Below are 115,343 nucleotides of genomic sequence, written 5' to 3' on the forward strand. Positions count from 1 at the left end.
GCATGGGCTACGTGCTGGAAGCGCCGGAGGAGCAGGCATGACGCATCGCCTGTCCCTGACGATGCGTCTGACCATCCTGTTTTCGCTCTGCTCGGCCGTGGTGCTGCTGGGCTTGGGCGTTCTCATCTGGCTGGCGATGGACCGCCACTTCGCCACCGAGGATTATGTGGTGCTCGGCGACAATATTCGCCTGATCGAAAAGATCGCGCAGGAAACGCCGGCCGAGCGGTTGCCCCAGCGGCTTCGGGAAATGGTCGATCACCATCCTGGCTTCGTCGCGCAGGTGCAGACCGCACAAGGCCACAAGCTGTATGCGACCAAGGACTTCGATTTTGCGATTGCTTTCGAGGCGATTCCGCGCGAATTGGCGCGTGACAATACCTTCGTCTGGCAGCAAGGCGAGCAGGAGTATCGCGGCATGCGCGCGCAGGTGAGTGCGGCTGACCCGCGCATTGCACCTTTGCGCGTCGTGGTTGGCATGGACACGGAAATCCACGCGCACTTCATGCATGCATTTCGTCGTTCGCTGGCGTTCTATACCACATTGGCGGTGCTCGCCAGCGGTCTCTTTGGTTGGTGGGCGGCGCGACGCGGGCTCGCACCCCTGCGCATGATGGCCTCACGCGCCAAGGGCGTCACCGCGAACAAACTGGATGCGCGCATGCCGGTCGAAGCCGTGCCGGTCGAGATGGCAGATCTGGCGATCACGTTAAACGCGATGCTGGAGCGACTGCAGGATGATTTTCGGCGGCTCTCGGAATTCTCCTCCGATTTGGCGCATGAGCTGCGCACGCCCATCACCAACCTGATGACGCAGACGCATGTCGTGCTATCGCAGCCGCGAGATGCCGCCAAATATCGAGAGGTCCTGGCCTCGAATGCCGAGGAATTGCAGCGGCTTGGGCGCATGGTGTCCGATATGCTGTACTTGGCCAAGATGGAGCACGGCATCACACTGCCGAATGAGGAAGCGATCAACGTGGCTGATGAAGTACAGGCGCTGTTCGAATTCTACGACGCGCTGGCAGAGGACAAGGGCGTCAATCTACGGCTTGATGGGCAAGCGAAAATTACCGGCGACCGTCTGATGTTACGCCGAGCGCTCAGCAATCTGCTCTCGAACGCTCTACGCTATACGCCGTCCGGCAAAGAGATCCGGGTCGAGACGCGCGAGCAGGGCGGCAGCACGTCGATCGTAGTCGAGAATGAGGGCGAGGAAATCAGTCCCGAGTTGCTGCCATCGCTATTCGACCGCTTTTTCCGTGCCGACAAATCAAGGACCCGTGCGGAGTCCGAAAGCGTGGGACTGGGTCTCTCCATCACGCAAGCCATCATGTTTGCGCACGGGGGCCAGATTTCGGCGGAATCGTCGGAAGGCACTACGCGCTTCATTTTGACGTTTCCCCGCCAGCGAAACGCCGCCCGGAGCTAGACGGTTGGCCTCCAGCGCGTCGCCGCATAAAAATAGCCACGGCGTTGCGGCGCCGTGGCTAGTGGTCCTTCGGTAAAAGGACCGTTCAACCTATTGATCCGGCATTGTATCTACAATCTCATGCGGCATCACGAAGCGGTTTGGGCTCGAAACTCGTTTTTGGTCCGCTCGGGCTGTCGTTGACACCTTCACAGGTACATGGACGTCGCCTTGACCAGTTGCAGCTTGGTGCGCGCCGGCGTCAGCGTTGTGACGGCCGGCTTGAGGTCGGCGAAGGCCCTCTCGTCCGGGGTTGAGTTCGGGTCTGTAGCTTGGCCGGTAGAAGACTTCGATTTCGCGCTTGTGCTCGGCCAACCACGCCTTTACCCGCTTGCTGTGATGCACGCGCAGATTGTCCAGGATCAGGTAGACCTTGCGCTTGGCGCCCTTGACCAGCCGTTTCACGAAATTGATCAGGATGTCGGAATTGAGCGCGCCGTCGAATACCAACCAGCGCATCGTTCCCTGGTTGGTAACGCTGGAGATGACCGACAGTCCATGGCGCTCGTTGTTCACCCGTACCACCGGAGTCTGGCCGTGCGGAGCATGGCCGGGCCCGCGTACGTCATTGCTGCGCAAGCCGGTATCATCGCCCCAGTGGATCTCGGCGGCTTCTGCCTTGGCGCTCGCCACAATGACCGGATATTCCTCATCGAGCCACTGCTTCACTGCCGCTGGCGGCTCGTAGGCCTTCTGGATCGGCCTCTGCGGCGTGAAGCCCCAGCGCTCGTGGTAAAGACCTAGGGTGCGTGCAGCGAGTTCGATGCCGTAGCGATCGCGGATCAGTTTGGCCACCGCCTGGCGCTGCCACAGCGGGTACCCCAGCTTCATCTGATCGGGCGTACGGTCGCGAATCAGGCGCAGCACTTCACGCTCCTGCTCGGCCGTCAGCGTGCGTCCAATGCCGCGGGGTCGTCCCGGCCGCGTAGTGTCCACCGCCTTCCAGCCGCCCGCTTCATACGCCTTGAATGCCGCACTCACCGTCGCGCGCGTCAGCTCGCACTGCGCCGCCGCCTCGTTCACGCTCACGCCTTGAAGCCGCATTCTCACCGCTCGCCGTCGCCGCTCGTTCAACGCGTCGACCGACAGCGTCCTCGAGTCGATTTTGTCATGCATCATCTGACTAACCCTCTCGAGAACGTCCCCTATTTGTGTGCCGGATCAACAGGTATTCAGGCGGCTTTGCTTAAAACTTATGGCGTAGACCCAGCACGACACCGGTCTGGTTGTCGCCCGGCACGACATTGACCGGCGCGCCACTGCTGGCGTTAAAGCCGTTCAAGCCCAACTGTGAGCCACCTTTGTTACGGACATAGCCGACATTGAAGTACATGTCGGTGCGTTTGGAAAACGCGTAATCGGTCGAGGCCACGAACATCAGCGGATCGGCGCCGGAACCCCGCACATCGGTATAGTACGCTGCGCCGGTGAGCGACAGCGCCGAGGTCAGCTGATAACGCAGGCCTGCCCAATACAAGTTGGAGCGCATTGCGCTTACCGCGCTCGAGATATTTCCGTTGAGCCAACGATAACCGGCATACAGCTTTGCTGGTCCGATCCCATAGCTGATCCCCACTAACGCGCGCCGGTCCTTTTGCCCCTGCGATGCAACGGTTGACCCCTGGTACTCGTCGTACAGGGCGCCCAGGGAAAGCGGTCCAGTCGAATACACCAGACCCGCACTCATCTCCCGGTCCACCTTCGGCTCGCCGGGGACTTCGCCGCCGCCAGTGCGGCCGAAGCTGTACAGTGCCATGGCGGTCACGCCGCCAAACGTGCCCTTGTACTTGACGGAATTGTCCGCGCGACCGGCAATGGTATCGTCGCTCTTGAAAAGCGAGTATCGCGGCGCGAAACCCATGGGATCAAACTGAATGGCGGTGTCGTATAGCACCGTGGTCTGGCGACCAAGGGTCAACTGACCATATGGGCTGGACAGCCCGACCAGCGCGCCCCGGTCAAACAACCGGCCGGCGCTACTCGACTGCGCGGTATCAAGGGCGAAGCCGCTCTCCAGTTCGAACACCGCTTTGAGGCCACCGCCGAGATCTTCCGTACCCCGCAAGCCCCAACGCGAGGTCGACATATTGCCGGCCGACATGCGCACCTGGTTGGTGCCGCCGCTCGACGATGGCACATTCGATAAATATTCGATGCCGACATCGGCGACGCCGTATAGCGTAACACTCGTCTGCGCATAAGCCCCCAATGACAGCAACCCCAGCAGCATGCCAGCGGCGGTCATCTTTCTTCTTTTCATAGCGTCTCCAGTTCGCCACGTTATTGGTATTCGATAGGCACTGAAGTCTAGTGAGACCAAGCTTACTGCGACATTGCAAGCCGGTTACATTGTTGGGGCGGATGCAACTTGTGCAGCGCGCAGCGGTCGCCCCTTCCCACGGAATTAGCAGGCATGCGCTCGCGCTGGGCTAATGGGAAGTAGACGACAGGGGAGTGCGCGACGGCGGGATGATGTCTTGTCATGTTCTCGTAATCTCTGTGACAGACCGGCCGCCCTAGAATCAATGGCGTTGCCGCCTTGGGTCAACAGGAGCGCCCCGTTCTTTCAGGTGCCAGGTGGCATGCCGCGTCATGATGCTGGCCGTCAGATCCCACGAAGACAGCCTGCGTCCAGTTCTTTTTTAGGGAGACTTCGATTGAATCTGATCCGAACCGGCTTATCGGCGTTGCTTGTTAGTCTTAGCGCTTCTGCGTTGGCGCACGCCCCCATTTTGGATCTCGATCGGGGCCCTGCCGCTTTCGTGCCCGGTGGCCTGGCCGAGCCGCGCCCTACGGAGTGGCTGATCGACGTCGGGGCGCGGGTCGACGCGACCTGGCGCCGAACACTTGGTGCGGGGGAGGGGTGTGTGCTGGTTCTGGACAATCCCCGCAACGAGCCAGCCGAGGTCACCGTAGTGATTTCCCAGGATGACGCCGGACACGCGATGCCCGGAACGCGCCCGGTATCGCTGCGCATCCCTGCTCATGGTCGCCATGCCCTGACACTGCAGGCCTCTCGGTCGCTTAGCGTGTCCGTATACGCTGAGAAATAATGCAGCGCCCGCTCATCGCTCGGGCCGCGTGGGTGACGCTGAGCATGGCAAGCGGCCCCGACGGGCTCCGAGCAAGGGCACTGCACGGCGCCCGCTTGCTCAGAGCCCGTGTCAGGTCGCCCGCTTAGCCGCCTTCGCGGTGACCTTTGATGAGGGCGTCGTCCAGACGGAACACCTCATTGCCCTTCATCAGGATCTTGCTACCGTCTTTGGTCTCCATGACCTTGCCTTCTGGCATGCTGACGGACTTGCCGTACTTGTTCTCCATGCCCATCTTGCCGTCTTTGAAAACGTGGACTTTTGATCCGTCTTTGAGCTCATAGGTCTTCACGACCGTGCTCAAATCGGTCGCGGCGGCAGTAAGCGATACCGCGGCAATCAGGCTTGCAACGACAAGTTTGCTTTTCATCTTCAAGATCTCCTTTGGCTCGGTGGCACAGGTTGAGACTGCGTTGGCACACGCGGAAAGCGCGTACCGAAAAGGGGGAACGTCTAGACTATTGCGGTGGCGCCGGTCGGGGCTGGCCGCAGTCACGGTTTTGTCGCTTCGCCTCTCGCGACGGCTTAGATTTGGCAGTATTCGATGGCGCCGCGGCGCCGTTGCCGTGCTTGAATAAGCGGTGCCGGGGGTTCACGGCAAGCGCATACTGCGGGGTTTCCTTGTCCCGCTGCGCTGTACAGTCCAGCGACCTGCTTTCCCATTCATGGTCCACGGCAGGCCACATCGCGGGCGCGGCAGGAGCCGGCACGCCACCGCACTGCAGCCACCAGTTACTGCTGAGCTCTTGCCTGGGCTCCCAGCCGATTTGAATGGCGCCAATCGCACCGGGCGCGATGCCCATTGCCGCGCCACCGAGCAGGACCAGCAGCTTTCCGACTTTCATGGGTCCTTTCCTGAGTTGGCCGGCGACGTGTGCCACGCGCGCCAGCATGGCACGCGGAGAGGACGCAGACTAACGCCCCATCAAACGGGGCCCCCCTATGGCTGCTTGCACGTGCGTCATAATGACCATTCTATTTTCCCGCGCGCGGCCTTCGCAGGCGTGATACGAAATGTAATCGCACAGTAAGTTGGCGGTTAACCAGCAGCGGGCTTGAACCTGGCCGGCGTCTCAAATGGGTTCAGAACCAGATTCGCACGCCGGCAACGATTTGCTTGTCGGTGGTCCGCTCTCCGGCAGCACGCGCAAAATCCGCGGTATTGCCCAGCTTCTTGCCCCACACCACGCCTAGGTAGGGGGCGAACTGGCGACGGATCTCGTATCGCAGTCGCAAGCCAAGCTTGAACTCGGACACGCCGCTGCCAATGCCTCGCGCCTCATCTGCCTTGCTATAGGCGTTCGCCTCGAACTCCGGCGTCAACAGCAGACGTTGGGTGAAGCGAATATCGTAGGTAGCCCGCACTCGGGCGGCAGCGCGTCCCGACGACCCCAGATAAGCCGTGGCTTCGATATCAAACCAATAAGGCGCCAGGCCTTGCACGCCAAAGGCGCCCCAGGTCCGCGGCGGCCCATTGCCGAAATCCTGGCGCACGCCCAGTTGCCAATCCCAGAACGGCGCAAAGGCGTGTCCCCACAGTGCCTCAGCTCTGGCATCCTCTGTGTTGCCATACAGACGCGTGCCTTCCGACTTGACCCATAACCGGTTCAGATCCCGTCCTACCCAGGCGAGCATGTCCCAGGCCAGTCCAGAGCCGCCGGGTGCCTTGACGTACTCGAGGCGATCGAATAGCACCTGATAGTAGACATCGTTATCGGCCATCGTATCCCCAGGCATGGGAATGCCTCGGTTCGGATCTGCCATCGGCACCGGGGCCTCCTTCACCTGGATGATCGCATTCGCGCCGCCGGGCACTGAGGCAGATTCTGTCGGACTGACTGCGGGATGGCTTGGCGCTGGCTTCCCGGCTGGAGCTGCGGTCTTTGGTGGCATCGGGGCATCGTGCGCCATGCCCGGCATCGGCGTATCGTGTGTCATACCTGGCATCGGCGCCATCGTCTGCGCCGCCACGCTGTGGCACTGCACGCTGGCCAAGAGAGCCAGGCTTGCGAGAAGGATGAGACGGTGGTTGGGCACGTCAATCTCCCTGGCGTTGGCGCGGTTCAACCCGCTCATGCGACCACGACCTTGCGGAACATGCCGGCTTCCATGTGGTAAAGCAAGTGACAATGAAAGGCCCATTGTCCCGGCGCATCGGCCGTCACCAGGAAGCTGACTTGTTTGGACGGCTGGACGTTGATCGTGTGCTTTCTGACCAGCGCCTGGCCTTCGTGATTTTCCAGCTCGCTGAACATCCCGTGCAGGTGCATCGGGTGGTTCATCATGGTGTCGTTGATCAGCGTGATGCGCAGGCGCTCCCCGTAGTAGAGCCGGATCGGTTCGGCTTGGGAAAACTTCTTGCCGTCGAGGCCCCAGATGAAACGGCGCATATTGCCGGTCAAGTGCAGTTCCAACTCCCGGCTGGGCGGGCGCTTGTCGATCACCGGGCCGAGCGTTTTAAGGTCCGCGTAGGTCAACACTCGCCTGCCGTTGTTGCGCAGTCTTGGCCCCGGATCCGACAGCGAGCGGGAAGGGTTCATCGAGCGCATGTCGACCTGTGGCCCCATGCCAGGCATATTGCCCATCTTGCCCATGTCATGCCCCATCTCGCCACCGGTTTTTTGCATCCCCGGCTTCGCGTCGGACTTGCCGTGGTCCATGCCGGCCATTCCGGCATGGGCGTCCTTCGCTGGCCCGGACATGGTCGACATGTCATGCCCCCCCATGCCCCCCATGCCCCCCATGGCGCCCATGCCCGCCTCCGGCGTCATTGGTTGCATCGTGGGTGCGCCACCCATGGACTCCATCCCCATGCGATCCATGGCCATGGATGGTTTCTGATCCATCTTCATGGCCCCCATTTCCATGCTGCCCATATCCATGTCCGCCATGTCGCCCATGCCCATATCGGCCATGGTGAGCCAGGTCTTCGGATCGAGCTTGGGCACGTCGGCTTCCATCCCGACTTCCGGTGCGAGTGTCGCCCTGGCGTAGCCGCTGCGATCGATCGACTGAGCAAAGATGGTGTGCGCCTTATCGTCCGGCATCTGCACCACTACGTCATAAGTCTCGGCGACGGCAATGCGGATTTCATCCACCGGTACCGGTTCGACATCCTGCCCATCAGCCGATACCACCGTCATCTTCACGCCGGGAATTCGGACGTCAAAGTTGCTGGTCGCCGAGCCGTTGATAAAGCGCAACCGCACGCGCTCCCCGGCTTTAGCGATCGCTGTCCAATTTTTATCCGCGGGCGTGCCGTTGATCAGGTAGGTAAAAGTGGCTCCCGAAACATCGGCCAAATCGGTCGGATTCATTCGCATCTGGTTCCACATCGCGCGCTTAGCCAAGGCCTCGGACAGCCCCATTTCGGACACATCTCGGGCAAAGTCGCCCACCGTCGGCATCTGAAAGTTATAGACGTCGCTCATCTTCTTGAGCTTCGCGAACACCATTTCCGGGTTTTCATCCGTCCATTCGCTGAGCATCACGACATAGTCGCGATCGACCTTGATCGGGTCTGGATGCATTGGCTCGATGACCAGCGGTCCATACAAGCCGGTCTGCTCCTGAAAACGGGTATGCGCGTGGTACCAATAGGTGCCGGCTTGCCGCACTTGAAAGCGATACACGAACGTCTCGCCCGGCCCGATGCCGGGAAAGGAGATACCCGGCACGCCGTCCATCTGAAACGGCAGCAAGATGCCGTGCCAGTGAATTGATGTTTGGGTATCGAGCAAGTTGGTCACGCGCAGCGTGACCTCGGTGCCTTGCTTCCAATGCAGAATCGGCGCGGGGATGGAGCCGTTCACACTGGTGGTAGGCCGGATACGGCCGGTAAACGACATGGGCGTCGCGCCAATGGCCAGCTCAAACGTGGTCCCTGTCAGCACGACCGGATGGCCTTGGCTCTTCAAGGCCCAAGCGGTGCGTGGATACGCGCCCAGGCTCGCCAAGCCGCCTCCGGCGATCAGGCTTCCCAGCAGTCGGCGGCGGCCCAGTGAGACGGGGCGAAGCATGGCATCGCTAGGGCGTTCGAACACGTTGTCTCCTCGCGCAATGGTGAAACGTCCACTTAGCATAGTGCGCGCCACGTCGAAGCAAAAGCTCCTTTAGCGTCATCAGCCTGGACAAAACATGTGCTGTCACCGGTTGCGTCATCGTCGCGTAATGCTCCTGTAAGGTAGCCGCTCCCAGGCTGTCGTCTGCTTCCTGTGGCGCGCGAATTGCTCTCAATTTGGCGGCGTCTCGCACGCTGGTCGAATTTCTTTAGGAGCTTTGCCATGCCACATGAAAACTATCTATCTTGTATTGAAGCCTGTCACGCCTGCACAGTCGCCTGTCATCACTGTGCGGCGTCTTGTCTGCGTGAGCCAGAGGTTGAGGCCATGAAACGCTGCATCGCACTCGACCTGGACTGTGCCGAAACATGTGCCTATGCCGCGGCGATGATGGCGCGCGATAGCCAGTACGCGCGCGCGATTTGCGCGCTGTGCGCGAAGGTCTGTGAAGAGTGTGGGACGGAGTGCGCCAAGCACGAGGCGCAGCATTGCCAAGAGTGCGCACGTGCCTGTCAGGAGTGCGCGCAGGTCTGTCGCGCCATGGCGTAGATCCAGGTAGCCCAACGACTCGATCTTGGACGGCAACGCGCGGCTCGGCGGTGAAGCCATGGCACGCCGCGAACTTGAGCCGTGTAACGGCAGGCATAGCGCGTTGTAGTTCTTTCCCGCGCTAGCGCCAGATGTAAGCCAGGATCCCGACCTCGGCAATGCGTGTTGCCAGCGTGGCGAGGGTCAAGGAGACGGAGTGTTCACCAACCCCAGGTATCCGCCCATTGCCGACTATGCCGTCATTGGCAACACGCATAGCGTGGCGTTGGTGAGCACGTCGGGGTCCATCGACTGGGCTGTATGCCGCACTTTGACGCCGGCGCCGTATTTTGCAGATTGCTCGATGCTAACCGTGGAGGCTACTTTCAAATCCGGCCGACGGGTCGTGCGATCAGTTCGCGCAATTACCGGGTCCCAGGGGGCGTACTGGAAACCATGTTTGAAGCCAGCGGCGGGATCCTTCGCCTGACCGACTTCATGCATAGCGAGCGGCTCGCACGCAGTCGGCTGGACCATGACTCACCCGAGTGCCATCGGCTGTTGCGGCGCATTGAGGCGATCGTTGGCGAGGTGAGGGTGGAACTTGTGTTCAGTCCGAGCTTTGACTATGCGCGCAAGCCCCACCAATGGGAAGTCGGTTCGCATGGCGTGACCGCTGTATGCGAACACCAACGTCTCAGCCTGGTATGTTCGCCGCCGCTGCCGCTGCCGCTGCCGCTGCCGCTGGCGACCGAAGCGCACCGCGCCAAAGGTGTGGCCATCGTGCGGCCCGGCGCGCCGCTGTGGGCGATTGCGTCCTTCCAACAAGACGGGCCGGACCGCCCTGTGCACGACCCCCAGGCGGTCCTTGATGAGACCCTACGACATTGGGGCGAGTGGCAGCAGCAATGCACCTATCGCGGTCCCTTCGAACGAGAAGTGCGCACCAGCGCCTGTGTTCTCAAGTTGCTGACGTTTGGCCCGACCGGAGCACTGGTGGCGGCGCCAACCACCTCGCTGCCGGAGTGGATCGGTAGCAGCCGCAATTGGGACTATCGGTTTTGTTGGCTGCGCGACTCGGCCATGGTGCTGCGCGCGTTGATGGCGCTGGGCCATCACGAGGCCGCAATGGACTTCTTTCGTTGGATCGAGCGATTTTGCGATCTCGAACGACTGCAGATCATGTACCGGATCGATGGCAGCCCGAACCTGCCTGAGCAGGAGCTTCGCCATCTTGACGGGTACCGTGCGTCCCGTCCGGTGCGTATCGGCAATGCGGCGGCGGAACAGGTGCAACTGGATGTCTATGGGCATGTCCTCGACGCGGCCTGGGTGTGCCAACAGGGCATGCCAATGACACTGTCCGCCCCAATGCGGCGCGTGCTCGCCCGGCTAGCCGACGCCGCCGCGGCGCGCTGGCGTGAGCCGGACCAAGGATTCTGGGAGACGCGCGGGGTGCCCCAGCATTTCGTATCATCCAAGCTGATGTGCTGGGTGGCGTTGGACCGTGCCATTGCGCTGGCACAGGCTGGGCAACTCGACGGAAACGTTGCTGTCTGGAAGCTCGAACGGGACGCGCTGCGTCGCGTCATCGAGGGGCAGGGGTTTCACCACGGGACTGACGCGTTCACGCAAAGTTTCGGATCGCCAGCTTTGGATGCGAGCGCGCTACTGATCCCGCTGACCGGCTTTCTCCCCGCGACTGACGCGCGCGTGAAAGCAACCGTGGCCCGTATTCAGCGGGATCTCACCAAGGATTCGCTGGTCTATCGGTACCGCATCCACGATGGCGTGCCAGGAGAAGAGGCGACCCTCGCCATCTGCAGCTTCTGGCTGGTACAAGTCCTGGCCCGACAAGGCCGGGCCAAGGAGGCGATCAAACTCTTTCGGCACATCTGCTCGTTTGCCAGCGATCTCGGCTTATTCGCGGAAGAGATCGACCCGGATAGCAAGGCGCTGCTGGGCAACTATCCGCAAGGCTATACCCATCTGGCACTGATCCAGGCTGCGCTGGACATTCAGCAAGCGCAGCAACGCGGGGAGGCCTGAATGCATCCGCCCAACATTGTTGTCGTCACCGGTGGCACCGCAGGCGTGGGGCTCGCTGCCGTGCGGGCCTTTGCGCAGCGCGGGGACTGGATCGCGATCCTGGCAAGAGAGCCGGATCGCCTGGCCCGGGTCTGTAGCGAATTGCGCGACCTGGGGATCCTGGCGCTGGGCATCCCCGTCGATGTCGCCGATGCCCAGCAGGTGGAGGCAGCAGCGTCGCGCATTGAGCTCGAACTGGGACTGATCACGATTTGGGTGAACAATGTCTCTACGACCGTGTTTGCGCCGGTCGCCGAAACAACGGCGGCCGAGTATCGCCGCGTCACGGAAGTGGTCTATCTGGGCGCGGTGCATGGCACGTTGGCCGCGCTGAAACGCATGTCGGCGCGCAATCATGGCTGTATTGTGCAGACCGGCTCGGCGCTGGCCTATCGGTCCATCCCGCTACAGTCAGCATACTGTGGGGCGAAGGCGGCGATCCGTGGCTTTACCGATTCCCTGCGTTCGGAACTCGTTCACGATCATTCGTCGGTGAGACTGACGATGGTGCATTTATCGGCGTTCAATACGCCGCAATTCGATTGGTGCCGCAGCAAGTTGCCACGCCGTGCCCAACCAGTGCCGCCAATATTCCAGCCGGAAATCGCCGGCGAGGCCATTGTCTGGGCAGCCACGCACGGCCCTCGCGAGGTATGGGTGGGCTGGCCAGCCGCCAAAACCATTCTGTCCAGTCGATTTTTCCCAGGCCTGGGTGATCGTGTGGCGGCCAGACAGGCGTATGAGGCACAGCAGACCCAGGAACCCGCCCACCCCGATCGGCCCGATAACCTGTTTGTACCGGTCGTGGGCTTGTTTGCAGCACATGGCCGCTTTGACAATCAAGCGAAGTCAACCAGTGCGCAGTGGTGGATCTGCGTGCATCGCTGGCAAGTGTCCGCAGCGATCGGTGTGGCCGCCGTGGCTGGCCTGCTCGGTCTCTTCATGATAGTCAGATAGCACCCCGGCAAGGAGTCGGCGTTGGCACATAGCACGGACACGATTGTGGTAGTGGGGGCAGGATCGCTGCTCGGCCGCGCCGTAGTGGCGCGCCTGTTGGAGCAATACCGTGTGGTCGCGCTCGATGGCGAAGACCTTGCCGCAGCGTTCCCCAGTGCGCTAGCGCTTCGCATCGACGCGACACGTGAAAAAGATATGGCGCAGGCATTCGATGCGGTGATAGCCGGTCACGGCGAGCTTATAACGTCGGTCGTCTATGTGGTCAGCGAGATGGAAGACGCGCCCAATGCGGACGGCAGCGTGCAGCGGATCGCGGCGGAACTCGACCTTGTCGGCAACCTGCAACGCATCATTGTTGAATTGCAGCGGTGCGCGGTGGGTCAATTCGTGCTGGCCGGCACCTTGCTAGTCCATGCCCCGTCGCAACCCGGCAATCCGATCAATGAAGCCTCGCCCATCGATCCCAAATCGCCATTGCGGGCGATGATGATCAGGGCGGAGCACCTGCTCCAGCACGAACTCGGCGCCGTACCGCGGTTGATGCTGCGGCTCGCGCCGCTCTACGACGATCTCGGTCATAACGCTTTCCTGGTGCAGCAGATCGCGGCAAGCTACGAGTCCAGCCTTGTCGCCCGGGCCGACACACGTCCGGACACCGCCCATGTGTTCCTGCACGTCGATGACGCGGCAGCGGCGGTCGCGCACGCTGTCGCAGCGCGCGGCCAGTTGCCTTGCAAGTTGTCGTTAGTGCTTGCCGAGGAGGAGGCAGTGACACCAAGGCAACTGCGGGCGGCAATTTTGCACGCACTGGATGGCCCGGGCGAAGCGATGCGGCCGCAGGCCGGCGTCGGGGCGCGCCTTTACTCACGCTGCCAGCATGCGCGAAATGTCGGTGACGCCTCTGACCCGGAACTGCGATGGCTGGCAAGCGATCATTATGAAGTGGACAGCGCCAGCGCGCGCGAGAGGCTAAATTGGCGGCCTGAGCGCCGAATTCTAGAAACGATGCCTCGCATCATCGCGGCGCTGAAGCAGGACCCGGTCAGTTGGTATCGCGCTAACCGGCTAAACACGGCCATCATCGCCGACCATCACCCCGTGGTGCGACACGGCAGCGTGACCGTCAAGGGCGCGCCGGAAATCAGCGGCTCCGCCGCTAAGCACGAGCACGAGCACGAGCACGAGCAGCATATGCGCGACGCCCATTACAGCCTGTTATGGGCGCATTATCTCAACATCTTGCTTGGTGCCTGGTTACTCACAAGCCCTTTTGTCTTGGGCGCCTTTGATACTCGGGAGTTTGGCACGCTGGTAATGCAAGTGACCGCAGAACGCGGTCTTGCGCCCCCTGCGTTGCGCATGACGTGGCTGGGCTGGAGCGACATGGCCAGCGGCAGCCTGATCATGGGCTTCGCCACATTGTCTCTTTCGCGTCGCTTTTCATGGGCGCAGTGGGGCAACGCCTGTGTCGGGCTCTGGTTGCTGTTCGCGCCACTGGTGTTCTGGGCGCCGTCCTCGGCCGTCTACAACAACGATGTGATCGTCGGCGGCTTCCTCATCGCCTTTGCCATCCTCGTACCCATGATGCCAGGCATGAGCATGGCGTCGATGAAGGACCAGTCCGATCTGCCGGTCGGGTGGACGTACTCGCCGTCCACCTATTTGCAGCGGCTGCCCATTATCGGGCTGGCCCTGTTCGGGTTCCTGATCGCACGCCAGCTCACGGCGTATCAACTCGGCCATGCGGCGGCGGTTTGGGAGCCGTTCTTTTCTCCTGACGCGCAAAAAAACGGGACGGAAACCATTATTACCTCCGCCGTGTCCCGGTCCTGGCCGATTCCGGACGGTGGCCTTGGCGCGGTCAGTTATCTGCTGGAGGTGTTGATGGGCGCGATGGGTGGGCGCCAGCGTTGGCGCACCATGCCTTGGATGGTGGCGGCATTTGGGATCGTCGTCGTGCCCCTTGGCGTGGTGAGCATCTATTTCATCATTATCCAGCCAATCGTGATCGGGACCTGGTGCACGTTGTGCCTGATCGCTGCGGGCGCAATGACGCTGATGATCCCTTATACGTTGGATGAACTGGTTGCAATGGGTCAGTTTCTGGGACAAGCGCATCGGCGCGGCGAGCCGGTACTTCGCCTCTTCTTCGTGGGCGGCGCCTCGCCAGGAAGCCAGCGCGACCGGCGTCCCGGTTTCGATAGCGCATTGTCCGACGCGATGGCGTCGGCGTTGCGTGGTGTGCAATGGCCCTGGACACTGGTTGCGTGTGTCGGAGTTGGCATCGCGCTGATGTTCACGCGCCTGTTGTTTGGCACCATTCCGCCGTTAGCGGACAGCGATCATTTGATCGGTGCGCTCGTAATTGTTGTCGCTGTGGCCGCGCTCGCAGAGGTAGCAAGGTTACTGCGCTGGATCAATGTCGGCTTTGGCGCTTGGTTGGTCATCGCACCGTGGGTGCTCAGCGGCGGAAATTCCGCGGCGGCGGCATTTGGGGCCGTCGCAGGGCTTGCGTTGATCGGATTGAGCCTGCCGCGCGGCTGGCGCAGCCGGGAGCACTATGGTAGCTGGGATCGGCTCATTCGGTAGCGGAATGCGGCGAACTGGCGGCGGAGTCGCCGCCAGTTTGACCGTCGGCCAGCGTGCCTTTGTTATCGGACCTCGCCTTCATGCATCATGCCTAACAATCATCTAGCCATCATTAACCTCTCCCGCCTTGACATCCTGATTGCGTCGCTTCAGGCAAACGCCGCCTTGCAACGTCGCCGACTTGTGCGCAGTCGGCCAGCAGCAGCGAAGGACGGCCGGGCGCAAAACTTGCTGGAAGTACAACTCGCAGCGCTCACCGCCCTACGGGCGATACGCTTTAATCTAGTCGAGTCGGCGCCAGCGCCACGCAATGTTGATGGCGCCGCAATATTTGATCAGGCCGCACGGCGGCAGTCTTTGCCCTTCGGAGCACTATGCCCAGTGGTCGCCGCTGTGGCGAATTGCGCCTGACGGGGCGTTCTTATCCCTTTATCAGTAACGAATCCAGCCAGCTTTGAATGCAAGAGCTGCGCCGACGCTTTGTCAGCGTACCGTGGCGGCCGGCAGCGGATGACAAGCCTTGTTCCGCAGGGCCCGCCCCGCGGGACAGCTTACGCTTGCACGATGGCCAGTCGACGGCAGCGGTTGGCATCGTGCAACAACGAACAAAATGGGCACCCCCGCCTGCTTCAGATAGGCGTTTTTGCCATCCCGTCGAAGCAAATGCAGTCGTCGGAGGGGACGGCCCCACGAGAAACTGCCCGGTTACAGCGGAGCCCCATCGGAAGACGACATATATCTTCCAGCGTTCGCGCCATCGGTGTATGGGTCGAACTTGCCCGCTCTGGCGTCATCGGTATATGAATCGAATTTGCCTGTCTTCGCGCCATCGGTGTACGGCCCAAACTTGCCGGCCGAGGCCATGGCCGGCACTGTGGAAAGCACACCTGCAACGGCAACAATGGTGGCAATGACAGCGCAACGTTGGATCATCGTCATGATCGTCTCCCCCAACTCTACACGCGGCTTCTTCAGCCTTGTAAACCACTCTAGCCGGTCATGACTCACGCAAGCATGATGCTCGCGTTACGAATCTGTCACGTTACGCGCTGCGCGAAGCGGAATTCAACAATCCGCCTTCGCGCAGCCCGCCTTCACGTTCAGGGTCAACTAGTCCGCTGAACCAGAAGATTCGCACCGGATGCGGCGCGTCGGATCGGAGTACTTCCATTTCAGCGGGGCGGCCAGCTTGTTGTATTGACGGATCCAGCGCTTGAGCTTTTTATCGAGGTCCTTCGTACTGGTGAACACGCCACACGTGATGACGTCGCGCTGGATACGGGCAAACCAGTTCTCGGCCTGATTCAGCCACGATGAGTACGTGGGGGTGTGCTCATTGCCAGCACGAGGTGGGCCAGAATCAGAATCACAAGACCCCATGCCAGCAGCGTGGTATGACGCAGGCGATCGGAGAGCTTGCCAAACGGATAGGCCGACAACGAATATACGACGTTCATCTCGACCAACACCAGCGGCGCCAAGTACGGAGGCAGGCCGACCTGCTGGGCACGCAGGACCAGAACGCCTCGCTGAAGCGAGCAAGCGTAAACAGCGCCCCAATCGCGATGACTTGCCACTATGAGCCGAGACGGACAAGGTTTGCCCACTTGATCGGATTGGTTCGCTTGGCGCCGACATGAGGCTCGGGTTCTCGCACCCCCACCCATCAGCAGCAGCACGGAGAGAATGCCCGGGATGACCGCCACCCAGAAGACGGCGCGGAAATCGTTCGCCCACAGAATCATCAGCACCAGATCGCCGAAGGGATCTGGCTTAACGTGATGCGAGGGGATGCGGTCACGGCGATTCCTTTGAGGCCAGGTTGGCGCCGGGACGATGTGCGCTCCCATGCGAGGCGCACGGGAGCGGCACGGCTGAATCGTGGCGCCCGGATTCACACAGTTGGGGCGAAAAGGCGAGGCGCCCGACGTTCTATGGCAGGGAAATCAGCCGTGGAGCCGTGCTCCCTAGCGTGGCACCGCCTTGGCGGCGTTAGGCCTGGGTAGATGCCCGCTGCGACCGGAAATTGTAGGCGATGCTTGCCGCGATAATGAGCAGAATCAGAATTTGCGCGGTGACGGTCTGGACAGACGGGTAGACGCCGAGGACGTCGATACGGGGCAGCGAGATCGGCGTAACCTGCAGGAAGCCGACTTTCTGTAGCGCTGCCACGCCTTTGCCGATCAGGACGACCGCCAACACGCCGACCAGTGCCGAGCTGAAACCGAAGAACTGACGGATTGGAAGGCGCGCCGAGGAGCGGAGGAGGACAATGGCGATCACAGCCAGGATGGCGATACCCGACGCAAGCCCTGCGAGCAAGTAAACGCCGTTGTCCTCTGTCCACAGAGCAGCGTAAAAGAGGACCGTTTCAAACACTTCTCGGTAGACTGTAACGAACGACAGCAGGAAAAGCATCAGCGCCGATTTCTTGTTCAAGGCCGACGACAGCTTTTCTTTCACATAGGCTTGCCATCGACCCGCAAGACTCTTCTGGTGCATCCACATGCCCACGCCGAGCAATACGATCGCAGCAAACACTGCGGAGAACCCTTCCGTCATCTCGCGGCTGGCGCCGCTCAGGTCGACGACGTAGGTGGCGACCGCCCAGGTCAACCCGCCAGCCGCCAGCGCGGCAATCCAGCCCCCATGCACGTAGGGCAGGACATCGGTGCGATCCGCTTTCTTCAGGAACGCCATCATCGCGACGACCACCAACAGGGCTTCAAGCCCTTCTCGCAGCAGGATTGTCAGGGCGCCGAGGAAGGTCGAGACGGCGTCATTGGTGCCGCCCAGTGCCTCCTGTGCCTCGTCAAGCTGTGATTGCAACTGCTGTGCAATCTCGTGGGCACGTTCCACTTGGCCCGCGGTCACGGCATTGCGATAGAGCCCCATCGTCTTCTCGATATCCTGGAAGAGCGTCTGGTTCTTGGCAGCGAGCGCCGGCTCGACGGGCTCGAAGCCGTCGAGGTAGGCGGCCAACGCCAAGCGCGAAGCCGCCTGCCTGTCGTCCTTGTCCAAGGCGGACACGCTTTCCTTCAGCTTATCTTTGGCAATCACCAGGCTGTCGGTGTTTGATGTCGCGAGTGAACCTGGCGTACTCCTCAGGTAGGCCGTCAACTGGCGCGAGACGTCCGCCCCGATCGTCTTGGCGAGCGAAGCTTCGGAGGCCTGGCTTAACATGGCCAGCGTGGGCACGGCTGCATGGAGAGCCGGTTGCGATGCCCACAACTTGGCACCAGCCTGGCGGTCGGCATCCGAATACGAGAGGGTCGAGGCAAAATAGGCGAGCGCCCAGCGATCGTCGTCCGAGAGCTGGGCAAAACCCGGCATCGACGTTCCCTCCACCCCGCGCGTGATGATCTGCTGGAGCGCAAAGACGCTGCGCTCCTGGGCCCGCTCATGATCGGCCAGGGCGATCGGCGGCGGGCTCAGCTTTGCAGCCAGTGGGCCGTCTGCGTGCCCGGAGACGCCGTGGCACGAAGCACATTGGCTTTGGTAGAGCTTTGCCCCTTGTTGCAGATCGGGCAGCTTGCCAGGGGCCATCGGAACCGGATAGGCCGCGAGGAGTCCACCGGCCAGTCTGCGGGCTTGCTCCCCGACCGTTTCGGGCGGTGCTTTCTCCGAAATGGCTGCACGCAACGCCGCCGCTTCCTTGGCCAGCTCTGGCGCGGCTGGCGTTGGCGGCAACTCGGCTAGCTGCCGTTCGGCTGCCTGCGCGAACTCCTGCATCTCAGCATATTCGGCCTCGTTGGCGACGTGGCCATCCTTGACGGACCGACCATAGTCGACAGCAAGGTAGTCCAGCAATTGCCAGATTTGCTTGGCCTTGTCTTGCGTCGCCAGAGGATCGGCATGCGCGGTCGAGACCGTCACGAACAGAGAACACAGAACAAGGGAGAGAATGCGCAGCGCTTGCATGGGGGGCTTACCGGCGGAACGGTGAATTCGCGAACAAATGCGAATGATTGTAATTCATATTTTTGGCGCGACGTCACTATCCGGCCAAGGATGGGGGCGGCCGGTAGTCGCGTATATGCGAAGTCTCACATATCCTCAGGGTGGCTTCCTGATGTGACAGCTCATCGTGAAAAAGCAAGCAGCCGTATGACCATCAACGACGAGTTGAAGCTCTGGAACGATGAGCGGACGCGCTTCGCTGCCCTCAGCGCGGCTTTGCCGCCGGCGGTGGCCAAAGCGATGATCTCCGCCTGGGCGGAGGCCGTGGAGCACGGCGAGCGCGTGTTTGCTGAGCGGCATGAGGAAATGGAGGCTGAGCTGGCCGCGGTCGTCGAGCAGGCAAAGCGCTGGTCATCGCCAACGAAGGCTCCAGGATGAAGTGCGCGCGCTCCGGGTCCAGCTCCCTGAGCGCCAGGCAGCACCGATCGCGCCTTGTCCAAGCTAGCAGGCGAGTGCTGCCAAGGAGGCCGCGTTTGGTCACTTGCAGAACGTCGAAAGGCGCTGGCAAGCCAGCGTAATGAGGCAACTCAGGTCCTGGCGGGATGCCAAGCGTGACAGCGCATGCGAATTGGAAGATCTGCGCGCCGCGCTGGCAGAACGAGAAGCGGCGGCACGGGCCGAGATCGACAAGGCGACCGCACTGTTGGAAGGCGTGCAGAAGCAAGTCATGCTGCAAGCCAAAGAGGCCAACACGCGCAGCAGCGCGCGGAACCACGCTCACGAAGGTGCAGCAGCGAAATGAGCAGCTTGTCAGCCAAGTCCAGCAGTTGTCGGCCGAAGTGGCGAGCCAGCATCGTTAGGCGGAGCGTATGCAGCAGCAGTTCACGGGCGCCGCAGAGGAGGCGGGAAGATTCGGAAGGAGCGTGATTCCATGGCACAGAAACTTGCCTTACAGCAGGGCCGGATGGAAGCGCAATCCGAACCGGTGACCGCGCGAACTGCAAGGCGAGCATGCGGTTAGTGGGCAAAGCAGACGCTCTCTGCTTCGCCGCAATTCAATGCGTCCACCCTTTAACAATCAACAGGTCGGGTCGAAAAGCGGCGGATTTCATCAGGATTCCGGCCGACCCTCTCTTTGGCTTCGCGCCGCCAATCTGACATGCGGTGGGTCGTTGAGCCTTCACATGTTGTCGATGGTTGCCGTCCTGCATGTCGCGCTTGGTTCTCCATCGAGACCAGCGCCAGTGCCGCGGTGAAGAAACGCATGACTAGAAAACCGGGAATGCATGGCCAAAATGCCATTGATAACGACTGGACGCCGGTTGAAAAATGGGTGCGTGGCGGTACGGCGCGCGGCCACTTCAGGAGCGGGCAACCAAAAGCACGCCACCCAAAATCAGCAGCATGCCGGCCACTCGCATTGGGCCAATCATTTCACCCAGTAGCCAGGAGGCGGCCATGGCATTGAGCACATAGCCGACCGACAACATGGGGTAAGCCACCGACACCTCGATGCGCGAGAGACCCACGATCCAAACCACCACGCCAATCCCATATAACGCAAGGCCTGCAACTACTTGCCATTGGATCAGCACCTGCAATAGGGCATTCACGAGCGCCGCACGCTCCAGCGGGATAGCTCCCACGGTGCTGACACCGGCCTTCAACAACAACTGTGCCGCCGCGTTGCACAGGACGCCGGCAAAAAGGAAAGCAAAGCTGGATAGCGCCATCAAGCGATGTGTCATTCAGGACAAATGGAATACGCCAGCATCACCGCTCCCGCTGGACGAAGAATGGTCGGCCGCGCCATTGCCCCGAACTGGCCTAAGCTCGTCACAAGGCGGACTATGGCGTGGTGAAAGTGCGTTCGCTACGTCGCTGGACCAGTAGCAATCTCGCCAAGCGCTACTTGCTGCAAAACTTACCGAACTGCCATTTTTAAGTGCTACCTGCGCGCGCGCCTTTGGCCTCGGCCTACTATGACCGACGGCGGAGAGCGCCCCAAAAGAACAAAATTGCGAACCGATGCGTTAAATATAACGGCACAAATGGAAAATTATATCCACACCAAGCTGACGGGAAGATGACACCAACGTTACCCAAGGACGACATCCCACCACGTCAATTCCATATCCTACCGTCATTGCTTTAAATCGGCGACTAAACGGCACATTTTCAGCCGCGATGTCTCTTACTCTAAACTCAGGATTACATTCGCGAAAGGAATCGAATTGTTGAGTGCCAAAGAGTAAAGTTTACTATGCGAGTGGTTGATATAGGCTCAATGTTCGACGGCGCCGGAAAATTGAATCGGTACCAAGAGCAGGGGGGCGTAATAGAGGGTGAAAACATGAATGCCATCCAAGTTGCCGCACCTGCCGCAACACTTTTGATATTGATGTCCGGATGCATTGCGAGTCCAGTCGCACCCTACGACGATGCGCTCTACCCGTATGCGTATTATGGCGCAAGATCTCCATATTACTCGAGCCAGACTTATGATCCGTATCATCCCTATAGTGGGACGATGCTATATTACCAGCGGCATCGCTCCGGTGGAAGGCATTTTGGCGATAATCGCGACGGGCATTTCGGCGGCCCCTACGGCCAACATTTTGGAGGGCACTACGGTAACCCGGCCGGCGCGCACAGTGAAAGCGGCCATGGTGCCGGCCATGGTGGAAGCGATGGGGGCGGGCATGGCGGTGGGCATGGCGGAGGCGGCCATGGTGGCGGACATTAGTTCAGTGGCGATTGATGATGCGGGCTAACGGGGAGGCCGGTGCATTCCCGAACGCCAATTAGCTAAGATCTCTGGCCAACCCGCGATATAGACTGCCAAGGACGGGGGAGACGGCGGTGTTCTTTCCGCCAGAGCATTAGTTGCTTCGCTTAACGGGCATCGTCGCGATAATGAATAACCGCAGCGTCGCCAATCCCATTCAGTCAAGATTCTTGTCAATCGTCGCGTGTACGGCGCCAGGTCGCGTCATTAAACTCGACAAGAAAAATGGTCGACGCTGTTCTTCTAGCAGCATCAATGCGGGCGACCAATGAAATGCATTATGTATGCGTCGTGTCAGGCGACTATCTGCTGTGGGAATGGGGAAGAAATGATTGACAACAAGCAGGAGACCGCCGGGAAGGAGCAGCTGACCAAGCCGAGATGCGATCTCTTTTAAAGTTTTATCATCAATAGGATGGGGTAGATAGTATAAGGTGTCCGCCACAACAATAAGATCAAATCTGGCGTTCAATTCCTGCCCAAGAGAAACAATGTCACCGCGCTGGAAGCTAACGTTATCCAGGGCCATATTTCTTCGCTTTGCGCACGAAATAGCCACGCTGGAAATATCCATTCCCAATACATGGTCGGCACAAGAGGCTAGGCGCTCTGTGAATAGTCCGATGCCGCACCCCAAATCGAGTGCATGCCGGAATGTCTTGCCTTGCAGCAAGCTCATCATGGCATCGTACTTGCGCCTTTGATATTGATACTTCGATGATCCGGAAACCCAAGGGTCATTTTGTGGCGCTTCGGCGTAAAGCTGATCGAAGGCGGTGCACGGCGCCTTAACTTCAGATCGAAGCGCTTCGAGGCGGGCGTCGCTTCTGGCGCTAATTAGAAAGAGCCTCACATCACGACCGACTGAAAGAAGCAGGAAGATGTGTTGCGCGATCTCTTTTAAAGCTCGATACCTTGCCATCTCGTTCGCTCCAGTCGAAGGGAATTCCTGCCACCAAAATAGGCTTACCACCGAAAGTCCGTCTCAATGAGAGTGGACTCGAGCCTCGTACGTGCGTTGACAAAGTCCTTACGCGATTCCAGCAGTTCACGTTGCGTGGCATAGAGTTGCCGACGGGCATCCAGCAGATCAGTCAATGGAATGCCCCCTTTTTTGTACGCGAATTCGGCCGCTTGAGACGCGGAGAGGGCGTCGGGGAGCATTTGCGCCTCGAAGCGCATGAGTTGCTGGCGCGCAGATTCAAATTGCGCTAGTGCACGGTCGACGTCCGCATGTACGTTACTGCGCAATTTTTCAAGGTTAATTTGGGCGCTCGTTAGTTCCGCCTCGGCGCGTACGATGTCGCCAAAATAGTCGTTGTTGATAAAAATCGGCATCGACAACTGTACAACCAGCGTGGTACCGCCATTGGCGGGAAGATTGCGCTCAGCAATCACCGCCACATTGACATCACGAATACGCTGCGCCTTGGCCAAGCCGAATGCTGCTTCGAGGCTGTGTACTCGTGCAATGGCGGCGCGTATATCTGGTCGTTTGTCCACCAAGGCCTCGATACGGTCGCTTTGTAGCATACTATCGCCGGGAACAGGCCATGGATCGACGGCTCGGATGGAGGGAGCCTCTTGTTCTCGCGCAAGCAACGTGGCAAGCATCACTTGCGCAACGGCAAGGTCGGTGTGCGCCTGTAGCAATTCATTCTCGCTGCGGCCCTCCTCGACGCGAAGTCGTATCAGGTCCACGCGCGCGATGTCGCCAGCTTTGAGTCGGAGCTCGGCCGCCTCGCGGCTTCGCGCGAACGCATTTCTAGTGGCCTGCGCAAGATTCACGTAGTCTTGCGCCTGTTTCACTGCGAAGTAGGCATTGGCCAATGCCAGGCGCACTTGGCGAAATATGTCCTCGATATCGAACTGGGCGGCATCGGCCGCCAGACTTGCCACTTCGCTGCGCAGCTCCCGCTTGTTGCCGCGCTCAACAAGCTGCGATACGTTGACCAGTACGTCGGCATCGCGAGGTTGGTATCGGCCAATTAAGCCAGGCCCCGCACCTACCGTCAGCATTGGATTCGGCCGCTTTCCGGCATTAACCAGAATCCCTTTTGCGGCAGTTAATGCGGCTCGCGCGATTTGCACATCCCGATTCTGCGCTAAGCCAGCGTCGATGGTGTTGTGCAGCGTTAAGGCGCCAAGGGAAACGTCGATTGGTTCGGCTTGGATGACGGGCTTCGCGAAAGGAGACGCCCGGTGGAAGGGGGTAGGCGCGCCATTGAAGGGAGTGGCGCCGGTAGCAGGTTGACCGATAGCAGGAATTACCGCGCAACATGAGGCTATCACGGCGAGCAGTCTTATTGCGCGATCAATCATGGCCTGACCTATAAGACTCTGCGCAACCGTCTCGGCAAGGCAGCGCTTGTTCGCACACGTGGTAGGGCACTGCTGTATAGCCGGATGGCGCGTTGCATTTGTCTCAGCCTAGAAAGGCGGGAGGGCACTACCAGCGCATCCAGCCCTGTTGTCGGGCAGGATACGGTGTAAATGTTGGGCTGATTCTAATATGGGCACCTGACAGGAACATGACGCCGACATTGCGAGCGATCGCAGTACTAGAGGAAGTCGCCGGAAGGTGGTGGCGTAGCGGGATCGGGCTGCGACGTAGCGTCTTCCATGCGCGATGCGAAAAAAACCCCCGCACGGACGGACCGGCGGGGGAGGGAAACACATCCTGCGGGGGGCTCTGTTAAGCGCCGACCGGGGATCAGGATGTGGGGTTTCGTGCTGATTCGGTGTGTCCGCGTTGCAGGCGCCGGCGACACATCGGCGGAAAGCATCGGCATATCTGCATGTCACACGGCTTGCTGGACGGCTACCGGTTCACGGGAGCGGAGGAAGAACCCGATGCCGGCAATTACCGCCATCGCATTGCCCGCAATATAGCCATAGATGGCACCCCGGGCACCGTGAATCGGGATCGCAATGACGTCCACTACGATCATGGTGAACAGCACCAAGAACCATTTCTCGACCAACCAGTTCGGCTTGCGTAGATAGATCACCAGTAGCGACAGGGCCGCATCGGCGAACACCAGTCCGGATGCCATCGCAGAAAGCCGCAACAGGTTTGCCGCGACTTCATAGTGTTCGCCGTAGATCAAGGCGATGATCCAGGGCGCGCAGTAAGCCAGCACTGCGCCGCCCGCGACGCCTAAGGCGACCATGCCTGCGGCAACATACAACACATTGCGCCGCACCAGCGCTAGACTTGGCTGCGCGTAGATCATCAACGGCGCCACCGAGGTGGCAACGATGGCGCCGAGCATCATGAAATTGTCCAGCACCTGCATGGAAGCGGAATAGCCCCCAAGCTCGAACAGGGAAATGTGCGGCTTGAGCAAAAGCTGATCGACGCGCTTGGCGCAGAGCATCAAAATCATGCTCACCCAAAACACCATGCCATCGCGCAGCAGCAGCCTGGCTAGCGGCCAGTTCAGGTGCACCGCCACGCGAAGGCTGCGTTGTCTGTAATACCGGGCCAATAGCATGGCACACAGCAAGGACTCCACCGCGAACGCCCAGGCAAACGCCGGAGCCGAGTCCAAGCCTGCCAAGTAGAGCGCCGCGACCGCGATCACTCGGAAGGTCAGGCCCACCATGCCGTAGACCACCGCTGGGCGACTATCAGTCCGCGCTTGCAGCCAGGCTCGGACTGCGCCAAAGGGTTCGTACAGCAATATGGGGATGCCCATGACGATTGCGGTCAGGACAATGACCTTGTCCCCCTCCGTCATCGTAATCACCCCCACGAGCAGCAGGTAGCCCGTCACTGCCGCGAGCGCTCGCAAGCCGAACACATGGGCCAGCAACCGGTATTGCGCCTCCGGCGCAGGGTTGCCGACAAGCCGCGGGACAACGACTTCACCGCCACAAATCAGCGCGATCGAAGCCGCGATCAACACCAGGGACTGGGCGTACTGGAACTTGGCAAAACCTTCCGGACCAACTGCGCGCGCGATCAGCCCAATGGCGACGATGCCGAACACCACTTGCAGGCCGCGCTCAAGAACGAGCCAAAGCACATTGCGGGCGATCTTCATACGCATTGCGAGGTCTCTCTCCCGACAGATGATCGGTGAACTCTGCGCTGGCATGGCCGCTTGATCTATTGCTCGCTTCCCGCCTGCCAGTCTTGCTGGTCTACTTTGCTACCGAAGCTTCAGGGCACCGCCTATTGTCGCGAACCGGTGCTGGGAGCCGGTGCTGGCGCCGACTGCACTTCGGCATGCCATCGCACGCACCGTGGCTTTCCGCACACTGCAAGGACATCTAGGAGTCAGCAACGCTCCCGTTCGGCCCACCGCCAGTCCCGAGCATAGCTGAGCGCTTAGCTTTACCTTTTGCATGTCGCCTGGCTCAACGCTTCGAGGATGGCCGTCCGGTTCGTGCGCAAATCGCGCAGGAACTCGCGTTGCGCACGAAGCAGCTCCAGCATCTGCGTCTGCGCCCGCACCGTGTCGAATGGCGCGCCGCGCAGCCATCGCACGAACTCAATATGCTGACGGATACGATCGCGGCAGACAGCGATGCTGACGGCAGCTTGAGCGAGACGGGAGCGTTCTTCGGTGGCATGCGACATGTGGACAGGCTCCCAGGCCGTACGCGGCCCCCATAGCAATATGCCCGGCAGCGTGGCCCCCAAGCAAAGGCATTGCCCATTGCTCGGCTACCTGCGCCGGCACGATCAAGCACACCGGCTGAATTCTAAGGAGATAACCTGACCGGAACATGACGCGAGCATTGCAAGCGCTGCATCAGCCTTTACCAGTTGCGGTGGACGATCAGCGGCATGGGGGAAAGTCTAACGAAACACTTCGTCGCTAGCACAGATAGCCGTGTGCGTCGACATTGCAGTGTTTGCGTTGCCGCGACATGGTTTTCCACGGAAGCTGCGTCGATATACTCGAACGCGCGCCCCTGCTGATGCTGCACGTCAAAATGAAAACCGTTGGGCATGCAGGTCGAATACTTCCAATCGCGGGGGAACGGCGCATCTCCGTGATACGGGCCCTCATCCTTCCAGACGTGCTGGTTCACATCGATAAAGAAGCATTCGCTGTGCTTGTCCCATTTCTTCAGATGATGGTTCTTGAACGCCTGGACGCGGCGGGCCACGCCTTCAAAAAAGCCATCCTCCTTGTTGAAGGCTTCGCACATCGACCAAACCGCCGAGAGCGATTTCTCGGCGCAAAAGCCGCGTTCAGGCAGGGCTAAAGGCGAGCTTTTCAATACCGGATGCAAGGCGGCGCGCCAACACTCTTCTTCCGTCAGGGCTTGATTGAGTTGGCTAACGAGCGGCGGCAACGCACTGGTTGCCGCTCGGACAACCTCGGAGGAAAGCCAGCGAAAGCGAAAATGCGCCCGAATGGCCGCCGCAATCGGTTGTCGATCGCGATCGCCCACCAAAGATGTGCGCGCCCTTTCGCTGCGCCGCCTCTTGGAACAACTGCGAAAGTTGCCTGGGATCGATGCCAGTTGTCGGTCCTGCAGGCCGGGCAGGATGGAATGCGTCCAGCCATCCCCTTTTTGTCTGCTCTAGAGGGCTGCGATCAGGTTCCACGGCTTACCCTCGGCGACTCCAGGCTATTGCCACCAGATCCAGCGGAATGCTGATGCGCGCCAGATTCACTTCCTGCATCACTCCGGCGAGCGCCGTGAAGAGTTCTTCGATATTCATTTGCGCCGGTGCGGACACCGACATGCCGGGTAGCTCTCTGGTAGTGGGCTCTCCCTGGCGAACCAGTTGTGCCACGGCACGTCATCGTTGCGTAATGCTCCCGTAAGGTAACGAACCTAATACAGCCGATTTAATCATCTGGCGCGAGAATTGCTGCCACTTGGTCGCGTCTCGATCGCATCCCGTCGGCTTAATCAAGGAGCTTTGCCATGCAACGACGGCATGCGCGCCCCGTTGCACTCGGGTACCAGACGTCACTAGCCTAGTCAGTCCAGAAGCGTCGACCACATTGCCGTGCAGCGGACACCCTTTGCCTGGCACCTTCAACGCACGGTCCGATGTCCTGCCGCGTTAGGCTGGCGAGGATTTGATCCAAAGCCTTCACAGAATCTTCATGTCACACCTTGATCAATCGACGTTCGGGGTATTGAATGGAGTCTCCCGGCGCGCAGCGCAGGCACGCAGGCCAGCAAGAACCTCGACGTCTTCGCCCCTTGAATCGAGCTCCTCTGCGACAGCTATCAATGCAACTTCCCAGCAGTCCAAAACCGAAATCCAGGAGACAAGGATGCTGAGTCCTCATGAAGTGGCCACCCTCTTACTCGTCAAGGATGCACCGGATCACGCTGAATTGGACAGTTCGGACCTGGATGCCCTCCTCGAGCGCGAACTGGTGCAACTGGAAAGGCTTGACTCGGGCCAGCGGCGCCCCTGTATCACCGCCAGAGGCGGCGTCCTCCTCAACGCCATTACACGCATTCGCTAACTAGCCCATCCCGACGTCCCGCCGACGCTCCACGTCGTTCTATTCCGCGCGAGCGTGTCTTGGTCAATTCTGAGGAGACCCATGATGACTCCGTGGTCCGCTGAGCAAATCGCTGCGGCGCAACAAGCCAATCTCGCCATCGTGCTTGGCCTGACCAACAAGGCCATCGAAGGCTTTGAGAGGCTGGTCCAGCTTAACCTGCAAGCAATGAAGTCGACGCTGACAGAAACGCGGGAGAACACACAAAAGGCGCTTAGCGCCGAAGACCAGCAGGAGTTACTAGCCTTGCAGGCGAGCATGATCCCGCAGATCGGCGAGAAGGCGCTGTTATACCAGCGCCAGCTCATTGAGATCGGAACGGCCACTCAAGCCGAATTCGCCAAGGTCGCCGAAGCGCAATATGAAGCGCACAGCCGCCGGATGCAGGAGCTCGTCGACAATCTCGCAAACAGCACACCGGCGGGTTCGGAGAACGCGGTGGGGGCGCTGACCTCGGTGATGACCGCCACTAATAAGTTCTGTGAAGCGATGTACCAGACCACAAAGCAAGCAGTGGAGGTCGCCGAACAGAGCCTCGGTGCGGCGAGCCACGCGGCGTCAAAGGCAGGGAAGCAGGAGGTCGAGCACACCTCGCTGGCCGCGAAGGCATAACCCTGGCGACACGCCGCTGCGGCTGTCGTCCTACCACCGTCGCGACCGGCGAACCCGCTTCGTTTTTGAGGAAGCGGCTGGTTGAGACGATCGGCCTTCGGTGGCCAAGGATGGCCGCTGTCTCTGATCTGTGCGCAGCGTTATAACCAGCAGGTGCCGATGCAGCGGCGGGCGAAGCGTGAAGAGGCAACGCTGTTCCAGCATCTCTTGGTGCCAACCGGCGGGTGGGCACCCTCGGAAGGTGCGGTCCGTGTAGCGGTACAACTCGCCAAGGCAATTCAGGCCAAGCTCACCTGCCTGCATGTCGACCGCGTCTTCAGCCACCGCATCGACATGCTTGAGGATACCCGAGAGCGCTACGCGCAGCTTGCTGAGCAGCAACGTGGAGCAGTATCAGCAGACTGCGTGCTGGCCGGACACGATTGAACCCAATATCGCCATGCCGTCTACAGAAAAAAATGCCCCCGCAACTAGCAGTTCTTCGGGGGCGAGAAACGGGCCGGACCACCGGGAGATGGGCGCCAGCCATTGCTTGCTCGATTAGCCACCGGTAAGGAACTTGCTCCGCTCGATGTAGACCTTGACTCCACTCGCTTCAGGCACATCCGGGAGGATTACACTCAGCTGCGATGACGTGCCATGGATTGACTCCAGGAACGTCCATGCCAGCGTCCGACTTCCCGCCCTGAACGCAACGGTTTCACCGGAATCCACGTTCACATACTTCATCCCTGGTGCCAGGGTAATCGTCCGACTAGCGGTCGAGACAGCGGCGGGGCTGCCGAGAAGCGCAGCGGCCTTCGCCGGTGTTAAGGGCGCGCAGGCCGAGGCAATGCCGAGGACTGGGAGTGCAAGCGCAATGAGGAGAGTTTGCTTGGTGTTCATGATTAGCCCCCCATTCAGGAATGCGGAAATGCTCTTCCTAGAAGAAGTCTACGCAGCCAATAGCCACGGAAGCCTTACGCAGAGATTACATTTGGTAACGGGTGGCGACAGACGCCTTGAATGACTAAAACTTTGAGCGAGCCCCCAAGCCCATCCGGTTACACGCATCTCTGATCTGACCAGGGGGCACCCTGGAAATGCCACTTACGTTCCCTGACTTGAAGCGGCACTAGTGAACCAAGGCAAGAGACCAGAGATGGCCAAGCCCTGCGGGCGCGGGCGCCGGCGTGGTTGGGAAAGAATCCGAAGCGTTTGTTGATTGCAGCAGAGTAGGCTTTCCTCATTTCAGACAACGCAAGAGGACCTACAACCGCCATGCCACCAACGCGTATCGAACGCAAGGCGGCGCTGATACATCGCGGCCGGCGCAGTGGACCTTCGAGATGCTCAGTCGCATTTGGTTATGCCTGGTGGCTCAATGAGGCGGGTCAATTGGCATGGGGGGAGTCTCAGGGTGCGAGTACGTAAGTGCCCGGAGCATCTTCCAGCACTGTGCCCCCACCTAACACCGGCGGTGCGCATTTTTCGCTGGAGTGTGCGGCCAGCCACTGGTGCCAGCACGGCCACCAGGAACCTTCGCAGACCGGTGTCTGCGCGAACCATTCGTTCGGATTCAAAGAGGGGCCGTCCTTGGGCCGCGTGCTGAAGCGATAGCGACGTCCGGCATGCCCAGGTTCGGAGACGATGCCCGCATTGTGTCCGCCTGAGGCGAGAAGAAAACTGACTTCAGTACGGGTCAACAGGTGGAGTTTGTACACGGAGCGCCAAGGTGACACGTGATCCCGTTCGGTGCCGATGACAAAGATGGGCTGCTTGAGATCGGCGAGTGACACCGGCCGGCCCTTCACGCAGTACCTGCTCTCGGCCAGATCATTGTGCACATACAGCCATTGCAGATTTTCACTATGCATGCGGTAAGGCAAGCGCGTGGTATCGGCATTCCAGGCCATCAGATCGGTCTGCTCGGTGCGCTGGCCCAGGAGGTATTCGCGCGTCAATCGGGACCAGATTAGATCGCGCGAGTGCAGCAACTGGAAGGCGGCCGCCATCTGGGCCCCATCCAGATAGCCTTGCTCCCACATCAGCGCGTCGAGGTCGGCAAGTTCGCTCGCATCGATGAATAGGCCGAGTTCACCCGGCTCGCTGAAGTCGGTCTGCGCGGCGAACAGCGTGATCGTCTTGAAGGGGGGCGATGTGGACTCGATGTCGCGGCCAAGTGCCGCTGCGCCGATCGCCAACAATGTGCCGCCGAGGCAGTAGCCGGCCGCATGGACCGATATCCCGCCAAAAATGCTGCGCACCTGCGCCAGGGCATCAAGCAGGCCCAGTTCGAGGTAGTCATTCATGCCGAGGTCGCGCGCCTCCTCATGCGGATTTTTCCACGAGATCAGGAAAACCGTATGCCCCCGCTTAACCAGATAGCGTACAAGCGAATTGTGAGGCGACAGGTCCAGCACGTAATACTTCAAGAGCCATGAGGGAACGATCAGCACCGGCTCGTGCCAGACGGTCGCGGTCTGCGGCGCGTACTGGATCAGCTCGATCAAGGCATTGCGATAGACGACCTTACCGGGCGTGATCGCGACGTCTCGCCCGACACAATGGGGGCCGCATCGCCCCCGGGAGGTATGCAGGACGCGGCCAGCGAAGATGTCATGCTGGTCGTCCAGCCAATGGCAAGCGCCTGCGAGGAAGTTGCGTCCACCCGTCTCGGCCAGCGTCCGCAGCACTTCGGGGTTCAGCCACCAACAGTTGCTCGGCGACAGCATGTCGGTCCATTGCCGGGCCGAAAAACTGACGACACGTTCATGGTGTGGAGAGACGCCGCGCAGGTCGGTGGTCGCTTCCTGCCAAAACGCCTCGGCTTGCAAAAACATGTCACGCAACAGATGGAACGGCCAGCGATCCCACTCCGGATGGGCGAAGCGCGGGTCGTCTGGCTCAACGGGGGGCGAGGGCCGGCCTGTAAGGCCGGCTGGTTGCGCGACGCGGTGGAACAGTGCCATCTGCTTACCTGGCGAGCCGGTCAGGTGCCAGGCCCAATCCAGCCACGCCAGCCACAGCGCGGCCGGCGAAACGCCGCCGGTGGCGCGGGCAATGGTCGCGTGCAGGAACTGGTCGATCGGCGGCGCCGGCCGGTCGAGCGCAGCGCCCGGGTATGACCGCGCACAATCGGATCCAGCTGAGACGCCTGCCGCGAACCTGCCAGACCCTGGGATAGCGGGAGGATGTGTCACGGTCTCATCCATCGCAAGCTCCAACCCTCTTTTTCCTAGCGTATCTCAGCTCCAGCGTCATCACGGCGAAACGCGCGTTATTTGTTTTCTGGCAGCAGATATGGCTTGGCGGCTTCCGGGGATGGCATGCTCGGCCGCCCCGCGCTTTGTGCCGGCTGTGCCGGCGTGACATCCTTTACGTCAGCTGCCCGCGGGCTCATGTGCTGTCCCACGCGGGGCCTTGCTGCAGGCGCAGAACTTGGCACCCCGCTAGTCGGCTTGCTTGGAGAGGGCTGCGTATGGGCCGCAACGCTGTACATGGTCGCCAAGCCAATTAGCGCGATAGGTAATGATGTCCTCATCATAACGAACTTCACTCCCCCCTCATACACAGACACAGCGCGGTTCCTGGAATTGACCACAGCACCGGACCCTCGCTTACCGGATGGCCGGTACAGGGACTAGTGTCTCCTAAATAGGGTACTCGGTTCAATGATGACAATGAAGCCTTCGTTTCCGGAAGGTCCGGGAACATGAAGCTCATGTCAACCGACCGGTCGCCGATCGCCTCCAGCAACGTCCACCGTCTTTTGCCCGCGCGTAATGCAATGGTTTCTCCTGAGCCGACCCGGAGATACTTCATATCTGCTGTCAGCAGTAATGGCTCGGGCAGCTCTGTCGAGGGAAGCTGGGCCTCCAAATAGGGCGGGCGTCTGGTTCGCCGGCATCATCGACGCAAGTTTTTGTTCACGAACATGCTCGAGCCAATTGCCGCCACCATCACCCAGCCGCTTGTCAGCGCTCCATGCCAACAGTAACCGCGCGGTAGCGGTGATAATTTTCTTCGTGGCCATGATTGGCTCCAGCACGATGAAAAGATTTTAGCCTGAATCACTCTATTGCGCCCATGCCGACGATATCGTTACTCATACATTACAATCTGGTCACGAAGCAAACTGTTCCTGCGCCAGTAGTCGATTGATGTTTGCCAGGTATCTCGGGGCGACGCGGCTGCGCTCTGCATCGTTCTCACGCGGGCACGCGCGCAGACGACAGGACCCGCAGGCAGGGGACTCAGCGTCAGGTCAGGAGCTTGATTGGCGCAATCCATGGGCCGGGCGATCACCGTTACCTGCCTGCTCGCGAACAGCGCGCCGTTGGGATCGGAGGCCGCCGGGGGCACTATGGCCTCGGTGATCACCCGCACCAACAATTGGTGTGGGATGTGGTACCAGACCGCGACACAAAAAAGTAGAGGCAGCTGAACGAAACGTGCTCGCGGCTGCGGCACAGCAAGCGGTCGAGCGGGCCCCACATACCGCGAAGCGCTGACGAGTGCAGGGCGCTCGTCGGGCCTATGCAGTCATAGCTTCGATTAATGCGCGCCCCTGGCTGGCCTTGTCGCGATGCTGTGCCGGCATATATTGAAGTGTGTGCAGTCGACCTGTGCGCGCAGTGATGGTGACCTGTTGCCTGCTGTCCATGCCAAGGGGCGCGGTGGTTGCAGCGTGTCGCGCCGGATGTCATGCCTGCCTCGGAAGACGTTAGCGAGGTCAGACTTGGCAGCGGTGCTAACTGGCCCTCGTTGGGGAGCTCACATGCTGAATCCATTCATTGAATATCAGCGCTCGCTGTTTGCACCGTGGACGGCGTGGGCGGAGACAGTCGCAAGCGCGTGGATCGAGCCGGGCAGTCCCTGGTTGCCGTTCCCCGCTGCGTCGTGTTTTGCCGCCGGCTGGGACATGCTGAACCGGTTTGGTAAGGCCTATCAGAAGCCCGCCTTCGGCATCAGTGCGGTCAACCATGACGGCCATGAGATCACTGTGGTCGAGGATGTGGCACTGGACCGTCCATTCTGCCGTCTGCTGCGCTTCGCGCCAGAGGCGCCCGGCGGACGTGTTGGCACGCGAGAGCCACAACCACCAGCAACGAAACGGCTGCCAGCGCCGGTACGGACGCCTGGCAAATAGCCAGCACGTGCAGCTGTTCCACGCCAACATGGCGAATACCTGTCTGCAGCTCTGCCACGCAATCGTCCAGGGTGAACGGACCGTCCACCGCCGGCACGCGGCGTGCATCATTCCAGTCCGTCACGTACACCACATGCTTAGGGATCCCAAAACAGGAAAGACCTGGTCTGGGCGCGGTCGAACGCCTGCATGGCTTGGAAAGCGACCAGAGCGCTTTCTGATCCAAGCATAAGCCAACAACAGGATGCTTTCGCAAGCCGACCACGAGGTCGCTTGATGGCATTCAAGTTCGCTCGCAGGACAGACGACCGGTTTTTAGAAGGATCGCCTTTTTGCGAACATGAGATGGCTAGGAAATCGCAAGCAGGTAAGCTCATCCCCGCATCAACGATGACGCAGTTGCCAGTACAGCTTGACGGCCGCATCAAAAAGGGAACCACGCAGGCCGAGCCCGCGGGGTTCGTGGCGCTTACATCCGGTACCGCAGCGTTGCCATCACGCTGCGCGGCGCACCCGGCATGTTCAGGTTGGGGTTAGTGCCATGCGCTGAGACGATATAACCCTTGTCGAACAGGTTGTACACGTTCAGCTGCGCCTCGAAGGCGCCGCGGCGGTACCAGGCCATGGCATCGGCAGTGACGTAGCCGGGCAGCGTCACGGTGTTGAGCGGATCGGCATAGCGCGCGCCCACCAGGTTGACGCCGGCGCCCACGCCGAAGCCGTAGCCCAGGTCCTTGGTCACCCAAGCGTTGCCCGAGTGGCGCGGCGTGATGGTGGCGCGCTTGCCTTGCAGCGCGGCGGTGGACTTGGTGATGGTGGCATCCAGGTAGGCGTAGCCTGCCAGCATGCGCCAGCCGCCGCCCAGCTCGGCCGCGCCGGAGAGCTCTACGCCGTCGGTGCGCTGCTCGCCGATCGGCAGCAGTGCCGTGTTGGTGGCGTTGGCCACCTTGATATTGCTGCGCTCCAGTCGGAACACCGAGATCGTGGTGCTGGCCTTGCCGTTCAGCCAGTCATACTTGGCGCCGACTTCGGTGTTGTTGGTGGTCTCCGGTGCCAGGTCGGCGTTGTTGGCCGCCAGCGCAAAGGCCTCGCCCGACGGCTGGAACGACTTGCTCCACGACACGTAGTACGACTGCGCCTTCGACGGCTGCCACACCAGGCCGGCGCGCGGGCTCCAGGCGGTGTCGGTGCGCGACAGGTCGCGCTGGCCGGCGATCCGGTTCTTGGTCTCCTGCTGGAAGTTGTCGTAGCGCACCCCGATCAGCGCCTTCCACTGCTCGCTGAACTTGATCATGTCCTGGGTGTAGAACGCCAGGGTGTCGAAGACGCCCAGGTTCGACGTGGTCGGCGAACCCGGTGCCTTCAGCGGCAGCGTCATCAGCACCGGGTTGAACAGGTCGAACACCGCGGGGCGGCCGTTGGCCCCCAGCACCGGCTTGGTGTTGTTGACCTGGTCCTTGTTCTGTTGCCCGATCTCCATGCCATACAGGATTTCGTGCTCCATGCCCAGGAAGGTCGCCTTCTGGGTCAGGTCGGTCTGGTTGAACCAGCCATGTTCCTCGCGGCGGACATTGCCGTGGTTCATGGTTAGCGTGCGCGCCGCTTCGTTGACGGCGCTGGTCAGTGTGTTGTTGCGATCCAGCGAATAGTGATAGTAGCGCGTGGCGTTGCGGATCGACCAGTTCTCATTGAAGCGGTGATTGATCGTGGCGGTGCCGGAGAACACGCGTGACTGCGAATAGTCGGCATCGCGCGCATTGGCCGCGCCGTAGTAGCGCGAGGCCGGCACGTCGACCGGGCGGCCCTGGTAGGCCGGGATGCCGAAGTCGGTAACGCGGCGGTCTTCCAGGTAGTCGGCCTGGAACAGCACGGTGGTCTCGGGCGCTACGCGCAGCTCGAGCGACGGCGCGATCGCCTTGCGGTCCAGGAACTGCTGCGAGCGGTAGCTGTTGGCCTTTTCCACGGCGCCAGTGATGCGGAACGCGGCGGCGCCATCGGCGAACACGCGGCCGACGTCGGCCTCGGCGCGGCGGTCGGCCCACATGCCGTAGCTCAGCGCGAAGTCGGTGACGTCGATGCCGGGCTTCTTGGTAACGCGGTTGATCAGGCCGCCGGCCGAGCCGCGGCCATACAGCACCGCCGCCGGGCCCTTGATCACTTCGACGCGGTCCACGTTGGACAGGTCGCGGAAGTACAGTGCGTCATCGCGGATGCCATCGACGAACTGGTCGGCGATCGCGGTAAAGCCGCGGATCGAGACCTGGTCGCGCTGGCCGTCGCCATGCGAGAACGACACGCCCGGCACGTTCTTCAGCGCATCCTGCATCGACGTGGCGTGCTGGTCGCGCATCACGTCCGCGGTGACCACGTTGACGGTCTGCGGGACATCGCGCAGCGGCGCTTCGGTCTTGGTCGCGCTGACGGCATTGGGCGGGTTGTACCCCTCGCCAAGCTCCCGGCTCACGTCGACTTTGACGATGACCTCCGGCAACTGCGCCGACGGCGCCGGCACGGTCTCGGCTCGCGCCAGCATCGGGGGAAAAAGGAAGCTCGCGGCTACCGCGGCGTAAATCGGGTGAAGTTTTGTTCTCATTTTGCTGTTCATGTCCCTGCTGCTGCTTTTAATGACCCGCTATTTGTATAAAAATGCGACGCATTATCATTTACAAAGAGGCAGTTGGTCAACAAACTCCTTGGCCCGACTGGGTGAAAAAAATGAGCCTTGCGACGCACATATGAAGTACACGGTGGGGGTGACTAGTCGCGTCTGAAACCGATGGCTTGGGCAAAAGACAAGTCCGAACCTGAGCCAAGCGTTTAGACATATCGAGCCCCCGCCGACTTTGGTTGCCCTAGGTGATTAATTGCTTGCATTCGGAGCCCTTTCAGATTGAAATGCGCCGTCACAAAATTTCGCCACGGGCTCCTGAATGAACGCCGATTTGATGACTTCTTTGTATATCCGGACGAGTTACGTTTTCGCCTTTGCTTCGCACGCCATGCTGGCCGGTATTTTGGCTAATTTTTGGCGCAAGAAACGCCCCGACATGGGATTGGGTTGGTGGGTCCTCGATGGCCTGCAACTTTCCATCGCATCGCTGCTGTTACTCGCCTGGGGCAAGCTGCCGCCGTGGCTAATTCTGGTCGGATCGAATTTTCTGATTTTCTGCAATATGCCGACAATCGAATCCGGATTGCGGGCATTTTTGCGAGACGACATCTGGCCCGGCCTGACTACGCGGTGGTTGATCGCCGGCCTTGCCTTCATTGGTTGGGCTCTGACTTGGAGCGAAGGATGGACCTACGCACAGCGCGTTATTGGGTTTTCGGTCGCTTTTCTGATCCAGCTCGCGCTTTTTCTGGCATACGTGCTGAGCCTGCGTGGCGCCGGTCTGCGCTTCGTGCAGAGCCTGCTGCTGTTCGCTACCTTGCTGGTGGCGGCAGCGCTCTTCGCACGCATGTTTCATATCCTTCGCCGCATGGATACCGTGACATCGTGGCAGCAAGACGTTTGGCTACCGCTGCAAACATTCACCGCCGTATTTGCCGCATTTCTGCGCGTCTGCTGCGTCCTTTATCTGATCCAACACCGGACCGAACAGCGGCTGCGCGCTGCCCACCAGGATATTGAACGACGCGCCAACTTTGATCTTCAAACCGGCGTCATGTCACGGTCGTATTTCGAGATTCAGGTGCACGCGGCAATTGCCACGGCACAACGACAACAGCACCCCTTGACGCTCCTCCTGCTTGATGTGGACCACTTCAAGACTGTCAACGATACGTTCGGTCACCAGCAAGGCGATGAGGTACTCGCCAGCATTGGCAAGGCTGTGCGGGACAATACACGGAGCAATGACCTTGTCGGCCGCCTTGGTGGCGATGAATTCGCGATCCTTTTGCTGAATATGGAGATTGACGACGCCATCGAACTGGCCGAGCGGATTCGCACCGAAGTCGCGTCGATGCAGACGCGCTGCGGCGCTCTGTCTCTCAGCATCGGCCTGTGTGGCCTTCCGCCTGCAAAGAATTTTGAGTCGGCGTATCGCTTGGCCGACGCAGCGCTCTATACAGCAAAGCAGGCTGGTCGCGGACGGGTGGTCGCGCACGATCCGCTCAAGCTATCGCACGGCAGTCTTGCTACGGCAGGGGCATCCAAGGCATGCCTTGATCCAACGTGAATTGGAGTCCTCGCCCAGCTTTCTCGCATGCCTCGCAGGGGCACCAGGCGCAATGATCGTGGTGCTGGCGAACGCCTTCTAGCAGCCTCGAGGGCGAGAATATCGGTGGTGCTGACGATAGCTAAGCGTTACTCGAGTGCTAGTCATCATATCCGTGGCGGCCGTGATGTCCGCGCTGGCCATGGCCTCCATAGTAGGACGAGTCACCGTGGTAGCCGCCGCCGTATGGAGCCACAACACAGCCAGCCAGTAGTGCGGTTGCAGTGAATAGGAGGGCAAGGGTTTTCATTACAGTTTCCTTACTAAACGACAGCGGTCTGAGCAAGACTTCCGGGAGGAAGCAGGTCTGGATCGGTTCGGCGCGAACCCATCGTACGTCAAATCCGTTAATCATCGTCGCGCCAACGACGCATTCGCGGTACTGGCGACGCCCGATAGCTCGTGAAGTTTCATTCGCACTTTATGCCGTTTGTAGCCAATGGGTTTTAGCGAAGCTATACAGGCGTTACTGCCTGTAACGGAACGGGCCGATGATCGCGCCGATGACTTGCCAGAGAAGGCAACCGGATCCTGTGTGCCAGTTCGGGTTGGATCGGCTGCAGGCAGTACCCGAGGCCGGCGTGCCCCCTAGCAACTCACGGCCGGCAATCTGGTGTGCGCAATTCGGTTTTGTAACTCTTGTCCAGTGTGCAGAGCCTGGAGACCGCATGCCGTAGCAAGTCTCTTTTTTTTGGCTTGTGGAAACAAATGCGATGCGCGCCGTGCAGATTCTTCAGCGGGCGCACCTTGACGTTCACACTGGCAGTTTCGCTGATAACCGTTGGCCCTGGCAGGAGAAGGGATCCGCGGCAAAGCGCCGAACAGTCTTCTTTACCAGCGCCAACGCTGTCTTGAGGCTCGCACCTGCCACGCTGAAACGAACGCACAGGCTATGCGGTGACCACGCTGACGTTTGATGAGTTCTGCCGCGCCTTCCGCTCAAGCCCTGCCAACCAAGCTATGCGCAGATTCTCAGTCGTGCGGGCGGCGCTAGCCCGGCAGCCGGATCCTGCGAGCACGGCGGAAGCACCGTAGTTGGCAGTGGGGCAGGTCCATGTGTCTTGTATGCGCGCGCGAAACGAGGGGAGAGCCGTGCGGACCGCCACAAGCACTCCCGCTGTGTTTTCCGCCACTCTGGCAAACCGGCATACGCAAGGACCAGCATTGGCTCACCTCGCGTGTTGGCTTCGTCAGTCGCAAGCTCGGCGGAACTTGGACTGACACGGCACTATTCTAAATCTTCACGGAGCAGCGCAGTATGAATCCCAATGGCCGCTTGGACGCCTTCCCCGGCAGCAACGACGGCCTGTAGGACGTCGCGCGAGGCATCACCTGCCACGTACAAACCGGGTACGTGGGTCATCTGCTGGTCGTTATCTATGATGCAACCTTGGGGGGCGTACATATCGCAACCGAGGCGCTCTGCGAGGTCTGTGGACTGCTGCCTGCCAGTGTTGAAGAAAATGGCAGACCGCGGCAAACGGGCCCCTGAATCAAAAACGATATCAAAGGAGGCTTGGTACGGGACTTTGCTACGAATATCAAGGCACACTATCTTTTCTTCCCGCACGGCGACCCCATGCTGACCCAAACGTCTGCAAAGGTCAGCGCTCAATTCCGAGGGCCCATCAGTGCACAGGACTGTGTCTTTACTCCAATGCATCAGTTCTAGCGCCAGTCCACCCCCCTTGTCGTCTCCGCGACCGTAGACAGCAAGTGGCTGGTCACGCATCTCCCAGCCATCACAAAAAGGACAGTGAAATAGCCCGGTCCCGTAGAGTTCGCGAAACCCCGGCTGTTCCGGTAATTTGTCGACCACGCCGGCGGCTAGCAGCAGTTTGCGCGCAAAAAAAACGCGCCCATCGCGCGTGGTTACCGAAAAGCCAGTATCGGCGCGCCTGGCGTCTATCACCCGGGCCTTCACAAACCTGACCGATGGGTACGCAGCAATTTGCTCCCGCGCAATGGCGCGCAAGTCGGTTGGTGAAATACCGTCCCTGCTCAGAAACCCGTGCAACGCATGCGAGACGGCATTGCGCGGCGCTCCATCGTCAAAGAGAATGATATTTCTTCGGCATCTCCCTAATATCAGCGCCGCATTGAGTCCGGCTGGCCCTCCGCCCACCACTATTACGTCCCATTGACCCGCTTGCTTGTCCCTAATACTCATGATTACTTCTTCCATATGCAAAAAAAAGATCGGTAACCGATGCTAAATCTGCAGGTAATCCGTTCCTGGTCGAAGTGGTGCTTGTTCGGTACTGTCTCAACGGTCCGTTCGTGGAGGGGTAATGCTAAGGTCGGCATTCCGGCCCGGCCGGCATCAGGGTCATCACTGCGGCGGCATCGTCCTGCAACAGTGGCATCTTCTGCATGGGCCGTATGTTCTACGCTGCCGCAGTCAGACGGTGGCAGCGCTCCACGCAGACGCGCAACGAGCGGGTCAAAAAGACGCAGCTTGCCTTTAGGTTTCACAAGACACTGGTTAGGCCGATTTTAGGAAATGATACCTGACCGGAAGATGACGCCGACATTGCAGACGTTTTTACGCTCATTGAACTCCAGCAAATGCCAAACAGCGGAACGAGTAACCCGTAACGCGCAAGCCATAAGATTCTAGTGTGCGATAACCCACATAGATCCCCCTTGGATTATTGACTACCACGGAAAAACCTGAAGAAGCTGGCAAAGCTTGCTGAGTAAACTCCGATGATGCCGTCTGGCGCACAGAACCGAGTTTGAAAATCGCCAACTTGCCCTCCCTCGATGAAATAGAAGTTGCGAAAAGTGCAGTTTGGCGTTTCGGACAAACTAACTAGACAGGATTCTCGGTTGCTAGCGCGATGACCAGACATTATCGCAAGTAAACTAACGCAATCGCAGCAACATACGCAGTTTGTGCGGGCCCGCACGGAAGTCTTGCTGACGCAACCCGAAAATGCACAACACTCATTTTCGTTGATTACCGACAGCGGCGGCCCCGTGACTGATGACCCCCCTTAGGCTAATAAAATGACAAGAAGACGCTAGTGAGGACTGGCAACAAACATCAATAGCATTGTTCAGGGAACGGAGATGCGTCAATTCAGGCCCCTCACCAGCTTACGTCTGTTTCTGGCGCTTTGGGTATTAAGCCTACACTGGTTCCACGACTATGGTGACGACGGGACCTTGATTAATATTGGCTTTACGAGCTCGCTCGTTGATCATGGCTATCTCGGTGTGGATGGATTTTTCATCCTGAGTGGCTTCATTCTCGCTTACAACTACGATCCATCGCCTAACTGCCGCCTAGACTTGAAGAAGTTTATTGTTGCGCGCATCGCGCGAATCTATCCTGTCTATGTCGTCTGTCTATTGGCATTTGCGGCCGCGGTAGTTATTCGCGACTTGACGTTGCATAAGGATTTGGTTGGGTCCACAAACTATACATTGTCGGACTTTATGCTGGGGCTTTCCCTGCTTAGTGCATGGCGATACGCGGGAACAACGGGGTGGAACGACGTCGGCTGGTCAGTCAGTGCCGAATGGTTTGCCTATGTTTGGTTTCCCGTGTTCCTGTTGATGGCTCCGCGTCTTAATCGGGGGCGCATCGTGCTGATGGCATGGGTCGCTCTGACAGTGCTTGGCGTGGTAGAGTCAACCTCGCCTCAACATCTATCGCTCAGCGGCGGCATTGCCCGCTTGATTCCCGAATTTTATTTAGGTGTCCTGGTCTGCCGCTTACGAGCAGCACTACCGAATTATGACGGTTGCGCAGTGGGGGCGTTGCTGTCGTTGCTCATTTGCGCGATTGGGGTGAAGCTCGGTGCAGATACGATTTTTGTCGCCGGGGCTGCCGGACTGGTCTTCTCACTTTCGTATGAGAAAGATGCTCTGACTCGCGTTCTCTCAATGAGGACGCTAGTATTTCTTGGCGAGATCTCGTATTGCATCTACATCGTACAGCGAATACCGCAGCACCTGTTCATGTTTGTTAGATCCCGGCTGCCCGATATTGCTGCGATGCCAGGCGCGATGCAGGCGCTTCTTCTGTTGTCGCTCACGCTAGTTTTTTCGATCTTGCTCCACTATATAGTTGAAAGGCCGGTGCGATCATGGATCAATCATCAGTTCGGCTCACGGAGCCGACATAAATCGCCGAGTGCGAGCGAGAATAAACCGCAGTATAAAACCATCTTATAGCGAGGCAGATTCGTCGCGGATAGTTATGTGGCGCACCGGGAAATTTTCTAACAAGCTGTTGAAATTTGCTCCTGCGAATGCGATTGAGCAACAATTCGCATATCGCGTCGCGCCTTATCACTCTCAGGCTGGAAACTGGGAACAGCATGGACATGTCAGACCCCTGTCAATCTCGATTGACACGAGGGTCGTACGGGCGGTTGAAATTCAGTGGTCAAAAGACGTAACAGTAAATTTCGACGAAGGCTCGTGCCGATCTACGCGGGTCGGTTTACCACATTTCAGAAGTCCGCCCAATGAATCAGCCGTTCTAAGGCCGTACTGCTGCGTTGCAGCCGTTTCACCGATGAGTGTTCGGCGGGGTCCGGCCTGGCCAGGCAATTGGTTGGCGCGGATGCGTGAATCGCAGAGAGATCGCCCAACTCAGCGAGCATGCCCACCGCCGTAGTGAAGTCTACGGCGCGCGTGGCCTGCAAGCCCAGTGCAGCCCCGGTGGCCGCGCTGCGGGCGCGGCGGCGCGCGGACCGTGCGGGTGCCGCGACGGCGCCGCTGGTGGGCCACCAAGGCAGGACTGGGTGTCGCCAGCGCGCGGCAGGTGGAGGTCTTCATTGCCAGGCATCAGCAGCTGACCGAGCGGGCGCAGGCGCTGGTCGCGCAATCCCCGCGTGGCGTGGTAGTTCCGTGGGAGCCACTGCGCCTGCTGCAGCAAGTCGACGGCTCGCAAGGGCAGTTCCGCGCGCCGCGCGCGACCTGCACGCTCAACGCGGACAACGATTACGCCTGCCGTGCAGGCATGGCTGGCGCTGCATGAAGCGCCGGCAACCCAGCGGATTTACCGCAAGGAGGCCGAGCGTCTGACCCCGCGGACGATTATTGAGCGCGAACGGCCGTTGTCGTCCCTCAACACGGAGGATGCGACGGCCTACCGCTTTCTGCGGCAGCCCGATACCCCGTGAGTGCTAGGTCAGGCCGGGGAGAACGCGTAGCACCCCCGACTGGCGCCCGTTCACCGGCTGAGGCGCCGGCACGCTGATTTGCCGCGCCGGCGCCCACGCCCGAGTCAGTGTACTCTAAGCGACTGGCGCATTGCAGGCCTTTCGCAGGCACTCCCGGTCAACCCCACGGACAAATCCGATTTTCAGGGAGGGTATCGACAGGCTTGGGCGCTGCGGGCCCGATGAACCGTGACTCACTGGACCGGCTGCTATCGACAGCTGCATTGTCCAAAATCCGCATGTCTGCTCTCCAAGAACGACTCGGTACTCAACCGCGAGCTGAAGCGGCATTGGTAGCATGCAGCGTGTCAATAACATACCTAGCCCATAGTATCCCTTGCAGTTGCGCGCCGTCGCTGGTCTCATGGTAGCCCAGTACGTCGGCCTCTCTAATTGTTTGGAAATCCAAGCTCACGCGACCTACCGCCTCGAACTTACCGTTTTCCCGCGGGTTCGCAAATCCCTCTGCAATGTAACCTCGATATTTTTCAATTGACATTTAGAAGCGCTCTCCTTACAGCGGGAAGGTATTCGGTCATGTAAGGACCAGCTTAATAGCGCTACTTTGATATGCCAAGTTTTGACTGGGCTTGGCAGATTGCGCCACATGCGATGACCCGGTAGCGCCAGCCCGCCCTTGCCAACGATTGTGCAGTTCCGAGTGTCCGCCAGCCGTGCCGCCCAGCGCCGCTTTGCGCTTCTGATGGCCCAGTCGCGGATGTCGTGGACGGACTGCCCCAGCAGGTCAAAAGCGGCGAGGGAGCAGGGCACCCGCCACGATACCTAGCCAGCGCGTCGCCAGTGAGATTCTGCGCGGTAGCGCGAGCCGGTCGACGCTCTCACCTAAGGTGAGCAGCATGTTCGGGGCGGGCCGTTGACGCAATGAGCAACGAGTCTTGCCGAAGGTTAGCATCGGGTTCCCTGGCATGGCTCTCGACGCTGTTCCCACTAGGCCTGGGGGCGCCATGGATGCGCCTCATACGGCATAAAAATGGAGAGCGGAGCACCGCCGGAGGTGGCACGCCTAGCGAGCATGCCCAAACCTGCGCAGGCCAGGAAGCCACAGCCGGCATCCTTCGTGAAAAATCCGCAGGTCTCCCCCTTGAAATTTGGCTGCGCGCTTACTATTTTATTTTCGCTCAGGCAGTCGCGACGTTGCGCGCTGCGTGTTTCTGTTTGTTTGCCACCAGCTTGGCAGGCGGGTGGGAGCGCGTATGCCCCTTCGCCCCGGGCTGCGGGTGCGACACGCGGAAATTCGCCAGCCGCACTTCGCACGCGCTTTCTCGCTGAGTTCCGACCTTGAGGCGTCGAAGATCGAGGCGGACCTGCAGGACGGCGTGCTCAAGCTGACGATCCCGCGCCGCCGCCAGGCGGCCACTTGAGCACGTGTAGGGTCATCATGAGAACGACGATCCATTACCGGACATTCCCGAGCGTTCCAATTCCGACTGGAAGGCCTGATCGGGTAAGCTCGTGACTCGCTACCTCCAGCGGCATTTGTCCCATTTTCCCTCGGAACTCCCCGTTGCGGGCGACCCTGGAACGAAGTAGCCACCACCGTCTCTATCGAGCCAGGCTTAGGCTGGGATTGCCGAGCACCATACTCGCCTCCGACTGCCAGGCGCCCGAACTTCGCAAAGCCCTCGAGCAGTCCTTCGCAGAACTGGAGCAGTGCGAGCCACCTCGTGCATTTTCGCCAAGAGGACGAGTGGCGCGCTCGTTACTGTCCGATCTCAAGCGCTTCGTGCAGCGTGAGCTCGCGTATTTACAGACGAGCGGCGATCTCCTGCCGGGGGATCTCGAAGTTGACGAGGTCATCGACGAGTCGCTGGCCCGCGCCTTCGAAAACGTGACGCGGCTCCCGCGCCGGCTCGCGCGGCTCCCCTGGCTCTACCAGATCGCGATCACCCTGTCAGCCGAGGAAGTGACGCGTCGACAGGCCGAAGAGGGCCGAGGGATTTCCCTGGAAGGCAGGCTTCGCTTCCAGCTATGGGAGACCCAGGAAGCCGATGACGAGATCCTGTTCGAGTATTGGCAGCCCGACGAGGTTCTGCGGCTTGAGGACGTAATGTAGGTGCGAGGCAGCATCCCCGAGGAGGAGGTGAGTGCCAAGGAGATGCGCCGGGTCGCGACGGCCCTCATTGCGGAGATGCCAACGTCCTGGCGCCGGGCCCTGGAGTTCTGTCGTGTAGAAGGCTTGTCCAAAGCCGCTGCCGCGCAGGTGCTCGGCGCCAGCGAGCAGGAGATCGAGAACTGGCTCGTGCAAGTCGATACCTTTCTCCAGGCCAAGCTTACCGTACTGCGGCTAACGACCAACGGGCTGGACATAGCCATAACCGACAATGTCCTCGGGGAGCCGCCACCGGCGCGCCAGCCGACCCGGGACTTTGACGCGGTGACCGGGCGCGGAGCGCCGACGTAAGGATTGAGTTGGAAGTCAGCGGTTGTCCCGAGTTGAACCCCGCGCCCCCGGTCTGCGGCACGCCATGGCCATCCAGCCGTCCAGGCGCGTGGCCTATGGGGCAACGTATCGATCTTCACGGATCATTCGTCGCAGTTGCAGTAATCGCGGTAAAGACGGCGGAATCGGGTACCAAACCGTAAAAAAGTCGATGCAGTGACGCCCGCTTCCAGATTGTGAAAGATCGAGCCTAACTGCCTTGCGGGGAAAGTTTCGCCCCTTGTGCGATGAGTACTTCAGAAAGTGGCCTAGTCCATCGCGTCAGTGAATTGGCACCGGGCGAATTCGCCGCGATGGATCGTCGTACTTCCACTTGATTGGCTTGGGATTCTTGTTGTGTTGACGGATATAACGCATCAGCTTGCGATCCAGGTCCTTCACCGAAGTGAAGACGCCTCGTGCGATCACATCGCGCTGAATGCGCGCAAACCAGTTCTCGACCTGATTGAGCCAGGACGTGTAGGTCGGCGTGTGGTGCATGTGGACGTTGGGGTGTTCGCTGAGGAAGTCGCGCACGCGCTCGGTCTTGTGACTGCTCACGTTATCGCAGATGACGTGGATTTCTTGCTCCGGTCGCTGACTGGCTACAACGTCAGTGAGGAAGGCTACGAACTGCTCACTGGTATGACGTGGCGCAGTCTTGCCGATCACCTCCCCGGTTGCCGTGTTGAGTGCGGCAAACAGGCTGAGCGTGCCGTTACGCTTGTATTCGAAGCCGTGGCTCTCGGCACGTCCTGGCGACAATGGCAGCATCCGATCCTTGCGATCCAGGGCCTGGATCGCGGTCTTCTCATCCACGCAGAACACCGCCGCATGCGCGGGCGGGTTCAGATACAGCCCGATCACGTCTGCAGCCTTCGTTTCGAAGTGGGGATCGTTGGAAATCATGTGCCGCTCCAACCTGTGCGGGCGCACGCCATGTTTGCGCCAGATGCGCTGCACGGTCGAGATGGACACGTCACCCAGCTCCGCGGCAAGCTTGTAGCTGCTCCAGTGTGTCGATCCGTCCGAGGGCTTGCGCTTGAGCGTGTAGCTCAGAACACGCGCCTCGAGTTTCTCAGGCGGCTGCATGGGCGCTCGTCCAGGATGGCGCGCGTACAAGCCCGCCAGCCGCTCCGCCAGAAACCGACTCGACCAACGCGAGATGAAACGCGAATCGCACCCCAGCCGCTCAATGATCGCGTCGCGCGATTCACCGTCTTCAAGCATCAGGATCAGCTTGGCCCGGCGCGCGTCGGCTGCCCGAATGGTTCGGCTGCAAGTCGCCGACAGCAATTGTTCACGCTCGAGCTCGGTCAGATTCATTTTTCCCATGCACCTGATCTAACCATAAATGGGGTGCTTTTTCAATGACGCACTGGACTAGGAAGGCGTACGCCCAAGTTGCCGATCTTCGCTTCCCGTGGGGATCGGTTGTTTCGCGCTTCGGCTATACGCCCAGCGGTACAAGAGCGGCAACACCAGCAAGGTCAGCAGCGTGGACGAGACGATACCCCCGATCACGACCGTGGCCAGCGGCCGTTGCACCTCGGCGCCAGCGCCGGTTGCGATGGCCATTGGAATGAAACCGAGCGATGCCACCAGCGCTGTGCAGAGCACGGGGCGCAGGCGCAGCAGAGCACCATCGCGCACGGCTTCTGGAACGGGTCGTCCCTCCTCGCGCAACTGGCGGATGAACGAGACCATCACCAGGCCATTCAGCACCGCCACTCCGGACAGTGCAATGAAGCCGACGCCTGCGGAAATCGAGAACGGGATATCGCGCAGCCAGAGTGCAATGACGCCACCGGTCAGGGCAAACGGCACGCCGGTAAAGACCAGCAGCCCGTCCTTGACGCTCGCGAACATCCCATACAGCAGCAGCAGGATCAGGCCAAGCGCAACGGGTACCACGATCTTGAGCCGGTTCGAGGCGGATTGCAGCTGCTCATACTGCCCGCCCCAGACGGACCAATAGCCAGCCGGCAGCTTAACTTCGCTGGCCATGCGCGACTGCGCATCCTGCACGAACGAGCCAAGATCGCGTCCACGGACGTTGGCGGTGACCACGACGCGCCGTTTGCCGTTTTCGCGACTCAGCTGATTGGGACCCTGCGTGACTTCAAGCGTCGCAACATCGCCGAGCGTGATGAAGTTGATAGCCGCATTGCTGCCGTTGCCGCCGTTGCCGATCGGGATGGGCAACATGCGGAGCCGCTCCGGATCGGTACGGACATGCTCCTGCAGGCGTACTACGATATCGAAGCGGCGATCCCCTTCGAACAGCGTGCCGCTGGTCTGGCCGCCGATTGCCGCATTGACGATGCGCTGTGCGCTGGCCTGAGAAATACCATAGCGCGCCAGCTTCTGGCGGTCGAAGGTGATCGACAGCATCGGCAGGCCCGTCAATTGTTCCGCCTTGACGTCTGCGGCGCCCGGGATCGACTTCAGGACCGCCTCGGTCCGTTTGCCAAGACTTTCCAGCGTTTCCATGTCGTCGCCAAACACCTTGAATGCCACGTCGGCACGGACGCCGGACAACAATTCGTTGAAGCGCATCTGGATTGGCTGCGTGAACTCATAGTTGTTGCCAGGGATGCGCTTGACCGCGGCCTCCATTTCGGCCACCAGCACCTCCTTGCGTTTGCCTGGGTCCGGCCACTCCGACTGGGGCTTCATGATGACGAAGTTGTCGGCCACGCTCGGCGGCACCGGGTCGGTGGCGATCTCCGCCGTACCGATCTTGGCAAAGACCCGGTCCACTTCGGGGAAGGCCTTGATGCGTTTCTCCAGCGCCGTCTGCATCTGAATCGCCTGCGACAGGCTAGTGCCCGGGATGCGCAAGGCGTGCAGCGCGATGTCGCCTTCGTTCAGGCTCGGGATAAACTCCGAGCCCATCCGCGTGGCCAGTGCGCCGCTGATTACCAGCATCAGGCCGGCGATCGTCAAGGCCATGACTGGCCGCTTCAGGGCACGGTCCAACTGGCGCGCGTAGAAGTTGCGAACCGCCGCGTACGCCTTGCTCTCCCCCGCGCGGATCGCGCCCGCCATGGTCATGGCGACCGCGGCGGGCACGAAGACCATCGACAGGATGATGGCCCCGGCCAGGGCGAGCACGACCGTGATCGCCATCGGGTGGAACATTTTTCCTTCGACCCCGGACAGCGCGAAGATCGGCAGGTAGACGACCATGATGATAAGTTGGCCGTACAGAATGGCCTTGCGGGCTTCCCGCGACGCTTCATAGACCACGGAGAACCGCTCCTCGCGTGTCAGCGGGCGGCCCAGCGCGCGTTGGCGCTCCGCCAGGTGGCGTATGCAGTTTTCGACGATGACGATGGCACCGTCGATGATGATGCCGAAATCAAGCGCCCCAAGGCTCATCAGGTTTGCGCTGATGTTGTTGTTGGCCATGCCCGTCACCGTGAACAACATCGACAGGGGGATAACCAGTGCCGTGATGATGGCCGCGCGCATATTGCCAAGCAGCACGAAGAGCACGGCGATGACCAGCGCCGCGCCTTCGAGCAGGTTCTTGCTGACGGTGTTGATGGTCCGGTCCACCAGCGTCGTGCGATCGTAGACCGGTTCTGCGACAATGCCGGCCGGAAGGCTGCCGTTGATCTCTTCAAGCTTTTTCGCCGCGGCCGACGCGACGGTACGGCTATTCTCGCCGATCAGCATGAAGACCGTGCCCAGCACCACTTCCTGCCCATTCTCGGTGGCCGCGCCATTGCGCAGTTCCTGCCCCAGATGCACCGTGGCGACATCCCCAACGCGGATCGGCGTGCCGCCGCGCGTGTCGACCACGATTGCAGCCAGTTCATCGAGGCCGGCTACTTGGCCGGGCGAGCGCACAAGATACTGTTCACCCTGGCGCTCGATGTAGCCGGCACCGACGTTCGCGTTGTTTTCGGCGAGCGCCTTGGAAACGTCGGCGAGTGTCAGTCCGACGCCAGCCAGCCTGGTGAGGTCCGGCGTCACGTGGAATTGCTTGACGAAGCCGCCGACCGAGTTGACTTCCGTTACGCCCTTGACGGTGCGCAACTGCGGGCGGATGACCCAGTCCTGGACTTCGCGCAAGTCGGTGGGCGTGTAGGCTGAGCCGTCCTCCTTGCGCGCGCCGGGCTTGGCCTTAACCGTGTACATGAAGATCTCGCCAAGGCCGGTAGCGATCGGACCCATTGTGGGTGTGACGTTGCCCGGCAGGCGCTCGCGTGCCGCGGTGATCCGTTCGTTGACAAGCTGCCGTGCGAAGTAAATGTCGGTGCCATCCTTGAAGGTGACCGTCACCTGCGACAGGCCGTAGCGGGACACCGAGCGTGTCGACTCCAGCCTGGGTAGGCCCGCCATCACTGTTTCGATCGGAAAAGTAATGCGCTGTTCGACCTCGAGCGGCGAATAGCCCTCGGCAGTCGTGTTGATTTGGACCTGGACATTGGTGATGTCGGGCACGGCGTCAATGGGCAGTTTCAGCAAGCTATGTACGCCGATGCCGACTAGGGCCAGCACGCCGAGCATCACGAACCAGCGACGCCGGATCGAAAACTTCAGGAGATTGTCTAACATGATGTGCCTTAGTGGTCGTGCGTCGCACCGGCCTTGCCGAGCTCTGCCTTGACGGTGAAGCTGTTGCCAGCGGCGTATTTCTCACCGGCCCTCAGGCCTTCCAGGACCTCGACCATCGTGTCGTCGCTGCGGCCGAGCTCCAGCGGGCGGGCTTCGAAGTACTTGCCATAGCGGCCAAACACAACCTTCCAGTCCCGGACGGTCTGGATCGCGCTCTTGTTCACGGCCACGGCAACTTTCTGCTCCTCAGTGGTAAGCGTGGCGTTCACCACGGTACCCGGCCGCCAGGCTCGCTTGGGATTCGGTAGGACCACGCGCGCCGTGGCGGTGCGCGTCTGCTCGCCGGCCAGCGGACTGACCATTTCCACCTTGCCCTCGGCCTCGAGGGCGCCATCGGTCGATTTCACGACAACCGCTTGGCCGAGACGAACGATAGCCATGTCCTTCGGATACACGGGCAGCTCGACCCAGACGGTTTCGGTATCGGCAACCGACATCAGCACTGAGCCGGCATCGACGGCCTGACCTGGCGCGACCGACTTTGCCGTGACGACGCCATCAATGGGCGCGCGCAGTTCGACGCGCGCAATGTTGCCGCTGCCGCCGGCCGTCACGCGCATGGCCTCCAGGCTACGTGCGGCCGCGTTTGCCGCGATCTGCGCTTCCCGGTAGGCCTGCCGTGCAGCCAGCACGTCTTGCTCTGGCGAGATGCGTTCGGCGAACAGCTTTTCTTCTCGCTCGACAGTCTTGCGGTACAGCTCTGCCTTGTCCCGTGCCACCGCCAGCGTGCTGCGCAGCTGGCCCACCTCGGGACTCTCCACGACCGCAAGCAAGTCGCCGTGCCGCACGCGCGATCCCTCTCCAACGGCGATGGACACCACCGTGCCCTTGAACTGCTGCAAGACGGGCACAAAGCGATCGGCGTTGGGCTTAACGGTGCCAGGAAGTTCCAACACCGAACGGATGCGCGCCGGAGCGGCGGCGAGGATGTCCACGCCGGCTTCCTTCAGTTGCGCATCGTCCATCTCGACGCGGGCCTCCACCTGCGAATACTTCCAAGAGGCGGCCTTCCCTTTGTAGTTGGCCGTCACGTTCACATCGAACGAGTGCGGTTCCACGATGGTCTTGTCGCCGCGCAGGTAATCGCGCTCCACGCGGAAGGCAATCGGCTCGGCCGGCCGGCCAAGCCGCTTCAGCGTGATGCCGAGCTGGGCAGCGCCAGGCGTCAGCGCCTTGCCGTCCTCATAGAGAAAGAGGCGGAAATGCGGTGGCACGCCTTGCTCGAAAATGGTCACTTCAACCTGGAACTTGCCGTCTGCAAGCAGGCGCCCCCCATGCGGGCCCCGTACCGCGTCCTCCGCGGCGGAGGGATCTGCAATGGCCGAAACGCCGGTCCCAGTGCCGCGGTGAGCAAGCTGGTAGCCCGCAGCGGCGCCAAGCAGGAGCGTGACGACGGCAAGAATGATGGCGGATCTCGTTTTCATTGTGCATCCAACTGGTGGCTGGCCGGCGTCGCGGCGAGTTCAAGCAAAGCGTTCTTCAGTCGCTCATAACGCGCAGCGGCGGCGCTGTACAGCGCTTCGTTGCGGAAGTAATTGCGCTGGGCGTCAAGGGCGTCCAGGTATGAGAATTTCCCCAGCTCGTACCCTTTGGTCACGGCACGGACGGCCTCGCGAGAGGCGGGCAGCACCTGCTCGCGCATTGACTGCAGCTCCTGTGCTGCCACGCCCGCGCCGTCGAGGAGTTCCAATGCCCGGAGCTGCAACTCGTTGCGCGTGGCGTCTGCCTCGAGCCTGGCGCGGTCGAGCTGCTGGGTGGCTTCGTAGATATTGCCCTGATTGCGGTCCAAGAGCGGCAGGGGAATGCCGACGGAGACCATCAGCGTGTTCTGCGCGGCCAGGCCAGTGCTTGGCGGCTGGTGAATACGCTTGACGCCCGCCGCGAGTGTAATGTCGCCAAACCGCCGCGCGCGCTCGAGGTCCAGCCGCGCTTCCTGCTCCCGAATCGCCTGCTGCCGCGCCATGTATTCCGGGCGGTGCGGCAATCGCTGCAGAAGCACTTGCCGGTTAGGAAGGATCGCCGGCTCGCCGAATGGACCGCTAAGCAGCGAGAAATCCGGCGCCTCGGCGCGTCCCCACAGACTGGCAAGACGCCGGCGAGCCACTACGGTGCGCTGTGCCGCATCCTGCAATTCGATCAGGGCAAGGCTGGCTTCCGCTCCGACCTTTTCCCGTTCGATCGGCGAAACCTTGCCCGCCTCGACCCGACGCGCCACAGCACCGCGGAAGTCATTGAAGACGTCTAGCTTCTGCTGTGCCAGGCGCTCGAACGCTTCTGCCTCCTGCAGGCCGACAAAGGCATTGGCCACAGCGGTGCGCAATTCGACACGCTGTGCCGCGAGGGTGGCCTCGGTGCGGTCGCGTCCTGCCTCGGCGACGGCGGTTCGTGCGCGGCGTTTGCCGCTGATATCGAGCGGCTGGATCAGGCGGATCGCCTCGGTCCGGCTCTCGCTACGTAGTTGGTCCCCCTCGAGTAGCAGTTCGGGGTTGGCAAGGGCGCCGGCTTGGCGCACGGTGCCGTCCCAGGCAAGCCGATCCTTTTCGGCCGCGAGCAGCGATGGATTTGCCAAGAGCGCGCGCGCCTGAGCGGCCTGCAGTGTGAGGGTGGTCTGTGCGGATGCCAGGCTGGTCGGCGCTGCAGCGCTGCCCGCCTGCTGCTGGGCAAGGGCGAGCGGTGCAAGCGCAAGGCCTAGCGCGGCCAACGCAGTCGCACGCAGCCCGCGAGGACATGGGAATGCAATCATGTTCAGATTCAGGAACGATGGAGACGCGCCACCTCCCGGCTCGGCCAGGTGTGGCGAAGGCAGTGCGGGCGGAGTTGCGCCCGACGCTCGACGGTCGTCAGGCGCGAGGGGGCTTGAATGGCTGGCCGTCCGCGTGGTCGGTCAGCAAGTGGCAGACGTCGGGCAGTGGGCGACTGCGCGCAAGTAGCGGGATGGGAATGGTAAGGCTCGAGGCGAGCGTGGCCGGCAGCTGCGCGAAGGCGTGCAGCGCACCGTGCGGAATACCAGAATCGTCGTTATGCTCCGGTTCGGCGACGGCCATGATGAGCTCTTCTGCCGCATGACCGCCATCCATCCCGGCAGCCTCCAGCGCGTGCTCCATTTCGTGATGCAGCCATTGGTGCGACGCGGCCAGGCTCGCGCCGCAGTTCAAGATGAACAGCAGCGAGACCATACGGACCACGAATCGCGAAAGGAGGCGTTGCACGATGGGAATTTTGGCGGTCTGGATCAGGCTCGGTAGTCAGCGGTCAGGATGCTTCTTGAGATGCTGGCCGCTATTCTGTGCAAACGATCCGCAACTGGCAATCATGGGAAGCATCCGGACGGTGATTTTAGTGATTATCTGGCCACTTTGGATGAAGGTCATCGATGGTGAAGGGGTGTCGATGGCTGTGAGGGCCCGTGCGCTCGCCTTCGTCCAGGTGTTCCTCGAACGCCTAAGGGCCGTACCCAGGACGCTTCCGGCGTTCGCACCAGCCAGGTCATAGGCGAGCAGTCCCAGGGCGACCGTCGCGAGGCCCGTGCCGACGAGCGCAATGACCTGGGCCAGGAACAGGTGCCGATAGATGCGGTTGGTCAAAACATCCAGCATGGCCGCGATCCCTACAGATCCTTGCTGAGGGTGTTGAACTCGTGCAATGCCTCCTCTGCCTTACGGGTGCCGCTGGGAATTGCGTCGTCGAGACCATGATCGCTATGGTCATGGACAGGCGTCCTCGCGGCGTTCGCCACGGCAGCTTCCACGGCTAGCACGTTGCTACGACCCCGTTGGCCTGCGAGACGACCTGCTGCGCTTACGCGGCATGGCGCCCACTGGGGTTTCGCGGCGAAAGAGAGAGGGCGGCAAGTACTCAAGCCAGGTGCCGCCCGGCTATGCCCCACAGTGGTGGATCTCGACCGTAACATGGACGACTTCGTCATGAATTTGGATGGCTTTCTTGACCATTGTCGGGGTAAGCGTCGCATCGTGGCTCACGAGGCTTACGATACAGGAGAACTTCTCCTTGCCAACGCGCCATACATGAAGATCAACCATGCGGGCTCCTTTTTCACCGTCTTTGAAGGTGTCGAGCACCTCGCGGATCTCGTCCACGACTGAGTGGTCCATTTCGCGATCGAGCAGGACCACCGCAGTGCTTTTGAGCAACCGCAGCGCCCACGACCCGACCAGCGCTGCACCGACGATGCCCATGATCGGATCCAGCCAGCCCCAGCCTAGCCACCACCCGCCTGCCAGCGCTAACAGTGCCAGAACCGAAGTCGCAGCATCTGCAAGCACGTGCAGATATGCTGACCGTAGATTGAGGTCGTGCTGATGATCCTCGCGATGACGGTGGTGCCGGTGTTCATCATGCTCGCCGCCATGCCCATGATCGTGCCTGCCGCCGAGAATCAGCGCGCAGCCGAGGTTGACCAGCAGGCCAAATACGGTGACGGCCATTGCTTCCTTGTAGTGGATGGCCTGGGGCGAGAAAATCCGCTCGAAGGAGCCAAATACCATCAGTGCCGCAATGCCGAGCAAGAATACAGCGCTCGCGAAGCCGGCTAGGACCTCGATCTTCCATGCGCCGAATGCGAAGCGCTGGTCCTTCGCATAGGTGCGGGCCGCCGCATAGGCGAATGCCGTCAGACCAATGGCGAAGGCATGCGAGCTCATGTGCCAGCCGTCTGCGAGCAGCGCCATCGAATTAAACCAGAGTCCTGCCGCGATCTCCATCACCATCGTGATGGCGGTGAGGATCATTACCAGCCGCGTTTTGCGCTCGGCCACCTCGTTTCCGTCATCAAAGACATGGGTGTGGGTCCATCTGGAGAGGTCGGTTGCATGCATGCTATTTGCTATCGAGGAGGTGGCAAGGCAAGGATCATTCGTGGGGCCGCGGACTGGGACTGCTATTTGAAGTATGTTTTGACGATCTCGATGAGCTCTTCCTTCGCGTCACGATGACCTTCGTGCTCGCTGGCCTCGGCTAGGTGAGTGCGAATGTGGTCTTCGAGCACGACGGCAAGCAACCCGTTCATCGCACCTCGACAACTGACGATTTGCTGAAGGACCTCGACGCAGCCCTGCTCATCCTCGAGTGAGCGCTCGATTGCGTCGACTTGCCCGCGAATGCGCCGGACACGGTTAAGCAGTTTCTGTTTCTCTCGGACGGTATGACTCATGGCCTCACAAGTATAGTATAGGGGGGTATAGTACCACGGCCTGCATAATGGGACATGTGGAATCGCCGCCGCCATGGCGAAGACGCCAGAACCGGGCGCAGAGAGGGGGGCATGCCAAGACATAGGCTGCAGCGTCGCGACGACCTCCTGGGCCATCTCCTCGAGCGAGCCTGCGCCGGCCACGGTTCCCAGCGCCCGCTATGGCTGCTAAAGGCGGCGTCATAACGATTGCGGCCGAATTCGATCGGCCGAGCCACCACGATCGGTTCGTCGTCCAGACGTTCAATCAACAGGTAACGGCCGTGGACTGATTATCTGCTCGTGGCCAGGCAGGCTGCGCAATTGCCGCTTCCAGCGCACTGCGACGCTCGACCGTAAAGCCCGTGCGTGCCGCGATCGCAGCCACTTCATCGAAGCGCCGTGGATGACGCGGGATCAGCAGCATCGCCGGACGCGACGCTCCGGCGGCGAGCGATTGCCAGCGCGAGAAGGCGTCGAGCAGCAACGGCTCCTCGCCTTCAAGCGTGCTGGCCAGCACGGATCTCGACAACGTGCAGGCGCCGCTGGCGGCGGATATCGTGCTGGGCGATTCGCCGGGCGCGATGGCGATGTACTTTGCCGCGTCGGATCTCGTCTTTATCGGCGGCAGCCTGTTGCCGCTGGGCGTGTACCTGATCGAGGCCAGCGCGCTCGGCACGCCCATTCTGATCGGTCCGACACATACAATTTCGCGCAGCCGACGCAAGATGCCGTTGCCGCGGGGGCCTGTTTGCGCGTGAGCAATGCCGATCAGCTGGTGGGTACTGCAGCGGGCGTGCTGGCGATCCGGCGCGGCGGTCGGACATACGTGCGCATGCGCAGGCCTTTGCCGGCTTGCATCGCGGCGCCACCGTACGCACGCTTGCTGGCCCCCGTGCTCGAGAACCGGACCGGCAGCTAGCGCGACTTCACCAGCGCGTCCCACTGCAGGGCAAGCCGCTCCAGCGCAAACCGGCTTGCCTTGCGGCGGCCTTCGGCGCCAAGGCGGCTGGCCGTGTCCGGCTGGCGGATCGCGGTCAGCAGCGCTTCGGCCAGCGCATCGGCATTGTCCGCCGGCACCATCAGCGAATCTTGTCCCGGTGCGAGCAGTTCGCGCGGGCCGGTCTCGCAATCGGTCGATACGATCGGCAGACCAAAGGCCATCGCTTCGATCAGCACCAGCCCGAAGCCCTCGTAGCGCGAACTCAGGCAGAAGACCGATGCGCGCCCATAGGCCTGCGCGGGATCGTGGCAGATGCCCGGCAGGCTGGCCCGGCCTTCCAGCCCAAGCTTGCCGATCAGTGCGGCGAGGGCAGAGCGCTCTTCGCCTTCACCGTGGATGACCAGTTGCCAATCCGGCGCCTGCCTGGCCACCGTATGCCAGGCGTGCAGCAAGACATCGAAACCCTTGGCGGCCACCAGCCGCCCCATCGCCAGCACGGTCTTCTGCGAGCGTGGTGCCGGTTCGGCAGGCAGCGGGAACGGCAGCGGATTGGGCAGGCAAACCACCTCGCTGCGTGGATGCAGCGCTTCCAGCCAGCGGCTGCGGTCCCGTTCCGTCAGCACCACCACCTGTCGGCAGTATCGCGCCGCCAGCCGGCGCGCCAGCTTGCGCACCGGCTTGCCAAGATCTTCGTCAAAGTGGCAATGCTCCCAGGCGATATGGTGCAGGCGCAGGCCGACGGTGGCGGGCCGTACGAAGAGTTCGAGCAGGGGGTCGACCTGCACCAGCACATCGGTCCGGTGCGCCGCGCAATGGCGCCGGATGCCTGCCGCGGTGGCGAAGTATGCGCGCTTGAAGGAACGTCGCTGCGCAAACAACGCCTCATGGCGGATACGCGGATGCAGGGCAAACTGACTATGTGCATCCACCAAGCTCAGGATGGTGACGTTGTGGCCAAGCCCGGCCAGCGCATTGGCAATGGTCGCCGCCACGCGCTCAGCGCCGGCCATCGCGTTTAGCGTGCCGGTCAGGAAACAGATATTGAGGGCTGTCACCATGGGCAATTCTCGAAGAAGTGTCGATCATGGCTGGCAAGGCGATCAGATCGAAACGCTGCCGGGCCAGCCAGGTCTGCAACGTGTGCGCGAGCCGTATCGCTGGATCCGAGGGCAAGCCTCATCGCGCCAGCTCGCTGTGGATACCGCGCATGACAAAGACCGGTCGCTCTTTATGTCTCACGGCGACAAGCATCACCGATGCTAGGGTAGGCCGCCTGTCACAGGGATTACGGGGACATGACAATCTTTCGTGGTCACCTCGGCTATTGTGATAACTATCCTTATCGTAATAGCACTGTTAGTGCGCTAAACTGGCGGGCATGCAATCCCGCCTCACTCAGACCGAGCCGCCACCGCGTGCGCAAGCCGGCTTCCCGGATGCCGCCGCGCTCGCCGCGCTGCGCGCCTGGCATGCCGGCCTGTCGAGCCGGGAGGCCGTTGTCCGCTACTTGGGTGAGGCGCGGGCGCAAGGGCAGTCGTCGCGCGGCGTCCTGGGTCGGATCCGGCGCCAGCTGGCGGGGTATGCCCGCAGCCGCCAGCGCGAGGACCTGGCCCGGCTGTTTGAGATGCCCGCGGCCGAGCGGGCGCAGCGGGGCCGGGTGGCCGACCAGGCGATCGAATGGTTGCGCGCACTGCCGGCACCGGTGCCGGCCATCAGCGACGACATCGGCCTGTGGCTGGCGCCGCGCGCGGTCGCGGCGCTGCGGGCACAAGGCATCGACACCCTGGCGGCGCTGACGGTGCGGGTGCCGCGCCGGCGCCGCTGGTGGGCGGCAATCCCGGGCCTGGGCGCGGCCGGGGCCCGGCAGGTCGAGGCCTTCTTTGCCCAGCACCCGCAGCTGACCGAACGCGCCCGGGCGCTGGTCACACTGCCGGCGCATCCCATCGTGGTGCCCTGGGAGCAGTTGCGCCTGCCGCATCAGGTCGACGGCTCGCGCGGTCAGTTTCGCGCGCCGCGCGAGACCTGCACGCTGAACGCGGACAACGACTACGCGGCGATCCAGGCCTGGCTGGCGTTGCACGAGGCCCCGGCCACGCAGCGGACGTACCGCAAGGAGGCCGAACGCCTGATCCTGTGGGCGATGATCGAGCGCGGGCGGCCGCTATCGTCACTGACGACGGAAGACGCGACGGCCTACCGTAGCTTCCTGCGTCGTCCGGCGCCCCATGCGCGCTGGGTCGGGCCCGCGCGGGCGCGGAGCGCGCCCGATTGGCGCCCATTCACCGGCGCCTTGTCAGCGCACTCCACCGCCCATGCTTTGTCCATCCTCGGGGCGATGTTCCGCTGGCTGATCCAGCAACGCTATGTGCTGGCCAATCCGTTTGCCGGCATCAAGGTGCGGGGCGGGGGACGTACGGCGGCCTTGGACCGCTCGCATGCCTTCACCGAAGGCGAATGGCTGCTGATTCGCACCCTTGCCGATGGCCTGGAGTGGTCGTATGGTTGGGACGCGTCGGCCGCGCAGCGGCTGCGCTTTGTGCTGGACTTTGGCTATGCCACCGGGCTGCGCGCCAGCGAGTTGGTCGGTGCAAGCCTCGGTGATATCGAGACCGACGACCAGGGCGACCACTGGCTCAAGCTGGTCGGCAAGGGCAGTCGCGCCGGCCGGGTGGCGCTGCCGCCGTTGGCCCGGGCGGCGCTGGATCATTACCTCGTCGCGCGCGCCTTGCCGGTGTCGGCGGCGCGATGGGATCCCACGACGCCGCTCGTGGGCGGGCTGGGCCAGGACATGGCAGCCGGTATCACCAGCACACGTCTGTGGCACGTGCTGCGGCGATTTTTTGCGCAAGCTGGCGCGCTGATCGCCAACGACCATCCGGCTGCGGCAGACAAGCTGCTGCGTGCCAGCCCGCATTGGATGCGCCATACGCATGCGACCCACGCGCTGGCACGAGGCGCGGAACTGACGACGGTTCGGGACAACCTGCGTCATGCCTCAATTTCTACGACCTCAACCTATCTGCACGGTGACGAAGTGAAGCGGGCACGACAGCTTGGGACAGCCTTCCCAGCCCATCGTGACTAGCCGAGTGATCCGTTGCAAAAAAAGGAACCCGCGTGAGGGGAACATATGGAAGGTGAACCAGTGCGTGGCGCCGAGTCAGCCGCCGTCTACGACCACGGCGAAGTCATGAATCCGAGCTTCCGGCTGGCAGTAGGTGCCGACGGAAGTCTTCCCTGCAGGGATCTCTACGTCCAGACCTTTGCACGGTCGGAACATGGGCCGGATGATTGGATTTCGCAGCCGGAGGGGCAGTGGCATTTGCTGGCGCGGATTCTGCCGCACAGCATCGTGACGTATCCCGTTCACACCAATCCCCATGCGCAGCGCTATTTGAGGCCTCGGCATGGGCGCATTCGGACAATCATCCTCCAGGGTGGCGAAGACCATGCGATGCCCGATAGTCCGGAGGCCGCGGTCTCGCTCATTGAAGCGGTGCTGCCCTGGCGTGCCTCCAATGATTGCGCTTACGGCCTTGGACTGACGAAGGAGCTGGATGCAATCTGGTTGGGCATCCAGCAGATTTCTGGTGTCGACACGCTCATCGTGACAAAAGACGGTGAGACCAAGCTCGAAGGCAGTGCGGTTGTGATGCCCGAGCGAGAATTGGACAGGCTGCGGCGCGCGCTGGACAGGGCGAATCGGCATGTGCGCAGTCGTGTCCAGTTGGCGAAGACCACTCACATCCGGAATACCCTGCTGACCCAACTAATCCCCGAGCGCTTTCCGCCGATCGTCCAAGTCGGAGCCACCGGCGAACTGGTCGAGGTGCGTCTGGATCGAGCGCGTCAATCGACTGCGGCAGTTCGCGCGCAGCGACGCGCTACCGTTCGGGCCGTGCGCGAGAATGCCGCGCTGATTGCCCACGAAGCCCCCGAGGAGCTAATGGAGCTCCACGCGGAAATCGAGCGGGTAACCTTGGCCAGCATGATCGAGCGTTATGAGGGGATGCTGGCACAGACGCTACCGGAAGGCCGGTGGCAGTCCTTTTTCGAGCACAACATCTTCATCCTGACGATGCTGTTCGCTCGGCCCGTTCGCCTGCTTCATACCCAGTTTCACGCCCAAGGGTCGAGTTTGAGTGGCTCTGGGGCGCAAGTTGGCGATTTCTTGCTCGGGGAACAGGGGCAATCGCTGGCGATTGTCGAGATCAAGAAGCCTTCGACCATGCTCATGCTGAACGCCGCGTACCGGAACAGCGAGGTGTATGGACCAAGTGCCGAGCTGAGCGGGGCCATTACGCAGGTGCTGTACCAGCAGAGTGCCCTGCACAGTAACTGGCTGGCTCACCAGATTCGGTCGGAGCTACGTGATTCCCGGCCCGACGCGACGAAATGCGTGATTATTGCCGGCTTGACGCCCACGGAGGAACGGCAGCGGCGCAGCTTCGAAATTTTCCGCAACGCGTGCAAGAATGTCGAGGTGGTAACGTTTGACGAGCTATTAGGCAAGCTGCGGGTTCTGTTGCAGCACCTGGCGCCCGCGAGTTGAGCAGACAACACCGATCCCTGTACTAAGCCGGTTTGCTGCGTCACCGGAATCTGAGAAGGTCGAATTCGTGTATATCTCCAAGATCCATATCGAGAATTTTCGCCGGTTTGGCGCGGGCGATGACGCCTTTGAGCTGTCGCTGAACCCCGGCCTGACAGCCTTGGTCGGGGAAAATGACGCTGGCAAGACGGCCATCATCGACGCGTTACGTCTGGTGATTGGCACGCGAGACCAGGAGTCGCTGAGACTGGATAGTACCGATTTTCATCAGTCACCCGCGGGGGCGCGTGCCAAGGACATCAGAATTCAGCTCACGTTTTCGGCGTTGACGCCAAGCGACAGAGCCGCATTTGCCGAGTATCTGACCTACCACGAAGACGGCCTTGTCGAGCCGCGTCTCATTGTGACGTGGATTGCTCGGCGGACGGAGGGTGGGGCAGGATTGCGCAAATACCTGCCGGTGGAATGGCGGACGGGAGCCATTGGTGATGGCCCCTCACTGGACTCGGAAGCCCGCTTCCAGCTTCAGGCAACCTATCTACGGCCGTTGCGTGACGCCGAACGCGCGATGTCGGCAGGGCGGGGGTCCCGGCTATCGCAGATTCTGCAGCATACAAAGGAGATCAAGGACGGCGTCGAGTTTGACGTCCAGGCGCTCCACACGCTGAAGCCCGAACATCTTAGCGTATTAGGCGTCGGTGACTACACGAATTACCTAATCGAAACGTCGCGCGGTGTGACAGTGACCCGCCAACGGCTGAACGACGACTATCTCAGGCATCTGTCCTTCTCTGGGGATACTCTGAATGCTCGCGTCCGCATTAACGGACATCGCGACGACAGTACCCGGTTGCGAACGCTGCTCGAGAAGCTTGAAGTCGCATTGGGCTCAAACGACCTGTCGGAAGACGCACACTCTCGTGGCCTGGGTTCGAACAATGTCCTGTTTATGGCCTGTGAGCTTCTGCTTCTAGGCACGGAGGAGGATGGCTTTCCGCTGCTAATCATTGAGGAACCGGAGGCTCACTTGCATCCGCAACGTCAGCTGCGGCTGATGGGCTTCCTCGCGGATCAGGCATCTCAGGTGCGGCCGGATGGCCAGCAAATTCAAGTCATCCTGACCACGCACAGTCCGAATCTGGCTTCCCACGTGAAACTGGACAACCTCGTACTCGTACGGGACGGTCGCGCCTATCCGATGGGCGAGGGCCAGACCAAGCTGGAGAGAACCGATTACCGCTTCCTGCAACGGTTCCTTGACGTGACGAAGGCAAACCTGTTCTTCGCCCGTGGGGTCGTGATCGTCGAGGGGGATGCGGAAAACATCCTGCTTCCGACGCTAGCCAGGCTTGTGGGACGTGATTTCGAACGGTTTGGGGTGTCCGTCGTCAATGTTGGGGGTGTCGGACTCAGCCGTTATGGTCGGATCTTCATGCGTCGGAATCCAGGCATTAGCCGCGAGCTGAAAGTCCCGGTCGCGTGCATTACCGACATGGATGTGATGCCCGATTGTGCGCCGCAAATTGTGGGGAAGATCGAGGCGGGCGCGACCATCCCCAAGCTGCCCGGTTCCAAGCGCCGCTGGAGGGTAAAGAGCGACTTCTTGCCGGGAGGGCTCGAATCGAGGCGGCACAAGATCCGCGATAAAGCACAGGAGCAGCAGGTTCGCACCTTCGTGGCGGACGAATGGACGCTTGAGTACGATCTTGCGTACTTCGGCTTGGAGAAGGAACTGTGGTTGGCGGCTGCCCTGGCCGACGCCGATGACAAGCTGAACGAGAAGAAGGCGACGCCATTTCGGGTTATGTGGGTCGCTTTGCATGCCTACGAGGAGATCGCTAGCCTGTCGCAAGAGGAACGTTGCTCGCACGTGTACGAGCCCTTCGCCAGATCAGGGGGCGTGTCGAAGGCGATTGCCGCGCAGTATTTGGCGGAACTGTTGGAGTCGAGCGTGCGGCGGGACGAGAAGGAACGGGATCGTTTGCTTTGGCGCCTTCCTCAATATATCCGGGATGCGATCGCTCATGTGACGGAGCCGTTTGAACCGCTACCTACGTCGACGCCTGAGGCGAAGGCTGCTGACAATGCGCTTGACGACGCGAGCTGCCCAGCGATGACACAGGGGGCCGATCATGCGTGAACCGATTGCGCCAAGCTTCAGCCCTATCAGCGATACGGAAATCGCGTGGGCCTGTGCCATCATGGGGTTGCCAGATAACGCCTTCTCGGCCGAGGGGAGCGAGGATCCGCGGCTTACCGTCATGCGGTCCCTGGACACGCTAGATGTCGAGGCCTGTCCTGGCAGCGGGAAGACAACCTTGTTGGTCGCGAAACTGGCAATTCTCGCCAACCGATGGACATCGAGCCGCCATGGGATCTGTGTGCTATCGCATACCAATGCCGCCAGAACTGAAATTGGCGATCGCTTGAGCGTATCAAGCGCCGGCGTACGCCTGCTGCGCCACCCACACTTCGTTGGCACAATCCATTCGTTCGTGAATGAGTTCCTGGCAGTGCCTTGGCTGCGTTCCAAGGGATTCCCCATCAGGGCGATTGATACCGACATTGCACTGCAGGATCGGTGGCGCCGGATCCCATGGAACATTCGACTCGGTCTCGGCAAAAAGCGTATGGGATGGTGGTCCCTGACGTACACCAGACCGGATTACACGGGAGGGCCGAAGGAAGAGTATTCCAGTGCAACGCCGACATACAAGGCCATGCTTGACGCCTGCCAGGAGTCGACAGCGGCGGGGTACTATTGCTTTGATGAAATGTTCATTTGGGCATCGGAATTGCTCGATCGTCACCCGCATGTCATCCACACGATTCGTCGTCGCTTTCCCTTCGTGTTTATTGACGAAGTCCAAGATAATTGTGAGTTGCAAGCAGCATTTCTGCACCGGCTGCTCGTGGACGGCGAGGATCCTGTGATTCGTCAACGCTTCGGTGATTCTAATCAGGCGATCTATCATGCATCAGGTGCCGGCGGCGCCGTAACCGATTGCTTTCCGGGGTCCCAAAAGGCCGATTTGCCGAATAGTTTTCGATTTGGGAACGAAATTGCCTTGGTGTCTGCGCCGCTGGGGGTTCGCCCCCAAGCGCTTGTTGGGCAGGGACCGACGCCAGCGAAAGTCCAGCACGCCACCTGCAAGAACACGCTCTTTCTGTTCGATGACACGTCGGTATTGGATGTGCTTCCCGCCTATGCGCGCCATTTGCTCAAATCCTTTGATCACGAGGCGCTCGCGAGAGGCGAGTTCACCGCGGTCGCTGGAGTGCATCGGTCCGATAAAGACGATCATTTGCCACGGTTCATGGGGCACTATGCGCCTGACTACCTTCCCGAACTCGCCGGCCGTCAGCCCAAACCAGCCTCGTTTCTCCAGTTTCTCGCGCGCGCAAGGCTGGAGCTGGAGGAAACCCGAAGCACCCATCCAGTAACGCGATATTGCGCGGAGGCAATGCTCAAGCTCATTGAGCTTTCAAGTCCGGATCAAACCATCCCGACTGGCCGCCATGCTCATCGGCACCTGCTCTCGCTACTCAACAGCGACGGGGATCGCAGCAGCTATCTGACGATTCTGGATAGTCTCATCGTACAGAGAGGTCAGGTGTCTGCGGACCAATGGCAGGACACGATCCACCCAAAGTTGATTGCCTTAGCCGCTGGCGTCACGGGAGGCCCCATCACCAACGGGGCGGCCCTCCAGTTTCTCGCATGGACAGATGAGTCGACTGCCCAAGAGAGTGCTGACGCGAAACGTTTGGTCAATCAATTTCAGTACCCTGACAAGAATCCAAAAGTGTCGATTCGCCTCGCATCGATTCACGGGGTGAAAGGGGAGACGCATACCGCCACGCTAGTCCTCGAGTCCTTTCAGAAGACGCACCAACTGAAGGCGCTGCTTCCGTGGCTCACCGGAAAAAAGCCAGAAGCGAAGAGCGACAACACGGCAGAAACTCCGACGCTACAGGAACGTCTGAAATTGCACTACGTTGCCATGACCCGACCTTCCCATATGCTGTGTTTGGCGATGCGACGCGATACCCTGGGCAAGGGCGATCTAGCGGCTTTTCAGGGAAGAGGGTGGCATATCGTTGACTGCAATGCTGCCGAAACCTAGCGCGCTACGCCGGTACCCCCGTAGCCTGGTTGATTACGCCCGATTTAGATTGCCATCTTGTAATGCGTGCGCAACATCACGGTTAGCTACCGCCTTGTACATTGGAGACTGATGGGCGCTTCCGAGCTTGGCGGGGTAAGCGGAGACATCCATCGCGCCAGCTGACGCCTCTCTCCCAGGGGCCCAGCATTCTATAAGTCCCCGCAGCATCCTAGGCTGCGGGGACTCTGTTTTTTCTGACGCACACAGATCGCGGCGAAAAGCCAAAGGTGTCATCCGGCGTATCGCCGTAAATGCCGTCTTGTTGCGCGAGTTCAGTCGGGTCGCTAGAGCCCATGATTACCTGGTTTCGTTCAAGAAGATCGCCATGTGGTGGCACATCTTCATCATTGTGCTCGGTCAGAGCGCAGCGGCCGCTCGCGACTTCCGGGAGGCGTCCGCCAGCTTCGATTCCCTCATTTATAGGGGTTGACGATAATCCCCGCTGGGGATATAAGTGACCAGGAAAATTAGACCAATATAAATTGGAATAAATGGGATCCAAGCAGAAACGCTATCCAGCCGCCCAGCAGGATTTTCTGCGGGAGGCAATGAACCAACTCGGGATGACGCGCGAAGAGTTTGCGGCACGCCTCAGCGTGGCCAAGCGGACGCTCGACAAGTGGCTCTTACCGAGTGAGTCATCTGACTCCCGGGGCTTGCCAGAGATGGGCCGTGCATACATCCAAGAGATTCTGGCGTGGCACCACAATTCAAGTTCAGATTCGGGGTCGCCTCGATAGGGTGTAAATGACAGGGGACCCGGCGGCGGTCTTTCGACAGGGCTGCCGGCGAAATGTCTACTGGTCCGACATCATGCATGAGCAAGTTTCCTCCTTCACCAGCGATCGTTCAGGAGCCGGAAAAGAGGGTAGCAATGCGGTCAAATGGCTCGGGCCCGATTGTCATACCCGTTGTGAGAGCAATAGGAAATGCGAGAATGGATAAGAACATGCTCAGGCTTCTCCAGGAGCGTTTAGGCAGAACAGCGATTGGCGCTTCGACTGCCCGTGGAATGGGGCCTGTCGGGACGATTCAAGCAGCGAGGTCCTTCCTGCAGGCGTGCGACCTGAGGTCCATCAAGGCGAACTCCCCGCAGGCCTATCGCCGACGACTGGATGAGTTGACCGACGCATTGATCGAACGTCTCCCGGCGGACGCACAGCATTGGGGGAGCGCGCGAAAGTTCGTCAACATCTTTCTGCGCAACTGTGCCTACAACCGTTTCATGTGTGAAGCATATCGCCTTGACCGGGTGGAGGCGTGGATGGAAGTGCCGCTAGATAGCCACGTCGCGGCTGGTCTGAAGCACGACGCGCTGGAGGCCAATCTTGACCTAACGTTGCCACGCTGGAAAACGGTAATCGGCCTGACGCCGGAACTTAGCGATAGCTGGCAGAGGGTGGCCCATGCTATTGCGCAGAGGGGAGGAATCCACCGCGTGCACCTCGACGTCAGGTATTGGAACGGGGCGCATTTGCAGCTTCAGGCGAGGCATTAGGAACGAGCAATGGACTCATCGCTGGCCAAGGCGGGGCGTATGGAAGCCGCTTCAAACGAAGATGCGGTATTGAAAGCATTTGCTGCGGAACATTCCCATGATCAGTTTTCGATCAACCGGAGCGCGAGCCTCGGTGCTGCCGGCGTATGCGTCGCAATTGCACTGACCATGGTACAAACTCAACTCAGGACGAATGATGCGGTAGCCAGCGTCATCTGTTCCTGCATCGCAATTCCACTTTTTCTTCTTTCCGCGTTTATTAACGAGTACTTCTTGTTCTTGGGGGAGAAGTCGTATGGTTTTTACGAACATGTGCGTATCCCGCTACGTCTGATCAATGCATCTGCCGGCGGATTGCTCCTGATTTCTTTTGCATACGCCTCGCACAGTGTTTCGTCGTATGCTTTTTATGTGGTACTGGTTGCGTCGGTCGCGGCCGCTGTTGGCTTTGGGCGATTTCACCGTAAGCTGGAATCTTGGCTTGCGAAACAAGCTATTGAACGACTCGAGCCCTAAGACCCAGATGGCTATCTATGATCGTAATGTCGAATGGCCCCGCTGCGTGGCTGCGCCGTTCGAGGTCGGCGCACAACGAAGAACCCCTGAGATGCGAAGAAGCTAACATGCCGAAGGCCAATGCGAAACGCTTGTCTGAACTGAGATTCGGCAATGATGTAGGGGCGATCAACGCAGCCCTGGCTAAAGGCGAGATTACCGAACGGCAAGCACAGAACATGCTGAAGTTCATCGCGACTGCGACTGCAATCAGGGAGCATCCTTTGCAGACATATCCCATCCAGGACCAGGCTGGTCAGTTTTTGGGAGAGGTCACTGCTCGCCCTGATGGGACCTGGTCAGCGCGTCGATATGGACCCGAGTACAAGGCAGGCGGCGCGGTCCTCGCAAGCGCGGAGGAGGCCGAGCGTTACGTCCGCGGCGTCCCTCAGGCGACTGGGACGGAGGTGGGTGTCGAGATCGGCGACCTTGATCTGGCAGCATTGCTTGGTGAGCCCACCAGTGCGCTGCTCGTAGCGGGACTCCAGGCGCTCTGGCGCGAGCGCGTGGCCGCACGCAGCGCGACGTTGTCTGTTGCGACCATGCGCGGCGTAGAGCCACCTGCAGAAGAGATGTTTGGCATTGAAGAAGTTGCTGCGCTACTACGGCGCCTCGGGGCCGCGCCGGCTTCAATTTGATCGAAAAAGCAATCGAAATCACAACGACGATAGGCCCCGCATCGCTGATACGGGCGTGGCGGAAGCCGTGCGATAGTCAGCGAACACGGCGGGCGCTTTACCCGAAGTTGCGCGCCGTCGTTACAGCTGAGTCACCACCGAAAATGAGGGAATCGATGAGTTTAGCGGCAAACAATGGCACGGTGCTCGAACGTCTGATGAACGCTGCCACTGACATCTTCCTCGGCGCACTGAAGCACACTGACCATGGCGGTCGCTTCAAGGGGCTGTTTACACTGAACGTCGATGGGGTACCAAAGCCTGTGTTATTGGTCGGCAGCGCGCATGGCAGCCACGAAGACGGTGAGTGATTGCGGTCCTTAACCCGGATTCCGAGGTGAACGAAAAGCTGCGCCCGGGGGTTGCCTACAATGGTGCGTCCTTAAAGGAAATCGTCGCGGGTAGGTGTGATGCCATGGTCCATGTATGGATTGACGCGTACAAGAGCGACTCTTTCACGATGCTCGAGAAGTACACGGCGCGTGCGTCTGTCGGGCCGAAGTTCAAAGTCTGAAATGGGCTGGAGACGCCATGCCGGCACTGACTCTTGCGGATTCGCCTAGACTTGCGATCAACGTTCCGCGGGAGGCCGCAGGGTCCCGTAGTCAAGACGCCGACCGGGCCAATGTTCTGCTAGCGATGCATGGCGAACCGCCGGAACACCTGTAAAGCAGCGAAATGAAAACACTTCAGTGGGAAGAGCGCCTCCACTATCGCGACCGCTTGCGCGCATCGCGCTATGCAGCTTTGGCAGACGCCGAGGCGTTCAGCGAGATCTGTTTCGCTGTGGAGGCAATAGGTCTTCGCCTGGATGGAAGGGAGGCGACGATGAATCAATACTTCCACCGGATACGAGCATTAGCGGAAGACTCTGTTGCATTCAGCGAAATGCCTCACCGATTTCCGCAACTGTTCTCTCGCTTTGATGCCCTATACAAAACCGTGCAAATCGCGCGCAACGACGCCATGCACGCCGGCATATACGCGCGACATGTCACCACCGCAGCGATTGAATTGTGCATAGGTTTGGAGGAGGCCTTGATGAAAGAGCAACAGTTGGTACGAACGAAGGTCAAGGACTACATGGTCCGGTCACCCATCATCGTGCATCCCTGGCAGCCAGTTGCATACGCTCGCCAGCTGATGCTGATGCATTCGTTCACGTTCCTCCCTGTCAAGATCGGCGATTGGAAGCTGGTTCCAGAGGTATCCATGGCGAAATTCTTGCGACGACATGATGACAGGAAGTTGGCCCTGGGCATATCTATTCAAGACGCTGCGGGCTTGGAGAACAATGCTCTCGACCTCCTTACGGCGCACGTGGTGGGGCCGGAGGACGAGGTGTCTGACCTCCTCAGCGGTGCGCAAGCGAATCAACCAACACTGTGGTTAGTCGACGATGGTCATGCTGGGCTCGCTGGCGTGCTGTCCCCGTTCGAACTGATGTGACGCGGAAAAGAACGATATGCAAGGGACAGAGTTATACAACGCGCTCGTGCCCGCACTGTGGGGCGATGTGGACGAGGACAAGCACTTTCCTGTGGCGCAGCCGTTGCTCGCCCACTATACGTCGGTGGCAAACTTGGTCAATATCGTGAAGGGAGCGGAGCTTTGGTTCTCCAATCCTCTCAACATGAATGACTACGAGGAGATGCGGTACGGGTTGAGTGAGGGCATGCGCGCGGCGGAATCGCATGCGCTCCTCCGGGCGACTTGCGAAGAGCACGGCTACTATGCGGAGTTCATCGAAAGCCTATCGACTTGCTACCGGCGGTTTGAGAGTGAGCACGCGTTTGACACGTATGTCGTTTGCTTTTCGAAGCATGATGAGGCCAAGGATGTCGATGGTCGCCTATCGATGTGGCGCGGGTACGGTGGAAATGGTAGTGGCGCAGCCATCGTGATTGATACAAAGAAGATCAATGCAAACGAACAGTCACCATTCATCATCGCCCCCGTCGATTATGGCACCGCCGAAGAGCGAAGGGCATGGATAAGTGAAAGGCTTGATGTTCTCGCCGCGGAATTGAAGCGGCAACAGGTGCGAAAGGACGGTGCCCCAATGGCCGCAGCGGCGTTCTTCGAGCGCTTAAAGCAGTTCGCCTTGTTCTCGAAGCATCGCGGATTTGAGGAAGAGAAGGAGTGGCGGGTCGTCTATTTCAGAGATAGAGATTCGGCGGGGCGTCTTTCCGCCATGTTCGGCTACCACATTGGCGCAGACGGAGTGCATCCGAAGCTGAAGCTCAAGTTGGCGCCGATCGACGGAGTCACCGGCGATGACTTCGGTCTTGACAATATTGTGCACCAAATCATTCTCGGGCCGACGCATACAGGTGTATCAAGGCTGGCCGCACTTAGGATGCTGCAACTTGAACGCCCCGCGCTTGCAAGTCGATTGAGGGCCTCCTCGACGCCATTCCGGCCGTCGTAACCAGAAACAATCCACCAACGGAATCTTACAATGGAAGAGCAGTTGTTGAACGACGCTGCTCAGGGGTTGGTACACCTCACCGGCGTGGGTAACGTCTCGGTGTGGACGGAGCAGGTCTATATTGCGTGACGGGCACGTAAGGACGAGGTAGGCCGCGCACCCTCCGTTGATCGAAGGAAAAGGCATGATCACCGCAGAATCGAAATCACGGTTCCGACTTTGGTGAAAGATGGTGTTGCACTAACCGCTCAAGTTGAGAAGCTCTTTAGTACCGTCGCGGCAGCGATACGGGGAGCCAAGTTTGAAGACGCTTGCAGTGTGGTATATCGTGCATATTGCGCAATCGGAGACAGATGTGGGCCGAATCTTGATCGATTTACCTGATACGCAAATAGAGGAATTAGCGGCAATAGCGGAGGCCGAGCATCGTTCACGGGCCGCTGTCATCCGCGATGCCGTCAAGACGTACATTTCGCAGCGAAAGCTGGGGCTTGGGGCTGACGTATTCGGGCTGTGGAAGGACAAGAAGATCGACGGCCTCGAATACCAGCTGGAGCGGCGCTCGGAGTGGTGAACGGCGCTCAATATGCGCCAAATGTCACTTTCGTCCAATGACGCCCCTTGGCCAGCTCGAGCTAGTCACGCCGGTGGGCTCTCTGGTCGATGATATTCCGATGTTCCGGTGCAGCTAGGCACCCTATGCTGAAAGTGCCCGATCCCAGCCCATCTGCTCCCGGTTCATTCAGACTCCCATCCTGCGAATTGACGTTCAAAATCCGCGGGGTTGAAGTAATCGCGCTCATACAGTGATCTTGTCGTCCACCACTGTGCGCGTTCCCGTCAGCACCTGGCGCCGGCGGCAGTCTGGACACGCTGCAGTCGGCGATCGAGGAGACCGCCTCAGGCGCGGCCGAACCCGCGGGCGTGCTGAAGGTAAGCCTTAGCCCCACGGTGGGTCCGGCCTATATCCTGCCCTTGCTGCCGGAGTTCCTGCGGCGCTATCCGCGTGTGCGGCCGGAATGGCATTTCGAGAGCCGGCAGGTCGATCTCGTGCATGAGGGATATGACCTGGCGATCGGCGGCGGCTTTGAACTGTCCGCCGGAATTGTCGCGCGCGCCCTGGCGCCGGCTCATATCGTCGCGGTCGCGTCTCCCGACTATCTGCGCAACGCTGGGGCGCTGCCTGACCATCCCGATGAACTGGGGAGCCTGCGAGGCGTTGTAATGCGAAGCATTGCGACAGGCCGTATTCGGAAATGGACCATGCAAGGCCCGAACGGCGCGCAGGCTACGGCGGCGGTGAACGAGGACATTGTGATGAACGATCCCGCATCCATGCGCGAAGCCACGAGGGTCGGGCTGGGCGTGGCGATGCTTGCGGTGCCGGACGTCCTGACGGACCTTGCGGAAGGCCGGCTGGTCCGCCTGCTTCCGGAATGGCACGCCGACGCGGGAATGATCTCGCTCTACTACGCATCCCGACGGCTATTACCAGGGAAGACACGTGCGTTTGTGGACTTCGTGATCGAGCATTTCCGGCGGTTCGGCTACGCCGAAAAATTCGACGCCACAACGAACCATGTGGCCCGCGAAAGCAAAAGAATGCGACAGCAACGCAAATGAGCGGTATGGACTATCGGTAATGAGGCCAGTGTCGTGGTGAAACCATGGCAGCCCGGGATGCCAATTCCGGCCTCCAAGTGGGTTGATGCACACATAGGTACCGTTGGAAGGTAGGCACCTGGACATTGCCTGTCTTATGGGTCTGGCTCTGCAGATTGGCCGTATAAGCACTTGAGCACCAGGCGTTGAAGTGCCGGTGCTTGTTGTCCGTTAGGGAGGCTCTGCAAATATGAAACTCCGTCCCACAGAACGCCAGTACCTCCTGGAGCAACACGCCAAAGCGGTTGACCGTATGGTCAGGTGCCTGAATGACGCTGAACTCCAGAAGGCCGACGAGGAGGTAGTCTCGGCTTGGGCAGAGTATTCCGACGACAATTGCGCAACGTGGCTTGCACTTCCGGATGACGATGCGACCTTGCGCACCATTCTTCTGAGGTACTTGGTGCGTCAGGAACAAGAAGCGGCTTCTGAGCGCGTTACCGCTATTGCTGCTGCAGACGGGAGCGGGGATCTCATGATTTCGTTGTCTGCAGAGCTAGTCGAGTCCCTTGACTGGAGGGAAGGAGATCAGCTATCGATTGAGATCGCCGACGGCGACACGTTGGTGCTCCAACGCCTATAGCACAGCAGGCGTTCGAGCCACCAGCGCTCAAAACATCCGCGACGGCTTAACTTCCGCCACCGAAACGGCCCCAGCAAGGTCGCTGGGGGTTGCAACTTCAGCGTCCGCTTGTGCTCACTATTTAGTCGTTGAGTCGGGAAACGCCCTCAATGAGGTTGGGGTGCCAAGCGATGCCTTGAAGCAACGTGTGGTTCGTTCGCACCCAATGTTCGGAATCGCACTAGTCCACTGCGTCTTTGAAATAGCACCCCTTCCATCTATGATGGATGCATGGGAAAGATGAACTTGGACGAGCTCGAACGAGAGCAATTGTTGGCAGCCACGCGCAGCCAGACGGTGCGTGTGGGGGATGTGCGTCGGGCCAGGTTGATCCTGATGCTCGAAGACGGGGAATCGCGCGAGGCGATCATGCAGCGGCTCGGTTGCGATTCGCGCTTTATCGCGCGTTGGTCGCGTCGGTTTCTGGCCGAGCGGCTGGCGGGCCTGTATGCACGCCATCCCGGCAGAGCCCCCGCGCGCGCGCCGGAGAAGCTTGAGGCGCGTGTGTTGAACACCACGCTCAAGCGCAAGCCAGCCGACGGCTCCACGCATTGGAGTAGTTACAAGCTGGCCGCAGAGTTGGGCAACGTGTCGGTCTCGACCGTGCAACGTATCTGGCGCAAACATGGTCTGCGCCCCCATCGAATGGCGCAGCACATGATCTCCAACGATCCGGACTTCGAGACCAAGGCTGCCGACGTCATTGGCTTGTACCTGAACCCGCCGGCGCATGCGGTGGTGTTCTGCGTGGATGAGAAGACCGCGATCCAGGCATTGGACCGCAAAGACCGCATGTTGCCGCTGTCTCCTGGGCGTGCCGAAAGCCATGGATTCGAGTACAAGCGCAACGGCACCTTGAGCCTGTTTGCCGCGTTAAACACGGCCACCGGAGAAGTGCTAGGCAAGACTGCGGCGCGCCACACCAGCGAGCAGTTCGTGGCGTTTCTGACCGATATCGTGGCCCATCAGCCCGAGGGTCAGGAAATCCATGTGATCTGTGACAACGTGAGCAGCCACAAGACGTCGCGCGTCCAGGAATTCCTGCGGGCCTATCGGCACGTGCACATGCACTTCACGCCCACCTATTCGTCGTGGCTGAACCAGGTGGAGAATTGGTTCTCCCGTATCCAGCGTGACGTAATTAGTCGCGGCATCTTTACTTCCGTGAAGGACCTGGACCGGAAGCTGATGCGCTATATCCGTCAGCACAACGAGAATCCGGCACCCATCAAGTGGAAGTACAACGACCCAACTCGGCGAATTCGCCCGGTGCCATTTAACTGACGCAGTGTACTAGGCAGTGGTGAAAGTCAGGGGCGGCCGTCGGCCCCAGCGAACCGGGCGTTCGCGCGGCGCGGGGGTTGTTGACGGCGGTGTAAAAGCGACAGTAAATGGCGGCGTATGGTTGGGTCAGAAGGTCAACAGCAAGGGGCCGCATGCGGCCCCTTGCTGTTTGGGTTGGATGGTGCAGGCTAGAACGGATCGTCGAGGCTTTTCTCGGGGGGCGAGCGCTGCTCACGCAGCAGGTCATGCAGTGCGAGCTGGTAGTGCGCGCAGATTCGCTCGCGTAGATCGTCGATGAGTTCGACGACGGCGAGGGCCTGTTCTGGGGACCAGTTGTCTGGGATCAGGAAGTCCAGCCCGTTGGTGATTCCTGAAGGCAGGTGCAGATGCGTCATGATGGCTTTTTCTCCGCCCGGGCCACGCTGCGTTTCTTTGCTCGCTGATCGGCCCGCTCACGCGCTTCCTTGACGCGATACGACTCGCCCTCGATCGCGATGACTTCGGCACGATGCACCAGTCGGTCAACCAGCGAGACGACGCAGGCGGCGTTCGGGAACACCTCCGACCATTCGGCGAATGGTCTGTTTGTTGTAACCACCGTACTGGTGGCGCCATATCGGCGACTGATGAGCTCGAACAGCAGATCGGCATGTCGGTTCGAGTACGACAGGTAGCCGACCTCGTCGATGACCAGAACGTCCGGCGAGGCATAGCGGTGCAGGCGTCGACGCAAGGCCGAATCGCTGTCGAGGGCGGCCAGCTCGCCGAGCATCTGGCCGGCGGTGGTGAACAGCGCTGTGTGCCCTTGGACGAGCGCCTGATAGGCCAGATTCAGCGCCAGGGTCGATTTGCCGACGCCGTTCGGGCCGATCAGCACGACGTTGGCCGAGTCCTTGACGAACTCCAGCGACATCAATTCTTCGACGGCGGCCCGGTCGCAGCGCGTCGGCCAGGCCCAGTCGAAGTCGCACAAGGGCTTGAAGTTGCCCAGTCGGGCATCCCGGATGCGTCGCTCCAGCGAGCGGCGCGAGCGCTCCTCTTCTTCCCATTGCAGCAGCGGCGCCACCCAGCCGGCGTCGGCGACCTCCGGCCAGTGTGCCAGTAGCCCATGCAGGCGCAAGGCGTTCGCACGGCTTTGCAGGTTCTCAGGCGTGTTCATTGGCATCTCCCGTGAGCTGATCGTAGATGTCGAGGCGGTGGGGTATCACCAGCTTGTCCTTGTGCCGGACGTGTTCAGGTAGATGGATACCCACGGGCGGCGGTGCCTGGCGCGCCTCGCGCCGGCGCTCCAGCGCCAGGCGCACCGGATTCTGGTGAGGCGCCGCATCGCTGGCGAGGATTTCCTCGATCGCCGCTTGCAATTCAGCGGCGCCATAGCGGTCGAGCAGCCGCAGCAGGTGGGTGGTGATGTTGCCCAGATTGCCGCCCCGTTCCGCTGCGCGCTGCAGCAGCGCCTGGCTGGCCGGCGCCGCCCGAGCCAGATGGTCAAGTCCGCGATGGTGGCGGGCTTCGCGTTTGCGTTCGACCAAGGCATTGATGTGCGCGGCAATCTCTATCTGCGCGCCGCGATCGTAACTGCGCTCATGAGTGGCGAGCAGTTCCGTGCCATCGAGGATGCGTACCTGCCGGGGACTGGCCCGCACCGTGAGCGTGCGTCGCACATGCGTATGCGGGATCGTGTAGTCATTCAGATCGAAGCGCACATACGGTGTCTTGCCGACCTTGACAGCCAGTTGCAGTTCGCATGGATAGGGATTCTCCGGCAAGGCGAGCAGGCTGGGCTGCTCGCGGGAGAACGCCTCGCGTACGCTGATCGTCGGTTCTTCCCGGCAGGGACGATCGGCCGCAAGTCCCGCACACCAATGGGCGGCTTGGGCGTTGAGCTCATCGAGGTCGGTCACGGTGCGTCCGGCGAAGAAGCTCTCGCGTACATAGCGGATGGCGCGCTCGACGCGCCCCTTCTCGTTGCCACGGGCGACGGCAACCGGCCGGGGCTCGTAGCGGTGATGCGCCGCGAACGCGAGCAGTGTCGGATGGAAACGGATCGCATCGCCCTGGCGTTCCAGCACGGCACTCTTCAGGTTGTCGTAGAGCAGGACCCTGGGAAGGCCGGACCAGGCTTCGAAGGCACCGGCATGGCCGGCCAGGAAGCTGTCCATGCGTGCATCAAGGTAGAAGCGCAGATAGATCTGCCGCGACCATGACAGCACCATCACGAAGGCCATCAGCGGCCGGCGTGCGCGGCCGATCTGCAGATGGCCGAAGTGACCCCAATCGACTTGCCCTTGTTCGCCCGGCAAGGTACGCAGACGCAGATAGGCTTCCGGCTGTGGGCGCGGCCGGTGCAGCGCGATCATGTGCCGGAAGTGGTGCTGGCTCCCGCGGTAGCCGCGTTCGGTCACCATCGCATACAGGCGGCTGGCCGTGAGCGACGGGAACTTCTTCAACGTCTCATGGATGAATGGCAGGTAGGCGTCGATCTGCGACGGCCGCTGCACGCTGCCAATCCTGGGCAGGCCGGCCTGCGCCAGCACACGCTGGACGGTGTCGCGGTGCACATGCAACTGGCGCGCGATGGTGCCGGCGCGCCATTTCTCGACGTGGTAGTAACGCAGGATCTGGGCTTCAAGTTCTACTCCAATGGTCATGGGTCGTGTCCTGTGCGGTCAGTCGTACGAACATCACGGAAGACCCGACGACGCAGTGGTCCGAGGCGGACAAAGCCCGAATATGTGCAACGGCAGAAGTGGCAATGCTCAGGCACCGGTGTTGAGGCGCCAGCGGGCGCCGGTGCTCTGGCCGGCGTCGTCAAGGTCAGCGGCAGTAGAGCATCGGCGGCCTGCGCGGCGGAACCCTGATGCGTCACTTTCTTTTGGCGACAGCGGTAGCGGCGCATCCGCTCCGCGTGCGCCAAGCGGCCGCGGCGGCTGCGTTGATAGCGCTGAGCGGCCTCGCGCAGGCTGGCGCGACGCGCTGCTTGCGAGCAGCCGCCATTGCAGTAGATCTGACCGCGGTCGCAGCGGCGGCAAACAACGACCTGCGCCCGGCAATGGGCGCACACAAAGAGGCGGCCCGTGGCCGGCATCGGCGATCCCCCAGTCATGCCGAAACGGCCTCGACGGGATGGACGAGCCGTGCCATACTGGCTCGGCACGCGCGCCCTTGGCACGAGTGGGGCACGACATCGGGATGAACTTGGCGGTTTGGACCGGTGTCGTGCCTGTTTCTTTTCGGCGGTAAAGCCAACCTTTTTACCGCATCCCCACTGCGACGTCACCACCTTGCGGAATGCCCATCACCGGGCGCGTCTGCACTCGCCCTACGGGCTCGCTCCGACGCGCCCGGTGGCCACCTTCAATATCGAATCAGAAGACCTCGAGACAATCCTGCAATGCAGGAGTTGCTCCGCATCTTTAAGCCGCGCCGCCGTTTAGTGCCGGTTTTAGACAGCCATTCACAGGGGTGGCCATGGGGCTTCCAAATCCCAATCTCGCGAACCCCAAACGTTGATGATCCAGATGGAAGGCGATGTGGGCATTGCGTGCTTCGCTGGGATGGGCGAATGGCAGATACTGATATGCGTGGCCACCGGATTGAAATTCCAGGATTCCGCCAGCTAACTGCTCGGTGATGGCCATGATTCCCCCCGGCCGGTGGACCCGCGTGCGTTGTCTCAACAGTCGCCAGGGCGAGTCTCCCCAGGACATGATCGTTACGTCGTCAGGGTGGTAATGCGGGCGCGTACCGGCCAGTAACGCCTCGAAGCCGTTCAGACAGCCAGCGTAGCCCGCTTTCACAGGGCCAGTGACGCGTTCATCGGGCGCGCGGTAGTCCGGGTAGATGTTGACGAACAGGAGCGTGCCCAGTTTCCCGGACAATAGGGGCTCGGTCACGGCGGCGAAATAGCGCCTTGCGACGGACTCGTCGTTGTCTGGCAAGAGATGCAGGCCATCCTGCCGCATGGGCCAGTTCAGCCTGTGTGGCTTACCCTCACGCTTGGGCACGATCGGATACCAGTCGTGGCCCACGATGATCACCAGGCGGCGCACCGGGGCTTTGCCGTAAGTGCGATGCAGAGCGTGGTCCGTCCAGGGACTGATGCCGAAGCTAAAGCCAAGGTCGTGCTGCCTGCAGAGCGCTACCATGCGGGCGGCCAGCGCCGGCGCCGATATGGCGCGGCCGTTCTGCACCTCGGTATCGAGTTTCTCCACGGTTGTACTGAAGGACTCGTACTTTTCGAGCGTTGCCCGATGGAAATCCGACGTTAGGTATGACCATGGACGCGTCCGCGCGGTATCCCAGTAGCTCGCTAACTCCGGGGTAATGCGAGGAAAGATCTCACGGTAAGCCTCGATGATTCGCTGCGCACCTGTACGGTCGTAATGCATCGCTCTCGAAGAAGTATCGACTGGCATGGAGTTCTGGGAACTGTTCTTGGCTTTCTATGCAAGGTGAAGCAAGCGGTGCGCTGGTCCGCAAAGTCATGCCGACAATCACAGCCGCGATAAGCGCATCCTATGGCTTTACACGAAAATGCTCGATCGACTGGCCAGCGTTCACGGCGCGCTGCAGCCAGTCCGGCAGATCGCCGTGACCATCCCACGCGTGGCCATAAGCGTCTCGGAAGCAAATCGGACGGGCGGAGGCATTGGCGAGCGACGCTCCTTCAGAAAAGCAGCCTGCGTTCTGCAGGTCGGCCAGATGCAGGCCATATCTGGCCATTTGCGTCTTGATCCATAGGATCGTCTCGGCGCGCTCGCGCAACAGTTGGGTGTCGGAATCCTGGAGAAGGGCAGGAGGCATGCTGGCGAAAGAGCTAGGGTCGAAGCATCAGGAAAGAAAGGACGTTCGGAAGGCACCCGCCGGACAGGGCAGGGCATCGGGGCCAGACGCAAGAGTATTCTAACTGGTGCGCCACGCCCCAGGTCTACGCCTGACCTCGCCCGCAGCTAATGCCTGCGAAGCGACTGCCTAACGCATTCCCGCATTAGCGGCAATCAATCCGATAGAGACGGGTCAACCCACTTTTGTCGGAAATCACTGCCACATATCATGAATTGATAGTCCGTCCGCGCGAAAGATGGCGTGCGCGGCCCAAGCGAGGAGGTAGGCCATTGGACGGGAATTGAGGATGAGCAACGGCGTCAGACTACCGCCGTCCAGAGGGCCCAGACGTACGTGGGGGTTGGGTTGCCGGGGCGCGGCGGTAAAACCAAGCCCTTATCGAATGCTGCGGACGGCTTCGAGCATCGAGTGTCCTTGGCTGGTCAGGCGAGGATAAGCACTGCCACTATCATGCCCGTGTTCCATCGTGACCAGCTTGTGGGCTAGCAAGCCGTCCAATTGATCAGGTTCGAGATCATCGATATCGTGCGCATCGCCAAGCAAGAGTAGCGCAGCGATTTCGTGCGAACTTAGCATGGTGGCCTCCTTTGCCGGGGTCGGAAAATGGAACCTACGATAGCTGGTCCGTGGATCGAACTCCACGAAGGATGAGGGGAATGGAAATGGACTCGCCGGTGTCAGGGACACGCAGGACGCGCACACCGAGGGGCCACCTTAAACTGATTTTTTGCCGGAAGCAAGTTAAGACTGTGCTGCATCGCAGCGCGGCTTTCGCACCAGTGGTCGCCAGCCTGCCGAGCGATTCCGCTCGAAGCTATGGCCACGCCGCGGCTGTGAGGGACTTTTCGCAAACTTGATGGAAGAGCTGATGCTGTCCTGCACACAGACCTCACCGTCCAAGATGCCTCCCGAGGGTAGGGCAAATCCGAGAGTGGACTTCGTTCGACAATGTGGCTCGCACGACATCAAAGGATAGTCAGCGGCAGCCAGCTTTGACGGGCCCGCCAGCGAGCCAGCCAAGGGATGCCTCCGGCTTCCACCATAGTGGATCCTAATGACCCGAAAAAGTCAGCGCAGCATCTTCTCTCACTTATTATCGGTCATTGCTTCACGTTGATCCTCCTGGCCCAATTTTCCTTGAATTCAAGTGGCATTACATTGAGGCTTTCCTATTGGATTGAGCGCCCCTGATGATCGTGTCAAAAGAAAAGACTTGGTCCGGCCGTGGTCGCCAACCGGCATGGCTTGGCAAGAACCCCAAAAGGTTCCTGATCGCAGAAGAAGCCTAGGTAAGAACGGTATTCATCTCGGCCACTTCAGTGCGAATGTCTGTGATGAATATCCGGATAGTGAGGATGCTTGTGAACTATCGGGGCATGCCTGTGGGCATGCGTGTGCGGCTCCAACCCGTCCCACGGAAAATCATGCTCATGCTGGTGATGTTCGTCGTGGCGGTGGGCATGGGTGTGTTCCATCGCCTCGTGGATATGCTCATGCTCGTGCCGTTCCCGCAGATGCAGCCACACGCCTAACGCCATCAGCGCTGCAGCAAGCCAAAACAGGACACTGGGTATCTCCGGCCATAACGCGAAAGAGATCGCCACGCCAAACAGTGGTGCCACCGAGAAGTAAGCCCCCGTCCTGGCGGTACCAAGGTGGCGAAGCGCGATCACAAACAGCGCCAAGCTCACACCATAGCCAACGAATCCGATCAGCAGCGCCGATGCCAGCGGTAGTCCGGCCGACAGCTTGGCGCCGGCTGCCAGTGCGAATCCGGTATTGCATGCACCTGCCACCAAGCCCTTCAGGCACGCGATCAGGACGGCGTCATTCGATGACACCTTGCGGGTAAGGTTGTTGTCGATTGCCCAGCATCCGCAGGCTGCGACGATAAGCAGCGCACCCGGGGACAAGGCGGCGGCCTCTGGTTGCCAGGACAGCAGGACGCCTCCGGCAACGATGGCGATCATGCCGAGCACGATTTGCCGGTCGGCATTCTCTTTGAACACAATCCAGGCGATAAGCGCGGTGAAGACGCCTTCGACGTTCAACAGGAGCGAGGCAGAGGCGGCGTTCGTGACGACAAGGCCGGTCATCAGAAGCGCCGGACCAGCAACGCCGCCAGCCAGGATCGCTCCCAACAGCCATGGAATCTCGTGACGTGGGATTGGCGGTTGCGATGGCGGCTGGTTAGCAGGCTTCCGAGCAAGCCGTCTTAGAAGCAGGTATCCACCTAGACCCAAACCGCTCCCCAGATACAACAGGCCCGCTAGCAACAGTGGCGAGACAGAACCCGTCAGGGTTTTGGCCAGCGGCGTACTTGCTCCGAACAGTAGTGCAGCAGCGAGCGCGGGGGCGGCAGAACGAATGGACATGTCAGACAGTGCGATGGCAACAGTTATGTTTCAACAAACGCTGCAAGAAATTTCGCCTCCCGCCGGCAGGTGGCCCAGCAGGATCATTGAACATAACGGTTGTGCGATTTTTGCATTGCATAACCATGCAGGGCGGGCGGTTTAGGCAGCGCTTGGCCCGGCGACTCCGCAAACGTCCTCATGAAGGACTACTCGGGCCCGCGGACGATTTCTCCCCACGAATCTAAAGAGGTCGCGGTTGTTCGCTTCACCGGGGCGAGGACTTGCAGCGCGATGCTAACGAGTTGGACCGGCCTGATGAGTTCGCGGTCCACATCGTGAATTTTGGCTTCCGTGGTATAGATGGCTTGCTGGTCTCCTGCAGTTCGCCACGCTTCCTTCAAGACGGCGTTGTAATGCCCGGTACTTTGCGTACCGCTACCGTCATTGCTGATATCGACAGCAGCAAGCAGCGTAGCTGCTTCCTCATCGCCGTCTGGCAGCAGTTCAATGCGTACCCGCAACATAGTGGTTCCTTGCCTGATTGGTTCACCGGATGGGCACCTTAATGCGACGCGCCTTCCGTATCAAAGACGGAGGGCGACCGAAAAGGGGGGCACGAAGGCGTTGCTACTGGGCTTGCTCCATGTCGATAAGCTTGGCTCGAAGTGTTTCGACGAGCCAGCAGAGGAAACTTTCCCATCCTTCCCGGGTAATGGCTAAACCCTTGCCACCCTCGACCAGAACGCAAGTTGAGAGATCTCTGTCGGTAAGATCAGGCTGCAGAAGCAGCCAACGAGCAAGGATGCTCTCCAACTCGTACGGGACGTCATGCAGGTAGAGGTAGGAGCCGACTTCAGTCTCGACGTAAGGAAGCCCGGCCGGCAGCCAGGCCGACAAGAGCCGCATCTTCTGTTGCAGTGACATAGCAGTTCTGGCTAAGACAGCCCGTTCCGTTCCCATCTGTGATGGTAAAGCGGTTTTCAGTGGGCGAGTCAGAATGTTGGCCGAAGTGACCTTAGAGGGAGCCACGCACGGCTGCCAGAGCGCTGCCACCTGAACGTGAGCCAGAGCGCTGACACCCGAACGTGAGATGGCCGGGTCGAAACCGTCCAGGACCTCTCAGCCGAAGATTTCTTCCCGAGCGGGAAGTTTTGCGTGCTTGTAGAGACTGTGCCGCTTGGATCTTCCCGAACGGGAAGAAAATCCGCGCCCGAACCCAAGTCAGGCAGCTAAACCGCGACGTAAAGCCGTACGGAAAAGATAAAAAGTGCCTCATAGATCAATGCATGACACTTTTACGTCGAGTTACCGGACAACTTTACGTTAGAGGATTCTATTTGGCTCAAGTACGACATTACTATTTGGGCCTAACATATGCAATGCGCATAACAACCGTTATGTTCAATCCTGGCTGCCAGCTAACGGCCGACGATCTGACCGTCGCACAGCAAGATGACAGTGGTCGTTGTACCCGGGTATCCAGACGCAAACGCGTCCCCTGCCGTGAATCCCATGCGTCCAGGGCAGCGCTGTCGCGCGTCAGGCGAAAGCCAGGCGGCAATTTGACGGTTGCAGTCACTTCTCCGAAGGGATTCCCGGACGAAGCTATTCCTCGACTTCCCCATCACGAGGCTTGTTTTCCCGCTCCCGTCCCCAATGGATACCTGGCGGGGGTTTCGAAATGTAGTAGCCGCGGCCCAGACTTGCTGGTAGCCGCATGTGATGCTTCACAGTCTGATCGATTTTCTCCCCAGCTAGTTCAATGCCGTGCGCCTCCGCTTGCATCCGCACATAGCCCCTTAACATCTTTTCACGATACGTATAAAGCCCTTGATTACCAGAGGCCGTAACTAGGATTGATCCATAGTTTTTCTCTTTGAGCTTCCTAATCCGCGCAGCGAACTTCTCATAGGGCAGCGCGGCGCTATCGCGCCGCTGACGCATAATGTATTCGTAGGAGGAGAACATCTGCTTAGTAAAGCGTTCCAAATATTCAGAGTCTGCGGTTGCCCAAAGTACCTCCTCATAGTCACTGGTTCGTTTGTTGACTGCCTCTTGGTATGGCCTCTTGAGTTCGGCACTTATGCTGTCGATTGCAACACGCAGGCCTTGATGGTAATGGGACCACTTGATTTCCGTTACAGGAAAAGGATCGTCAAACGCGCACCAAAGTATCTTCTCAGTGATAAAATGTGCGTAGTACGGATAACCGTCGCACACCGCCGCTATGCGGATGTAGATTTCCTTATCGACGCTTAGACCGAATGCTTCGGCCGCATTTAGCACTATTCCCCATCGTGCATCCCAACTGAGCTTGGGAAGATTGATTGTCTCCAATTGACGAATCGCTGATTGATGGGCTCCTAGCAATTCGTCGAGAGAACTAGCGACCCCGGTAAAAATCAGCTTCATCGGCACTTTCTTGTCGCCCATTTGCTTCAATAGATCAGCAAATGCAGTTCGCTCTGAGGCATCGGATATCCGGTCAAACTCATCCAGTACTGCGATAGGTTTTTCGGAGTGTAGAAGAGCCGCCTCGCGGAGAACTTCTATTGCATCGGCTAGGCTGATGATCTCCTTGTGCAAGTCAACGGGCAAGGTTTCACTTGTCACCGCGGCTTTCAAGAAACGAAGGTCGGCAGTATAGGTAGATGATTTCTTATTGCGACTGAGGCGACTAGCATCCAATGCTTGGTAGGCGATGTTGGCGACAATACTTTTGAGCGTGGCATCCGGGCTACAGCCGATATCTACATGAGCCGCATCTGCGCTCTGGTATTGATTTGCGGCAGTTGCTGCAAGTGACGACTTCCCTACGCCGCGATCCCCATAAATGAAGATATTTCGGCCCGCCGCAAAGAGAGCCTTCTCTATCTGGTCAAGCTCGTCCCTTCTGCCAAATAGGTGCTCGACCGACTGTATCGGCTGTGACGCAAACAGAACATCATTAAGCTTTTCTCCAAAGCTATGTTTATCAAATCCACCAATAGTCATTCTTAGTGTTCGAGTGTTGGCAATTGATCCACAAACATGGCGGCCCTACATTGAGGCCGGCGAAACTTCTATTGACTAGGAGTTCACTGTTGTCTCCTACGTCCCCGACGTAGTGTGCTCGGTTCAGAGTTGGGGTCAGGCAGCTCTTGCACAAGGGCGGACAGGTTGGACAGCAGCTGTGAGATGCGCGCTTTTGTGGATATTTCAGCGGCAGCGGGCAGCGTGGGTTGATCGGCTTCAAAGGAAAGCTGATGCTGTTCGACGCGCGGCCGGCCCGCCTTTGCCTGATATGTGAAGCTCGAAGTAACAAAGGGGAGCAATTCCACCTCAATTTCGCCGACGTGTCCGAGTCGGCGCGACACTGCATCTATTCCAATCCGCTCCAATGCCTTAAGCTCTCTATACGCCAAATCCGCGGATGGCCGGTCAATATGACCTTCTGCTCGTGCCATGTCTCTCAAAAGACGTACGCCGAAGCCACCCTGGCCGGACAGTATTTCCTTTGGAGACTGCAAGGCAGCATACAGCGAGTACCAAGCGGATACTGATGGATCAGCAGCGTTTCTGAGTAATTCAAGGTGTTCGAGCGACCCAGGAGCGACCTGCGTCGCAATGAACGCACATGCGGCGGCTCTGCTTTCGTCGACCAGCAAAGTGGATTTGCGAAGGGCGTGCTGCAACAGGCTTGCGCGCTCCTCGCGGTTTGCTGCGCGGATTGCCTTGAGGGTCACTGGCGTTTCGATGAATGCAGCAAGTTGTCCCCACGCATTCTCTTGAGAAACTTCGTCGTCAGATAGCAAAGTAGCGGCCATTTTGCTCGCCGGTCCCTCTGGCGGCCTGCCAAGCGCGATCTGCGTGATTGCATTTAGCGGGGCCATTGAGGCCCCAATGGTTAGGTGAGCGGTGCTCAACGGAGTGTGCGAGCTAATGAGGCCGTATGCCTCCGTCCATCTGTCGGGCAGTATGTCAAATGACCTTGCCGGCGTCCTGGCGGCAAGTGCACGTCCCCATGCGAAGGAAAGTGTTCGCTTGCAGAGCGCTGGAGTCAATTGGCGAAGTCCGACACGACCTTCCGTGTGCAAGACGGCCTCAGTCATCGCAAGTGCGACAAGGACTGGCAGAATCCCGTCATCCAATCCATATGGGTCCGTACCGAAGTGACCCCTTGCTTCTTCAGTCGTCAGGATGCGAACGACTGATGATAGGGGGCTTGGGGCCTGAGGGCTGGCTAAGATAGCCCTCAGAAGCTCGCCAACCTCTTTCGTCGGAATGACCACGAGATTCGGCGGCAGGTACCGGGTCTCTGACTCACGCTCCCAATATGCATGGAGTACCAAAGCGTCCTCATCACAATAGACGCCCGAAGCGCGTTGCAATTTGCCTTCCAGCGAATCGAATGTGCCTAGGCACAGCTCAATAAATTGTCGTCTTGAAAGTTGTGCGTGCCACATAGTCAAAATTTGCCGAAAATGTTTTGCTTGGTGACAGGTTTCTTCGCGGGGGCTACAGCAAGCAAAGCAGCCTCTAAGTAGCCAGGGATCGACTGCTCCCAGTAAAGCGTCAGAGCCGTCTTCGCCCGAGTGATTCCAGTGTAAATCAAGCGTTTCTGAACTCCACCCATCCGGTATAAAAAGTCGAGGCCGGCGATATGGGCCGCTCTAAATTCCAAGCCTTTTGCCGCCGTAAGAGTCGACAGCCAAATCGGGCGACTTGGCTCGAATGCATCGGAGTTCGCCCGAGTGATGAAGTCGCTCAACCCCGCAGCTTGCAAGCCTTCCGCGATCGCATCCAACTCTTCGTTTCGCGGGCATAGTACGCCGATCAGGTCTTCCGGATAAGCGAAACGCTGGTCATTGATCTGCGCCGCAATGGCCGCTGTTTGAGCTTCAATGCCGAGCCCCGACTTGGTTGAGACCTTTGACGGATAGTCTTGCTCTTGATAGTTCGAGTGCTGCTGGAGCGGTATGTATCCCGGTGTCCCTTTCACTATGCCATCCGCGAGCCTACATATCTCAAGCCCGTTTCGAAAGTGAAATTTCAGCGGATAGACGGTTCCGATGCACTTCTCCAGTGTCGGGACGCAGTCGTCCACATTGTAGATGCGCTGCCGCGAGTCTGCCGTAGCTATCAAGACTTCTGTGAGCCTGTGCAGAAGCTCAACCTCTAAAGGCGTATAGTCTTGAGCTTCGTCCAATAAGAGCGCATCAAATTGCACTCCAATTTTTTTCGACTTGACAAGCTCCTGTATGCGGCTGGCTCGCTCTGCGCGCGCGTCCTCCAGTTTCATACCCGAGTCATTAAAATCCGCATTCTCGGAACGGAGGATGTTCTTGAACAGGGCTGTGTGAGTGACGATCTTGTCAGGCGGAAATTTGTACTGCGAGCCACCAATTTGAATAAACTGCTTTAGCAGGGAGCCGAATACGACAACGTGCAAGTTAGGGCGGTCGCCTAAGTAGAGCTGATTTGCACGCAGAAGAAGTAGGTTGGTCTTTCCGCTGCCAGGAGGTCCCTTAACGAGCAGGTTTTCGTCAGTAGGAATGTCCAGCAGGTCTGCCTGTTCCTTTACCAGGTCATCTACGTCCCGCCACCAAGTGCTGCTCATTCTTTATTCCTTGGTCAATCGGAGTACGTCACCAGAGGGCGGTGCGTCTCCCTGTTCATAGGTTTGGTATGCGCCTTCCAATGCTTCGAGAAATTGCTGTTCTAGTTCGGGTCCATCCAGCAATTGTTGGATCTCACCGACAAAAAATTGCTTAGCGGGCTGCAGCTGGTCAGCTCCCACCTCCTCTTCCGACAGCGTCGCAGAGGTCGCAGCCTTATATATCGGAGTCCCGTTATTGAAATCGATAAGACAGATGTCAAACATCACCGTTAGGCGATGCTTCAGCCCCATTTCGTCGTCTGGCTCGAAGTGTACACAGATCGTGGATCTCCTGTTATTCACATCTTTGTTCGACTTTGTTGCTCGAAGCGGGAAGCACTGAAGATAATTCATTAGTGCAGCTATGCGTGATTCCAGTCGATTGCAAAGATCGTCGAGGGCCAGTCTGGTCAATCGCCGTTGATCAGCGGGCTGCACCACAGTCTCTGTTGCTGCAGCGTGGAAATATTTCTGGCGTTGCCTTATTCGATCGCGAGCCGCCGAAACTTGAGTGCTGCTCTGAAAAGGGGTATCGGAGAAATCAGCCCATTTTACGAGCTCAAGGCGTGTCACCGGACTCTTTACCAAGCAGTGATTTGCCAGCGTGACACATCGTACGTCTGCCGAATGAATATTCGGAACAACTGTCCTAACGGCGTCGACTAGGCGCGAAAATGGCTCAGAGTACTCCTCGAAAACCGGTCGCCTCATGAGCATGTCATGGAGGACGGCGCCGAGCTGATAAAAAGTCAACGCCCGCCAGCCATCCAATGTGTCGGCCTCTTGGCGAAGTAAGAACTCGGGAGAGCTGTAGCGCAATGTGCCGATAAAGGATCGCTGGTCAACGTCGGTCAGATTGGATAGCCCAATCGGCCGCAGCACTCCCAAATCTAGAAGGATTGCCTTTGAGAAATCGGGGGTTATTGCGATGTTCTCTGGCTTTATGTCCCGGTGAGCCATTCCGCGGTCCTCCAAGAATCGCGCTGCGGAAGCTACTTGGGAAATCAGCTTGGGTATCGCCTCTTGCGGCAGGGCTGTAATAACTTGGTGCAGGTTTGGATAGGGCAGTCGCTCCATTGCGACGAACAAGTGCCCAGTGTCCGAGCACTCGCCGCCGTCAAGGATGCGTACTAAATTCGGATGCTCTGCATTGATGAGGCTTTTTTCGCGGAGGATGCGCTCAAGCTGAGTTGCCTTTCCGTATCGCTCAACGAGTTCAGGATGAAATATCTTAACAGCGGCTTTACAGCTATCTCTTGTCGCTGGAAGCACCACGGCTGACTTGCCGTTGCCGAAGCAGCCATCAATGTTCCAGCCACCGACTGCTCGCCCTTGTAGGCTGTCTGTCAATTGTTTGGCTTGTGTCGAGTCCACGAATATCTCTAGGGTTCGTTATGTTCGGCTAGGGGTAGCGCGTTGCTCGAGGCCGTGATCCTAGCTCATTGATCGTTCCTGTAAGAGAGTGTAACAGTCGATCACGGCGGCTACACGCTTCAGAGCCACGCGCAATGCGACTAAACTTGTCGACAGTACGGCGAAACAGAGTAGCTTCACCCGTGCGATCGCGCCTCGGGCAACGTTCAGCGTCAGACAGGAGGCCCCAACGAGCCCACATGCATTGAGAAAAACTCTGCATGGCTCCACGCCTGACCCGAGTCAGTGCATTGAGCCCGGAAAAACTTCATACCCTGTCCCGCATTGAACGCCGGCCGCAGCCAGGCGGGCATCTCCCCCTGCCCGTCCCAGCTCATCCCCTCGGCGTTGCCGGTAGCAAACCGGGAGGCGGATGGCGGGGGGGCGGCGAATCGAAGCCCCGCTGCCTCCAGATCCTCCATCGTCAGGCCGTAGTCGGTCCATCTGGGGCTAGATCCAGCGGATCGCGTCCGCCCGCTCATTTTTAGTTGCCATCGTTGGCGTTATCAGGGTTGAGGAGCACCGCAGGCGCGCTCGATTCCTCCTTCGCCTTCGGCGCCGGGCCTCCAGCCTTGCGCCGCCGCCCAACACCACCCCTCGCTCGCGGGCGCGCTCCAGCTCCGTCGAGAATTGGGTCCGCAGTTCCGCCAGTTGCCGGCCGGCGACCTCTGGCTCTGCCCTACCCGCTCCAGCCGCGCCTGCGGTATGTATCTATGATAAGCGCCCTTATCAAAGATTGAAGCCTCAACTGTCACGCTAGACAACGATATAAAACTGCTTCTCGCGGCAGCGACGCCGCGCCACGCTCAAGGGGTTTCGGCATGGGTTGGCTCGCCACCGGTGCGCGCGACAGACCTCGTCGCGCAGCGATCACCGATTGCCGCCGCACTGCTCCGGATATGGAAAACCACGGAGACGCTCGGGACAAAATTCTGCGCGTTGACGCCCCCTCCTGCAGCGCAGCGCGTGGCCGTCGCCAGGCGCGGAAACCGATCGTGGGGGTGGATCCGCCCGGCGGAACCAGAGACCATGGCCATGGTTCTCCCGATGCAACCGCAGGCCGGCGATGTCCCCGACGCCGCAGTCGCCCTATGTCCTGGCGACCGCGCCACCCCACACCGTTCCGGGACGCCTGCCGCGTGGTTCTTCGCGACGACGGGGCGAATTGACATGCCCCGTCTTGCCTGCGCAACCTCAAACTGAAGCCTCATGTCCGACCTGCCCCACAACTCCGCCGCCAACGCCGAATCGATCGGTTGGGCGGGGCTTCGCCCGAGGTGATCGCCAAAGTTCTGAACTCGGCGCTGGCAGCGCAGGATCTGTCCGGTTTTGCCGCGCTGCTTTCCGACGTTGCCCGCGACCGCGGACTGAAAGGTCAGCGCGCCGCGTCGCAGTCGATCTCGAACTGGCCGCGAAGCCGGGACCCCGAGGCTAGGCAGCCGCGGCGCGCAGCATGGACAGTTCGCCGGTGGACACTTCGTTGGCCGCCTTGCAGTTGGCGGTACTCTAATTCAGCGCGTCCCGGCAGATCCGCTTAATCGAGGCATCTCAATCAGCACCGCTGCCTATTCACCGGTTTTCGTCTCGGCTTGTTCCGTGGTTTTGGGCTTGGCCACACCCATTCCGTTGCTTGTGGGCCTCGGGGGAGGAAACACCACCATAATGCGCGGTTTCGATAGCGGAACCGAAACTTGGTCGCCGGCCAGAGGCAAACCAGCCGCTCTAGCTTCTTCAGCCGCCCTGACAACAGCGCGGGCAATGGCTTCCTGACACTTCTCGCTCATGATGTACTGGGAAAGCTTCGTGGCCATGCTGAATCCTCCTTAGCTGCCAGTCTACCGAACAGGCCAATACGGCAGCCGCTAACGTCGGTCGGCGCAAATGAAGGAAGCTGGATCGCGCCGGCTTCACTCCCCGCATGTTAGGTAATCGAGTCTTATGGGCGTGATCTCGTGCTTCGCTACGCCATGCCGATCCAGCGCCAGCAGGCGTCGGGCGACGAGTTTCCGCAGCCGGCATCCCTCTCAAGCATGTTGCATTAGGCCGATCGGCACTACGTTCTCAGGCCTTGTTGCGAACGCCCCTTGATCAAAACGCGCCGCAAGAAGCTGATCAAGAAGCGATGTTCGGACCCTCATCTCCCGGGCCAAATCTCCACGTGAAATCCCAAACGCTTCTCGCAATACTTGCATGCTGTCGGCGATCAAATCGGGGATCTCAAGCTGTATCTGAGAGTCTTCCACTTCAGCTCGAGCCTCGCCTCGACGAGTCAAACCAATGACGCCGCTGCGATATTGCTCTTCGGAGAAAATGCCGAGCTGTCGTCCTCTGTATAGGATCGCAGCCTTTGAAACCCCCCAGCGAAACTTGATGTCCGAGAGCGCCGACCAGTTGAGTCTTGATCCCCGCTGCGCCGCTCCGCACTCCGCTGCAAAGTACCGGCGAGGCATAAGGAATGCACTGGCGAACCGATTCGCTTGGGACTCAGTAAGCCGGTCACCGGTTTGCACTCCAATGTGCAGACATAGATGACCGATTTCGTGAGCGACGCCAAAGCGGGATCGGCATGCAGAACGGCTCTCCGCATTCATTGCGATCACTGGACGGCGCGTGGCAAACGATATGGCATCAATCTCCGGCGCAAGGTCGGTGATTGGCATCACCACGGCGCCAGCGTTCTCGGCAACGCGAGTCATATTCTGGATGGGACCCAGACCTAAACCCCAATGCTCACGGGCCCTTTCTGCTGCTAGCTCAATCAGCTCAGCGCTGCTCGAATCGCTTTCCTCAAAGTCATACCGGGGAAGGTCAAGGTGACTGTCCATGACGTTCACCATGCGCTTCAAAAACTCGCCACGGGCACGCGCCACTTGACGAAGCGCAACTTTCGTTGTCAGTTGCTTCCGGAAATGGCACTGCTCGTCAGCGATCGGCATCGGGTCAGGTTCCGAAAAAAATTCGGGCATGACAGCCAGCGCTTCGCAGAACTTTGTGACGAGGCTGAGTGACGGTAGGTCAACGCCCGACTCTAGACGGCTCAAAAACTGCTTTGAACAGCCGATGTTATCGCCCAGCTCCTGTTGGGATAGCCCATGGAAGAGCCGGGCGTTACGCAGATTCGAACCAATAAAAGTCATTCTTCACTATTTGCTGCAGTGTCCGAGTCTGAGTCAGCCCGCTTGGGGCCGACGGGCGCACGTCCAACATCCTTAGCGGGTGGCGTGTTCGCGGCAACAATGTGAAGCGCCTTGGTGGCATTCGAGATCCACTGGCAGCGAACCTGACCCCGGATATCCTCGCCCAGGAAAACTACGCGGGGATCTTCAGCTTCCTCGTATCCACCATCCAAGATAAAGCAAAACTTGCACGGTTCGTCGTCGCCATCCACAGCATCGAAAAAGGACTGCTGCACCGGAGTGACCGAAAGTACCGCCGGCTTCGTCGGATTTGAAGGGTCATCCGTCGTGAATCGGCAAGGAATACCCCCAATGCTAAAGACAAGGTCGTTGCCGGCGTGAAGCAGTTGGAGCCAATCGTACTCACCCGACAGCGCTACAGAGCGCAACCGGTTCTTTTGCCGTGCGAACCTTGTGCACCCCCGCGAATATCCGTCGTCGAACTCGCTCTGAAGATCAGTCGCAGTCGAAAAGTGTTCGGCGATCAGCATGTCCCCGATGATGCTGAGGCGATCGGCTGCCAGAGCGGCGTGAAAATGGTCAGGAAGCGGTAGGTTCATTGACGAAATATCCAAATTGTGCGGATTTCTAAAAACGTCAACCCATTTTTGTGCAATTTCCCTGTCTTGTCAACCTAACACGCCACTTTTCCATGCAAAAACGTGCCCTATAAAGCATATCAAAACTCGGCTACCCTTCCCCGCTGGGTGCGCCAACCCCTGGTGCCACCACAACGCCGGCCGCAGCGGCCGCATCACTACGCGCGCCTCCGGCGCCGGCGTGGTGGCCTCCAGCAGGGCCGCGCCATAGCCGGTCGCCACCACTCGGCGTCAGGCGCGACAGGCGCGTGGTGCGGTCAGGGGGCGCGTTGCCAGCCAGGCGGGCATGATGAGCTCCGGGCGGGGCAACTCACTGGCAGGAAAGCCCGTACCGGCTCCCGCTCCTGCGCCATGGTCATTCCTGCTCGGGAGCGCGCTCGAGTTCGGTCGAGAATTGGGTACCCAGTTCCGCCCGTTGCCGACCGGCAGCCTCCAGCTCCGCCCGCCCAGCTTCCAGCCGCGTTTGGGTCGCCGCGTGCGGCTGGCGCTCCGCAGCCAAGTCCGCCTGCTCGGCGTCGTGCGCGTCGCGTGCCCCCGGCCTCGGCGGCGCTGGCCGCATGGCGGGCTTCGGCGCGGAGCGTGGCCAACTCGCCGGTGGCGGCTTCGTTGGCCGCTTGCCAGATGGTCTGGACCGCTTCGGCCGCGATGTCCATCAACGCATCCGGCGAGTCCGGATGGTCGATGGTGACGCGTGTGCGCCCGCCCGCGTAGTTCCTGCTAGAACGCCTGACACCTCGACTGGCGTGCCCATGCTGCCCTTGCGCACCAGGCTGCGTGGCCCGCTATGATGAACTCACGAACCCCAGAGGGAAGGCGCAATGGCTTCAAAACTGATCCACTACATCATGAGTCAACGCTTTCAAGACGTAGTCGGACGCGGTATCGAGCAAGCCGTGGCCATGACGCGTGCGGCAGGTTTGACTCCGGCAGGCGATCCGAACATAAAGCCGAGCGCTGGTCCTACGACGACTGTTATCGTTAAAGCTGACCCTTCCGCAAAGCAAGCTCGTACGTAAGATCTGCGCGACACCGCGTCAAGGGCATTCATCAGACGTTCCTAACGCTGTATAAGGCGCTGCGTTCCTTGGACAATGGCTGTGCGCGTCAATGCGCCGCTGGGGCCCTCCTTATTCTTATGTATCCTTGCAACGCTATCGGAAATTGACATAAGGCGGGCTATGTCAACTGTTGGTATGTCCTGAAGGGTTGGGTGTGGGACGGCTGTTGACACAAAACTGATGACATTCAGGACGCAAAGTTGATCGGCTGTTGACACAAAACTGATGACATTCAGGACGCAAAGTTGATGACACATGGGCCGGTATCCCGCATGAATACTCAGTGGTGACACAAGAGTCGTGACAACTCAGCCAGTACCCGCAGCAATATGCTCGGCCAGCGGACGAATCTCTTGAGCAGTTCCGCACCATGGCTGGCATGTCAGCACATTTGTGTCATTTTCGGTGACAACATTTTTTTGCTGGCAAGCAAAAAACTACTTAATAATCAGACGCCTTTTAGCACGTCGGCGAAGAATAAAACCGTCACTAGCCGCTATGGCTGGACGACTTCAAGGCGCAACATCCCGTTTCGCTTCAAGTTCTCACCGGTGATCATGTCACTGACATGTTTCGTTCACCGATAATGCCCCGCCCATCCGATAAGGAGTGCCGGCAGACTCCACACTGGTTGCGCGCCCATGTACGAGCAGACGTCGCTCGAGTTCGCACGCACCACTGGCACTGGTTCTTCCTGATCCGCCCGACGCCGTTACCTGAGACCCTGATCCCCGCCGACCCGGATCTCTACTTGCGCGGAGCCATGACGGCACCCCCCATCCTATACGACAATTTAATAGACACCCACACTGTGCGTCTCACAATCGGGCTCGCGGTTGTCGACCATGTCAATCCGACGACGCCTGAAAGTACGGGCGCGATCACGGTAGATGCTGGCGGGGCGCACCAGGTGAGTAGATGGCCGAGAACTACCGCGCTTCGGCGGGGCTGAGTCGGCCGTCCACGCCTTGTCGAGGGTGACTTGGCCGGCCAGAAAGGAGGTTGCACCGGCACGCGCGAACGCCATGAGATGCCACCAGCATTCGCAACTGCGATCACGGCCTCAGCGCGCTATGCCCCGGGGTGTTAGCCTCAACTTCGCGCGTAAGCACGTACAAGCTGAAGCTCAACTGGCGTAGCACGCTACTGGTGCGCGAAAATACCTTAGTTAGCTCGGCGTACCCCAGTGACACCTGTGTGGACGGCTCAAGTACGTGGCCGCCGTCCACCCGGGTTAAATCAGGAGAAGGCTTGCATGGATGACCGACGTTTTAGAATTTGTGACGAATGCCCACCGCCGCACCAAACATAGTGCTCTGGCCATTGGCCAGGACGTAACTACTGCCCAGCGACAAGCTGTTTGCATATATCGTGGCACCGGACTCGAGCATTAACCCCGCATTCTTCCCGAATGCACTCGTCAGATAGGCATCGGTGCGCTTTGAGATGGCGTAGTTAGCCAAGAAAAGGACCTGCCACGGATTCGGGCTATTCGTACCAAAGTAGCTCTTCATGTTGTCGTAGCTGTACTCCAGCGTCAGGCCGACCGAGGGGGTCAGTTGGTAATTGCCCCCGATCCAGTAGTAATCGTCCCTCTGAATCGTCGTGCCTGACGAATTCTTGTTTTGTCCCCAGCGATAGCCGCCCATGACCTTAGCCACGCCGAGGCTGTAGCTCGCCGCGACGAGCGCCTTTTTCACCGTCCCGCTGCTTGTTCCGATGGTCGGATTCCATTGGTCGTAGCCGGCCGTTGCGCCGAAAGCGCCTGACGCATACGTCACGGCCGCCCCATAGGCTGAGTCACGACGAGCAGACGCAGGATTTTCGCCGGTTCCCCCAATCGGCGTGGCCACGCCCACCGCCGCCGGCAGAGCCAAGCCTGCGCCGACGGAGTAGTGTGCACCCACCGTGACGGGGCCGAATCGTCCCGAGTACTTGATAATGTTGTCCTCACGGTAGTTTGCCCCTGCGACCAGAACGGTGGGTTCGTACTGCGTAGCGAAGGCAGCAGGAACGAAGCTAGCTAGCCCATCAAACATGGAAGTGTACTGGCGCCCAAAGGTCAATTGCCCCCACCTCGTGCTCTGTAGACCCACGAACGCTTGACGGCCAAAGAGACGACCGCCCTGTTGGAAAGTACCCGTGTCAGACCCAAAGCCACTTTCCAGCACAAATACGCTCTTGATATTGTTCCCGAGGTCTTCCGTTCCACGCAGACCCCATCGCGAACCGGAGAAGCCACCAGGATTCATGCGGACCACATCATGCGAAGGACCGGCGTTGAACTGATTGGTTGCAGAAGGCACGTTGCCGATATGATTCACGTACTCGATGTTGGCGTCGACAACGCCGTACAGGGTCACGTTCGACTGCGCGAAGGCATTCGCCGAAAGGACGGCTGACACTGCCACACCGCACGAGATAAATTTTTCTTTCATTAAAACTGCTCCTCCAAATTAATAGTTATTGATACACCGTAAAGACGCTGCAAATGTCTGAACCAATATAATGCCTACGGTTCCTCGCACATGTCAGACAAGGCTTGTCAATATTCACTGTCTGTAGGCGAAGTTGATTTAGAACGGCCGAAGGATTCCCACGCAAAAAACAAATTTACGCGATTAATAAATTGTCCCGACAATCGCGGTCAACTTGGAGCCGGACAGAGTTTGCCAAGAGTTCAGTCCTGCGCTGCAGTCATCTTCTCTGCAGTACCGCGATTGTTCGCGGGCACGTCCTGCTAGGAACTACGTACGCAGCCGATTTTGATGAGACACGCCGGCTACACCGACGCGCTTCTCTATTCGAATGAAACCCAGTATGAAAAATCGGTTACCAATCGAATGTGCGGCGATGCACTCTTATTGATACAATTAGCTTCACGGCTGACCGCGGTGCCTTGATTGTGAGGATTGATGACGAACTTCTCTGGTGCACCAGGTGGCTACAACTGCGCGGCGGTCGAGAGGATGCGCGGATCTCATCGAGGCTGTGGGTGTGCCTTGGCTCTCGCCCAACAGGCAAGCCGGATACATGCGTGCAGACAGCTCTTCACACTAAAAAGAGGCTGGCAAAAAAGCGTCGGGTCCATACATGCACCGAAATCAAGGCTACCCCTATCCGACAGCCTCTCGGCAGAGGTTCGCAAGCTACTACACGACGCTGTCGGCCGGCAGAAAACCGGTCCAGCTTCCGCTATGTCTCATTTCCGGCTTTATCCCGGCACGCCCCCAGGTGATTATTTATTCCCGCTATTCAAGGGATATTGTACTAGCAGCGTTCGAACACAGCGGCAATGCCCTGCCCGCCCCCGATGCACATGGTGACCAGTGCATACCGTCCCTGGACACGCTGCAGTTCGTGCACAGCTTTCGTCACGAGAATGGCTCCCGTTGCGCCGATGGGATGGCCAAGGGAAATGCCAGAGCCGTTCGGATTGACCTTCTCGGGATTGAAACCAAGCTCGCGTGCCACTGCGCATGCCTGAGCGGCGAAAGCTTCGTTGGCCTCGATGACGTCGATATCGTCCAAGGACAACTCGGCCCGCGCAAGAGCCAGCCGAACCGCAGGGACAGGGGCGATTCCCATGTAGGCCGGGGCAACGCCAGCGTGCGCGTACGAGACCAGCTTCGCGATCGGCCGATGCCCGTCTCGGCTCGCCGCTTCCGCGGTGGCCAAGACCACTGCCGCAGCACCGTCGTTCAGGCCCGATGCGTTGCCGGCGGTGACCGTACCGGTAGCCGAGAACGCAGGCTTCAGTTTGCCGAGGTCCTGAGGCGAGAGGTCGTCACGGACGTGCTCGTCAGTGTCGAACAGCACCACCTCCTTCTTCTGGCGAACAGGAACGGGGACAATCTGGGACTTGAAATACCCTGCGGCATTCGCCGCCGCGGCTCGGCGATGCGATTCCAGTGCTAGCACATCCTGTGCTTCACGCGAGATGGAGAACTTCGCCGCGACGTTTTCGGCCGTTTGGCCCATGTGGTACTTCTCGAATGGGTCCGTCAGTGCACCGACCATCATGTCGACGACCTTCGAATCTCCCATACGAGTGCCCCAACGAGCGTCGAGCAAAGAATAAGCCGCGCGCGACATACTTTCCGCGCCACCGGCCACCACGTATTCAGCGTCACCCAGTGCCAGGGATTGCGAGGCCGAGACAACCGCCTGCAGGCCAGAACCGCACAGGCGGTTGACCGTCAACGCCGAAGAATGCTCCGACAGGCCGCCCTCCATACCGGCTACTCGGGCCAGGTACATGTCCGCCGGCTCCGTGTGGATGACATTTCCGAACACAATCTGGTCGACCTTGTCGCCGCTCAGCTCCGCGCGCTTGAGCGCCGCCCGCACAACTAGCGCTCCCAGGCCGGTTGGGGACATCGAAGCCAACGATTTGCCAAAATCGCCGATTGCGGTGCGAACCGCGCTGAGAACCACTACTTCGTTGGACATGACAACTCCATTTTTCGGCGCTCGAGCGCCACCGTTCGAGAAAACAATTGTGTTTAACGCGTTTGTTGCTTCAGCGTAACAGCCGCTGACGAAATGACCATTGTCCACTGCTAGGCACCGCGCCGTTCATGAATGGCGAGCGTCGGAGGCCAACAGAATCATCGAACCATTAAGCTCATCGAGCTGACCGAGCCTTCTCATCGGAATACGCTTGACGAACTTGGCGCCGGCGTCCGACTGAAAGAACTTTTGGTTGAGCCACGTCTCAAAGAGCTTGGAGCGATGGCATCAACCCGGATCCCCATCCGGGCAAGCTCAAGGGCCAATGCCTTCGTCATTTGGACAGCGCCCGCTTTGCATACGGTGCAGCAATCACCTGCTGGCGACGCGAAGACCCAAATTGGACGCAATGTTTATGACGTTTCCCGGCTGCCCAGTACCACTTTACAAGTGGTGCAAAAGAGCGGGTCATCCTCCAGACTCCGGTCAGGTTGACCTCGAGTGTCTGGGCCCAACAGTCCCCTGATGTCTCCATTGCAGATGACTGATGAACGATGCCTGCGCTGTTGACGACCTGCACGAACCCAAGACCCTCCGTTCCACGAAGGCCCCAGCGCGAACCGGCCAGGTTGCCCCATGACCGGCGCACTAGGGTATTCCCACCGACCTGATGATTGGCGAAGTCGATGTCAGCCTCAACGAGGCCGTCGGGTCACTCGCTATCTGCCATACGCATGACAACGCGCCCCACCACCGTCCCGGCCTTTAGTTCCGCAAGAATGTGGCTCACTTCGTCACTTGGCCGAAGGTTCACTGGCAGAGGTGTAAGCTTTCCGCTCTTAGCCAAGTCCACGAGCTCCCGCAGCTCTTCCAATGTACCGACATACGATCCTACAAGGCCGACTGCCCGCTGAGCAAAAGGGGGCAATGGAAGTCGAAGCTCGCCACCGTATAGTCCGACGACAACGACGCGCCCTCCCTTTCGCAATCCGTTCATTGCAAACTGAGCTGTCTCCGGGGTTCCGACAAAATCGATTGCCCCAGCAAGAGCGCCATCCACAATTGAAGCTAGGTTCTCTCCAGCATCAGATTTGCGGGTGTTTACCGTGAATGCTGCGCCCTGCTCACGGGCTGCAGCGAGCTTCGCATCGTCAATGTCGCAAGCTACGATGTTCCTCACACCTTTCGCCCTCAGTATGGAGATGCATACTAGGCCGAGGCCGCCACAACCCACGACTGCCACGTAGTCCCGTGTCGACAATGCCGGAAGTTTGGCGGAGGCGCTGTATGCCGTTAGCCCAGAGCAGGCGAGCGTCGCAGCAAAGCCCTCGTCGATGCCAGACACATCGACCAAATACTTAGCATCCGGCACCAGGAGGTGACTAGCATAGGCACCGCTCCTAAAAGCACCAATAAACTGCGGAGCCGTCACGCAAAAATTCTCCTGACCCGACTCACAGACGGCGCAGCGCCCGCATCCGATCCATGGATATACCAAGTACGTGTGGCCGGCACTGACGTCATTTACCCCTTCCCCCACCTTCTGCACAATACCGAGCGGCTCGTGCCCCAATGTAAATGGGGGAACGCAGCCTCGGTCCTTCACGTAGGAGCGTTTGTCGGCTCCGAGATCAAAATAGCCATCCCAGATGTGAACGTCCGAATGGCAGACGCCAGAGTGAGTGATACGCATAAGAATTTCACCCGGCCCTGGCTCCGGGGTGCGACGAAGCACTTTCTGCAGCGGTTCGCCATGTTCAATAATATCGTAGCTAATCATTTTTTCCTCCACTGCCTCTATCTTCTTTAAAACAGGTGACTCTTTAGAAGTCGCCGCTTCCAACGAAACAGTTAGACGAGTTCAAAGAGAAAATGTTGATGTCGATTATCTCGATCAATGATGATCAAGTCCCGGCTTTCAATCACAGCTTCGTCACGCGTGCTCCGAACGGACGTCGCGCAGCGCATCGTCAGTCTGGGCTCCAAGAAGGTGCTTTGTTCCCTACAGGAGCCCCGTTGATGCTTGTCCGCGAATGCAGTTTGACCCGCGAGAGGACGACCGGACCTGGAAGGGAGCCGAGTTTCCTCATCCATGAGTCTTCTCCGCTTCTCGGACGGTGCTTTTCTGGCCTATCAGACGCCATCCCAAAGCTGGGGCAACTGACCTACCCCAGTCCGAATCGTGTACCGTTTTGTTTGCGTGCAGCCTTCGATCGCGTCAATACCAAAGGCTCCGCCGAGTCCGCTTGATTTAAAGCCGCCAAAGGGCAAACCGGAGTCCATCACCAATGTACTGTTGCCATGCACGACGCCCGCATCGATAGCGTCCATCATGCGTACGAGTCGCCCTGCGTCTGACGTCCACACGTATGCAGCCAAGCCGTACTCGGTCTCATTGGCGAGCGTGGTCGCATCTTCCTCAGTGTCAAAGCGTGAGACGGTTAGAACAGGACCGAACACTTCAGCGCGACCGACGTCCAGATCTCGATCACCAAGGTCAAGAAGCGTGGGTGCCACATATAGACCTCGGTCATCGCGGAGGTGCTGAGGCTTGCCGCCTCCTGTCACCAGCGTCGCACCCTGCCGGACACCCCTGTCAATAAGTCCCATGACATGATCGAACTGTCGGCGGCAGACGATAGGACCAACCTGTGTACTTTCGTCATTCGGGTCGCCAACCACAATGCGGCTGAATCGCTCCCGCAATTCAGACACAAAATGGCTCGCAATTTCACGATGGACAATGAGCCTGCTGCTCGCGGCGCAGATTTGCCCAGCGTTTGCCGCAATTCCCATCACCACCGCTCGGGCTGCCGAATCGAGGTCAGCGTCAGGAAAGACGACAATTGGAGACTTACCACCCAACTCGAGCGTCACCTTCTTAAAGGTGTCGGCTGCGGCATGAAGGATCCGACGACCTGTTCCCGGCGACCCCGTGAACGAAATTCCACGAATTCCCGGATGCGCCGAAAGGGCTCCACCGACCTCTCCAGTACCATGTACGACCTGCAAAACTCCTTCGGGAATGCCCGCCTCCAAAGACAGACTGACGAGCCGTGACGCGGAAAGGGGTGAAAGCTCGGAAGGCTTCACGATCACGCTGTTCCCGCAGGCCAAAGGAGGAGTGGCACGCGCCATGAAAGAGTGCGCGGGGGCATTCCACGGCAAAATGACCAGGTAAGCGCCAAGTGGCTCTCGCTTCGTATAAGACAATCGTCCGGTAATATCGGCAAGCTGTTGACCGTAGATCTTATCGGTCATGCCTGCCCAGTATCTTGCATGACGGGCACCGCGTCGCGCATCTACACGCGCATCACGGAGAACCTTTCCCGTGCAACTGGTGTCGAGCCGTGCAATCTCCTCATAATGTTTCTCGATCAATGCGCCCCATGCCCAAAGCCGCTCGCTACGCACTTCCGGTGTCATCGCAGCCCATACTTTCTGAGCGCGAATAGCTAATTGAACCGCATCGTTGATCTCTTGATCAGATGCTGCAGTAAGTGTATTTACCGTCTCTCCGCTTACCGGACTAATTACATCAAAAGTAGTACTCATATCTTATCCGATTTAAATCATAAAGCGATTGGTTGGCGTAGTTTTAAATTACACGTTGTGCGATGAGATGATCTATCTCTTCTTTACCATACCCAAGCAGGTCCCCAAGTATCTCTTGATTATGCTCACCCAGTGACGGACCTGATCGCCATACCCGCCCTGGCGTATGAGAGAACTTAGGCACGACATTCTGCATCCGCACGGTGCCAAAATCTGAGTCTTGAACACTAACTACCGCCTCTCTGGCTGCAAAGTGAGGATCTTCAAAAATGTCCTTAATGTCGTAAATCTGGCTGAATGACACATCGTGATCAGTAAGCGTGCGCGCGACCTCGCCGGCGGTGCGCGCTAGAAACCAATCCCGCACCTGTTTCTCAATTTCGTCACGGTTTTCCAGTCGGGCCACGTTGGTGCTAAACCGATCGTCTGTCAGCCACTCTTCCCGATCCAATGCGTGAGCCAGGCGCGAGAAGACGGTCGGAGCACTGACGGCCAGCCCAATCCACTTGTTGTCGCTTGTCCGGTAGACGTCGCTGGGCGCTGAGTACGCACTTAGGTTTCCTGAACGCTTTCGGATGTGTCCAAGCTGGTCATATTCGATAGCCATGAAGTCGATTATCCGAAACATTGCCTCTGTTGCTGACAGATCGATCTCTTGGCCCGGTCGGTCTGGATGGCGGTCTCTGTGATGAAGTGCGGCAGCGATCGCCATCGCGCCAAACACGCCCGTCAAGGAGTCAGAAACCGGGTAGCCTGGGTACATAGGCGGACCATCGGCTGAACCACAGATATTCGTGAAGCCGGAAAGGCCTTCGAAGATGCGTGCGAAGCCCGGCTTGCCACAGTACGGTCCAGTTTGTCCGAAGCCGGTGACCCGTAGAACAATCAAATGGGGATTGATTGAGAAAATTCGCTCACTGGACAGTCCCCACCTCTCGAGCGTTCCTGGACGAAAATTCTCGACCAGCACATCTTGAGAGGCGAGAAGTTCCTCAAGAAGCGACAGGCCTTCCGGAGTACGAAGGTCGAGTGTAATTCCCTTCTTATTACGGTTCACCACCTTGTGCCAAAGCGGGATGCCGTCTTTGTGCGGGGGGAGATAACGCAGATGATCGCCGCTGTGTGGCATCTCGACCTTAAGCACCTCTGCACCAAGGTCGGCTAGCAACGTCGCGGAAAGCGGCCCGGCGATTACCGTGGCGATATCAAGAACCTTGATTCCCTTCAGTGGTCCACAGGAAAGATCTGATGCGGACTGTACGAATCCTTCGCTATGCACAATCGTCTCCATGAATTTCTATGTCAGATGAACAGCAGTCGGCTCTGCGCACTTTAAAGCAAAGCGTTGAAATTTCTTACCTTATGTGCATTTTCCTACGGGAAGCTAGGCGAAGTTCCTCAAACAAGGGAAGCGCAGTCCCTTGTACGTCTCACCCCCGACATAGCGCCATCGCGGCCATATATGGCAGCACGATTTCCTCAACGATCAACCTTAGGTGCGTCTTCATTCTTCGCCCCACCTTTTCAGCCGCACTTTCATCGAGTTAAAGCCGTGAATGATATTTGAGTATGTGCGCTGCGGTTCTTCAAGCACCTCGACTTGCATGTCACGTTTCAGCATCTCCTCCCACAGGATCTGCAATTGGAGTTCAGCAAGCCGGTTGCCGACGCACCGATGAATGCCGAATCCAAACGAAAGATGCTGCCGCGGGTTGGGGCGGTCGATACAGAAGATATCCGGATTTGAAATAACCTCCTCGTCTCTGTTTCCTGAGAGATACCACATAACAACACGATCTCCCTCGCGGATTCTTTTCCCTCCGAAGGTCGTATCCTGCTTCGCTACCCTCTTCATGTGGGTAAGCGGTGTCTGATACCGAATCACTTCCGATACCATGCTAGGAATCAGCGTTGGATTTGCGCGCAGCTTTCTTCCCTCCGAAGCATACTTATCCAGGAAGTACACGGAGGCGCTCATGGTGTTACGAGTCGTGTCGTTTCCTCCAACGATTAGGAGTTGGAGGTTGCCCAGAAATTCACGCGGCGTATCAGGCAAGTTCTTTGTAGCATCAGCGTGTGCCATCATCGAAATAAGGTCCGGCGCCATCGGCTTTGACCCTCGCTCCTTCCAAAGCCTGGTAAAGACTTCCAACATTTTTGCAAGCTCGTCGTCGCGCTGTTGCTCGGTCGTGATTGGCCCTCCCGCATTGAGGTCCATGTGGGCAATATCCGACCAGTAAGTGAGGCGATATCGGTCCTCATAAGGGAAGTCAAAAAGAGTCGCCAGCATGCGAGTGGTCAGTTCGATTGAAACGGCTTCCACCCAATCGAAAGGCGTGTCGAACTTCAAATTGTCGAGCACGTCGGCTGTCCTAATACGGATACCATCTTTCAGACGTAATAGGTTCTCCGGCGCTACAATCGGGCTGACCGCCTTGCGCTGTTCGTCATGCTTCGGCGGATCCATTGCAATGAACGCCGGCCGATCAAGATGTTGCGGACGATCGTTTAAGGTGATGCCGGTGAACGTCTGGGACGAGAATACCTCGTGATTTGAGTCGATTTTTACAATATCCCGATACCGAGTTACCGACCAGAAGTCGCCCGAATACCCACCCTTTCGGAAAAAGACCGGCGCTTCATTGCGCAAACGAGCGAGATACTGACCAATCGAGTCATCTTCGAAGTGTCCTGGATGGCTAGGATCGATGTCCTCCAGACTTACCGACGATGGATCGAGTCGTTCCTCTTTAAGTTGATGCACCAAGCTGTTCATCGCTATCCTCTAATCTTAAAAAAAACGCTGTTTGATGCCCAAGCACAAAGACAGTCGTGTCTTCTTCGATCTGTCGTTCATTGCTTGGCTGTCCAGCTAGCCAGCGACCGACGTTTGTTGCGAACTTCTGGAAATGGCCAACGCCACCGAGAAGACATCCTAGTGCTGCCCAATCGGCAAAAGTACGGTGATACCGTCGATGTCCTCTCGCATGCTGATTTGGCAAGCGAGCCTTGAATTCGGCCTCGAGCCCGCAGCAAAATCCAGCATTTCGTTCTCTCGTTGATGACGCGGTTCAAGCTTTGCTAACCACATTTCATCAATGAATACGTGACATGTACCGCACGCGCACTCACCGCCGCAGTCGCCATCGATACCAGGAACTCCATTGTTGAGAGCTGCTTTCATCAAGCTCTCGCCGAGTTCTACATCAACCGTATGTTCGGTGCCGTTATGCTCGATAAATTTTGCCTTTGCCACTTTTATCTCCTTCGGAATTTGGTAGTTCTATTGCACGCATTCTCCGGTGACCACCACCGAAGCAAATGTTGAGTTTGTATCGGCGAGCCTTATCGGATCGACTCGCACCCTCTTGGCGATCAAGCTCTTTCCCAGAACAAAGCTCCCAGCGTTATTAACTGCTTCGACAGAAGTAACTATTTCATTTTTCAGGTGAAATATTGCGAAAGCACCAGAGGCGGCGTCACCTCGGACCACGCTATGGTCGGCATTTGATGCGGAGCCTGCCATTTGGAACTTCACGTCATATTGATCCGACCAGAACCACGGGACTTCAGGCGTAGCTGCTGGCATTCCGCAAATCGAAGCGGCTGCACGTCTCGCCTGGTCGTTTGCCGCAGCGATGCTCTCAAAACGGCTACCGAACCGGAGGCGTGTTGGGTCATAAACATCGTCGCTAGCCGTCGCGCAGTCGCCCACCCCATATATGTGAGGCACGCTGGTGCGACATTCAGCGTCCACTACGATTCCGTGGTTGCACTCGACGCCGGCTAGTTTTGCAATTGAGTCGTTTGGCGTCGCTCCGATGCCAACCACTATGCAGTCGCAGTCGAGCTCTTCGCCATTATCAAGAACGACCCCGGAAACGCGGCCGGCAACATTATTATATTTGGCGACGCCTAGCCCGCAGATCGTGCGAACGCCTTGGGCAGAGTGCTTTTCCTGCACGTACGCCGAAATTCGCGGGCTTGCAACTCTTGCCAGGACCCGTTCGGCTTTCTCGACCAAAGTCACGTCGAGTCCGAGCTGGCGCGCGGATGCTGCGACCTCTAAGCCGATGAATCCCCCGCCAATAACGACTAATCGCCGGGCGCGCTCGAGTTCGTGCTTCATGCGTTGCGCGTCGCTTAGATCCCGGAGCGTGAGAACGCCTTCTAGCTTGCTGTCCGATCTGCTCAGCACAACAGGCGATGCTCCAAGAGCGCAGACGAGATTCTCGTACCGCACCTCCGTTTGATCATGAAGAGTGACTAGTTTACCAATCGGATCTATTGATCTGACTTCCGCTCCCAGACGAAGCCGAATACGCTTTTTCTCATAGAATTCGAGAGGTCTAATTTCGAGTGCAGCCCAAGATGCTTTTGAACAAAGCCATTCCTTGGAAAGCGGCGGGCGTTGATAGGGAGCATACGGTTCAATGCCGATGATCTCGATATCTTTCCCGTAGCCGAGCTGTCGCAACGTAATCGCTGTCATTGCGCCCGCGTGGCCTCCGCCGACAATGACTACCCCGGATTTTTCATCGCTCATAGTTCGTCCCTCCCATAGCCAGTTGTCTCGAATCTTAACCAGCGCCAGGGAAGGCGATGCAGCAAAACTCATAAAGCAGCTATTCAGATCGAGCAAGTCGGGGCATCCGTCAACTCTGCACCGGTCCGAGATCTGAGGAAACGAGGGAATAGTCGGGGAGCGTCTGCACTGGTGAGGCGCGTTGTCCAGCGTCTGTAAGCGTACGGGCGGCCCGTCTTGCGCTGTGGTAAAGGCCTGGGCACTTAACGAAGACGTGGATAGGTGCACACGTCGATGAAGCGGAGGTCGGAGACTGCCGGCGGACACGGGAATCTAACTTCTGCGACGATCGGTGGTGTTCCGGCTGACCCCATTCACGGGTCTCGAGGCCCCTGGGGCGTGCCTGCCAATGTCGCTACACCGGTTGAAAACGCGGAGGTTCCGGCTGCGCGGCAAGACCATCAAACCGTTTTCGACAACAGCCTCGATGACTTTGAAACGATCGTCGAGGTTATAGGCGCCGGTGGCGCACACCGCACTGCAACATCGGGGGCTGCACGACGAGGAGACGCCGGTAGCCACGTGCTCATTCCCGCTCGAAGGGAATGAATAGTTGGAGCCGATATCAGTGTGAGCACGTTCACTTCGAGCGGCGTAGTTATAGCGGCGTACTGGTGCTCCGAAAAAGCTGGCTAGAAAGATGCTTATGGTGCCGCTCTCAAACAGTTGGCGGAGGTTATGTGAGCCGCGACGCATGTCCCGATACCCCACAGTTGGCACGGCCCGGCGGCCACGTGCGTTGTGGGTTGGAGCATTCTGGCGCGTTGCCGTGGTGCGCTCTTGATGCCGACCCAAGCTCGATTCGCTTGCCAAGTAGGACACCTCATCGGCCGGCATGGGCACGATGCGCGCCCGCGACGTGTCGACAAAGCGCGCTCGTTGGCAACGGCCAGAATGCGTTCGCGCTCGTCGATGCTCAGCGCCTGCGCTAGCGTGGGCCATAGGTCCCTGGGCAGCGGTCGCCGGCCATCAAGCCTCCTTGGGCATTCCTGCGTTGCGGCGTGCGCACGGTCATGCCAGCTACCTGGCAGGCCGGCACAGGCGAGTACCGCTTGGGTGAACGGTTTCGAGATGGCCCAGTATCGTTTGGCGATCTTCCAGGCCAATCATGCGCCCTCGTACTTAGGGAAGATCCCTTCGTGCCTCCTTTAAGAGTATCAGCAGGGCGGTGACTTTTGGCCAGCGCCGACTCCTTGCGGCGCAACTCGCGCTCAAGTTGTTTGATGCGGCGCCGATCGCCCTTCGTCTCACGATGGGGGGCGCGCGCATCGTCGAGCTCAGCCAGCGCCTGCGTGGCGGCAGTGCGCTACTGCTCCAACGCCTACGGATACACACCGCTCTCATAGTGCCCAGGTGTTCTTGCTGGCCTCGTCCATCGCAGCCGTCGCTAGCGCGGCCTCAAACCTGGCGCCCGCTATCCCCCAAGGTTCAAGTTCTACCTGGCGACATCTCCTCTGCCGCCTCCACAACCTTTTCGCGGTTAGCGAACGTCGGGTACAAGGAGGATGACCATGTAAAGGGCCATTAGAGACAGCCACAGGGACACCAACTGATGCGGCCGACCATATGATGTCACGACGCCTTCTCGTAGTTGACGGCTGCGGGCGAAACAGGTCGCAAACACCAGTAAGCAGAGGCTCGAGGCAATCAGTCCTGTCACTTGAAGCCCGGGTAGATTTTCGCCGAGCACGGTGCGTATGCATAAGGCAGCAACGGCTAGGCATGCCCAGCCTGTCCTGCTCCAAGCGAGTGCCGTTCGTTCAGGCTGAAGTCCAGGATCTTTCATCGAGCAACGAATAGTGTGAGGGTCACAGCTATAGCGAATATTGAGATGCTAAGCAGGGGCTGAAGAAAATCATTCGGAAGGCTTTGTGCAAGGCGCATAGCTAATTCATTTTTTCGCCATCTGAAATAGCAAGCCCCTGCAACTAAGCATGCTGTGGTCGCGCATAGCAGACATAAAATGCGCAGCACGCGCGAGTCGGCTGTGTGCAAGGCTACCTGGTCGAGTACAACGACCGTAGCCAAAAGTGCTATTGCAGTGCGAACCCACGCGAGGAAAGTTCGTTCGTTTGCCAATGAAAACCGGTAGTCTGGGTCCTCACCGCTCCACTTATCTTTGTTGATATTTCTATACATTATGCTTACCTGGATTGAGTACGATGCACTGAGTCCAACGTTAAAAAATCCGAGGGACATTGCATCATTCATGTGAAAGCTTGGCACGATTGGGACAGTCTCAATCCAGTGCTACAACGATGAACTCGCTATTCACATTGACAGAGTCGCATGTTGAGCAAGGGCTTGGCCTTCGCGCGAAACAAGTTGGAATGCCCTAAGCCGGTACCTACGGAGCGCCATTCATCGACGGCAACTCAGTCGAGCGCGACATTCTGGCACGCTATACCGGGAGAAAGTTGTGAACCACTTCACCAGAAGCAAAAGACGATGCCTAATCCGAGATCAGCGTCGAAAGATACAAATGCTCATCTGCACGATTAGTCCAATGCTCGCCACTCCCGCTGCGCAGACAAAATTCAGTGTGTAGTCTCCCGACGCGTCGCGCAGTACACCCCCAAGCCAACTGCCGAGCCCCGATGCGATGAACCCCCAGAAGTACACTTCGCCGATTCGCTGCCCTGCCGCCGACGGTGGAAACATCTCCCGCACCGCAACGGCGAAACCAGGAATGTACACGCCGAAACCCACGCCGATCACCATGACCGAAATCCCGATGCCAATATAAGTGGTTGATGTGAGTAACATGCAAAGCCCTGTGATCAGGGCGAATCCACTAAAAGCTAACATTCGATCCGTACCACACCACCTATTTAGTAGGACGAGCCCGAGTCTGAGGGGCAATGTGGACCCTAGCAGCATCGGCATTAGCAATGCCGCATGAACGGTGGTGAAGCCTCGCTCTTCGCCATATGCGGCCAGATGTCCCAATACCAGAAAGGTAGCAAGGTTGAATAGTGCAATTCCGAAACAATAGCCAACAAAGCGCCAAGGTGGAGAAGGATTAGCCCGTCCACGTGCCACTGTGAGTTCCCGCTCAGGCGAACGGGCTGGCGGTGCACGCCTAAAGACCAGCGAGGCTGTGGCTATCAGAGTGCCCGCGACGATCGAAAAACAAGCAAGCGTCGCACGCCAACCGTATGCCTGCGCGCCCAGCCTCAGTAAGAGCGGAGCGATCAACCCGCCAACCCCTTGGCTGCAAGCTGCAACGGACATTGCAAGCGGCCGATTTTTATCAAACCATAAGCTTACTGCCGCCACGAGCGGTCCAAAGAACGCTCCCTGCGCAAGTCCACCTACCAGAACGCCATATGCGAGTTGAAGCTGGCCGATAGTCGAGGCGCGGGACGCCAGAAACAGACCAGCGCCAGTCGCTACCGCACCGATCAACGAGATTCGGAAAAAGCCGATACGATCGAAGATCCTGCCAAGCATTAGCCCCCCGATACCCGAGCCGACCATCGCCAAGCCATGAACCAGTGCGAGGTCCCGCGCATCCGCGTGCCAGTCGCTCGCTATTGGCTTCAGCAACACCGGTATTGAGATGATTGCGGAAAAGCTCAGTGAGCCGATTAGTAACGTCAAGAAGAGTACATGCCAACTATACAAGCACTCTATAGAAGAGTCGGCAGTCGTTATCTGGCGGTACAGTTCAGTTCGTGTGCCTAGACCCGATTCAGTAAGCAAGTCGCGTACGAGGACCCTGGATTGTTCAACATCATTCATCTGGCTCCCTCACCAGTCGTCAGCCGCACCTCTTAATTGGCCAAGCGGGGCCTGCACGTAGATTCGCCCACTATTCCCTATGTCATGCTGCTCGGCTTGAGACGAGGGAGCGTGCATTGGAGCTGCGTCATCGCGCGTGGTAGCCGACGCGTGGCCGGCAGAATGTCATCCTGCTGCTGGACACGCGTGCGGCGACTCGAGAAATGAATCACAAGTTAATCAACTAATGCTTCTGTCTTTCTCTGGAGTTGAATCAACCGAGCCACGGCATTTACTTCCCGTTGCGGATTAATTAACAGCAACCCAATAATACCACCGAACGCTATTAGAATCCCTGAGATGAGGATAGCGGTATGATATCCATCAATTCCGGATCCATTTTGTTGAACGATGAACCCGAAGACGGAAGGGCAGATAACACCGCTAAGCGATAGCGTACCAACGTAAATTCCGAGAAGCGCTCCGCGCTGCCGGACCGGAGAAAACTCCGAGATAATTGCTGCGCCCGTCGTGAAAGTAACGAGCACCAGACCGAACCCGAGGCAAATCGTGGCCGTTTGGACACCTCCTGGCGCTATCATAGTACTCGCCACGATGAGGCCTCCTGCGATGACGACACTAGCAGAAGCCATCACTCCTCGCGCGATGCGTGTGCTGACCCCTCGTGCCATTAAAGCTTGTGCGGTCATTGCCTGCGTTGCGAGAAAAAAGATGGCGGTAAGGGACACGCCGAGCATGATACTTGCAGTATGGTCAGCGGAATATCCCTGCCCCTTGCGCAGATAGGCGGGCAGCCATGCAGAAACAATCGTGAGAGCCCAGTAGGCGACAAAACCAACGCTGGTCGCACCGATAAAAGTGGGATTGAGAAAGAGCTTCCTATACGGAACCTTTAGATCAGTTTCTGCAAACGACGGATTCTGGGTCGACGTGGAGCCACCGGAATACGGACCTTCCTTTCCCACAAAAGTCCAAACGAACATCCATATCAACCCGACGAGGCCAACGGTAAGGAATGCAGCGTGCCAGCTATAGTGGCTTACAACCCAAGTGAGTCCAGGCGCCGCAACTGCTATGCCTGCAAAAGCGCCGATGCTTTGCAACGCTATCGGTAGATTCCGTTCGCCATCTTGAAACCACTTGCCAACAGCATGGTAGGAAAGGCCAGACGCCGGGCCCTCACCTAAGCCGAGAAGAATTCGGGAAATTAGTATCACTGCGAAAGACGGCGCGAGCCATATGCTGAACTGGCAAATGGACCAGAGGGCCGCCATCCAGAACAAGATCCACTTCGCCGATCGGTGGTTGGCAAGGAAGCCGACGGTTGCTGCGGAGAACGAGAACAGAAAATAGATGGCTCCTGCCAGTGTACCGTACTCCGTCGGACTCAACTTGAGTTCGGCCATCAGTGGGACAGCGACCATGCCGAGGACTGCTTTGTCCATCCAATTCACGACCGCAAGGAGGACCAGCATAATCGTTACAGCCCACGCTCTGGTGATTGACCGCGCTGGTCCCGCTTCACATGGCGCTGAGCCAAGTGGGCTTGGAGTCGTTCTACTGCTCGCAATTTGGTGAACAAACTTCCCCTGAGGCTCGGGGGCAGTGTTGTGCATTTGAGAACTCATCGTGTCGCTCCAACTCCGTAGAGAAGCATCAAACAGCTTTGTCCAGTGCGCTGGCGCCACGCGCAGAACGGCGAAAGGAAACTGGCATACGCACGTGGCCAAGACACCGGGACAGCAGGCGGTTTTGCCGACGTGTCACAGGCATCTTCGTGCGTTCGCCTTGAATATAGGCATGCCATGCCCAAGAAGGCCTGATGCACTATGAGTTGGTCGAGCACATGGGCGCGAAGGATTCGGCCCGAACGGATGTGGCGAGCGGTCGATCGCTTGCATGCAGCGTGGCAGGGGAACGGTGATGTGCTTGATGCATTACGTAGTCTCCAAACATGGTCTAGACCCAGTTGTGCCACTGGGTATGCACTTGGTACTTGAGTTGACCGGCTACCCGCGGGTCAGGGGAAAACGCCGGTGACAAAACGATCGTAAACGTCACGCGCGTTGAGCGTCCCTCGGGATTTGTGATAGCAGCTATGCAAGCTATGCAAAACGGCTCGACGGACAAGTCTCTGGGCCGTATATTTCACCTTTCGACCAAAGCCGCCTGCGACATCTTGGTAATATTGTGTTTTGGGAGACTTCCCCAAAATTCTCAAAAACTTCATTGTCTATAGGTAAAAGCACCTAATTGAGGAATTTGGTGAATCGTCTGAATGACGGTATGCAAATATTTTCCGACGCAAACAATAATGCAGAGCGACACAGCCGAAAAATTCAAACTTCCCGCGATCCTTGATCCTCGATGGGAGCTGTTTGTTAAAGTTGGCGAGCTTCATAGCCTAACAAGGGCAGCCTTGGCGTTGGCAATCCCACAGTCAGCAGTGAGCCGACATATCAGTCAGCTCGAACTCGAATGCGGTAGCAAGTTGTTTCGGCGGACCGGGCGCGGAGTCATACTGACAGAATTCGGAGAGCATATTTTCCCAAGGATCAAAGAGTTGATCACGCAGGCGGCACATCTTGCTGATGAAATGCGGACAATTAGCAAAGAGCCTATGGGTGTCGTAAAGATCGGCATACTGCCAGCAATGGTTCCGTCATTAGCCGGAAGGCTATTTTCGGACGTCCTTGAAAAATACCCTCATGTACAACTACACCTGGTTGAAGGTTCAAGCGGGCAGCTAGAAGAATGGCTGGCCGAGGGGCGTGTCGACTGCTCGCTTCTGTTACGAGACGCGACAAGCTTGGCCCGAGGAGAGCTCCTGATTGCGCAGCAAGCGCTGCACCTGGTTTCCCGTCGCGACAGTATATTCAAGGGCCGATCAAATGTGACGTTCGACGACTTGGAAGGGATTCCGTTGGTCGTGTCAAGTCGGCCACATGCTTTACGTTCCTTGTTGGACGGCGTGGCACAATCTAAAGGTGTACGGATATTTGTGCAGGCCGAGGCTGATTCAATTCGCCTTCAGCATGCGATTATCAAGCAAGGACGCATATACGGAATGATGTTCGGAAAATTGGCCGTTGGAGAGTCGACCGAGCTTGAAGCCATACCTATTATTGAACCGACTTTATCGGAAGCAGTGGTATTAGCAAAAGCGCCGCAACGCCCGGACACACTGGCGACTCGGGAGGTCGCGAAGCGGCTTATTGCGTTGGCGTCTAGCTTACTATCGAATCGGTAGCCAACGCTGGACCGCCGAGAACCGCTGTGATTTCCGGCCGTCGACTGCGATGGGAACGTGGGACATCCGCGAAGCAGCCCGGAAATCGTACCTGATCATCGTGTCGTAAGTCGCGGGGGCGTGCCGTTGCTTGGATACCGCGGTAATCTATATGAACGCGCCCCGTTTGCGCAAGGTTTTCGCTTGTTCAGACACTGACAGGATGGGCTGCAGCTCTATATTCGGCCTTCTTGCAGCCGGTATCGCCGCTGCTGGCCCCTATGAAATATGCTGACCTGCGCCTCATTCGTACTGCGAGCTCAAGGCTCGTATGACCCCACAGGCTTAGCAGGTCCCGGTCCTACCTGACTTGTCCTCACACTCGATTACCCAACGCAACCTTCGACGTTTCACCCTGTAAGAACGCTAATCTCCAACGTTGTGCTCACTGCTCAAGCCGGCTTCACGCTGATGTAATCCTTCTGGTACCGCCGGTCATGGGCGCCCGAGTTCGACAGTTAAAAGCGCAAGTCCTTGATTTTATTGGAGCCGACTGCAAAACGCTCCACTACAAAAGGGTCAATTGCGCTGTTTTGACTGGCTTGCGAACCCTCAAGGCGGATAGAACCCGAGCCTGTTCCTGACTGATGGTCGAGAGTCCAGCGACGGATTTGGTCTGGTCGATGACGATGCGGTGGTGCTGAATGCGATTGAGCATGGCAAGCGCGCGCGTGGGCGACAGCTCGCTGCTGGCGGCCTGCAGGCGCATGCGCATCACCCGATACAGAATCAGTGCCATGAAGCAGATCGCCGCATGCGCGCGGATGCGCTCGGGCAGGCGGTGATAGACCGGGCCAATCTCGATCTCGGACTTGAGCACACGGAAGCCGCGTTCAATATCGGCCAATGCCTTGTAGCGATCGACGACCTCACGTGGCGGCAGATCGACGGCATTGGTGACCAGCAGCAGCTTGCCGTCCATCATGCGGGCATGCTGCAAGGCCCGCTCATCGATGTCATAGCAGAAGTGTTCGCTCTTCAGATCGACCTGGATGATGCGGGCCAAATGGGCCTCGCAGACGGCGTGATAAAACCGTGCGCGGGCGCCACCGTCAGAGAGCTTCTTGCCGCGGCTGCGACGACCGGTGTCCTGCGCATCAAGCTTGCCCACCCACTGCGCGGCAAGCTGCTCGAGTTCCGCAATCTGCGTATCACGTTGTGCGCCTTTCTCCTGCGCCACCACCGGATCGTGCGCCACGATCAGGCGTAAGCCGTTCCATGGCACTTCGCCCAGAACTTCTTCACTGGCCGGCAGGCAATGCTGCGCATGGAAGCTCGCCAAGGACTCGACCACGTCGCTATAGCGACGTCCCGGCACCGCCAGGATGAATTCCAGCGGCGCCCCATCAGGCAAGGTCATCGCCTGCAGTTCGGCCAGGTTGTCGATCGAGAGCAGTCCGCGATCGGCGACCACGATGACGCGTTTGACGGGGAACCGGCTCAGCACCTTCTCGATGGTTGGCTTGAGCGTGGTGACTTCGGCGGTATTGCCGTCAAACACCTCGTGATAGAGCGGTAATCCTTCGGCCGTCTGCACCACGCCCAGCATGAATTGCCGGGCTATGACGCCTTCTTTGGCCATGCCGTACTGGCGGACATCCTCGTGTTGCTGCGACAGCCCCTCGGCACGAATAGTCGTCATGTCGTAGAACACCACCGACAAGGTCTGATCGACCAGTGGGCGCAGCAGCCCCGCCAACACGGCGTCGACTTCGGCCTGATGCGTGACCAGCGCGTCCATGGCGCGCAACAGATGCTGATGGTCGACGGCATCGATGGACAGCCCTGGCAGGCCGATCGTCTCCAGCCAGCGCAGCACGCCCAGCTTCGATTCCGGATCGCACAGCCGGTTGAAGACCATGATGCGCACGAGCGCCTCGACATCGATGGCATGGCGGGTGCGCCGGAACACGCGGCGCATGCCATCGAAACCAAGTTCCTGCCACAACTCGGAGAGCGCCCACACGTCGCCGAACGCACGGGCCGACTCGAAGGTCACCTCCGGTTCGGCGGCAGCCTCAAGCGCGGGCCGGCCGGTGACGCGCAGCAAGCCGTTGATCACGCCCTCCATGCTGTCGCCGAGTTGGTCCAGGCGACCGAGGGTGGCAACGGTGCGCTGCTTGGGCTGACCGTTGTCATCGCGATAGGACTCGACCAACTGCACGTAACGGCGAGAACCGGAGGAGGTGACCTTGACGAACATGCCGTTACTTTACAGGCAATGAACGCCTTGTCAAATATAGTCGGAACGGTTGCAAACGTGCCACTACACGAATTTGGCAGCCGCTGCCCTGGAAGCCGCGCCAGTATTAGGGGTGACCTTCAGAAATGGGGAAAAACGGGCTCGAACTGTCGAAGTCGGGTGGGCGAGAACCGCCCATATCATGCGCGCCATCTTGTTTGCCAGCGCAACGACCACGACATTCGGAGGCCGCCGCTTTGTCATTTGTTCGAGCCGCTAACATACGAAAAAAGCCGTTGATGGCGAGCCCTAGCCTCAACCATAAACTCTGGATTCCCCGCTATTACCCATGCCGGCCTCGGGCAGATACATGGGGCCTATTCGACCCAGAAATACTTCTCGTCCTGCTGCGCATTGACCGCCCGCCGCGGCCAGACAGATCACGCTCTGTCCGTCCGCAACTTAGCCCCTCGGCGTTGCGGTAGCACGCTGCAGGAGGTGGCGGGGCGGGGATGGCTCGAAGCACCCCGCCGCTGCGTCTGCCCGTAATCGGCCATCTGGGCCAGGTGTCAGCAGATCCGATCCGCTCACTCACGGACGACCGTGTCGTCGGCTAGACTGGCGCAAGAAGCAACATGGAGCCACGATGGACCCAGATGACGTGATACGAGATTTCGAGCGACTTGCGCTGG

Annotated in this window: 93 protein-coding genes and 15 pseudogenes (2 of these 108 running past the window's edge); 42 read left to right on the forward strand and 66 right to left on the reverse strand. The window is 59.3% G+C overall.

All coding sequences use genetic code 11. The features are described 5' to 3' along the window. Together CTP10_RS40010 and CTP10_RS40015 are read left to right on the forward strand one after the other, a co-directional pair. Positions 1–41, forward strand: the final stretch of a protein-coding gene (locus tag CTP10_RS40010) for a heavy metal response regulator transcription factor (RefSeq protein ID WP_053821777.1). It extends 646 nt beyond the left edge of the window; only the last 41 of its 687 coding nucleotides appear in the window; the start codon falls outside the window, past its left edge; it ends in the stop codon at positions 39–41. Further along, positions 38–1,432 (forward strand): heavy metal sensor histidine kinase, encoded by a 1,395-nt coding sequence (locus CTP10_RS40015; RefSeq protein WP_116322063.1) that lies wholly within the window; start codon positions 38–40, stop codon positions 1,430–1,432. The genes CTP10_RS40010 and CTP10_RS40015 overlap by 4 nt, the downstream gene beginning before the upstream one ends. A gap of 118 nt (positions 1,433–1,550) precedes the next feature. Here the strand turns inward: CTP10_RS40015 and CTP10_RS40020 are convergent. From CTP10_RS40020 to CTP10_RS40045, 6 genes and pseudogenes are all read right to left on the reverse strand, one after another. Beyond that, positions 1,551–2,587 (reverse strand): annotated as a pseudogene (locus tag CTP10_RS40020) (IS630 family transposase). Between the two features lie 70 nt (positions 2,588–2,657). Continuing rightward, positions 2,658–3,731, reverse strand: coding sequence for a porin (locus CTP10_RS40025; protein WP_062799395.1), 1,074 nt, complete (start codon positions 3,729–3,731; stop codon positions 2,658–2,660). A 917-nt stretch (positions 3,732–4,648) separates the two neighbouring features. Beyond that, on the reverse strand, positions 4,649–4,933 hold the full coding sequence (gene copK, locus CTP10_RS40030) for a periplasmic Cu(I)/Cu(II)-binding protein CopK (protein ID WP_053821780.1): 285 nt from the start codon (positions 4,931–4,933) through the stop codon (positions 4,649–4,651). Between the two features lie 88 nt (positions 4,934–5,021). After that, positions 5,022–5,408: a hypothetical protein gene (locus tag CTP10_RS40035; protein WP_116322066.1), complete on the reverse strand. Its 387-nt coding sequence runs from the start codon at positions 5,406–5,408 to the stop codon at positions 5,022–5,024. A gap of 238 nt (positions 5,409–5,646) precedes the next feature. Further along, entirely contained in the window at positions 5,647–6,639 is a 993-nt protein-coding gene (locus CTP10_RS40040) for a copper resistance protein B (protein ID WP_233528293.1), read from the reverse strand. Then, positions 6,636–8,582, reverse strand: a complete 1,947-nt coding sequence (locus CTP10_RS40045; RefSeq protein ID WP_116322067.1) for a copper resistance system multicopper oxidase — start codon at positions 8,580–8,582, stop codon at positions 6,636–6,638. Before CTP10_RS40045 ends, CTP10_RS40040 begins: the two co-directional genes overlap by 4 nt. Before the next feature lie 369 nt (positions 8,583–8,951). Between CTP10_RS40045 and CTP10_RS40050 the strand changes: the two genes are divergently transcribed. The 4 genes from CTP10_RS40050 (at position 8,952) to CTP10_RS40065 (ending at position 14,786) form a co-directional block, all read left to right on the forward strand. Beyond that, on the forward strand, positions 8,952–9,173 hold the full coding sequence (locus CTP10_RS40050) for a four-helix bundle copper-binding protein (RefSeq protein WP_259394605.1): 222 nt from the start codon (positions 8,952–8,954) through the stop codon (positions 9,171–9,173). 300 nt (positions 9,174–9,473) lie between these two features. After that, the gene (locus CTP10_RS40055) at positions 9,474–11,201 is read left to right on the forward strand and encodes a glycoside hydrolase family 15 protein (protein ID WP_116322068.1); all 1,728 of its coding nucleotides are present in this window, start codon (positions 9,474–9,476) and stop codon (positions 11,199–11,201) included. Beyond that, positions 11,202–12,197: an SDR family oxidoreductase gene (locus tag CTP10_RS40060; protein WP_116322069.1), complete on the forward strand. Its 996-nt coding sequence runs from the start codon at positions 11,202–11,204 to the stop codon at positions 12,195–12,197. It abuts the gene before it with no gap. A gap of 21 nt (positions 12,198–12,218) precedes the next feature. Then, positions 12,219–14,786, forward strand: a complete 2,568-nt coding sequence (locus CTP10_RS40065) for a vitamin K epoxide reductase family protein (protein ID WP_116322070.1) — start codon at positions 12,219–12,221, stop codon at positions 14,784–14,786. A gap of 705 nt (positions 14,787–15,491) precedes the next feature. Here the strand turns inward: CTP10_RS40065 and CTP10_RS40070 are convergent. The 4 genes and pseudogenes from CTP10_RS40070 to CTP10_RS40085 all read right to left on the reverse strand — a co-directional run bounded on the left by CTP10_RS40070 (position 15,492) and on the right by CTP10_RS40085 (position 18,707). Beyond that, positions 15,492–15,725, reverse strand: a complete 234-nt coding sequence (locus tag CTP10_RS40070) for a hypothetical protein (RefSeq protein WP_306437367.1) — start codon at positions 15,723–15,725, stop codon at positions 15,492–15,494. A gap of 171 nt (positions 15,726–15,896) precedes the next feature. After that, positions 15,897–16,118, reverse strand: a pseudogene (locus CTP10_RS40075) (IS630 family transposase); the annotation flags it as partial. Further along, positions 16,118–16,534, reverse strand: a pseudogene (locus tag CTP10_RS40080) (MFS transporter); the annotation flags it as partial. The pseudogenes CTP10_RS40080 and CTP10_RS40075, both read right to left, overlap by 1 nt. Positions 16,535–16,778: 244 nt before the next feature. Then, entirely contained in the window at positions 16,779–18,707 is a 1,929-nt protein-coding gene (locus CTP10_RS40085; protein WP_116322071.1) for a cytochrome c/FTR1 family iron permease, read from the reverse strand. 186 nt (positions 18,708–18,893) lie between these two features. On the opposite strand from CTP10_RS40085, the gene CTP10_RS40090 reads away from it, so the two are divergent. Both CTP10_RS40090 and CTP10_RS40095 read left to right on the forward strand, forming a co-directional pair. Continuing rightward, positions 18,894–19,124, forward strand: coding sequence for a DNA-binding protein (locus tag CTP10_RS40090; protein WP_158577719.1), 231 nt, complete (start codon positions 18,894–18,896; stop codon positions 19,122–19,124). Positions 19,125–19,227: 103 nt separating this feature from the next. After that, the gene (locus CTP10_RS40095) at positions 19,228–19,488 is read left to right on the forward strand and encodes a hypothetical protein (protein WP_147316271.1); all 261 of its coding nucleotides are present in this window, start codon (positions 19,228–19,230) and stop codon (positions 19,486–19,488) included. 559 nt (positions 19,489–20,047) lie between these two features. Here CTP10_RS40095 and CTP10_RS40100 read toward each other — a convergent pair. Next, positions 20,048–20,419 carry an EamA family transporter gene (locus CTP10_RS40100; RefSeq protein ID WP_116322074.1) on the reverse strand — a complete coding sequence of 124 codons (372 nt, stop codon included), beginning with the start codon at positions 20,417–20,419 and terminating at the stop codon, positions 20,048–20,050. Positions 20,420–21,187: 768 nt separating this feature from the next. Here CTP10_RS40100 and CTP10_RS40105 point away from each other — a divergent pair. Next, on the forward strand, positions 21,188–21,460 hold the full coding sequence (locus CTP10_RS40105; RefSeq protein ID WP_158577720.1) for a hypothetical protein: 273 nt from the start codon (positions 21,188–21,190) through the stop codon (positions 21,458–21,460). Positions 21,461–21,631: 171 nt separating this feature from the next. Here CTP10_RS40105 and CTP10_RS40110 read toward each other — a convergent pair whose 3' ends face one another. From CTP10_RS40110 to CTP10_RS40130, 5 genes are all read right to left on the reverse strand, one after another. Next, positions 21,632–22,396 (reverse strand): class I SAM-dependent DNA methyltransferase, encoded by a 765-nt coding sequence (locus CTP10_RS40110; RefSeq protein ID WP_116322076.1) that lies wholly within the window; start codon positions 22,394–22,396, stop codon positions 21,632–21,634. A 44-nt stretch (positions 22,397–22,440) separates the two neighbouring features. Then, positions 22,441–23,796: a TolC family protein gene (locus CTP10_RS40115; RefSeq protein ID WP_116322077.1), complete on the reverse strand. Its 1,356-nt coding sequence runs from the start codon at positions 23,794–23,796 to the stop codon at positions 22,441–22,443. A gap of 479 nt (positions 23,797–24,275) precedes the next feature. Then, the gene (locus CTP10_RS40120) at positions 24,276–25,523 is read right to left on the reverse strand and encodes an oligosaccharide flippase family protein (protein WP_233528294.1); all 1,248 of its coding nucleotides are present in this window, start codon (positions 25,521–25,523) and stop codon (positions 24,276–24,278) included. A gap of 293 nt (positions 25,524–25,816) precedes the next feature. Next, positions 25,817–26,062 (reverse strand): hypothetical protein, encoded by a 246-nt coding sequence (locus CTP10_RS40125; RefSeq protein ID WP_116322079.1) that lies wholly within the window; start codon positions 26,060–26,062, stop codon positions 25,817–25,819. A 182-nt stretch (positions 26,063–26,244) separates the two neighbouring features. After that, the gene (locus CTP10_RS40130) at positions 26,245–26,886 is read right to left on the reverse strand and encodes a hypothetical protein (RefSeq protein WP_147316273.1); all 642 of its coding nucleotides are present in this window, start codon (positions 26,884–26,886) and stop codon (positions 26,245–26,247) included. Positions 26,887–27,728: 842 nt separating this feature from the next. Here CTP10_RS40130 and CTP10_RS40135 point away from each other — a divergent pair. From CTP10_RS40135 to CTP10_RS40145, 3 genes are all read left to right on the forward strand, one after another. Then, positions 27,729–27,926: a hypothetical protein gene (locus tag CTP10_RS40135; protein WP_116322081.1), complete on the forward strand. Its 198-nt coding sequence runs from the start codon at positions 27,729–27,731 to the stop codon at positions 27,924–27,926. Positions 27,927–28,010: 84 nt separating this feature from the next. Beyond that, positions 28,011–28,577 (forward strand): TIGR01841 family phasin, encoded by a 567-nt coding sequence (locus CTP10_RS40140; RefSeq protein WP_116322104.1) that lies wholly within the window; start codon positions 28,011–28,013, stop codon positions 28,575–28,577. A gap of 81 nt (positions 28,578–28,658) precedes the next feature. After that, positions 28,659–29,003, forward strand: a complete 345-nt coding sequence (locus CTP10_RS40145) for a universal stress protein (protein WP_233528295.1) — start codon at positions 28,659–28,661, stop codon at positions 29,001–29,003. A 114-nt stretch (positions 29,004–29,117) separates the two neighbouring features. On the opposite strand, the gene CTP10_RS40150 is transcribed toward CTP10_RS40145, so the two are convergent. From CTP10_RS40150 to CTP10_RS40160, 3 genes are all read right to left on the reverse strand, one after another. Then, positions 29,118–29,462 carry a CzcE family metal-binding protein gene (locus CTP10_RS40150; protein ID WP_116322082.1) on the reverse strand — a complete coding sequence of 115 codons (345 nt, stop codon included), beginning with the start codon at positions 29,460–29,462 and terminating at the stop codon, positions 29,118–29,120. A 509-nt stretch (positions 29,463–29,971) separates the two neighbouring features. Further along, entirely contained in the window at positions 29,972–31,771 is a 1,800-nt protein-coding gene (locus CTP10_RS40155; RefSeq protein ID WP_116322083.1) for a PHA/PHB synthase family protein, read from the reverse strand. Positions 31,772–32,283: 512 nt separating this feature from the next. Then, the gene (locus CTP10_RS40160) at positions 32,284–32,592 is read right to left on the reverse strand and encodes a hypothetical protein (protein WP_199414674.1); all 309 of its coding nucleotides are present in this window, start codon (positions 32,590–32,592) and stop codon (positions 32,284–32,286) included. A 744-nt stretch (positions 32,593–33,336) separates the two neighbouring features. Here CTP10_RS40160 and CTP10_RS40165 point away from each other — a divergent pair. Together CTP10_RS40165 and CTP10_RS40170 are read left to right on the forward strand one after the other, a co-directional pair. Then, positions 33,337–33,708, forward strand: a complete 372-nt coding sequence (locus tag CTP10_RS40165; RefSeq protein WP_147316274.1) for a hypothetical protein — start codon at positions 33,337–33,339, stop codon at positions 33,706–33,708. A gap of 142 nt (positions 33,709–33,850) precedes the next feature. Further along, a pseudogene (locus CTP10_RS40170) lies at positions 33,851–33,940 on the forward strand (H-NS family nucleoid-associated regulatory protein); the annotation flags it as partial. Between the two features lie 237 nt (positions 33,941–34,177). Here the strand turns inward: CTP10_RS40170 and CTP10_RS40175 are convergent. Beyond that, positions 34,178–36,301 carry a TonB-dependent receptor gene (locus tag CTP10_RS40175; protein WP_116322085.1) on the reverse strand — a complete coding sequence of 708 codons (2,124 nt, stop codon included), beginning with the start codon at positions 36,299–36,301 and terminating at the stop codon, positions 34,178–34,180. A gap of 337 nt (positions 36,302–36,638) precedes the next feature. Here CTP10_RS40175 and CTP10_RS40180 point away from each other — a divergent pair, with 337 nt between their 5' ends. Continuing rightward, on the forward strand, positions 36,639–37,889 hold the full coding sequence (locus CTP10_RS40180) for a GGDEF domain-containing protein (RefSeq protein ID WP_116322086.1): 1,251 nt from the start codon (positions 36,639–36,641) through the stop codon (positions 37,887–37,889). Positions 37,890–39,156: 1,267 nt separating this feature from the next. Here the strand turns inward: CTP10_RS40180 and CTP10_RS40185 are convergent. Then, positions 39,157–40,098 carry an NAD(P)/FAD-dependent oxidoreductase gene (locus CTP10_RS40185; protein WP_116322107.1) on the reverse strand — a complete coding sequence of 314 codons (942 nt, stop codon included), beginning with the start codon at positions 40,096–40,098 and terminating at the stop codon, positions 39,157–39,159. A 905-nt stretch (positions 40,099–41,003) separates the two neighbouring features. On the opposite strand from CTP10_RS40185, the gene CTP10_RS40190 reads away from it, so the two are divergent. Continuing rightward, the gene (locus CTP10_RS40190) at positions 41,004–42,113 is read left to right on the forward strand and encodes an acyltransferase family protein (protein WP_116322087.1); all 1,110 of its coding nucleotides are present in this window, start codon (positions 41,004–41,006) and stop codon (positions 42,111–42,113) included. Positions 42,114–42,433: 320 nt separating this feature from the next. Here the strand turns inward: CTP10_RS40190 and CTP10_RS40195 are convergent. Continuing rightward, positions 42,434–42,601: pseudogene (locus tag CTP10_RS40195) on the reverse strand (transposase); the annotation flags it as partial. A gap of 29 nt (positions 42,602–42,630) precedes the next feature. On the opposite strand from CTP10_RS40195, the pseudogene CTP10_RS40200 reads away from it, so the two are divergent. Beyond that, a pseudogene (locus tag CTP10_RS40200) lies at positions 42,631–43,073 on the forward strand (phage integrase family protein); the annotation flags it as partial. Positions 43,074–43,376: 303 nt separating this feature from the next. Here the strand turns inward: CTP10_RS40200 and CTP10_RS40205 are convergent. Next, positions 43,377–43,607, reverse strand: a complete 231-nt coding sequence (locus CTP10_RS40205; RefSeq protein ID WP_147316275.1) for a hypothetical protein — start codon at positions 43,605–43,607, stop codon at positions 43,377–43,379. Between the two features lie 724 nt (positions 43,608–44,331). On the opposite strand from CTP10_RS40205, the pseudogene CTP10_RS40210 reads away from it, so the two are divergent. The 3 genes and pseudogenes from CTP10_RS40210 to CTP10_RS40220 all read left to right on the forward strand — a co-directional run. Continuing rightward, a pseudogene (locus CTP10_RS40210) lies at positions 44,332–44,490 on the forward strand (Hsp20/alpha crystallin family protein); the annotation flags it as partial. A gap of 326 nt (positions 44,491–44,816) precedes the next feature. Beyond that, positions 44,817–45,182 (forward strand): hypothetical protein, encoded by a 366-nt coding sequence (locus tag CTP10_RS40215; RefSeq protein ID WP_116322088.1) that lies wholly within the window; start codon positions 44,817–44,819, stop codon positions 45,180–45,182. A 27-nt stretch (positions 45,183–45,209) separates the two neighbouring features. Further along, positions 45,210–45,530 (forward strand): sigma factor-like helix-turn-helix DNA-binding protein, encoded by a 321-nt coding sequence (locus CTP10_RS40220; RefSeq protein WP_147316276.1) that lies wholly within the window; start codon positions 45,210–45,212, stop codon positions 45,528–45,530. A 300-nt stretch (positions 45,531–45,830) separates the two neighbouring features. On the opposite strand, the gene CTP10_RS40225 is transcribed toward CTP10_RS40220, so the two are convergent. The 9 genes and pseudogenes from CTP10_RS40225 to CTP10_RS40265 all read right to left on the reverse strand — a co-directional run bounded on the left by CTP10_RS40225 (position 45,831) and on the right by CTP10_RS40265 (position 55,885). Continuing rightward, complete coding sequence (locus tag CTP10_RS40225; RefSeq protein WP_233528296.1) at positions 45,831–46,883, reverse strand: IS630 family transposase; 1,053 nt, start codon at positions 46,881–46,883, stop codon at positions 45,831–45,833. A 48-nt stretch (positions 46,884–46,931) separates the two neighbouring features. Next, the gene (locus tag CTP10_RS40230; protein ID WP_116322091.1) at positions 46,932–50,117 is read right to left on the reverse strand and encodes an efflux RND transporter permease subunit; all 3,186 of its coding nucleotides are present in this window, start codon (positions 50,115–50,117) and stop codon (positions 46,932–46,934) included. Positions 50,118–50,125: 8 nt separating this feature from the next. Continuing rightward, complete coding sequence (locus CTP10_RS40235) at positions 50,126–51,601, reverse strand: efflux RND transporter periplasmic adaptor subunit (RefSeq protein WP_116322092.1); 1,476 nt, start codon at positions 51,599–51,601, stop codon at positions 50,126–50,128. Continuing rightward, positions 51,598–52,920, reverse strand: a complete 1,323-nt coding sequence (locus CTP10_RS40240) for a TolC family protein (RefSeq protein WP_147316277.1) — start codon at positions 52,918–52,920, stop codon at positions 51,598–51,600. The genes CTP10_RS40235 and CTP10_RS40240 overlap by 4 nt, the downstream gene beginning before the upstream one ends. A gap of 97 nt (positions 52,921–53,017) precedes the next feature. Next, positions 53,018–53,353, reverse strand: a complete 336-nt coding sequence (locus CTP10_RS40245) for a hypothetical protein (protein ID WP_116322093.1) — start codon at positions 53,351–53,353, stop codon at positions 53,018–53,020. 266 nt (positions 53,354–53,619) lie between these two features. Further along, positions 53,620–53,773, reverse strand: a pseudogene (locus tag CTP10_RS40250) (MFS transporter); the annotation flags it as partial. Positions 53,774–54,052: 279 nt separating this feature from the next. Beyond that, the gene (gene dmeF / locus CTP10_RS40255; protein WP_116322094.1) at positions 54,053–55,012 is read right to left on the reverse strand and encodes a CDF family Co(II)/Ni(II) efflux transporter DmeF; all 960 of its coding nucleotides are present in this window, start codon (positions 55,010–55,012) and stop codon (positions 54,053–54,055) included. Positions 55,013–55,074: 62 nt separating this feature from the next. Next, on the reverse strand, positions 55,075–55,347 hold the full coding sequence (locus CTP10_RS40260; protein ID WP_116322109.1) for a metal/formaldehyde-sensitive transcriptional repressor: 273 nt from the start codon (positions 55,345–55,347) through the stop codon (positions 55,075–55,077). 286 nt (positions 55,348–55,633) lie between these two features. Then, a complete protein-coding gene (locus tag CTP10_RS40265; RefSeq protein WP_376790697.1) occupies positions 55,634–55,885 on the reverse strand; it encodes a hypothetical protein in 252 nt (83 codons plus the stop codon). A 22-nt stretch (positions 55,886–55,907) separates the two neighbouring features. On the opposite strand from CTP10_RS40265, the pseudogene CTP10_RS40270 reads away from it, so the two are divergent. Next, a pseudogene (locus CTP10_RS40270) lies at positions 55,908–56,253 on the forward strand (glycosyltransferase); the annotation flags it as partial. Between the two features lie 30 nt (positions 56,254–56,283). On the opposite strand, the gene CTP10_RS40275 reads toward CTP10_RS40270, so the two are convergent. Next, positions 56,284–57,366, reverse strand: a complete 1,083-nt coding sequence (locus CTP10_RS40275; RefSeq protein ID WP_199414673.1) for a glycosyltransferase family 4 protein — start codon at positions 57,364–57,366, stop codon at positions 56,284–56,286. Between the two features lie 320 nt (positions 57,367–57,686). Here CTP10_RS40275 and CTP10_RS40280 point away from each other — a divergent pair, with 320 nt between their 5' ends. The 16 genes from CTP10_RS40280 (at position 57,687) to CTP10_RS40355 (ending at position 73,758) form a co-directional block, all read left to right on the forward strand. Further along, positions 57,687–59,393 (forward strand): phage integrase family protein, encoded by a 1,707-nt coding sequence (locus CTP10_RS40280; protein ID WP_116322095.1) that lies wholly within the window; start codon positions 57,687–57,689, stop codon positions 59,391–59,393. Between the two features lie 45 nt (positions 59,394–59,438). Beyond that, positions 59,439–60,860 carry a Shedu immune nuclease family protein gene (locus tag CTP10_RS40285; protein ID WP_233528297.1) on the forward strand — a complete coding sequence of 474 codons (1,422 nt, stop codon included), beginning with the start codon at positions 59,439–59,441 and terminating at the stop codon, positions 60,858–60,860. A gap of 67 nt (positions 60,861–60,927) precedes the next feature. Next, on the forward strand, positions 60,928–63,000 hold the full coding sequence (locus CTP10_RS40290; RefSeq protein ID WP_116322096.1) for an ATP-dependent nuclease: 2,073 nt from the start codon (positions 60,928–60,930) through the stop codon (positions 62,998–63,000). Beyond that, positions 62,993–64,987 carry a UvrD-helicase domain-containing protein gene (locus tag CTP10_RS40295; protein ID WP_116322097.1) on the forward strand — a complete coding sequence of 665 codons (1,995 nt, stop codon included), beginning with the start codon at positions 62,993–62,995 and terminating at the stop codon, positions 64,985–64,987. Before CTP10_RS40290 ends, CTP10_RS40295 begins: the two co-directional genes overlap by 8 nt. 590 nt (positions 64,988–65,577) lie before the next feature. Further along, the gene (locus CTP10_RS40300; RefSeq protein ID WP_271816433.1) at positions 65,578–65,769 is read left to right on the forward strand and encodes a transcriptional regulator; all 192 of its coding nucleotides are present in this window, start codon (positions 65,578–65,580) and stop codon (positions 65,767–65,769) included. 197 nt (positions 65,770–65,966) lie between these two features. After that, positions 65,967–66,527: a hypothetical protein gene (locus CTP10_RS40305; RefSeq protein WP_116322099.1), complete on the forward strand. Its 561-nt coding sequence runs from the start codon at positions 65,967–65,969 to the stop codon at positions 66,525–66,527. 9 nt (positions 66,528–66,536) lie between these two features. Next, positions 66,537–67,043: a hypothetical protein gene (locus tag CTP10_RS40310; protein WP_116322100.1), complete on the forward strand. Its 507-nt coding sequence runs from the start codon at positions 66,537–66,539 to the stop codon at positions 67,041–67,043. 107 nt (positions 67,044–67,150) lie between these two features. Next, positions 67,151–67,720 (forward strand): hypothetical protein, encoded by a 570-nt coding sequence (locus tag CTP10_RS40315; protein WP_233528298.1) that lies wholly within the window; start codon positions 67,151–67,153, stop codon positions 67,718–67,720. A 155-nt stretch (positions 67,721–67,875) separates the two neighbouring features. After that, on the forward strand, positions 67,876–68,070 hold the full coding sequence (locus CTP10_RS40320; RefSeq protein ID WP_116322101.1) for a hypothetical protein: 195 nt from the start codon (positions 67,876–67,878) through the stop codon (positions 68,068–68,070). A gap of 26 nt (positions 68,071–68,096) precedes the next feature. Beyond that, positions 68,097–68,273 carry a hypothetical protein gene (locus tag CTP10_RS40325; RefSeq protein WP_158577721.1) on the forward strand — a complete coding sequence of 59 codons (177 nt, stop codon included), beginning with the start codon at positions 68,097–68,099 and terminating at the stop codon, positions 68,271–68,273. Positions 68,274–68,437: 164 nt separating this feature from the next. Beyond that, positions 68,438–69,208 carry a hypothetical protein gene (locus CTP10_RS40330; protein WP_271816356.1) on the forward strand — a complete coding sequence of 257 codons (771 nt, stop codon included), beginning with the start codon at positions 68,438–68,440 and terminating at the stop codon, positions 69,206–69,208. 16 nt (positions 69,209–69,224) lie between these two features. Continuing rightward, complete coding sequence (locus tag CTP10_RS40335) at positions 69,225–70,190, forward strand: DUF2971 domain-containing protein (RefSeq protein WP_271816359.1); 966 nt, start codon at positions 69,225–69,227, stop codon at positions 70,188–70,190. Between the two features lie 355 nt (positions 70,191–70,545). Then, positions 70,546–70,764 (forward strand): ribbon-helix-helix protein, CopG family, encoded by a 219-nt coding sequence (locus CTP10_RS40340; protein WP_271816435.1) that lies wholly within the window; start codon positions 70,546–70,548, stop codon positions 70,762–70,764. A 311-nt stretch (positions 70,765–71,075) separates the two neighbouring features. Further along, positions 71,076–71,813, forward strand: coding sequence for a substrate binding domain-containing protein (locus CTP10_RS40345; RefSeq protein WP_334223346.1), 738 nt, complete (start codon positions 71,076–71,078; stop codon positions 71,811–71,813). A gap of 229 nt (positions 71,814–72,042) precedes the next feature. Continuing rightward, positions 72,043–72,435, forward strand: coding sequence for a hypothetical protein (locus CTP10_RS40350; RefSeq protein WP_116324086.1), 393 nt, complete (start codon positions 72,043–72,045; stop codon positions 72,433–72,435). A gap of 270 nt (positions 72,436–72,705) precedes the next feature. Continuing rightward, complete coding sequence (locus CTP10_RS40355; protein ID WP_116324014.1) at positions 72,706–73,758, forward strand: IS630 family transposase; 1,053 nt, start codon at positions 72,706–72,708, stop codon at positions 73,756–73,758. 188 nt (positions 73,759–73,946) lie between these two features. On the opposite strand, the gene CTP10_RS40360 is transcribed toward CTP10_RS40355, so the two are convergent. From CTP10_RS40360 to CTP10_RS40385, 6 genes are all read right to left on the reverse strand, one after another. Further along, positions 73,947–74,153 (reverse strand): hypothetical protein, encoded by a 207-nt coding sequence (locus CTP10_RS40360; RefSeq protein ID WP_062797544.1) that lies wholly within the window; start codon positions 74,151–74,153, stop codon positions 73,947–73,949. Continuing rightward, complete coding sequence (gene istB / locus CTP10_RS40365; RefSeq protein ID WP_062797542.1) at positions 74,150–74,917, reverse strand: IS21-like element helper ATPase IstB; 768 nt, start codon at positions 74,915–74,917, stop codon at positions 74,150–74,152. The genes CTP10_RS40360 and istB overlap by 4 nt, the downstream gene beginning before the upstream one ends. Beyond that, positions 74,904–76,406 carry an IS21 family transposase gene (istA, locus tag CTP10_RS40370; RefSeq protein ID WP_062797539.1) on the reverse strand — a complete coding sequence of 501 codons (1,503 nt, stop codon included), beginning with the start codon at positions 76,404–76,406 and terminating at the stop codon, positions 74,904–74,906. The genes istB and istA overlap by 14 nt, the downstream gene beginning before the upstream one ends. Before the next feature lie 765 nt (positions 76,407–77,171). Beyond that, entirely contained in the window at positions 77,172–78,173 is a 1,002-nt protein-coding gene (locus CTP10_RS40375) for a hypothetical protein (RefSeq protein ID WP_147316357.1), read from the reverse strand. Between the two features lie 100 nt (positions 78,174–78,273). Then, complete coding sequence (locus CTP10_RS40380) at positions 78,274–78,561, reverse strand: H-NS family nucleoid-associated regulatory protein (RefSeq protein WP_082818915.1); 288 nt, start codon at positions 78,559–78,561, stop codon at positions 78,274–78,276. 417 nt (positions 78,562–78,978) lie between these two features. After that, positions 78,979–79,179, reverse strand: coding sequence for a hypothetical protein (locus CTP10_RS40385; protein ID WP_062799349.1), 201 nt, complete (start codon positions 79,177–79,179; stop codon positions 78,979–78,981). Positions 79,180–79,811: 632 nt separating this feature from the next. Between CTP10_RS40385 and CTP10_RS40390 the strand changes: the two are divergent. Continuing rightward, a pseudogene (locus CTP10_RS40390) lies at positions 79,812–79,892 on the forward strand (H-NS family nucleoid-associated regulatory protein); the annotation flags it as partial. A gap of 27 nt (positions 79,893–79,919) precedes the next feature. Here CTP10_RS40390 and CTP10_RS40395 read toward each other — a convergent pair. The 7 genes from CTP10_RS40395 to CTP10_RS40425 form a co-directional block, all read right to left on the reverse strand. After that, positions 79,920–80,978: a DMT family transporter gene (locus CTP10_RS40395; protein WP_062799347.1), complete on the reverse strand. Its 1,059-nt coding sequence runs from the start codon at positions 80,976–80,978 to the stop codon at positions 79,920–79,922. A gap of 188 nt (positions 80,979–81,166) precedes the next feature. Beyond that, the gene (locus CTP10_RS40400) at positions 81,167–81,484 is read right to left on the reverse strand and encodes a hypothetical protein (protein ID WP_062799346.1); all 318 of its coding nucleotides are present in this window, start codon (positions 81,482–81,484) and stop codon (positions 81,167–81,169) included. A 103-nt stretch (positions 81,485–81,587) separates the two neighbouring features. Further along, positions 81,588–81,884: a hypothetical protein gene (locus CTP10_RS40405; RefSeq protein WP_062799344.1), complete on the reverse strand. Its 297-nt coding sequence runs from the start codon at positions 81,882–81,884 to the stop codon at positions 81,588–81,590. Between the two features lie 681 nt (positions 81,885–82,565). Further along, a complete protein-coding gene (locus tag CTP10_RS40410; protein WP_116323574.1) occupies positions 82,566–83,954 on the reverse strand; it encodes an AAA family ATPase in 1,389 nt (462 codons plus the stop codon). A gap of 83 nt (positions 83,955–84,037) precedes the next feature. Beyond that, on the reverse strand, positions 84,038–84,766 hold the full coding sequence (locus tag CTP10_RS40415) for a hypothetical protein (protein WP_147316327.1): 729 nt from the start codon (positions 84,764–84,766) through the stop codon (positions 84,038–84,040). A 641-nt stretch (positions 84,767–85,407) separates the two neighbouring features. Then, positions 85,408–86,559 carry an ATP-binding domain-containing protein gene (locus CTP10_RS40420; protein ID WP_116323573.1) on the reverse strand — a complete coding sequence of 384 codons (1,152 nt, stop codon included), beginning with the start codon at positions 86,557–86,559 and terminating at the stop codon, positions 85,408–85,410. 3 nt (positions 86,560–86,562) lie between these two features. Beyond that, complete coding sequence (locus tag CTP10_RS40425) at positions 86,563–87,972, reverse strand: protein kinase domain-containing protein (RefSeq protein WP_158577767.1); 1,410 nt, start codon at positions 87,970–87,972, stop codon at positions 86,563–86,565. 1,248 nt (positions 87,973–89,220) lie between these two features. On the opposite strand from CTP10_RS40425, the pseudogene CTP10_RS40435 reads away from it, so the two are divergent. Further along, positions 89,221–89,423 (forward strand): annotated as a pseudogene (locus tag CTP10_RS40435) (hypothetical protein); the annotation flags it as partial. A 153-nt stretch (positions 89,424–89,576) separates the two neighbouring features. Here the strand turns inward: CTP10_RS40435 and CTP10_RS40440 are convergent. The 4 genes and pseudogenes from CTP10_RS40440 to CTP10_RS40455 form a co-directional block, all read right to left on the reverse strand. Further along, complete coding sequence (locus CTP10_RS40440) at positions 89,577–89,822, reverse strand: hypothetical protein (protein ID WP_116323571.1); 246 nt, start codon at positions 89,820–89,822, stop codon at positions 89,577–89,579. A gap of 213 nt (positions 89,823–90,035) precedes the next feature. Continuing rightward, complete coding sequence (locus tag CTP10_RS40445; RefSeq protein ID WP_116323570.1) at positions 90,036–91,148, reverse strand: helix-turn-helix domain-containing protein; 1,113 nt, start codon at positions 91,146–91,148, stop codon at positions 90,036–90,038. Continuing rightward, positions 91,145–91,747: a hypothetical protein gene (locus CTP10_RS40450; RefSeq protein ID WP_116323569.1), complete on the reverse strand. Its 603-nt coding sequence runs from the start codon at positions 91,745–91,747 to the stop codon at positions 91,145–91,147. The genes CTP10_RS40445 and CTP10_RS40450 overlap by 4 nt, the downstream gene beginning before the upstream one ends. 69 nt (positions 91,748–91,816) lie before the next feature. Then, a pseudogene (locus CTP10_RS40455) lies at positions 91,817–92,017 on the reverse strand (LysR family transcriptional regulator); the annotation flags it as partial. Positions 92,018–93,485: 1,468 nt separating this feature from the next. Between CTP10_RS40455 and CTP10_RS40465 the strand changes: the two are divergent. Next, positions 93,486–93,610 (forward strand): annotated as a pseudogene (locus CTP10_RS40465) (alpha/beta hydrolase); the annotation flags it as partial. A 505-nt stretch (positions 93,611–94,115) separates the two neighbouring features. Here CTP10_RS40465 and CTP10_RS40470 read toward each other — a convergent pair. From CTP10_RS40470 to CTP10_RS40530, 14 genes and pseudogenes are all read right to left on the reverse strand, one after another. Continuing rightward, a complete protein-coding gene (locus tag CTP10_RS40470) occupies positions 94,116–95,282 on the reverse strand; it encodes a porin (RefSeq protein ID WP_116323568.1) in 1,167 nt (388 codons plus the stop codon). Positions 95,283–96,114: 832 nt separating this feature from the next. Beyond that, positions 96,115–97,296, reverse strand: coding sequence for a beta-ketothiolase BktB (bktB, locus tag CTP10_RS40475; RefSeq protein WP_116323567.1), 1,182 nt, complete (start codon positions 97,294–97,296; stop codon positions 96,115–96,117). 197 nt (positions 97,297–97,493) lie between these two features. Further along, the gene (locus tag CTP10_RS41540; protein WP_116323566.1) at positions 97,494–97,706 is read right to left on the reverse strand and encodes an SDR family oxidoreductase; all 213 of its coding nucleotides are present in this window, start codon (positions 97,704–97,706) and stop codon (positions 97,494–97,496) included. Between the two features lie 302 nt (positions 97,707–98,008). After that, positions 98,009–99,076, reverse strand: coding sequence for an alcohol dehydrogenase (locus tag CTP10_RS40480; RefSeq protein WP_116323564.1), 1,068 nt, complete (start codon positions 99,074–99,076; stop codon positions 98,009–98,011). A 353-nt stretch (positions 99,077–99,429) separates the two neighbouring features. Further along, complete coding sequence (locus CTP10_RS40485; RefSeq protein ID WP_116323563.1) at positions 99,430–100,851, reverse strand: aldehyde dehydrogenase family protein; 1,422 nt, start codon at positions 100,849–100,851, stop codon at positions 99,430–99,432. A gap of 43 nt (positions 100,852–100,894) precedes the next feature. After that, entirely contained in the window at positions 100,895–102,142 is a 1,248-nt protein-coding gene (locus CTP10_RS40490; protein ID WP_116323562.1) for a CaiB/BaiF CoA transferase family protein, read from the reverse strand. A gap of 213 nt (positions 102,143–102,355) precedes the next feature. After that, positions 102,356–103,627 (reverse strand): cytochrome P450, encoded by a 1,272-nt coding sequence (locus CTP10_RS40495; protein ID WP_116323561.1) that lies wholly within the window; start codon positions 103,625–103,627, stop codon positions 102,356–102,358. 159 nt (positions 103,628–103,786) lie between these two features. After that, positions 103,787–104,107 carry a 2Fe-2S iron-sulfur cluster-binding protein gene (locus CTP10_RS40500; protein ID WP_116323560.1) on the reverse strand — a complete coding sequence of 107 codons (321 nt, stop codon included), beginning with the start codon at positions 104,105–104,107 and terminating at the stop codon, positions 103,787–103,789. Positions 104,108–104,134: 27 nt separating this feature from the next. Continuing rightward, entirely contained in the window at positions 104,135–105,493 is a 1,359-nt protein-coding gene (locus CTP10_RS40505) for an NAD(P)/FAD-dependent oxidoreductase (RefSeq protein ID WP_147316325.1), read from the reverse strand. 650 nt (positions 105,494–106,143) lie between these two features. Next, positions 106,144–106,902: pseudogene (locus tag CTP10_RS40510) on the reverse strand (IS3-like element ISAzo10 family transposase); the annotation flags it as partial. A 14-nt stretch (positions 106,903–106,916) separates the two neighbouring features. Next, on the reverse strand, positions 106,917–107,222 hold the full coding sequence (locus CTP10_RS40515) for a DUF202 domain-containing protein (protein WP_116323558.1): 306 nt from the start codon (positions 107,220–107,222) through the stop codon (positions 106,917–106,919). Continuing rightward, positions 107,219–107,647, reverse strand: coding sequence for a YidH family protein (locus CTP10_RS40520; RefSeq protein WP_334223345.1), 429 nt, complete (start codon positions 107,645–107,647; stop codon positions 107,219–107,221). Before CTP10_RS40520 ends, CTP10_RS40515 begins: the two co-directional genes overlap by 4 nt. Positions 107,648–107,899: 252 nt before the next feature. Then, entirely contained in the window at positions 107,900–109,180 is a 1,281-nt protein-coding gene (locus tag CTP10_RS40525; protein ID WP_116323557.1) for an MFS transporter, read from the reverse strand. A 215-nt stretch (positions 109,181–109,395) separates the two neighbouring features. Beyond that, positions 109,396–110,808 carry an MFS transporter gene (locus CTP10_RS40530; RefSeq protein WP_116323556.1) on the reverse strand — a complete coding sequence of 471 codons (1,413 nt, stop codon included), beginning with the start codon at positions 110,806–110,808 and terminating at the stop codon, positions 109,396–109,398. A gap of 686 nt (positions 110,809–111,494) precedes the next feature. Between CTP10_RS40530 and CTP10_RS40535 the strand changes: the two genes are divergently transcribed. Further along, a complete protein-coding gene (locus CTP10_RS40535; protein WP_158577764.1) occupies positions 111,495–112,430 on the forward strand; it encodes a LysR family transcriptional regulator in 936 nt (311 codons plus the stop codon). A gap of 547 nt (positions 112,431–112,977) precedes the next feature. Here the strand turns inward: CTP10_RS40535 and CTP10_RS40540 are convergent. Both CTP10_RS40540 and CTP10_RS40545 read right to left on the reverse strand, forming a co-directional pair. Beyond that, the gene (locus CTP10_RS40540; protein ID WP_116323554.1) at positions 112,978–114,672 is read right to left on the reverse strand and encodes an IS1634 family transposase; all 1,695 of its coding nucleotides are present in this window, start codon (positions 114,670–114,672) and stop codon (positions 112,978–112,980) included. A gap of 63 nt (positions 114,673–114,735) precedes the next feature. Further along, a pseudogene (locus tag CTP10_RS40545) lies at positions 114,736–114,924 on the reverse strand (hypothetical protein); the annotation flags it as partial. 373 nt (positions 114,925–115,297) lie between these two features. Between CTP10_RS40545 and CTP10_RS40550 the strand changes: the two are divergent. Beyond that, positions 115,298–115,343 carry the 5' portion of a hypothetical protein gene (locus tag CTP10_RS40550; protein WP_116323552.1) on the forward strand. It continues 179 nt past the right edge of the window, so 46 of the gene's 225 nt are visible here — the first part of the coding sequence; it begins with the start codon at positions 115,298–115,300; the stop codon falls past the right edge of the window.

This window comes from Cupriavidus sp. P-10, assembly GCF_003402535.2.
Taxonomy (GTDB): Bacteria; Pseudomonadota; Gammaproteobacteria; order Burkholderiales; family Burkholderiaceae; genus Cupriavidus.

Bases quoted from the DNA above. Each gene is read 5' to 3' on its own strand.
- CTP10_RS40405 (WP_062799344.1), bottom strand. From the start codon at position 81,884: ATGTCACTGCAACAGAAGATGCGGCTCTTGTCGGCCTGGCTGCCGGCC.
- CTP10_RS40115 (WP_116322077.1), bottom strand. From the start codon at position 23,796: ATGATTGATCGCGCAATAAGACTGCTCGCCGTGATAGCCTCATGTTGC.
- CTP10_RS40330 (WP_271816356.1), top strand. From the start codon at position 68,438: ATGAAAACACTTCAGTGGGAAGAGCGCCTCCACTATCGCGACCGCTTG.
- CTP10_RS40310 (WP_116322100.1), top strand. From the start codon at position 66,537: ATGGACTCATCGCTGGCCAAGGCGGGGCGTATGGAAGCCGCTTCAAAC.
- CTP10_RS40015 (WP_116322063.1), top strand. From the start codon at position 38: ATGACGCATCGCCTGTCCCTGACGATGCGTCTGACCATCCTGTTTTCG.
- CTP10_RS40535 (WP_158577764.1), top strand. From the start codon at position 111,495: ATGCAGAGCGACACAGCCGAAAAATTCAAACTTCCCGCGATCCTTGAT.
- istA (WP_062797539.1), bottom strand. From the start codon at position 76,406: ATGACCATTGGAGTAGAACTTGAAGCCCAGATCCTGCGTTACTACCAC.
- CTP10_RS40140 (WP_116322104.1), top strand. From the start codon at position 28,011: ATGACTCCGTGGTCCGCTGAGCAAATCGCTGCGGCGCAACAAGCCAAT.
- CTP10_RS40235 (WP_116322092.1), bottom strand. From the start codon at position 51,601: ATGAAAACGAGATCCGCCATCATTCTTGCCGTCGTCACGCTCCTGCTT.
- CTP10_RS40490 (WP_116323562.1), bottom strand. From the start codon at position 102,142: ATGGAGACGATTGTGCATAGCGAAGGATTCGTACAGTCCGCATCAGAT.
- CTP10_RS40335 (WP_271816359.1), top strand. From the start codon at position 69,225: ATGCAAGGGACAGAGTTATACAACGCGCTCGTGCCCGCACTGTGGGGC.
- CTP10_RS40040 (WP_233528293.1), bottom strand. From the start codon at position 6,639: ATGAGCGGGTTGAACCGCGCCAACGCCAGGGAGATTGACGTGCCCAAC.
- CTP10_RS40520 (WP_334223345.1), bottom strand. From the start codon at position 107,647: ATGAATGATGCAATGTCCCTCGGATTTTTTAACGTTGGACTCAGTGCA.
- CTP10_RS40230 (WP_116322091.1), bottom strand. From the start codon at position 50,117: ATGTTAGACAATCTCCTGAAGTTTTCGATCCGGCGTCGCTGGTTCGTG.
- CTP10_RS40445 (WP_116323570.1), bottom strand. From the start codon at position 91,148: ATGACTTTTATTGGTTCGAATCTGCGTAACGCCCGGCTCTTCCATGGG.
- CTP10_RS40540 (WP_116323554.1), bottom strand. From the start codon at position 114,672: ATGTTCGTCAAGGTCACCTCCTCCGGTTCTCGCCGTTACGTGCAGTTG.
- CTP10_RS40155 (WP_116322083.1), bottom strand. From the start codon at position 31,771: ATGGATGAGACCGTGACACATCCTCCCGCTATCCCAGGGTCTGGCAGG.
- CTP10_RS40350 (WP_116324086.1), top strand. From the start codon at position 72,043: ATGAAACTCCGTCCCACAGAACGCCAGTACCTCCTGGAGCAACACGCC.
- CTP10_RS40090 (WP_158577719.1), top strand. From the start codon at position 18,894: ATGACCATCAACGACGAGTTGAAGCTCTGGAACGATGAGCGGACGCGC.
- CTP10_RS40070 (WP_306437367.1), bottom strand. From the start codon at position 15,725: ATGACGATGATCCAACGTTGCGCTGTCATTGCCACCATTGTTGCCGTT.
- CTP10_RS40485 (WP_116323563.1), bottom strand. From the start codon at position 100,851: ATGAGTACTACTTTTGATGTAATTAGTCCGGTAAGCGGAGAGACGGTA.
- CTP10_RS40190 (WP_116322087.1), top strand. From the start codon at position 41,004: ATGCGTCAATTCAGGCCCCTCACCAGCTTACGTCTGTTTCTGGCGCTT.
- CTP10_RS40280 (WP_116322095.1), top strand. From the start codon at position 57,687: ATGCAATCCCGCCTCACTCAGACCGAGCCGCCACCGCGTGCGCAAGCC.
- CTP10_RS40165 (WP_147316274.1), top strand. From the start codon at position 33,337: ATGCTGAATCCATTCATTGAATATCAGCGCTCGCTGTTTGCACCGTGG.
- CTP10_RS40525 (WP_116323557.1), bottom strand. From the start codon at position 109,180: ATGAATGATGTTGAACAATCCAGGGTCCTCGTACGCGACTTGCTTACT.
- istB (WP_062797542.1), bottom strand. From the start codon at position 74,917: ATGAACACGCCTGAGAACCTGCAAAGCCGTGCGAACGCCTTGCGCCTG.
- CTP10_RS40240 (WP_147316277.1), bottom strand. From the start codon at position 52,920: ATGATTGCATTCCCATGTCCTCGCGGGCTGCGTGCGACTGCGTTGGCC.
- CTP10_RS40060 (WP_116322069.1), top strand. From the start codon at position 11,202: ATGCATCCGCCCAACATTGTTGTCGTCACCGGTGGCACCGCAGGCGTG.
- CTP10_RS40320 (WP_116322101.1), top strand. From the start codon at position 67,876: ATGAGTTTAGCGGCAAACAATGGCACGGTGCTCGAACGTCTGATGAAC.
- CTP10_RS40175 (WP_116322085.1), bottom strand. From the start codon at position 36,301: ATGAGAACAAAACTTCACCCGATTTACGCCGCGGTAGCCGCGAGCTTC.
- CTP10_RS40395 (WP_062799347.1), bottom strand. From the start codon at position 80,978: ATGTCCATTCGTTCTGCCGCCCCCGCGCTCGCTGCTGCACTACTGTTC.
- CTP10_RS40035 (WP_116322066.1), bottom strand. From the start codon at position 5,408: ATGAAAGTCGGAAAGCTGCTGGTCCTGCTCGGTGGCGCGGCAATGGGC.
- CTP10_RS40120 (WP_233528294.1), bottom strand. From the start codon at position 25,523: ATGAAGATCGCCCGCAATGTGCTTTGGCTCGTTCTTGAGCGCGGCCTG.
- CTP10_RS40315 (WP_233528298.1), top strand. From the start codon at position 67,151: ATGCCGAAGGCCAATGCGAAACGCTTGTCTGAACTGAGATTCGGCAAT.
- CTP10_RS40125 (WP_116322079.1), bottom strand. From the start codon at position 26,062: ATGTCGCATGCCACCGAAGAACGCTCCCGTCTCGCTCAAGCTGCCGTC.
- CTP10_RS40225 (WP_233528296.1), bottom strand. From the start codon at position 46,883: ATGGGAAAAATGAATCTGACCGAGCTCGAGCGTGAACAATTGCTGTCG.
- CTP10_RS40440 (WP_116323571.1), bottom strand. From the start codon at position 89,822: ATGGCCACGAAGCTTTCCCAGTACATCATGAGCGAGAAGTGTCAGGAA.
- CTP10_RS40420 (WP_116323573.1), bottom strand. From the start codon at position 86,559: ATGAGCAGCACTTGGTGGCGGGACGTAGATGACCTGGTAAAGGAACAG.
- CTP10_RS40180 (WP_116322086.1), top strand. From the start codon at position 36,639: ATGAACGCCGATTTGATGACTTCTTTGTATATCCGGACGAGTTACGTT.
- CTP10_RS40135 (WP_116322081.1), top strand. From the start codon at position 27,729: ATGCTGAGTCCTCATGAAGTGGCCACCCTCTTACTCGTCAAGGATGCA.
- CTP10_RS40470 (WP_116323568.1), bottom strand. From the start codon at position 95,282: ATGAAAGAAAAATTTATCTCGTGCGGTGTGGCAGTGTCAGCCGTCCTT.
- CTP10_RS40495 (WP_116323561.1), bottom strand. From the start codon at position 103,627: ATGAACAGCTTGGTGCATCAACTTAAAGAGGAACGACTCGATCCATCG.
- CTP10_RS40480 (WP_116323564.1), bottom strand. From the start codon at position 99,076: ATGATTAGCTACGATATTATTGAACATGGCGAACCGCTGCAGAAAGTG.
- CTP10_RS40400 (WP_062799346.1), bottom strand. From the start codon at position 81,484: ATGTTGCGGGTACGCATTGAACTGCTGCCAGACGGCGATGAGGAAGCA.
- CTP10_RS40380 (WP_082818915.1), bottom strand. From the start codon at position 78,561: ATGCCTCCTGCCCTTCTCCAGGATTCCGACACCCAACTGTTGCGCGAG.
- CTP10_RS40105 (WP_158577720.1), top strand. From the start codon at position 21,188: ATGATCCGTATCATCCCTATAGTGGGACGATGCTATATTACCAGCGGC.
- CTP10_RS40055 (WP_116322068.1), top strand. From the start codon at position 9,474: ATGCCGCACTTTGACGCCGGCGCCGTATTTTGCAGATTGCTCGATGCT.
- CTP10_RS40050 (WP_259394605.1), top strand. From the start codon at position 8,952: ATGAAACGCTGCATCGCACTCGACCTGGACTGTGCCGAAACATGTGCC.
- CTP10_RS40275 (WP_199414673.1), bottom strand. From the start codon at position 57,366: ATGGTGACAGCCCTCAATATCTGTTTCCTGACCGGCACGCTAAACGCG.
- CTP10_RS40160 (WP_199414674.1), bottom strand. From the start codon at position 32,592: ATGGCCACGAAGAAAATTATCACCGCTACCGCGCGGTTACTGTTGGCA.
- CTP10_RS40100 (WP_116322074.1), bottom strand. From the start codon at position 20,419: ATGGCGCTATCCAGCTTTGCTTTCCTTTTTGCCGGCGTCCTGTGCAAC.
- CTP10_RS40285 (WP_233528297.1), top strand. From the start codon at position 59,439: ATGGAAGGTGAACCAGTGCGTGGCGCCGAGTCAGCCGCCGTCTACGAC.
- bktB (WP_116323567.1), bottom strand. From the start codon at position 97,296: ATGTCCAACGAAGTAGTGGTTCTCAGCGCGGTTCGCACCGCAATCGGC.
- CTP10_RS40045 (WP_116322067.1), bottom strand. From the start codon at position 8,582: ATGCTTCGCCCCGTCTCACTGGGCCGCCGCCGACTGCTGGGAAGCCTG.
- CTP10_RS40515 (WP_116323558.1), bottom strand. From the start codon at position 107,222: ATGAAAGATCCTGGACTTCAGCCTGAACGAACGGCACTCGCTTGGAGC.
- CTP10_RS40375 (WP_147316357.1), bottom strand. From the start codon at position 78,173: ATGCCAGTCGATACTTCTTCGAGAGCGATGCATTACGACCGTACAGGT.
- CTP10_RS40305 (WP_116322099.1), top strand. From the start codon at position 65,967: ATGGATAAGAACATGCTCAGGCTTCTCCAGGAGCGTTTAGGCAGAACA.
- CTP10_RS40150 (WP_116322082.1), bottom strand. From the start codon at position 29,462: ATGAACACCAAGCAAACTCTCCTCATTGCGCTTGCACTCCCAGTCCTC.
- CTP10_RS40205 (WP_147316275.1), bottom strand. From the start codon at position 43,607: ATGTCAATTGAAAAATATCGAGGTTACATTGCAGAGGGATTTGCGAAC.
- dmeF (WP_116322094.1), bottom strand. From the start codon at position 55,012: ATGCATGCAACCGACCTCTCCAGATGGACCCACACCCATGTCTTTGAT.
- CTP10_RS40410 (WP_116323574.1), bottom strand. From the start codon at position 83,954: ATGACTATTGGTGGATTTGATAAACATAGCTTTGGAGAAAAGCTTAAT.
- CTP10_RS40295 (WP_116322097.1), top strand. From the start codon at position 62,993: ATGCGTGAACCGATTGCGCCAAGCTTCAGCCCTATCAGCGATACGGAA.
- CTP10_RS40025 (WP_062799395.1), bottom strand. From the start codon at position 3,731: ATGAAAAGAAGAAAGATGACCGCCGCTGGCATGCTGCTGGGGTTGCTG.
- CTP10_RS40355 (WP_116324014.1), top strand. From the start codon at position 72,706: ATGGGAAAGATGAACTTGGACGAGCTCGAACGAGAGCAATTGTTGGCA.
- CTP10_RS40530 (WP_116323556.1), bottom strand. From the start codon at position 110,808: ATGAGTTCTCAAATGCACAACACTGCCCCCGAGCCTCAGGGGAAGTTT.
- CTP10_RS40360 (WP_062797544.1), bottom strand. From the start codon at position 74,153: ATGACGCATCTGCACCTGCCTTCAGGAATCACCAACGGGCTGGACTTC.
- copK (WP_053821780.1), bottom strand. From the start codon at position 4,933: ATGAAAAGCAAACTTGTCGTTGCAAGCCTGATTGCCGCGGTATCGCTT.
- CTP10_RS40415 (WP_147316327.1), bottom strand. From the start codon at position 84,766: ATGGCCGCTACTTTGCTATCTGACGACGAAGTTTCTCAAGAGAATGCG.
- CTP10_RS40385 (WP_062799349.1), bottom strand. From the start codon at position 79,179: ATGCTAAGTTCGCACGAAATCGCTGCGCTACTCTTGCTTGGCGATGCG.
- CTP10_RS40185 (WP_116322107.1), bottom strand. From the start codon at position 40,098: ATGAGTATTAGGGACAAGCAAGCGGGTCAATGGGACGTAATAGTGGTG.
- CTP10_RS40300 (WP_271816433.1), top strand. From the start codon at position 65,578: ATGAACCAACTCGGGATGACGCGCGAAGAGTTTGCGGCACGCCTCAGC.
- CTP10_RS40245 (WP_116322093.1), bottom strand. From the start codon at position 53,353: ATGGTCTCGCTGCTGTTCATCTTGAACTGCGGCGCGAGCCTGGCCGCG.
- CTP10_RS40110 (WP_116322076.1), bottom strand. From the start codon at position 22,396: ATGGCAAGGTATCGAGCTTTAAAAGAGATCGCGCAACACATCTTCCTG.
- CTP10_RS40260 (WP_116322109.1), bottom strand. From the start codon at position 55,347: ATGAGTCATACCGTCCGAGAGAAACAGAAACTGCTTAACCGTGTCCGG.
- CTP10_RS40085 (WP_116322071.1), bottom strand. From the start codon at position 18,707: ATGCAAGCGCTGCGCATTCTCTCCCTTGTTCTGTGTTCTCTGTTCGTG.
- CTP10_RS40450 (WP_116323569.1), bottom strand. From the start codon at position 91,747: ATGAACCTACCGCTTCCTGACCATTTTCACGCCGCTCTGGCAGCCGAT.